Origin of the sequence: Streptomyces geranii, from assembly GCF_002954775.1 — a bacterium.
In the GTDB taxonomy this organism is placed as follows: domain Bacteria; phylum Actinomycetota; class Actinomycetes; order Streptomycetales; family Streptomycetaceae; genus Streptomyces; species Streptomyces geranii.
Map to the genome: position 1 here is coordinate 402,923 of NZ_PJME01000003.1, position 84,436 is coordinate 487,358.

The 84,436-nt window shown below is 70.7% G+C and carries 63 protein-coding genes (1 of these 63 only partly in view); 35 read left to right on the forward strand and 28 right to left on the reverse strand.

Features of this window, described 5'->3' with window-relative positions; translation table 11 throughout:
- Window positions 1–2,250, reverse strand: the 5' portion of a protein-coding gene (locus tag CW359_RS06710; protein ID WP_105968827.1) for an ATP-binding protein. 1,212 nt of this gene lie to the left of the window's left edge; the window shows 2,250 of its 3,462 coding nt (coding positions 1–2,250); the start codon lies at window positions 2,248–2,250; its stop codon lies off the left edge, out of view.
- A 129-nt stretch (window positions 2,251–2,379) separates the two neighbouring features.
- Between CW359_RS06710 and CW359_RS06715 the strand changes: the two genes are divergently transcribed.
- The gene (locus CW359_RS06715) at window positions 2,380–2,991 is read left to right on the forward strand and encodes a hypothetical protein (RefSeq protein ID WP_105968828.1); all 612 of its coding nucleotides are present in this window, start codon (window positions 2,380–2,382) and stop codon (window positions 2,989–2,991) included.
- Window positions 2,992–3,103: 112 nt separating this feature from the next.
- On the opposite strand, the gene CW359_RS06720 is transcribed toward CW359_RS06715, so the two are convergent.
- A complete protein-coding gene (locus CW359_RS06720; RefSeq protein WP_105968829.1) occupies window positions 3,104–3,523 on the reverse strand; it encodes a VOC family protein in 420 nt (139 codons plus the stop codon).
- A 163-nt stretch (window positions 3,524–3,686) separates the two neighbouring features.
- On the opposite strand from CW359_RS06720, the gene CW359_RS06725 reads away from it, so the two are divergent.
- From CW359_RS06725 to CW359_RS06735, 3 genes are read left to right on the forward strand one after another with little or no spacing between them, the layout of a single operon-like run.
- Window positions 3,687–4,286 carry an RICIN domain-containing protein gene (locus CW359_RS06725; protein ID WP_105968830.1) on the forward strand — a complete coding sequence of 200 codons (600 nt, stop codon included), beginning with the start codon at window positions 3,687–3,689 and terminating at the stop codon, window positions 4,284–4,286.
- 56 nt (window positions 4,287–4,342) lie between these two features.
- Window positions 4,343–6,460: an NAD-dependent DNA ligase LigA gene (ligA, locus tag CW359_RS06730; RefSeq protein ID WP_232838254.1), complete on the forward strand. Its 2,118-nt coding sequence runs from the start codon at window positions 4,343–4,345 to the stop codon at window positions 6,458–6,460.
- Window positions 6,461–6,493: 33 nt separating this feature from the next.
- Window positions 6,494–7,141, forward strand: coding sequence for a ThuA domain-containing protein (locus CW359_RS06735; RefSeq protein WP_105968832.1), 648 nt, complete (start codon window positions 6,494–6,496; stop codon window positions 7,139–7,141).
- Window positions 7,142–7,210: 69 nt separating this feature from the next.
- On the opposite strand, the gene CW359_RS06740 is transcribed toward CW359_RS06735, so the two are convergent.
- Complete coding sequence (locus tag CW359_RS06740) at window positions 7,211–8,260, reverse strand: LacI family DNA-binding transcriptional regulator (protein WP_105968833.1); 1,050 nt, start codon at window positions 8,258–8,260, stop codon at window positions 7,211–7,213.
- A gap of 203 nt (window positions 8,261–8,463) precedes the next feature.
- Here CW359_RS06740 and CW359_RS06745 point away from each other — a divergent pair, with 203 nt between their 5' ends.
- The 15 genes from CW359_RS06745 (at window position 8,464) to CW359_RS06815 (ending at window position 29,858) form a co-directional block, all read left to right on the forward strand.
- A complete protein-coding gene (locus tag CW359_RS06745) occupies window positions 8,464–10,098 on the forward strand; it encodes a glycoside hydrolase family 43 protein (protein WP_105968834.1) in 1,635 nt (544 codons plus the stop codon).
- Window positions 10,099–10,283: 185 nt separating this feature from the next.
- On the forward strand, window positions 10,284–11,648 hold the full coding sequence (locus CW359_RS06750) for an extracellular solute-binding protein (protein ID WP_105968835.1): 1,365 nt from the start codon (window positions 10,284–10,286) through the stop codon (window positions 11,646–11,648).
- Entirely contained in the window at window positions 11,645–12,649 is a 1,005-nt protein-coding gene (locus CW359_RS06755) for a carbohydrate ABC transporter permease (RefSeq protein ID WP_105968836.1), read from the forward strand. The genes CW359_RS06750 and CW359_RS06755 overlap by 4 nt, the downstream gene beginning before the upstream one ends.
- On the forward strand, window positions 12,646–13,524 hold the full coding sequence (locus tag CW359_RS06760) for a carbohydrate ABC transporter permease (RefSeq protein WP_232838255.1): 879 nt from the start codon (window positions 12,646–12,648) through the stop codon (window positions 13,522–13,524). The genes CW359_RS06755 and CW359_RS06760 overlap by 4 nt, the downstream gene beginning before the upstream one ends.
- A gap of 56 nt (window positions 13,525–13,580) precedes the next feature.
- Window positions 13,581–15,146 (forward strand): glycosyl hydrolase family 28 protein, encoded by a 1,566-nt coding sequence (locus CW359_RS06765; RefSeq protein ID WP_105968837.1) that lies wholly within the window; start codon window positions 13,581–13,583, stop codon window positions 15,144–15,146.
- Window positions 15,143–18,499 (forward strand): alginate lyase family protein, encoded by a 3,357-nt coding sequence (locus tag CW359_RS06770; protein WP_105968838.1) that lies wholly within the window; start codon window positions 15,143–15,145, stop codon window positions 18,497–18,499. The genes CW359_RS06765 and CW359_RS06770 overlap by 4 nt, the downstream gene beginning before the upstream one ends.
- A 37-nt stretch (window positions 18,500–18,536) precedes the next feature.
- On the forward strand, window positions 18,537–19,823 hold the full coding sequence (locus CW359_RS06775) for an alginate lyase family protein (RefSeq protein WP_105968839.1): 1,287 nt from the start codon (window positions 18,537–18,539) through the stop codon (window positions 19,821–19,823).
- A gap of 106 nt (window positions 19,824–19,929) precedes the next feature.
- Window positions 19,930–21,531, forward strand: a complete 1,602-nt coding sequence (locus tag CW359_RS06780) for a carboxylesterase/lipase family protein (protein WP_105968840.1) — start codon at window positions 19,930–19,932, stop codon at window positions 21,529–21,531.
- A 168-nt stretch (window positions 21,532–21,699) separates the two neighbouring features.
- Window positions 21,700–22,470 (forward strand): GntR family transcriptional regulator, encoded by a 771-nt coding sequence (locus CW359_RS06785; RefSeq protein ID WP_105968841.1) that lies wholly within the window; start codon window positions 21,700–21,702, stop codon window positions 22,468–22,470.
- A gap of 54 nt (window positions 22,471–22,524) precedes the next feature.
- On the forward strand, window positions 22,525–22,752 hold the full coding sequence (locus CW359_RS06790; protein WP_006376935.1) for a 4Fe-4S dicluster domain-containing protein: 228 nt from the start codon (window positions 22,525–22,527) through the stop codon (window positions 22,750–22,752).
- Between the two features lie 14 nt (window positions 22,753–22,766).
- Complete coding sequence (locus CW359_RS06795) at window positions 22,767–24,143, forward strand: ABC transporter substrate-binding protein (protein ID WP_105968842.1); 1,377 nt, start codon at window positions 22,767–22,769, stop codon at window positions 24,141–24,143.
- Window positions 24,140–24,997 carry an ABC transporter permease gene (locus tag CW359_RS06800; RefSeq protein ID WP_105968843.1) on the forward strand — a complete coding sequence of 286 codons (858 nt, stop codon included), beginning with the start codon at window positions 24,140–24,142 and terminating at the stop codon, window positions 24,995–24,997. The genes CW359_RS06795 and CW359_RS06800 overlap by 4 nt, the downstream gene beginning before the upstream one ends.
- Window positions 24,994–25,761, forward strand: coding sequence for an ABC transporter ATP-binding protein (locus CW359_RS06805; protein WP_105968844.1), 768 nt, complete (start codon window positions 24,994–24,996; stop codon window positions 25,759–25,761). Before CW359_RS06800 ends, CW359_RS06805 begins: the two co-directional genes overlap by 4 nt.
- Window positions 25,762–25,773: 12 nt before the next feature.
- Window positions 25,774–28,485 carry a fumarate reductase/succinate dehydrogenase flavoprotein subunit gene (locus tag CW359_RS06810; RefSeq protein WP_105968845.1) on the forward strand — a complete coding sequence of 904 codons (2,712 nt, stop codon included), beginning with the start codon at window positions 25,774–25,776 and terminating at the stop codon, window positions 28,483–28,485.
- 125 nt (window positions 28,486–28,610) lie between these two features.
- Window positions 28,611–29,858, forward strand: coding sequence for a GNAT family N-acetyltransferase (locus CW359_RS06815; protein ID WP_105968846.1), 1,248 nt, complete (start codon window positions 28,611–28,613; stop codon window positions 29,856–29,858).
- Here CW359_RS06815 and CW359_RS06820 read toward each other — a convergent pair.
- The 4 genes from CW359_RS06820 to mmuM form a co-directional block, all read right to left on the reverse strand.
- On the reverse strand, window positions 29,855–30,991 hold the full coding sequence (locus tag CW359_RS06820; protein WP_105968847.1) for a LacI family DNA-binding transcriptional regulator: 1,137 nt from the start codon (window positions 30,989–30,991) through the stop codon (window positions 29,855–29,857). The two genes, CW359_RS06815 and CW359_RS06820, sit on opposite strands and share 4 nt — an antisense overlap.
- 135 nt (window positions 30,992–31,126) lie before the next feature.
- Window positions 31,127–32,743 (reverse strand): amidase, encoded by a 1,617-nt coding sequence (locus CW359_RS06825; RefSeq protein ID WP_105968848.1) that lies wholly within the window; start codon window positions 32,741–32,743, stop codon window positions 31,127–31,129.
- Entirely contained in the window at window positions 32,740–33,030 is a 291-nt protein-coding gene (locus tag CW359_RS06830) for a hypothetical protein (protein WP_198655109.1), read from the reverse strand. The genes CW359_RS06825 and CW359_RS06830 overlap by 4 nt, the downstream gene beginning before the upstream one ends.
- 167 nt (window positions 33,031–33,197) lie before the next feature.
- A complete protein-coding gene (gene mmuM, locus CW359_RS06835; protein ID WP_105968849.1) occupies window positions 33,198–34,136 on the reverse strand; it encodes a homocysteine S-methyltransferase in 939 nt (312 codons plus the stop codon).
- Window positions 34,137–34,259: 123 nt separating this feature from the next.
- Here mmuM and CW359_RS06840 point away from each other — a divergent pair, with 123 nt between their 5' ends.
- Complete coding sequence (locus CW359_RS06840; protein ID WP_105968850.1) at window positions 34,260–35,738, forward strand: amino acid permease; 1,479 nt, start codon at window positions 34,260–34,262, stop codon at window positions 35,736–35,738.
- A gap of 21 nt (window positions 35,739–35,759) precedes the next feature.
- On the opposite strand, the gene CW359_RS06845 is transcribed toward CW359_RS06840, so the two are convergent.
- On the reverse strand, window positions 35,760–36,200 hold the full coding sequence (locus CW359_RS06845) for a hypothetical protein (protein WP_105968851.1): 441 nt from the start codon (window positions 36,198–36,200) through the stop codon (window positions 35,760–35,762).
- Window positions 36,201–36,291: 91 nt separating this feature from the next.
- On the opposite strand from CW359_RS06845, the gene add reads away from it, so the two are divergent.
- Window positions 36,292–37,332 (forward strand): adenosine deaminase, encoded by a 1,041-nt coding sequence (add, locus tag CW359_RS06850; RefSeq protein WP_105968852.1) that lies wholly within the window; start codon window positions 36,292–36,294, stop codon window positions 37,330–37,332.
- A gap of 48 nt (window positions 37,333–37,380) precedes the next feature.
- Here add and CW359_RS06855 read toward each other — a convergent pair whose 3' ends face one another.
- On the reverse strand, window positions 37,381–38,511 hold the full coding sequence (locus tag CW359_RS06855; RefSeq protein ID WP_105968853.1) for a hypothetical protein: 1,131 nt from the start codon (window positions 38,509–38,511) through the stop codon (window positions 37,381–37,383).
- Between the two features lie 348 nt (window positions 38,512–38,859).
- On the opposite strand from CW359_RS06855, the gene CW359_RS06860 reads away from it, so the two are divergent.
- From CW359_RS06860 to CW359_RS06875, 4 genes are all read left to right on the forward strand, one after another.
- Window positions 38,860–40,203: an ABC transporter substrate-binding protein gene (locus CW359_RS06860; RefSeq protein ID WP_105968854.1), complete on the forward strand. Its 1,344-nt coding sequence runs from the start codon at window positions 38,860–38,862 to the stop codon at window positions 40,201–40,203.
- A 47-nt stretch (window positions 40,204–40,250) separates the two neighbouring features.
- Entirely contained in the window at window positions 40,251–41,102 is an 852-nt protein-coding gene (locus tag CW359_RS06865) for a carbohydrate ABC transporter permease (RefSeq protein WP_105968909.1), read from the forward strand.
- Entirely contained in the window at window positions 41,099–41,932 is an 834-nt protein-coding gene (locus CW359_RS06870) for a carbohydrate ABC transporter permease (protein ID WP_105968855.1), read from the forward strand. Before CW359_RS06865 ends, CW359_RS06870 begins: the two co-directional genes overlap by 4 nt.
- Window positions 41,933–42,063: 131 nt before the next feature.
- Window positions 42,064–44,427, forward strand: coding sequence for a glycoside hydrolase family 3 N-terminal domain-containing protein (locus CW359_RS06875; protein ID WP_105968856.1), 2,364 nt, complete (start codon window positions 42,064–42,066; stop codon window positions 44,425–44,427).
- Window positions 44,428–44,513: 86 nt separating this feature from the next.
- On the opposite strand, the gene CW359_RS06880 is transcribed toward CW359_RS06875, so the two are convergent.
- From CW359_RS06880 to CW359_RS06895, 4 genes are all read right to left on the reverse strand, one after another.
- Window positions 44,514–46,643 carry an RICIN domain-containing protein gene (locus tag CW359_RS06880; RefSeq protein ID WP_105968857.1) on the reverse strand — a complete coding sequence of 710 codons (2,130 nt, stop codon included), beginning with the start codon at window positions 46,641–46,643 and terminating at the stop codon, window positions 44,514–44,516.
- Between the two features lie 170 nt (window positions 46,644–46,813).
- Window positions 46,814–47,869, reverse strand: a complete 1,056-nt coding sequence (locus CW359_RS06885; protein ID WP_105968858.1) for a LacI family DNA-binding transcriptional regulator — start codon at window positions 47,867–47,869, stop codon at window positions 46,814–46,816.
- 208 nt (window positions 47,870–48,077) lie between these two features.
- Window positions 48,078–48,449 (reverse strand): DUF6191 domain-containing protein, encoded by a 372-nt coding sequence (locus CW359_RS06890; protein ID WP_105968859.1) that lies wholly within the window; start codon window positions 48,447–48,449, stop codon window positions 48,078–48,080.
- Window positions 48,450–48,579: 130 nt separating this feature from the next.
- The gene (locus CW359_RS06895) at window positions 48,580–50,673 is read right to left on the reverse strand and encodes an autotransporter (protein WP_105968910.1); all 2,094 of its coding nucleotides are present in this window, start codon (window positions 50,671–50,673) and stop codon (window positions 48,580–48,582) included.
- A 286-nt stretch (window positions 50,674–50,959) separates the two neighbouring features.
- Here CW359_RS06895 and CW359_RS06900 point away from each other — a divergent pair, with 286 nt between their 5' ends.
- Window positions 50,960–52,084: a family 43 glycosylhydrolase gene (locus CW359_RS06900; RefSeq protein ID WP_105968860.1), complete on the forward strand. Its 1,125-nt coding sequence runs from the start codon at window positions 50,960–50,962 to the stop codon at window positions 52,082–52,084.
- Entirely contained in the window at window positions 52,081–53,490 is a 1,410-nt protein-coding gene (locus CW359_RS06905) for an RICIN domain-containing protein (RefSeq protein ID WP_105968861.1), read from the forward strand. The genes CW359_RS06900 and CW359_RS06905 overlap by 4 nt, the downstream gene beginning before the upstream one ends.
- Window positions 53,491–53,508: 18 nt before the next feature.
- On the opposite strand, the gene CW359_RS06910 is transcribed toward CW359_RS06905, so the two are convergent.
- Entirely contained in the window at window positions 53,509–55,176 is a 1,668-nt protein-coding gene (locus CW359_RS06910) for a rhamnogalacturonan lyase B N-terminal domain-containing protein (RefSeq protein ID WP_105968862.1), read from the reverse strand.
- 207 nt (window positions 55,177–55,383) lie between these two features.
- On the opposite strand from CW359_RS06910, the gene CW359_RS06915 reads away from it, so the two are divergent.
- Window positions 55,384–56,442 carry a rhamnogalacturonan acetylesterase gene (locus CW359_RS06915; RefSeq protein ID WP_105968911.1) on the forward strand — a complete coding sequence of 353 codons (1,059 nt, stop codon included), beginning with the start codon at window positions 55,384–55,386 and terminating at the stop codon, window positions 56,440–56,442.
- A gap of 83 nt (window positions 56,443–56,525) precedes the next feature.
- Here CW359_RS06915 and CW359_RS06920 read toward each other — a convergent pair whose 3' ends face one another.
- Window positions 56,526–57,164 carry a LysE family translocator gene (locus CW359_RS06920; RefSeq protein ID WP_105968912.1) on the reverse strand — a complete coding sequence of 213 codons (639 nt, stop codon included), beginning with the start codon at window positions 57,162–57,164 and terminating at the stop codon, window positions 56,526–56,528.
- 84 nt (window positions 57,165–57,248) lie between these two features.
- Window positions 57,249–58,649 carry a hypothetical protein gene (locus CW359_RS06925; protein ID WP_105968863.1) on the reverse strand — a complete coding sequence of 467 codons (1,401 nt, stop codon included), beginning with the start codon at window positions 58,647–58,649 and terminating at the stop codon, window positions 57,249–57,251.
- A 138-nt stretch (window positions 58,650–58,787) separates the two neighbouring features.
- On the opposite strand from CW359_RS06925, the gene CW359_RS06930 reads away from it, so the two are divergent.
- Window positions 58,788–59,645 (forward strand): isocitrate lyase/PEP mutase family protein, encoded by an 858-nt coding sequence (locus CW359_RS06930; protein WP_105968864.1) that lies wholly within the window; start codon window positions 58,788–58,790, stop codon window positions 59,643–59,645.
- Here CW359_RS06930 and CW359_RS06935 read toward each other — a convergent pair.
- Window positions 59,617–60,426: an alpha/beta fold hydrolase gene (locus tag CW359_RS06935; protein ID WP_105968865.1), complete on the reverse strand. Its 810-nt coding sequence runs from the start codon at window positions 60,424–60,426 to the stop codon at window positions 59,617–59,619. The genes CW359_RS06930 and CW359_RS06935 overlap by 29 nt on opposite strands.
- 159 nt (window positions 60,427–60,585) lie before the next feature.
- Window positions 60,586–61,911, reverse strand: a complete 1,326-nt coding sequence (locus tag CW359_RS06940; protein WP_105968866.1) for a jacalin-like lectin — start codon at window positions 61,909–61,911, stop codon at window positions 60,586–60,588.
- A 219-nt stretch (window positions 61,912–62,130) separates the two neighbouring features.
- On the opposite strand from CW359_RS06940, the gene CW359_RS06945 reads away from it, so the two are divergent.
- The 3 genes from CW359_RS06945 (at window position 62,131) to CW359_RS06955 (ending at window position 65,535) form a co-directional block, all read left to right on the forward strand.
- Window positions 62,131–63,858: a PHP domain-containing protein gene (locus CW359_RS06945; protein WP_105968867.1), complete on the forward strand. Its 1,728-nt coding sequence runs from the start codon at window positions 62,131–62,133 to the stop codon at window positions 63,856–63,858.
- The gene (locus tag CW359_RS06950; protein ID WP_105968868.1) at window positions 63,840–64,370 is read left to right on the forward strand and encodes a hypothetical protein; all 531 of its coding nucleotides are present in this window, start codon (window positions 63,840–63,842) and stop codon (window positions 64,368–64,370) included. The genes CW359_RS06945 and CW359_RS06950 overlap by 19 nt, the downstream gene beginning before the upstream one ends.
- 226 nt (window positions 64,371–64,596) lie before the next feature.
- Window positions 64,597–65,535, forward strand: a complete 939-nt coding sequence (locus CW359_RS06955; RefSeq protein WP_232838257.1) for an AraC-like ligand-binding domain-containing protein — start codon at window positions 64,597–64,599, stop codon at window positions 65,533–65,535.
- A 7-nt stretch (window positions 65,536–65,542) separates the two neighbouring features.
- Here CW359_RS06955 and CW359_RS06960 read toward each other — a convergent pair whose 3' ends face one another.
- The 9 genes from CW359_RS06960 to CW359_RS07000 all read right to left on the reverse strand — a co-directional run bounded on the left by CW359_RS06960 (window position 65,543) and on the right by CW359_RS07000 (window position 77,290).
- Window positions 65,543–66,343, reverse strand: a complete 801-nt coding sequence (locus CW359_RS06960) for an ABC transporter permease (RefSeq protein WP_105968869.1) — start codon at window positions 66,341–66,343, stop codon at window positions 65,543–65,545.
- Window positions 66,344–66,347: 4 nt separating this feature from the next.
- The gene (locus tag CW359_RS06965; RefSeq protein ID WP_105968870.1) at window positions 66,348–67,151 is read right to left on the reverse strand and encodes an ABC transporter permease; all 804 of its coding nucleotides are present in this window, start codon (window positions 67,149–67,151) and stop codon (window positions 66,348–66,350) included.
- A gap of 1 nt (window position 67,152) precedes the next feature.
- Window positions 67,153–68,169, reverse strand: coding sequence for an ABC transporter ATP-binding protein (locus CW359_RS06970; protein ID WP_105968871.1), 1,017 nt, complete (start codon window positions 68,167–68,169; stop codon window positions 67,153–67,155).
- Between the two features lie 82 nt (window positions 68,170–68,251).
- Entirely contained in the window at window positions 68,252–71,176 is a 2,925-nt protein-coding gene (locus CW359_RS06975) for a glycoside hydrolase family 2 TIM barrel-domain containing protein (RefSeq protein ID WP_105968872.1), read from the reverse strand.
- Between the two features lie 39 nt (window positions 71,177–71,215).
- Window positions 71,216–72,109: a carbohydrate ABC transporter permease gene (locus tag CW359_RS06980; protein WP_105968873.1), complete on the reverse strand. Its 894-nt coding sequence runs from the start codon at window positions 72,107–72,109 to the stop codon at window positions 71,216–71,218.
- Window positions 72,106–73,071 carry a carbohydrate ABC transporter permease gene (locus tag CW359_RS06985; RefSeq protein ID WP_105968874.1) on the reverse strand — a complete coding sequence of 322 codons (966 nt, stop codon included), beginning with the start codon at window positions 73,069–73,071 and terminating at the stop codon, window positions 72,106–72,108. The genes CW359_RS06980 and CW359_RS06985 overlap by 4 nt, the downstream gene beginning before the upstream one ends.
- Before the next feature lie 20 nt (window positions 73,072–73,091).
- On the reverse strand, window positions 73,092–74,354 hold the full coding sequence (locus tag CW359_RS06990) for an ABC transporter substrate-binding protein (protein WP_105968875.1): 1,263 nt from the start codon (window positions 74,352–74,354) through the stop codon (window positions 73,092–73,094).
- Window positions 74,355–74,597: 243 nt separating this feature from the next.
- Window positions 74,598–75,890 carry an ROK family protein gene (locus CW359_RS06995; RefSeq protein ID WP_198655110.1) on the reverse strand — a complete coding sequence of 431 codons (1,293 nt, stop codon included), beginning with the start codon at window positions 75,888–75,890 and terminating at the stop codon, window positions 74,598–74,600.
- Between the two features lie 140 nt (window positions 75,891–76,030).
- Window positions 76,031–77,290, reverse strand: coding sequence for an FAD-binding protein (locus CW359_RS07000; RefSeq protein ID WP_105968876.1), 1,260 nt, complete (start codon window positions 77,288–77,290; stop codon window positions 76,031–76,033).
- Window positions 77,291–77,439: 149 nt separating this feature from the next.
- Between CW359_RS07000 and CW359_RS07005 the strand changes: the two genes are divergently transcribed.
- Together CW359_RS07005 and CW359_RS07010 are read left to right on the forward strand one after the other, a co-directional pair.
- Entirely contained in the window at window positions 77,440–78,762 is a 1,323-nt protein-coding gene (locus CW359_RS07005; RefSeq protein WP_105968877.1) for a radical SAM protein, read from the forward strand.
- Between the two features lie 310 nt (window positions 78,763–79,072).
- Window positions 79,073–80,581 (forward strand): cellulose-binding domain-containing protein, encoded by a 1,509-nt coding sequence (locus tag CW359_RS07010; RefSeq protein WP_105968878.1) that lies wholly within the window; start codon window positions 79,073–79,075, stop codon window positions 80,579–80,581.
- 817 nt (window positions 80,582–81,398) lie between these two features.
- On the opposite strand, the gene gndA is transcribed toward CW359_RS07010, so the two are convergent.
- Window positions 81,399–82,841 carry an NADP-dependent phosphogluconate dehydrogenase gene (gndA, locus tag CW359_RS07015; RefSeq protein ID WP_105968879.1) on the reverse strand — a complete coding sequence of 481 codons (1,443 nt, stop codon included), beginning with the start codon at window positions 82,839–82,841 and terminating at the stop codon, window positions 81,399–81,401.
- A 328-nt stretch (window positions 82,842–83,169) separates the two neighbouring features.
- Between gndA and rsgA the strand changes: the two genes are divergently transcribed.
- The gene (rsgA, locus tag CW359_RS07020; RefSeq protein ID WP_105968880.1) at window positions 83,170–84,297 is read left to right on the forward strand and encodes a ribosome small subunit-dependent GTPase A; all 1,128 of its coding nucleotides are present in this window, start codon (window positions 83,170–83,172) and stop codon (window positions 84,295–84,297) included.
- The last annotated feature ends 139 nt before the right edge of the window (window positions 84,298–84,436 follow it).

Below are 84,436 nucleotides of genomic sequence, written 5' to 3' on the forward strand. Positions count from 1 at the left end.
CAGCCACTCCGCCCGGGCGAGGGAGGCGGTCGTGCGCATCCGCAGACCGTGCGCGTCGGCGGGCAGGAGGACGGCGGCGTCGCGCAGGAGGTCCCGGCCGTCCTGGAGCCGGCCCGCCAGACCCAGGGCGTCGGCCTGCTGGAGCAGGAGTTCCGGCCGTGCCGGGTGGTCACCGCCGAGCAGGCGCAGCGCCTCCCCGGTCCAGGAAGCAGAGGTGACCGGCGCGAGGGTCAGGATCTGGAGTGCAGCCTGCGCGAGAAGGCAGACGGCCTCCGTGTCGCCCTCCCGGGCCGAGCGCTGGACATGGGATGCCCGCGCGATCACGGAGGCCCCGCGCGCGGCCAGGCTGTCGGCGGCCCGGCCATGGGCCTCGATCCGCCAGCCGGCGCCGAGCCCCTGGTACACCGCCGCACGCACCAGCGGGTGGCGGAACCGGAACCGTCGGGTGACCTCCAGCCGCCGCACCAGATCCCGGTCCGTGAGTTCGTCCAGGGCCGCCAGCGCCCGGCTGTCCGGCAGCCGCGCCACGGCCGCTGCCATGTCCACGTCGAAGGTGTCGCCGAGTACCGCGGCGGCTCCGGCGGTGGCGCGCGCGGTGGCCGACAGACCGTCCAGCTCCTGCTGGAGCACGGCCCGTACCGACTCCGGCAGTCCGTCGGGGGCGGGCGCGGGCTCGGCCGGGGCAAGCGGCGCAGCGGTGCCGGTGCCGCGGGCCAGCGCCTCCAGGTAGAACGGATTGCCCGCACTCTCCTCGTACAGCCGATCGAAGTCCAGCCGCTCGAACCGCTCGTCCCCTGTTGCCGCGCCGCACAGTTCGGCGCACTCGGCCCGCGACAGTGGCTGGATCTCGATCCTGGCCGACCGTCCCTCGTCCCCCGACCGGGACAGCGCCGCGAGCAAGCGTGGCGGGGCCTGCCGAGGCCGGTGGGCGAGGACGAGCAGCAGCGGGGTACGCGGCGGGTGCCGTACCAAATGGTCCACGAGTTCGACGGTCGCCGCGTCCGCCCAGTGCAGGTCGTCCAGCCCGAGCAGAAGGCCTCCGGGGCCGCCCAGCGTCTCCAGCAGCGCCCGCACCGACCTGTGGAACCAGTGCCGCTCGGCGGTCACCGGCTTCGGACCCTCGGCACACCACGCGGACAGGGCCGGGAAGACCGCGCCAAGCAGACCGAGCGGGAGCCCCGACGACTCGTCCAGCGCGCCCAGGTGATCGTCCAGCGCGTCCACGAACACGCCGTACGGCGCCTGGTCCCACTCCGCGCACCGCCCGGTCAAAACGGTCAGGCCCCGCCGGCGCGCCAGTTCGCCCACCTCACCGAGCAGCCGGGTCTTCCCGATGCCGGGCTCCCCGGCGAGCTCCAGCACTCCCGGCGTCCCTGCCGCGGCGTCGTCGACCGACCGTTCGGCGAGCGCGAGTTCCGCGGTACGTCCGACCAGTCGGCCGGCGGTTCGGCCGTGTCGCGCGGCCACGGCGACGGGGACCGCTGCCCGTACCGGTGCGGGGCCAGCGGCGGGGAGGTCGAGCGCGGAGTCGGCGGTGAGAAGCCGCTGGTGCAGCCGCCGCAGTGGGGGACTCGGGTCGCAGCCGAGTTCGGCGGCCAGCCGCTGCCGGAGCCGCTCGTAGCCGTGGAGGGCGTCGGCCGGACGGCCGCATCGGTACAGGGCGAGGAGCAACTGCCCGGCCAGCCGCTCGTCCAGCGGATGCGCCTCGGCGCGGCGGGCGAGTCCGGCCAGCAGCTCGGTGTGTTGTCCGCGCCGCAACTGGATGTCGGTGCGGTCCAGTTCGGCCGCCAGGCGCTCCTGGTCCAGGGTGGTGCGCAGGGCGTTGATCCATGGGGTGTCGAGACCGGCGAGGGCCTCTCCGCGCCACAGGCCCAGGGCCTGGTCGAACAGGGCCGCGGCCCGGTCGTCCTCTCCGGCCGCCCGGGCACCGGCCACCAGGTCGTGGAAGCGGTGCAGGTCCACCGTCGCCCGCTCGACGCCCAGGACGTAGCCGCCGGACCGCCGGACGATGTCCGCCCCGTCCACGTCCGCCAGCGCCCGCCGGAGACGGGAGACATAGCCGTACAGCGTGTCCCTGGCCTGCCGGGGAGAGGTGTCCGCCCATACCCGGTCGACGAGTTCACCGACCGGCACGGAACGGCCCGCTTCCACCAGCAGCACCGCCAGGACGCTCCGCTGCCGGGCGTGGCCCAGGTCGAGGAGCCGGCCCCGCACCCGCGCCTCGACGCCGCCCAGCAGTCCGAACGCCATCAGCCGGTTCAAGGATTCCCCCAGATTCACCGCAGGCCCGCCCTGCATCGTCAGTCAGGAGAGTGGCATGGGCATGGAGAGGAAGCCACGGTTGCCCAGCCTCGAACTGACCGAAGGAGATCTTGCGACATGTGGAAAACACTCACCAAGGCCGGCATCGCGCTCGGCGGCGTCACCCTTATCGCGGGAACCGGGCTCGTCATGGCACCGGCCGCCCAGGCCGGGGGCGTCTCGGCGGCGCAGGCGCGGACGCAGACGGGAGTACAGGCGCCGAAGGGGATGAAGGCGCAGTTCGAAGGCAGGACGATCGACCTGTCGAAGAGCTGGGGTGCCGCGAAGGCCTGCACGGTCTGGCGGGCCGGGGGCGTCGTGCAGTGCTTCCGCACCGCCGAGGAGCAGGAGCGGACAGCCTCCGAGCTGACCCGGCTCCGCACGGGCAGGGTGGCCGCCGCCACCTGCTCCACCCCGCTGCGCGTGTACGAACACGGCGAGTTCAACTACAACGGCACCGTCAACGGTCGCACGCTTTCCTTCTACGACCGTGGCTACTGGCAGAACCTGACCGACTACAACTTCAACGACCAGACGTCGTCGTACCGAATCGGCAGCTGCAACGCCCACCTGGCCGAGCACATCGGTGGCGGCGCGTACTGGTACCCGGGCAACACCAACGCCTGGTACTCGGAGGGCGTCCTGTACTCGGGCTGGAACGACCGAATCAGCTCCGTCAAGAACGACTGACCCGGGGCACGAACGTGGCGGAGGACGGGGGGTAGGGGACCGGGGGTATCGGGGATAAGGGGGTAGGGGCGAGGGCGAGGGTCACCTCGCCCTCGCCCTGGAGCCTCGGCGGTCAGGGCGCCAAGGGCGCGAACAGGTCGACCCCGTTGCCGTCCGGGTCGAGCACACAGGCGTACCGCTGCCCCCACACCGCGTCCCACGGCTTCAGCTCGCTCCGATACCCCGCGCCCACCAACTCCTCGTACAGGGAGTCGACTTCGGCGGCCGAGCCGCACAGCACGGCCAGCCCGATGCGTCCGCCACCGCTCGGTCGCTGCCAGCCGGGGTGGAAGGACCGGACGGTCTCCTCCGTGTCGAGCAACAGCCGCATCCCGCCCGGGAGTTCGGCCTCGACATGCGGCTGATTCTCGGCTCCCTCGGGGAAGTCGAGCCCGAGCCGACGGTAGAAGGCGACGGAGGCGGCGAGGTCGGACGCGACGATGCCGACGGCGTCGAAGCGGAGGGTGGGGCGCGAGGTCGGTTGTGCAGTCATACGGCCAGGTTAGGCGGGCGCCGATGCCCGGTCTTGAAGGAATCGGACGTGCCGGGACGCCCGCCGACCCCCGGTTGCGAGCCCCGTGGAGGGCGCGAATAGTGGGAAGAGCAGCTGCACCTTGGCCGGCGGCCGAAATCCCCGCACACGGAGGAGCACTGCCATGCGCAAGCACACCCGGGCACGTCGTCTGCTGACGGCGTCGACGGTCCTGTTCGCCGGCGGCGTCCTGCTGCTGCCGACTCCCTCGGTCGCCCAGCCGGAGAAGGAGCAGAGATCCGGCTCCAGAAACGCCCCGGCCGCTCCGGCCGCCCCGGCCGTGATCTCGGGGGCAGCCTTCCAGATCAGGAACCCGGAGACCGGCAAGTGCATGACGGTCGCGGGCGGGCGCTCGAAGGAGAACAACGTCCGGCTCGTCCAGTTCACCTGTGACACGGACCCCTCGCGCCGCTGGCGGCTCACCAACGGCGACGACAACTCGTACCAGCTCGTCAACGCGCAGACACGCAAGTGCGCGACGGTCGCGGGCGGGCGGTCGACCGGGAACAACATCGAACTGGTTCAGTTCGACTGCGACTCGGACGCCTCGCGCCGCTGGAGCCTCGTCAACTGGGACGGCAGCTCGTACGAACTCGTCAACGACCAGACCGGCAAGTGCGCGACGGTCGCCGGTGGCCGGTCCACCGAGAACAACGTCTCCCTGGTGCAGTTCGACTGCGACCGGGACCGGTCCCGCACCTGGAACCTGAACCTCGCGGGCTGAGCGGGGAGAGTCGCTCGCAGGGGGCGTTGTCAGTGGTGGCGTGCAGGATGGCGGACATGACCACACCTTTCGCAGTGATCGTGGATGCCGCCGCCTACGCCCAGGCCGTCGAGGACGCGGTGAAGGCCTCGGCCGCCTACTACACGGGCGGTACCTCGGCGCTGGACGACGACGCCTACGACCGGCTGGTGCGCGGTATCGCGGCCTGGGAGTCCGAGCACCCCGAGCAGACGCTGCCGGAGTCGCCGACCGGGAAGGTCGCCGGGGGCGCCGTGGAGGGCGATGTCCCGCACACGGTGGAGATGCTGAGCCTGGACAACGTGTTCTCCCCGGAGGAGTTCACCGCGTGGACGGCGTCCCTGGCCCGCCGCATCGGCCACGACACCGAGCGCTTCAGCGTCGAACCGAAGCTCGACGGCCTCGCGATCGCCGCCCGCTACACCCGGGGCCGCCTCACCCGGCTGATCACACGCGGCGACGGGAGAGCCGGGGAGGACGTCTCGCACGCCATCGGCACCGTGGAGGGCCTGCCCGCCGAGCTGGCCGAACCGGTGACGGTCGAGGTGCGTGGCGAGGTCCTGATGACGAGCGCGCAGTTCGAGTACGCCAACGAGGTGCGCACGAGCCACGGCGGGGCACCGTTCGCCAATCCGCGCGGCGCCTCGGCGGGCACCCTGCGCGCCAAGGAGCGTGCGTACACGGTGCCGATGACGTTCTTCGGCTACGGCCTGCTGCCCCTCGCCGACACCGAGACGGCCCTCGCGGACCGGCTGGGCGGACTCGCGCACAGCGAGCTGATGACGCTCGCCGGTGAGCTGGGCGTCAACACCACCGCGACCACCGCCGTACCCGGGGTCACTGCCGACACGGTCGAGCAGGTGCTGGCCCGGGTCACGGAGATCGCCGCGCTGCGGGCGGAGCTGCCGTTCGGGATCGACGGGATCGTCATCAAGGCCGACCTGGCCGCCGACCAGCGGACGGCGGGATCGGGATCACGCGCTCCACGCTGGGCGATCGCCTACAAGCTGCCCGCCGTCGAGAAGATCACCCGCCTCCTGGAGGTGGAGTGGAACGTGGGCCGCACCGGGATCATCGCCCCGCGCGCGGTCCTGGAGCCGGTCGAGATCGACGGCGCCACCATCACCTACGCGACCCTCCACAACCCGGGCGACATCACCCGCCGTGACCTGCGCCTCGGCGACCATGTCATGGTCCACCGCGCCGGTGACGTCATCCCCCGCATCGAGGCCCCCGTCGCCCACCTCCGCACGGGCGACGAGCAGCTGATCGTCTTCCCCGAGGTGTGCCCGCGCTGCGGTTCGGCCATCGACACCAGCGAACAGCGCTGGCGCTGCGAGAACGGCCGCAACTGCCACCTCGTCGCCGCCCTCTCCTACGCCGCCGGCCGCGACCAGCTCGACATTGAGGGCCTGGGCCACACCAGGGTCGTCCAACTCGTCGAAGCTGGCCTGGTCGCAGACCTCGCCGACCTGTTCGCCCTCACCCGGGATCAGTTGCTGGCTCTGGAGCGGATGGGCGAGACGAGCACCGACAACCTCCTCGCCGCCCTCGACGCGGCGAAGGCCCAGCCCCTGTCCCGGGTGCTGTGCGCCCTCGGGGTCCGTGGCACCGGACGCTCCATGTCCCGCCGTATCGCCCGGCACTTCGCGACCATGGACAACATCCGCGCGGCGGACACGGAGGCGATGCGGCAGGTGGAGGGCATCGGCACGGAGAAAGCCCCGTCGATCGTCGCGGAACTCGTCGAACTCGCCCCGCTCGTCGACAAGCTCGTCGCGGCCGGAGTGAACATGACGGAACCGGGCGCCACCCCGCCCGCCCCGGTCACCGACGACGGCAGCGCCAGCGGTAGCGGCAGCGGCAGCGGTAGTACGGACGAGGGGGCGTCGGAGGGCGGACCGCTGGCCGGGATGACGGTGGTCGTGACGGGCGCGATGACCGGAGCGCTGGAGAAGCTCAGCCGCAACCAGATGAACGAACTCATCGAGCGGGCGGGAGGCCGCTCCTCGTCCAGCGTCTCCAAGAAGACCACCCTGGTCGTCGCCGGAGAGGGCGCCGGATCCAAGCGCGCCAAGGCTGAGACCCTCGGCGTCCGCCTGGCCACCCCGGACGAGTTCGCCGCCCTGGTCGCCGACCACCTGGACCCCCTGTGACGCGCGGCCTTTCGCCGCCTAAGCTCGACGCCCATGGCACCGAGACTCCTCGTCCACACCCGCACGACCGGTTTCCGGCACGACTCCATCCCGGCCGCCGTGGCCGCCGTACGCACCCTCGGCGACTTCGAGGTGGACCACACCGAGGAACCCGAGGCCTTCGAGCGCCCCCTGAACGGCTACGCGGCCGTCGTGTTCCTCTCCACCAGCGGCGAGGTCCTGACCCCCACGGGCCGCGAGCGACTCGCCGAGTACATCGAGACGGGCGGCGGTTTCGTCGGCGTACACGCGGCGGCCTGCACGGAGTACGACTGGCCGTACTACGGCGACCTGTTGGGCGCCCGGTTCGCCCAACACCCGGCGTACCAGCCCGGCAAGGCCGTCGTGGAAGACCGTGACCACCCGGCGACCGCCCACCTGCCGGAGATCTGGCCCTTCACGGACGAGTGGTACGACTTCCGCACCAACCCCCGTGACAGGGTGCGGGTGTTGATATCGGCGGACGAGTCCTCGTATGAGGGCGGGGGAATGGGCGACGACCACCCCCTGGCATGGTGCAGGGAGCAGGGCACGGGCCGAGTCTTCTACACGGCCCTGGGCCACGCGGCAGAGGCCTACGACGACCCGGCCTTCCGAGCCCACTTGCGAGGCGGCATCACCTGGGCAACGGGCGTCGGCTGAGCGCGCCCCTTGAGGGGCGCGGGGAACTGCGCGACCAGCCCCCACCGCCCCGCACCCGACAACTGAACCTCAAGCCCCCAACCCCGGCGCCCCCGTACTCCCTCGCACAACCAACCGCGTAGACAACTCCATCCGCGTCCCCTCAGGCCGCTCCCCACCCATCAACCGCACCAACAACCCCACCGCGGCCCCCGCCATCTCCGACAACGGCTGCCGAACAGTCGTCAACGCGGGCGAGACCCACCGAGACTCCGGCAGGTCGTCGAACCCCACCACACTCACATCCTCCGGCACCCTCAACTCCCGCTCGGCCAGCGCCCGATACACCCCCAGCGCCATCTTGTCCGAGCACACGAACACCGCCGTCGGCGGCTCGGGCAGCTCCAGCAGCTCCAGCATCCGCCGGTAGGCCACCGTCTCGTCGAAACTCCCGTACCGCACATACTCGGGCCGCAACCGCACCCCCGCCGAGACCAGCACCGACCGATAGCCCGCCACCCGCGCGCTGCTGCACATCTTGCGCCGGTAGCCGGCGATGACCGCGATGCGTTCATGGCCCAGGCCCAGCAGATGCTCCGCCGCCGTCACTCCGCCCTGCCAGTTGGCCGCGCCCACCGACACCACCCCCGGCGGGGGTTCGAGGACCGGGTCGATCATCACGAAGGGGATGTGGTGCTGGTCGAGCCAGGCGTACTGCGACGGGGTGAGTTCGGCGAGGTTGAACAGGACGCCGGCGGAGCCGCGGGTGGTCAGTTTGTCCAGCCAGCCGCGTTCCGGGCGCCCGCCCCGGGTCCGGGTCAGGCCCGCCGACACGACCACCTCAAGGCCCGCGTCGTGCGCCGCCTCCTCCACGCCGTGCAGGACCGCGCCCGACCATGAGTTGTCCAGCGAGTGGACGATCAGGTCCACCAGGCCGGGTGCCTTCGACGCGTCGAAGCGGGGTCTGCGGACGTAGCCGAGCCGGTCCAGCGCCTCGGTGACCCGCCGCCGGGTCTCCGGTGCCACGTCCTCCCGGCCGTTCACGACCTTCGAGGCGGTCGGGACGGAGACCCCGGCCTCCCGGGCCACGACCGCCAGTGTGGGGCCCGTCGGCGTGCTGCCGCCTCCGGTGCGGACCATGGGGAAACCGCCTCTCCGGCCCGCCCGAGGACCATCGAAAGTTTCGAATAGCGCTGCTCACGCGACGGAAACATTGACCGCGTAGCAACCGGTTCCTACATTAAGCCCGCCTCAACACCGCGTGAAGACGTAGGAATTCAAAGGATCACGCCGCCCGAAATTTTCGAAATACCGAACGCGAAAACGACGAGGAGCTGTGCGGGATGACAACCGCAGACGCCATCCGCAACCCCGTACTCCCCGGCTTCCACCCCGACCCGAGCATTCTCAGGGTCGGCCCCGACTACTACCTCGCCACCTCCACCTTCGAGTGGTTCCCGGGCGTACCCGTGCACCACTCGACCGACCTCGTCCACTGGACGCCGGCCGGGCACATCCTGGACCGCGCCGACCGCCTCGACCTGCGCGGAGTCCCCGACTCGGGCGGCGTGTGGGCGCCCTCGCTGTCGTACCACGAGGGCCGGTTCTGGATGGTCTACAGCGTCGTCCGGACCGTCGGTTCCCCCTACAAGGACATCGACAACCTCCTGGTGACCGCCGAGTCGATCGACGGTCCGTGGTCGGAACCGGTGTTCCTGAACTCCTCCGGATTCGACCCGTCGTTCTTCCACGACGAGGACGGCCGCAGCTGGCTGCTGAACATGCGGTGGGACCACCGTGAGGGGCATCCGTCGTTCGCCGGAATTCTGCTCCAGGAATACGACGCCCGAAAGCAGGCCCTGATCGGCCTGCCCCGCACGATCCTCACCCACGACGAGCTGATCGAGGGTCCCAACCTGTACCGGCGGGACGGCTGGTACTACCTGATGCTCGCCGAGGGCGGCACCGGCTGGAACCACGGCATCCTGATGGCCCGCTCACGCGAACTGGCCGGCCCCTACGAACTCGACCCCCGGGGCTCGCTCCTGACGACCCGTGATGTTCCGGACTGGCCTCTGCAGAAGGCGGGACACGGGGAGTTGGTGCGCACGGAGGCGGGGGAGTGGTACCTCGCCCATCTCGCCTCCCGCCCCGTCGCCACCCCCGAAGGACCCCGCTGCGTACTCGGCCGGGAGACCTGCCTGCAGCGCGTGACCTGGACGGACGACGGCTGGCTGCGGCTGGCGGACGGGGGCCGCCGCCCGAGCCTGGAGGTGGCCGCGCCGAAGTCAGCGGAACCCTCGACCGCCCCTCCGGCAGCCTCCCTTCCTGTCGCTACTCCTCCGGCAAAGGCACTTGAGCGCGACGAATTCGACACCCTCACCCTCCCCACCCCCTGGAGCACCCTCCGCACCCCCGCCACCCCCGACTGGCTCACCCTCACCGAACGTCCGGGCCACCTCCGCCTGCGCGGCAGACAGAGCCCGCACTCCCGCTACGACCAGAGCCTGGTCGCCCGCCGACTCACCTCGGTGCGCTGCGAGGTGACGACGGTGACCGACTTCCGCCCCGCCCACTTCACCCAACTCGCGGGCCTGATCTGCTGGTACGACACCACCCAGCACTACTACCTCCGCCTCACCCACACCGAGGGCAGCGGCAGAGTCCTGGGCGTCGTCCTCACCGACGACGGGACCTACGCCGAACTCCCCGACTCCCAACTCGACGTCGACGACTGGCCGTTGGTCCACCTGCGGGCCCGCTTCGACGGCGCCGACCTTCGCTTCTCCGCCTCCCCGGACGGCACGGACTGGCGGCCCGTCGGACCCGTCCTCGACGCGAGCAGACTCTCCGACGACTACGGCGGACGGCTCCGCTTCACCGGCGCGTTCGTCGGCGTCTGCGCCCAGGATCTCGGCGGTGCCCGTACCCCGGCGGACTTCGACTGGTTCGACGTACGGGAACTCGCCGACAGGTGAGAAACCGGTTGTCGAAATGACGCTTGGCAACCACATCATCCAGTCTCTGTCTTCCAGTCTTTTCGAAAGTCGTCGAGACCCTTGACGTGGCCTGTTGGCCGGAAGAAGCTCTGCCACGACGTACAACAACCGGTTGCCATACCCGATCGGTTCCCGCACAACACGCAGCAGGAGGTGGGACGTTCATGCACGCACAGGCCGCCGGTACCCGCCCGGGCCGCCCGAGTCGCCGCCGGTTTCTTGCCCTCTCGGCGGCCGGTGGTGCGGCGGTCGGGGCGACGGCGCTGAGCGGCTGCGCCCTGCGGGTCGCCGGTGCGGCCACCGGCGGCGGTGAGTCCATCACCATGATGGTCAAACTCGACGACGTCTCCACGGAGTTGATCCAGCAGGCGCAGCGCGAGCTGGGCATCGCCATCACCGTCGTGCAGGACGACATCACCCGGCTGATCGCGATGCTCACCAGCGGCAACCCACCGGACCTGGTGCGCGGTGTCGGCGCCCTGGACGCGCCGTTCTACGCGGCCCGGGGTGTCGCCGAGAACCTCGACCCCTACTTCGCCGCATCCAGCGTCCTCAGGGTCGAGGACCTCGATCCGGCCAACGACCTGTGGCGGTTCGACGGGACGACGCAGGGCAAGGGTCCCCGCTACGGCATGGCGAAGGACTTCTCCCAGGACGCGATGTTCTGGTTCAACACCGCCCAGTTCGACCGGGCGGGCGTGGAGTATCCCTCCGAGACCGAGCCGATCACGTACGAGGAGTGGGCGGAGAAGGCCGAGCGGCTGGTCGTACGGAAGAACGGCCAGACCACCGTCTACGGCGGCAGCTACAACGGCGTCAACATCGTCATCCTGCTGACGAATCTGGTCGCCGCCGCCGGAGGCCGGCTCTTCTCCCCGGACTTCACCCGCGTCGACTTCACCACCCCCGAGGCCCGCAGGGCGCTGACCTGGTACGTCGAGTACGCCAAGGCCAAGGTCGGGCCGAGCCTCATCCAGCCCAACCCCGACGCCTGGGACGGTCCCACCTATGTCGCCAACCGCATGGCGATGTCCGGCAGCGGCTACTGGCTGGGCGGCATGATCAACGCCGAGCCGAAGATCGCCGAGGTGTCCCGGCTCGCGCCCGCCCCCGTCTTCGAGGGCGGACCCCGGATCAGCTCCTGCCAGGCGGGCACCGGCATGTGGATGCCGAAGAAGGCGCGGAACAAGGACGCGGCCTGGCGGGTCTTCGAGTGGTTCTTCGGCGAGGGACCCGCCAAGGCGCGGGCGGCGGGCGGCTGGGGGATTCCCACACTGAAGTCGCTGCGTCCGCTGATGCCGAAGAAGGAGGAGTACCAGAAGCGGGTCCTCCGGGTGCAGGAGGCCGAGTTGAGGCACTTCTCGGTCACCCCCTTCACGCCCTACGCCAAGTGGGACGCGCTGGAAGCCCTGATCAACCAGGTCATGCCGGCCGCGATGAACGGCGCGATCTCCGTCGACACCCTCGCGGGTCGCCTCAACTCGTCGATCAACGAGCAGCTCAAGCGCGGTAAGGAGCAGGTGGGATGACGGTCGGTCAGATTCCGCAGGCCGTGGAGCGGCCCCGCTCCGCTGCCCGTACTGGCACCGGCGCCGTCCGCTCCGGCGGCCTGCCCCGGACCTCCATGACCGCCCGCAGACACCGGGCGTTCTACATGTTCACCTCGCCCTGGATCGTCGGCTTCCTGCTGCTGACCGTCGGGCCGATGGCGTACGCGCTGTGGCTGAGTTTCACCACGTTCGACGGGATCTCCCCGAACTGGAGCTTCGTCGGCCTCGCCAACTACCGTGAACTGCTTGCCGATCAGGTCACCTGGGACTCGCTGAGCCGGGCCGGGGTGTTCGCCCTCACCTCCGTACCGCTGTCGATCGCCGCCGGGCTCGCGCTGGCGGTGCTGGTCAACCGGCCTTTGCGGGCAAGGGGGTTGTGGCGCACGCTGCTCTATCTCCCGGCCGTGGTACCGCCGGTGGGCGCGGGCCTGGTCTTCAAGGCGCTGTTCAACCGGGACTCGGGGGCCGCCAACGGCGTACTCAACATCTTCGGCATCGACGCCATCGCCTGGCTGGACGATCCGTACGCCCGGTACGTGATCCTGATGGCGGTCCTCTGGGGCGCCGGGAACGTCATGATCATCTCGCTGGCCGGGCTCCAGGACGTACCCCGCGAACTCCACGAGGCCGCCCGCATCGACGGCGCGAGCGCCTGGCGGACCTTCCGCAGTGTCACCGTGCCGCTGCTCTCGCCGGTGCTGCTGTTCCAGGCGGTGACCGGGATGATCGCCTCGGTCCAGACGATCATGCCGCTGCTGATCGCCGCCAACCCGACCCCTGCCGGCGTCACGGCCATCCCGCAGACCAACTACATGTACATGATGCACGTGTTCGCGGAGTACTTCGCGCTCGGCCGCTACGGCTACGCCTCCGCGCTCCTGTGGGTCCTCTTCGTCCTGATCCTCATCGCGACCGGGCTGATCTTCAAACTGACCTCCGGTGTGGTGTTCTACAACGTCGACCCGGAGGCGAAGAAGTGACCGCCACCATCGTCACACCCACGGGCAAGAAGGCCGACGCGGACGTCCGCGTACGGGTGCGCACGTCCCGACTCGTCCTCTACACCGTGCTCGTCGCGGCCACCGGCCTGATGATCGGCCCCTTCGGCTGGCTGATCATCACCGGCCTGAAGACCACCCCCGAACTCGCCGCGTCCCCGGTCCACTGGCTGCCTGACCGGTTCCAGTGGCACAACTTCGCCGACGCCTTCACCCAGATCGACTTCCTCGGCTACGCCCGCAACTCCCTGATCATCGCCCTGATCTACGCCACCCTCGTCACCCTCAGCTCCGCCTGGGTCGGCTTCGGCTTCGCCCGACTCGACGCGCCCGGCAAGAAGGTGCTGTTCGGCATCCTGCTCGGCTCGATGATGCTGCCGCAGATGATCACCCTCTTCCCGACCTACCTGATCTTCGCCAAGGTCGGCATGGTCGACACGTACTGGCCGTGGGTGCTGTGGGGACTGTCGGCGGCGCCGTATCTGGTCTTCCTCTTCCGGCAGTTCTTCGCCGGGATGCCTCGCGAGCTGGAGGAGGCCGCGATCATCGACGGCTGCGGCTACGCGACGGTCTTCTGGCGGATCTTCCTGCCGCAGTCCCGGCCCGTGCTCGCCGCGAGCTTCGTGATCGCCTTCACCTGGAGCTGGGGCGACTTCCTCGCCCCGATGCTGCTGCTGTCCAGCGACCGCACCACCCTCTCCGTCGCGATCATGACGCAGTACGTCACCCCGGGCGGACTCCCCGTCAACAACCTGCTGGCCGCCGGATCCGTGCTGTACGTCGTGCCGATCCTGCTGATCTTCCTGGTCGCCCAGCGCGGCTTCGTCGCCGGGATGTCGACCACCGGCCTCAAGTGACCGTCCCGTACTGCTAGTTCGCCCCTTGTCACTCTCCACCCCGCAAGGAGTTCCGGATGAACCCGTCCCTGTCCCGCCGCACCGCCCTCCAGGCGGCCGGTGCCACCGCGCTCGCGGCCGGTCTCACCAGTCTTTCCGCTACGACGGCCCAGGCGGACGAGGCCGTGGCGGCGGCGCCGACGCTCGTCACCTATCCCCGCCCGGCCGCCATGCCGACCAACACCACCTTCAAGGTGCGGGTGCGCACCGCCCCCGACGGCGAGTGGCAGACCCTCGACATCTGGCGGCCCCAGCTGGGCGAGATCAACCCCACCACCGGGTCGAGCAAGATCTACAACTCCTCGCTGGCGTACTTCGACTTCCGGGGCTCCGTCGAGATCGAGGTCACCTACCTCAAGGGCGGCACCACCAAGGCCCGGGTGAGACCGGACTCGTACGGCATCACGCCCGAACTCCTCGGTGACACCCTGCGGTTCACGCTCGACCGGCCGCGCAATGTGGTCGTCCAGATCAACGACGACATCTTCGACTGCCTCCACCTGTTCGCCCGCGCGGTCGAGAAGAAGCGGGAGCGCCCCTCGGCGGACGACCCGAACGTCATCTACTACGGCCCCGGCGTCCACACCACCGCCGACGGCACCCTGCTCGTGCCCTCCGGCAAGACCGTGTACCTCGACGGCGGTGCCGTCCTCAAGGCGACCGTCATCTTCCGCGACGTCGAGCACGCCGGGATCGCCGGCCGGGGCGTGCTCGCCGGTACGGCGGGCGGCGGGGCCCTCGTGGAGAGCGCGCGGAACATCTCCATCGGTGCCGTCACCGTCCTCAACCCCAATGGCTACGCCGTCCAGTTGGGCGAGGCCACCGGTGTCACCATCAAGGGGCTCGGCTCCTTCAGCTCCAAGGGCTGGGGCGACGGCATCGACATCTTCTGCAGCAGCAACGTTGTCATCGACGGCGTCTTCATGCGCAACTCCGATGACTGCATAGCCATTTACACCCACCGCTGGGAGTACTACGGCGACACCACGAACATCACCGTCCGCAACTCCACACTCTGGGCGGACGTCGCCCACCCCATCAACGTCGGTACGCACGGCAACACCGACAACCCCGAGGTGCTGAAGAACCTCCGCTTCAAGAACATCGACATCCTCGACCACCGTGAACCGCAGATGAACTACCAGGGCTGCATCGCCCTGAACCCCGGCGACTCCAACCTGATCAAGAACGTCCGCATCGAGGACGTCCGGATCGAGGACTTCCGCTGGGGCCAGGTCATCTACATGAAGGTCATGTACAACACGAAGTACAACACCTCGGTCGGCCGGGGCATCCAGAACGTCTACGTCAAGAACCTCACCTACACGGGCACGCACGCCGAGCCGACGCTCCTGCTCGGTTACGACGCCGACCACGCCGTCAAGGACGTCACCTTCGAGAACCTGGTGATCAACGGGCTCGTCGTCGCCGACTCGATGAAGAAGCCGAGCTGGTACTACACCACGGACACGATCCAGTGGTTCGCCAACGAGCACGTGACCAACCTGAGGTTCCTCACCACCGCCGAGGCCGAGGCACAGGCGGCGGCAGACGCAGCGGCAGACGCGGCGGCGACCTCATGACGACCACCTCCCCACTCAGCCGCAGAGGCTTCCTCGGCGGCAGCGGCGCCACGGCCCTGCTGCTGGCGGCGGGCACGACCGGCCTCGCCGCCCTTCCCGGCCCGGCCTGGGCGGCGGCTCCCCAACGCGCCTTCGCCCACCCCGGGTTGCTGCACAGCGCCACCGACCTCACCCGCATGAAGGACGCCGTCGCGGCCAAGCAGTCCCCGGTGTACGACGGCTACTTGGCGCTCGCCGCGCACGCCCGCTCGAAGTCCACGTACGCCGTGCAGAACACCGGCCAGATCACCACCTGGGGCCGGGGCCCGGCCAACTTCATGAACCAGGCCGTCGCCGACTCGGCCGCCGCCTACCAGAACGCCCTCATGTGGTGCGTCACCGGCAACCGGGCCAACGCCGACAAGGCCCGCGACATCCTCAACGCCTGGTCGGCCTCGCTCACCGGCGTCACGGGCGCCGACGGCCCGCTCGGCGCGGGCCTCCAGGCCTTCAAGTTCGTCAACGCGGCCGAACTCCTGCGGCACGGCGGCGAGTACGACGGCTGGGCGGAAGCGGACATCGCCCGCTGCGAGCGGTCGTTCCTCGATGTCTGGTATCCGGCCGTCTCCGGCTACATGCTCTACGCCAACGGAAATTGGGACCTGACGGCCCTTCAAACCGTGCTGGCCATAGGCGTGTTCTGCGAGGAGCCGACCCTCTTCGAGGACGCCCTGCGCTTCATGGCGGCCGGCGCGGGCAACGGCAGCGTCCGCCACCGCATCGTCACCGACGCCGGCCAGGGCCAGGAGAGCGGCCGGGACCAGGCCCACGAACAACTCGCCGTGGGCCTGCACGCCGACACCGCCCAGGTCGCCTGGAACCAGGGCGTCGACCTCTACGGCTACGACGACAACCGGTTGCTGGTCAACGTCGAGTACGCGGCCCGCTACAACCTCGGCGGCGACGTCCCCTTCACCCCCGACCTCGACCGCACCGGCAAGTACATCAAGACGACGGTGTCGGACAAGGTCCGGGGCACCCTGCCCCCGATCTACGAGATGGCGTACGCCCACTACACGGGCGTACGCGGCCTCGATGCCCCCTACACCCAGGCCGCAGTCTTCCGGGGCACCGGCGGCACCCGGGTCGTGGAGGGAAGCAACGACGACCTCCCCAGCTGGGGCACCCTGACCTTCGCGGGCACGACGGCCCCCGCGTCGACGGCGCCCACCGCCCCATCGGGCGTCACGGCACTCGGCACGGCCGACGCGGTCAACGTCTCCTGGCTCCCGTCCACTTGGGCGACGGGCTACACGGTCCGCCGGGCCACCCGCCCCGAGGGCCCGTACAAGACGATCGCTGACGCCATCACCACCGCCACGTACAAGGACCGGGCGGCACACCGGGGCCGGACCTACTGCTACACGGTCACCGCCACCAACTCCCACGGTACGAGCGGCACGTCGGGCTGGGCAGCGGCGAACTCCGGTCTGCCCGCGCCCTGGTCGAGCCAGGACGTGGGGGAGACGGGCGTCCCCGGTTCGGCGGTCTTCGACGGTGAGCGCTTCGTCCTGGAAGCGGGCGGCACGGCGGACACCTACCGTCTGGCCCACCTCCCCCTGCGCGGCGACGGCACGGTCACCGCACGGATCGTATGGCCGCTCAGCTCCCAGTACTCCAAGATCGGCGTCACCCTGCGCGCCTCCCTCGACCCCGCCGCCCCACACGCGTCGATGCTGATCCAGGGCCTGCCGCTGCACACCTGGAGCGGCGTATGGACGGTACGCCCGACGCCCGGAGCGCCGATCTCCGCGACCGGCAGCACCCCGGTACCGCCCGCGCAGCAGCAGGCGATCACCACGGCCGCGTCCTTCCCGATCTCCGACCTCGGCGCACTCCCGGAGTCGGCGACGCCCCTGGAATCGCCCTACGTCGAAGGCGCGGGCGACGGCTACCGCCTGCGCGCCCCCTACTGGGTCCGCGTCGAGCGCAAGGGCCGCCGCTGTACGGGGTCCATCTCCCCGGACGGCGAGCACTGGACCCAAGTCGGCGTAACCGAAGTGGAGTTGGGGCGCACGGTGTACGCCGGGCTCGCCCTCACCTCCTGCCTGGGCGTCGACGCCGAGTACGCCGAGACCGGCACCGGCGCCTTCGACAACGTTCAGGTCACCTCGGCCCACGGGCCTGTCTGGTGCGTGCCCCGCCCCCGACGCACCGCCACCGACCTACGGGCGGCCACCGGAGCCGACGCCGTCGAGCTGACGTGGACCGACCCCGACCTGTCGGCGCGGTACACGGTGCTGCGGGGCACACGTCCCGAGGGCCCGTACGAGACTGTCGCCACCGATGTCGGGCCGGTCGGCTTCGGCACCCGGGTGCGGTACACGGACGGGACCGGGGTGCCTGGCCGGACGTACCACTACACCGTGGCCAAGACGAACTCCGGTGGCCGTGGACCGCGTTCGGCGCCGCGCAGTGCGGTGATGCCCGTGCCGTCCGTGCCCGAGGCGCTGTCGGCGGGCGTCGCGTTCGCCAACGTGGGCGTGCCCTTCCGGCAGCTGATCCGGGCCTCGCACGAGCCCGTGCGGTTCGGTGCCGTCGGGCTGCCGAAGGGGCTGCGGGTGGACCGGCGTACCGGGCTCGTCTCCGGAACGCCCGCCGAGGGCGGGGAGTTCGTCGTCACCACGACCGCGAGCAACGCCTCCGGCACGGCGACGGCCGCTCTCACGCTCACCGTCTCCGCCCCGCCGCCCGACCCGTGGACGTACGGAGACCTCGGCGATGTGGTCCTGGACGAGCGGGAGTTGGGGACCTACGGTGTGGTCGCCGTCCGTACGCCCGGCTCGACCTCGTACACGGAGGACGGCGACGGGAACGGGACCTTCGTCGTACGTGGCGCCGGGACCGATCTGAACGTCAACGGGCAGGGAATGACCGGGCAGTTCGTCCGGCGCCCCGTCGCCGGGGACCAGACCCTCACCGCCCGGCTGGTCTCCCGTACCGGAGCCACGACCGCCGACCGGGTCGGGCTGCTGATGGCCAAGTCCCTGTCGCCGTTCGACCAGGCGGCCGGGGTGATCGTCACCGGCGGCAGCACCGCACAGCTGATGCTCCGGAAGACCGTGGCCGGAGCCTCCGCCTTCACCGGCACCGCCACCCTTCAACTCCCTTCCCTGCTACGGCTGAAGCGCACCGGGACCACCTTCTCCGCCGCCTTCTCCACCGATAACGGCGTCAGCTGGACCCCCCTCGCCGAGGGAGAGATCCCCGGCTTCGGCGACGCCGCCTACTACGTGGGCCTCGTGGTCTGCTCCCGCGACCCCCTGGCCCGCTGCACCTCGTACTTCGACGAGGTGAGCATCAGCCCCACCTGATCCTCCTGGATCCACCAGGATTGGAGACGCATTCGCAATGAGCCGCGAACCCCACCCCCACAGCAACCCCCACAACCAACCCCACAACCACCCTTCCGATCAGCCTGAGTTGAGCCGCCGCGGACTGCTGAAGTCCGCCGGCGGGCTCACCGCCGCCCTCGCCGTGGGCGCGTCGGCCGCCGCACTCACGGCCCCCTACGCCCAGGCCGCACCCGCGACCTTCACCCACCCCGGCATGCTGCACGCCTACGGCGAACTCAACCGCGCCAAGGTCAGGGTCGCCGCAGGGACCGACCCCTGGCTGTCCGGCTGGAACCGACTCACCGCCAACTCCCACTCCGCGTCGACCTGGACAGCCAATCCCCAGGCCACGGTCATCCGGGGCGGCACCGGCGAGAACTACGGCATCCTCTACAACGACATCCACGCCGCCTATCAGAACGCCCTGCGCTGGAAGATCGCGGGGACCAGCGCCAACGGTGACACGGCGGTCGCCATCCTCAACGCCTGGGCGTCCACCCTCACCACCGTCACCGGCAACGCCGACCGCTTCCTGGCCGCCGGGATCTACGGCTACCAGTTCGCCAACGCGGCCGAACTCATGCGCGGCTACAGCGGGTTCGACCTTGCCGCCTTCCAGGAGATGATGCTCGGCGTCTTCTACCCGCTCAACAACCAGTTCCTCACCGAGCACAACGGCGCCTGCATCACCAACTACTGGGCCAACTGGGACCTCTGCAACATGAACTCGATCCTCGCGATCGGGATCCTGTGCGACGACGCGGCCAAGTACGACCAGGCGGTGGACTACTTCAAGACGGGTGCGGGCAACGGCTCCATCGCGCACGCCGTCCCGTACCTCTACACCGACTCCGACGGCTATGCGTTGGGCCAGTGGCAGGAGTCCGGGCGCGACCAGGGGCACACCATGATGGGCATGGGCCAGCTGGGCGCCTTCTGCGAGATGGCCTGGTCGCAGGGCGACGACCTGTACGGCTACGACAGCAACCGGTTCATGAAGGCCGCCCAGTACGTCGCCAAGTACAACCTGGGCAACGACGTCCCCTTCACCACCTACACCTGGGGCTCAGGCACGACCTGCTCCCAGCAGACGCAGACCGTGATCTCCAGCGCGAGCCGGGGCCAGGCCCGCCCGGTGTGGGACATCCTCTACTACCACTACGCCAAGCGGCGCGGCCTGTCCGTCCCCTACATCCAGGCGATGGCCGAGAGCGTCCGGCCCGAGGGCGGGGGAGGTGACTACGGCACGACGAGCGGCGGCTTCGACCAGACCGGTTTCGGCACGCTGATGTACGCCAAATAGCCGCCAGGTCACCCACCGAAAGGCTCCTTCCGCGGGAATACCGGCAGGTCATGTGTTGCTCTGATCTGAACGGTTCACGAGCGGCGGCGAGGGAGCTGGTGGGCAGATGACGGCAGAACCGACGGAGTCCGTGGAGCAGCCCGTCGTACGGACGCCCTACGGCGACGTCCGCGGCAGGTACGAGGGCGACGGGGTCGCGGTCTTCCGCGGCATCCCGTACGCCGCACCGCCCTTCGGCCCCCGCCGGTTCCGGCCGCCCGTGCCGCCCACCCCCTGGGACGGGGTGCGCGACGCGGGCGGCTTCGGTCCCACCGCGCCGAAACCGCCGTACTCCGAGGCCTTCGCCCGGCTGCTGTCCGACCCGGTGGTCCCCGGCGACGACTGCCTCAACCTCAATGTGTGGACCCCGGCGCTGGGCAGGGACGCCCGGCTCCCGGTCATGGTGTGGATCCACGGCGGCGCCCTGACCCGCGGCTCCTCGGCCGTCCCCGTCTACGACGGCCACGCCTTCGCCCGCGACGGCGTGGTCCTCGTCTCCGTCAACTACCGCCTGGGCGTGGAGGGTTACGGCCTCTTCCCGGACGCGCCCCCGAACCCAGGACTGCGTGACCAGCTGGCCGCGCTGGAGTGGGTGCGGGCGTCGATCGCGGCCTTCGGCGGCGACCCCGACCGGGTCACCGTCTTCGGTCAGTCGGCCGGCGCGATCAGCATCGGCGCGCTGCTCGCCTCGCCCCGCGCCCGGGGCCTGTTCCGGCGGGCGGTGCTGCAGAGCGGGCCGCCCGAGGCGAGCGACCGGGACAAGGTACGGCGGATGGTGCGCAGGATGGCGACCCGGCTGAAGATCCCGGCGACCGCGGAGGCCTTCGCCGCCGTCGACCGGGAGCTGCTGCTGCGCGTCCAGGGCGAGGTGGGCAGGCTGAGCAGCCCGGTCCTCGGCGGCCCCGCCTTCGGCATCGTCGTCGACGGCGACCTCGTGCCCCGCGACCCCCTGGAGGCCCTGATCGAGGGCGCCGCCACCGACGTGGACCTGCTCCTGGGCTGGACCCGGGACGAGTACCGGCTGTGGCTGGTCCCGGGCGGCCTGGTGGAGCGCGTCGACCGCCTCGGCCCGGTGGCCCTGGCCGGCGCCATGGCCCGCTGCCACTGCGGCCCCGAGGTTCCGCGCGGCTACCGCACCCTGCACCCCGACGCCGGCACCGCCGACCTCGTGGGCCAAATGGTCACCGACCATCTGCTCCGGGTGCCGCTGCACCGCCTCGCGGACGCCCGGAGCGGCGGTGGGGCCCATGTGTACGAGTTCGCCTGGCCGTCCGCCCAGCCCGGCCTCGGCGCCTGCCACGCCCTCGAACTGGGATTCGTGTTCGACACCCGCGAGGCCCCCGAGTCGGCCAGAATCGCGGGCGAGGGCGCCCCGCAGGACCTCGCCGAGGCCATGCACAAGGCGTGGGTACGCTTCGCCGTCGACGGTGACCCGGGCTGGCGGCCCTGGGACGCCACGCACCCGGTGCGGATCTTCGGTGACGGCGACCCGCACACCGTAGAAGGCCCGAGAGACCGCGAACTGGCCCTGTGGGCGGCCGACCGAACCCCCGAGGCGCCGGGACCCGCACCCGCATCGGCTCTGCCGCCCGGTTGGCGGATGCGGGCCACGGAACCCCGGTCGGTCGTACGGCGACTCCGCCTCCCCGGGAGCGTCCCGAGGCGCTGACCTCCGGCGGCCCCCAGGTGGCAGGTCTGCGGCTCGTGACGGCGAACCGCCAGCTCACAGCCGTACCCGACCGATGGCGGAGTGGCGCAACACTGCCGCAACACCATGGCGGGCGGCCCGCGGATATGGTCCGGGGGAAACGTACCCCCGCCCCTCCTGGGAGCCCCGATGCCCGCCGACCGCACTCGCGAACACAGCGCGCCCGTCGCGGCAGCGCGGCGCCGTCGGCTGCGCGCGGACCGGGCCCGCCAGCTCGCCGACCTGCTGCGCCACCAGCTCCTCACGGAGGGCTTCCCCGACGGCGTGCTCCCGCACGAGGACGCCATCGGCGCCGACTACGGCGCGTCCCGCAACACCGTGCGCCAGGCCCTGGACCTGCTCCGCACCGAACAGCTGGTCGAACGGCTGCCCGGGGTCGGCACGGTCGTCACCTGTCACAAGTACCCGCACGGCCTCGACCGGCTGATGGGGCTCGCGGAGACCCTGCACGAGCACGGCCAGGTCACCAACGAGGTCCGCACCATGAGCCCGGTCCCCGCCCCCGGCCCGGTCGCCGCCCGCCTCGGCCTGCAGCCGCGCACCGACGTGCTGTACGTGGAGCGGCTGCGCCGCCTCGGCGGGGTGCCGCTGTCCCTGGACCTCACCTACATCCCCATGGACCTCGGCGTCGAACTCCTGGGCGCCGACCTGGAGAACACCGACGTGTTCCGGCTCCTTGAGCAGATCACCGGCAAGCGCCTGGGCACCGCCGAGATCACCCTGGAGGCCGTCACCGCCGACGCGCACTCCGCCGCCGTACTGGAGGCCCCGCGCGGAGCCGCCGTACTGATGCTGGAACGGCTCACCTGCCTGTCCGACGGACGCCCCGTCGACCTGGAGTTCATCCGCTTCCGGGGCGACCGGATCACCATGCGCGGCCTGCTCCACCGTTCCACCTGATCCACCCCAACTCCCTTTCCGTACCCCCTTTCACCCCACTTCCCGGAGACAGCCATGCCTCTCGTCCCCCAGCGTGCCGACGTGCCCGTCACGATCGACGAGTCCAAGTGCATCGACGGCTGCACCCTCTGTGTCGACATGTGTCCGCTGGACTCGCTCGCCATCGACCCGGACACCAGCAAGGCGTACATGCACGTCGACGAGTGCTGGTACTGCGGCCCGTGCGCCGCCCGCTGCCCCACGGGCGCGGTCACCGTCAACATGCCCTACCTCCTCCGGTGAAAGGTTCCTCCCGCATGGCTTCCGTGGCCCGCGTCCCGTCGCGCAGAATCGTTCCGGCCGCCCTCGCCGCCGCGCTGCTCCTCCCGCTCACCGCCTGCGGCGGCTCCGCCGACGCGAGCGACGGCAAGTCGGTCACCGTGACCGTCGGCTACCAGTCCAAGACCATCAACACCGTCACCGCCGGCACCCTCCTGCGCTCCCTCGGCTACTTCGAGAGCGCGCTGAAGGCCCAGGGCGCCCGTGACGGCATCACCTACAAGGTGGAGTGGCAGGACTACGCGACCGGCGCCCCGATCACCGCCGCGATGGTCGCAGGGAAGGTCGACATCGGCTCGATGGGCGACTTCCCGCTGCTCATCAACGCCTCCCGGGGCAAGCAGCTGAACGCCCCGACCCGCATGGTCTCCGTGACCGGCTACAACTCGCGCGGCGCCCTCAACACCGTGGTCACCACCCCGGATTCGAAGCTGAGGTCGCTGTCCGACCTGCGCGGCAAGAAGGTGTCGACGAGCGTCGGCTCGGCCGCTGACGGCACCCTCGTACGGGCCCTGGAACAGGCCGGGTTGGACCCCGACAAGGACATCAGCAAGCTCAACCAGCAGCCCGCGGTGGGTGCTTCGGCGCTGGAGGCGGGCAGCGCCGACGCGCTCTCCCAATTCGTCGCGTGGCCTGGCCTGTTGGCTTTCCAGGGCAAGGCGAAGGCCCTGTACGACGGCGGTTCGCTCGGTCTGCCCACTCTGCACGGCGTCACCGTGCGCGACGCCTTCGCCGACCGGCGCCCGGCCGTCGTCGAGGCCTTCCTCGCCGCCCAGATCAAGGCCACCACCTACCTCGACACGCACCCGGTCGAAGCCGCCGAGAAGGTCGCGAAGGTCACCGGCCTGCCCGCCGAGGTCGTCTACCTCTACAACGGCAAGGGCGGCATCGCCACCTTCGACCCCACCCTCAAGCCGGAGTTGGTCGCCGCCCTCAAGAAGGACGTGCCCCTGCTCGTCTCCGCCAAGCTCGCGGGCACGGTCGACGTCTCCGACTTCGTCGACGACAGCTACCTCAAGAAGGCCTACGGCACCGGATACGCCAAGGCCACCGCCACCACGGCCCCCGCCTCCGAGCCCGAGGTCTGGCTCAAGGGCGCCTCCACGACCAGCACTTACGCCGACCCGACCGCCCTGCTCCGCTACGTCGCCGAGCACAGCGACAACGTACGGGCCGCGTACGTCCCCGACGCCACCACCGGCACCCGCTGGTTCGCCGACCGGTCGGTCTGGGTCCAGGACGGCACCGAACTGGAGCCGTTCGTCACCGAGTCGGCCGCCGAGGCCTGGGCGGCCGAGCACCCCGGTTCGCACGTCGTCAGCTACGCGGAGGCACTCCGGCAGGCCGCGGAATGACCGCCCCCTCGTCCCCGTACGCCCGATACGCGTTGCGCGCGGCCTCGCTCCTCGCCGCGCTCGGCATCTGGCAGCTGCTGACCAGCCAACACGTCAACCTCTGGCTGCGGTTCGCCCAGTTCCCGACGGCCACCCAGGTCGCCGACGAGTTCGCGCACCGCCTGGGCACGGCCGTCTACTGGCAGGACCTGACCGACAGCCTGACCCGCATCCTCACCGGCTTCGCGCTCGCCGCCGTGGCCGGGATCGCGGTCGGCACCGCCATCGCCCGCTCCCGCCTCGCCGCCGACCTGCTCGGCCCACTGCTCGAAGTCCTGCGCCCCATACCGGCGATCGCCCTGGTCCCGGTCGCGATCCTGCTCTTCCCCACCAACGAACAGGGCATCGTCTTCATCACCTTCACCGCCGCCTTCTTCCCCGTCCTGGTCTCCACCCGGCATGCGGTCCGCGCCCTGACCCCGGTCTGGGAGGAGGCCGTCCTGACGATGGGCGGCGGCCGACTTCGCATCCTCGCCTCGGTCGTCCTGCCGGGCGCGCTGCCGGGCATCCTCGGCGGGCTCTCGGTGGGCATCGGCGTGTCCTGGATCTGCGTCATCTCCGCCGAGATGATCTCCGGCCAGTACGGCGTCGGCTACCGCACCTGGCAGGACTACACGATCGTCAACTACCCGGGCGTCCTGGTCGGCATGGCCACCATCGGCCTCCTCGGCTGGCTCACCTCGACGGCAGTGGAGGTCGCCGGGCGCCGGGTCACGCGCTGGCTGCCCCGGCCCGCCACCGAACGGGCGGTGCCTGTACGGGTGGCGCGGCGCCCGGCGGCCCGCGCGCACACGTCTGGGAGGGCGGCCTCATGACGACCCAGGTCAGCACGTCCACGGTGGAGACCGAGGCCCCGAAGGGGGTACGGCTACGGCTGTCGGGCGCGACCATCGGCCGCCCGGGACTGCCGGTCCTCGACGGCCTCGACCTCGACATCGCCCCCGGCGAACTCCTGACCGTCGTAGGCCCGTCGGGCTGCGGCAAGTCGACCCTGCTGCGGACCCTGGCGGGACTGCTGCCCGCGCTCGACGGCCAGGTGGACCAGGACGACCGCCCGATCACCCGGCCCGAGGCCGACCGTGCCCTGGTCTTCCAGGAGGACGGCCTGCTGCCCTGGCGCAACGCCCGCCGCAATGTCGAACTCCCTTTGGCCATACGGGGCTTGCCGCGCGCGGAACGCCGGGCACAGGCAACTCGGTGGCTGGCCCAGGTCGGCCTCGCGGGCCGCGAGGACCAGTTGCCGCACCGCATGTCCGGGGGCCAGCGGCAGCGCGTACAGCTGGCCCGGGCTCTCGCCGGACGGCCGCGCGCGGTGCTGATGGACGAACCGTTCGGGGCGCTGGACGCACAGACCCGGGCCGGGATGCAGAACCTGCTCGTCGAGGTGCTGGCCGGGACCCGGGCCACGGTCGTCTTCGTCACCCACGACGTCGACGAGGCGCTGTTCCTCGGCGACCGCGTCGCCCTCCTCGGCACCGGCCAGGTCCTGGACGTCCCCCGCCCCCGCGAGCGCACGGCCCACGGCGAGCCCGCGACGGTCGCCCTGCGCCGCGAGATCCTCGCTTCCCTCGGTACCTGAGAGGCACCACCCATGGACCGCACTCCCATCCCCGCTCTTGCGGACGCCGACGAGCTGACCTGCGACGTCCTGGTCATCGGCGGCGGCACCGCCGGCACCATGGCCGCGCTGACCGCCGCCGAGCACGGCGCGAACGTCCTCCTCCTGGAGAAGGCCCACGTCCGGCACTCCGGCGCCCTCGCCATGGGCATGGACGGCGTCAACAACGCCGTCGTCCCCGGCCGCGCCGAACCCGACGACTACGTCGCCGAGATCACCCGCGCCAACGACGGCATCGTCAACCAGGCCACCGTCCGCCAGACCGCCACGCGCGGCTTCGCGATGGTGCAGCGCCTGGAGTCGTACGGCGTGAAGTTCGAGAAGGACGAGCACAACGAGTACGCGGTCCGCCAGGTCCACCGCTCCGGCTCCTACGTGCTGCCGATGCCGGAGGGCAAGGACGTCAAGAAGGTCCTCTACCGGCAGCTCCGCCGCCGTGAGATGCGCGAACGCATCCGCATCGAGAACCGCGTGATGCCGGTACGGGTGCTGACCGCCGACGGCAGGGTGGTGGGCGCGGCCGGGTTCGACACCCGCACCGGACGGTTCGTCACCGTACGGGCGGGCGCGGTGATCCTGGCGACCGGAGCCTGCGGACGCCTCGGCCTGCCCGCCTCCGGCTACCTCTACGGCACGTACGAGAACCCGACCAACGCGGGCGACGGCTACGCGATGGCGTACCACGCGGGCGCCGAACTCAGCGGTATCGAGTGCTTCCAGATCAACCCCCTGATCAAGGACTACAACGGCCCGGCCTGCGCCTACGTCGCCAACCCCTTCGGCGGCTACCAGGTCAACCGGCACGGCGAACGCTTCGTCGACTCCGACTACTGGTCGGGCCAGATGATGGCCGAGTTCGCGGCGGAGGTGGCGAGCGAGCGGGGCCCGGTCTACCTGAAGCTCAGCCACCTCCCGGAGGAGTCGGTGGCCGCCCTCGAAGACATCCTGCACACCACGGAACGCCCGACCCGAGGCACCTTCCACTCGGGCCGGGGCCACGACTACCGCACCCACGACATCGAGATGCACATCTCCGAGATCGGCCTGTGCGGCGGCCACTCGGCGTCCGGGGTCTGGGTCGACGAGAACGCCCGCACCACCGTCCCCGGCCTGTACGCGGCCGGTGACCTGGCCTGCGTACCGCACAACTACATGATCGGCGCCTTCGTCTTCGGCGACCTGGCCGGAGCCGACGCGGCGACCGAACACCGCGCGTACGAGGGTGAGTTGCCCCCCGATCAACTGCGCGAGGCGCACGAGCTGATCTACCGGCCGCTGCGCAACCCGGACGGCCCCCCGCAACCCCAGGTCGAGTACAAGCTGCGCCGCTTCGTCAACGACTACGTTGCCCCGCCCAAGAGCGGCGCCCGACTCTCCCTGGCCGTCGAGGCGTTCGAGCGGATGCGCGGCGAGATCGCGGGCATGGGCGGCCAGACCCCGCACGAGCTGATGCGCTGCGCCGAGGTCGACTTCATCCGCGACTGCGCCGAGTTGGCGGCCCGCTCCTCCCTGGCCCGTACGGAGAGCCGCTGGGGCCTTTACCACGAGCGCACCGACCTCCCGCAGCGTGACGACACGGACTGGCTGGTGCACCTCAACGTCCGCAAGGCGGCGGACGGTTCGATGGAGTTCCTGACCCGGCCGGTGGCGCCCTACCTGGTCCCGGTCGAGGGCTTCGAACCAACCGGCGGCGCGACGAAGGTACTTGGCGAGGTGCACCCCGAGCAGGTGGCCACGGCGGGCCCGCGCGAGGTGGCCCCGGTCGGCTCCGGGGCGGTGAAGACGCGTACGGTCCTGCCGGTGGCGACCGCGCCCTCCCCGCGCATCCTCGAACTCCTCGCCCTGGCCGACGAACAGCCGGGCCTCGCCGAACTCCGCCCCTACCTCACCGACCCCGACCCGGCCGTACGCCGCACGGCCGTCGCCACGCTCACCGAGACCGCCCCCGACGGCACCGGACCCGCCCTGGCCACCGCACTCGGCGATCCGGACGCGGGCGTACGGGAGTTGGCGGCCGGTTCCCTGCGCGAACTGGTCGAAGTGCTGCCGCCCGAGGGCGCGTTGCGGGACACGCTGGTCGTCGCGCTGGAGTCGGACGCCCCGGGACGGGAGGGCGTACGGGCCGCCGCGCTCGACGTCCTGCGCGCACTGAGCCTGGGCTCCGCCGCCCTGTACGCCCGCACCCTCACCGACCCCGACCTCGGGGTGCGCATCCAGACGGTCCGGGCGCTGGTGTCGGTGGACGCGGTACCGGAGCTGGCCCGTGCCGCCGCCGACACCTCCCGCGAGGTACGGGTCGCCGCCGCCCATGGCCTCGGCACCGTCGGCAACCCGGAGGACCTCAAGCCCCTGCTGGCCGACACGGACGCCCTGGTCAGGGCCGCCGCGCTCACCTCGCTCGCGACCACGGGCTGCCCGCCGCCGCTCGACACGGCCGCCGTCGCCGCGCTGGCCGACCCCGCCTGGCAGGTCCGTACGGGCGCCGCGACGGCACTGGGCGCGGCGGCACCGGAGCCGGCGGTGCCCGCCCTGACGGCGGCGCTGTCCGACGCGTTCGCCGACGTCCGCAAGGCCGCCGTACGGGCGCTGCGCCGCCACGACGGACGGCCGGGGGTGGCGGAGGCGCTCGCCTCGGTGGCGGGGGACGCGGACGCGGATGTACGGGCGTACGCCCGGCTCGCCTGACGGAGACGCGCGGGTGAGGGTAATTCGCTTGCCTCGGACGCGGGTCGGCGCTGCACTGTGACCGGACATCACGAGTCGTGGTGCCTGGCCCGGGTGCCGAGGAGGCAATGGCGGTAATGGCGGCAATGGAGATTCGTTCCACGACCGATGACGACTTCGGTGTCTTCGTCGACACGGCCCATGCCGCGTTCGGGCTCTTCCCGGGAACGCCGGTGGAGGGCGGCGGGCTGTGGTGGTCGGCGCTCGAACCGGACCGCTGTCTGCTCGCCCGCACGACGGACGGGCGGCCCGTCGGCACCGCCGCCGCGTACCCCTTCGAACTCACCCTGCCCGGTGGGAACTTGGTCCCGGTACCCGGGGTCACCGCCGTCGGCGTCCTGCCCTCGCACCGGCGCCAGGGCGTACTCACCGCGATGATGCGCCGGCAGCTCACCGAACTCCGGTCCGCCGGGCACCACTTCTCCGTACTGCTGGCCTCCGAGGCCACGATCTACGGCCGGTTCGGCTACGGACCGGCCACCTACACAAGGAAGTTGACGGTCGAGCGCCACCGGGGCGCCTTCGTACCGCCCCGCGCACGAGGAGCGGCCGACACCGCAGAGGCGGCCGAGGCGGGCGGCTCGCTCGAAGTGGGCGGCTCGATCGAGGTGCTGCGGAGTTCCGGGTGCGGCGAGATCCTGGAGGAGGTCTACGACCGGTACCGCCGCGCCCAGCCCGGCGCCCTCTCCCGGCCGCACCGCTGGTGGACCCTGCGCGCCGGGCAGCCCCCGATCTCACCGGCGCCGCGCTACATCGCCCTCCACCGGGACACCGACGGCGTCCCGGACGGATACGTCAGCTACTCCCTGGAGTCCGGCACCCTCTCGGTCGACGAGACCATCGCCGCCGACGACGCGGTCTTCACGGCCCTCGCCAGGTTCGTACTCGGGCACGACCTGGTCACCCGGGTCGTCTTCAAGCACGTCCCGCCCGATCACCCGCTGCGCCACCAGCTCGTGGACTACCGCGCGAGCGAGGTGAGCGGCGACATGGACTGGCTCTGGGTACGGCTCCTGGACGTCCCCGGCGCACTGACCGCACGTGGCTGGTTCGAGGACGGCGAACTGGTCCTCGACGTCGAGGATCCGTTCCTCGGCGAGCACGGCCGCCACCTTCTGACCGTCCGGGACGGCAAGGCCGACTGCGTCCCGACGGACCGGGAGCCGGATCTGTCCCTGGACGTGCGCGACCTGGGCGCGGTCTACCTCGGCGGCACCGCCCCGAGCACGCTCGTACGCGCCGGACACATCCGGGCCCACCACCCGGACGCGGCCACCCGCGCGGACGCCCTCTTCCGCACCGACCGCACCCCGCACTGCCTGCACTGGTTCTAGGGCTTGCGGGGCCTGCCGGAGGTGCCTGGGCCACCGGAGGAGCCGGGGGCGCTGGGAGAGCCGGGGGTGCTGGCGGTCACCGCCGCGACCGAGTTCCGTACGACGACATGCGTGCCCAGCAGCAGATGCTCGTCCGGGTCGTCCGGCGTACGGCCGAGGACGGTGCGTACGGCGAGGCGGCCCAGTTCCTCGTACGGGACGTGGACCGTGGTGAGCGCCGGGTGCAGGTCGCGGGCGAACGGGATGTCGTCGTACCCGGCCAACGACACATCGCCCGGCGCGGAGAGGCCCGCCTCGTGCAGGGCGGTCAGCGCACCGGCGGCGACCATGTCCGTGGCGGCCATCACCGCAGTGAACTCCAGCCCCTGGGACAGGGCTTGACGCATCAGCCGGTGGCCGGAGTCGCGCGTGAAGTCACCGTGCAGCCGCAGCGCCGGGTCGGGCTCCAGGCCACGGGCACGGTGGGCGGCGGTGTAGCCGCGTTCACGGCCCTGGGCGGTGGTGTGGTCGTGGCGACCGCCGAGGAAGAGGACGCGTTGGTGGCCCTGGGCGAGGACGTGGGCGCACAGGGCGTAGGCGCCGCCCTCGTTGTCGTACTCGATGACCGTGACCGGCGTACCGGGGGCGAGCGGTGGCCGGCCGCACAGCACCAGGCGGGAGCCGACGGAGGCGAGGGAGTCGGCGATCCGGGCCGTGCGGGTGCGGTACTCGGGGGTGTCGGCGGTGCCGCCGACCAGGATCACGGCGGCGGCCCGCTGGGCGCGCATCATCTCGACGAACTCCAGTTCGTGCGCCGTGTCGCCGTCCGTGCTGCACACGAGGCTGAGATGTCCGAGCCGGGTCGCCTCGCGCTCCACGCCGTGCGCCATCAGCGCGAAGGAGGGGCCGGTGATGTCGTCCAGCACGAAGGCGAGCGTGGGCGTCCCGACCCCGGCGATCGCTTTGGCACGGGCGTCGGCGACATAGTCGAGTTCGCGGACGGCCCGCATCACGCTGGTACGGGTCGTGGCGCTCACCGGATAGTCACCGCCGAGCACCCGGGAGACGGTCGACGCGGACACCCCGGCCCGGGCGGCGACATCCCGGATGGTGCTGCGCGTGACGCTGTCCCCGGTGCTGCTCTTCCTGGTCATGACGCGTGCCCCCCTGTCCGTGGGACGTGCGGCAACACTTCGGCAACCGGTTCCCGTGCGGAGGCTAGCAGCGGATGTGGGTGGGCGGGAGCGGGTGGGGGAGAGTGAGCGAGGTGGGGAGAGCGGGGTAGGGCGTCAGGCCGAAGTCGCCGCCGCCTCCTCCGCCGAGAGGCGTGGGCGGGCGGTCGTGGTTCCGAAGGTGCGGGCGGTTGTCGGAGTCGTCGGGTCGGCCGGTCTGCGGGTGTGCCAGTCCGTGACCGTCTGGTAGGCCGCCGTGACCTCCAACAGGCGGTCCTCCTCGTACGGTTGGCCGCCCAGGATCGTGCCCACGGGTACGCCGGTCCGGTCGAAGCCGATGGGGAAGGCGATCTCGGGCAGGCCGAGGATGTCGAAGGGGACGGGGCCGGTCTGGAGTACGACGTCGGATGCGGTCAGCATGCCGTCGAGGACCTTCCTCAGCAGATGGTTCTTGGCCCGCTGGGCCGTGATCCACTCGTCGCCCGAGAGCATCAGCCCCTGCAGCCAACTCAGCAGCGACACCCCGAACTTGGTGGGATCGGTGCGCAGCCAGTGCCGGAAGGGCTCGGTGCGCTCGGCGAGTCGGGCCGCGTTGAACGTGCCGGTGAGCAGCGCCCAGTCGTCCGGGTAGGCGATGTCGACCAGCGTGACACCCGGGATCGCGTCCAGGCGGGCGAGGAACGCGGTCCTCAACTCCCGCTGCGCGGACAGGAAATCGGCCGGAACGCCGATGCGCGTGGCCCGGCGCAGCCGTACCTTGCCGCCGCGCGACACTACCGGGGTCGCGGCGCGTACGAGGTCGGGTACGGCGGGCAGGCCGAGGGTGCGCGGGTCCTGCGGGTCCGGGCCGGCCAGCGCCTGGAGCATGATCGCCGCGTCCAGGGCGTCGCGCGCGAGCGGACCGGCGTGGTCGCGGGTGAAGGACAGCGGGATGACGCCGTGGACCGACACCCGGCCCATCGTGGGCTTCAGACCGGTGAGGTTCTGCTGGTTGGACGGCAGCACGATCGAACCGCCCGTCTGCGTCCCGATCGACGAGGCCGCGAGCCGCCCGGCCACCGCACAGGCGGGGCCCGTCGAGGAACCGCCCGGATCGACGGACGGGTCGTCCGGCGTCCACGCGTTGACCGTCGTCACCGTGCCGTTCGGCTTCGTGGCACGGGTGGTGGCCAGCGGCCCCATCTGCCCCTTGCCGAGCACGATCGCACCGGCCGCCTTGAGGCGCGCGACGGCAGTGGCGTCCATGTCCGGCACGAAGTCCTCGAAGACGAGGGAGTTGCAGCGGGTGGGCACGCCCGCGGTGAAGTAGTTGTCCTTGACGCAGAGGGGGATGCCCCGCAGGAGACCGCCACGCGCCGGCGTCCGGTCCGCCCGCCGGGCGGCGGCCCGCGCGTCGTCGGCGGTGACTTCGGCGTACGCCTGATACGTGCCGTCGTACCGCTCGATCCGCTCCAGATACGCCTCGGTCAGCTCCGTCGCCGTCAGCTTCCGGCGCCGTATGAGGACAGCGGCCTCGGCGAGCGTCGCCTCGGAGGGGTCGTCACGGGCGGCTTGCCGTACGTCGATGTCGAGGCTGAGGTCGAGGTCGAGGTTGGTGACGGGGGTGGTTACGGGGTTCGAGGCGCGGTCTGCGACTGGGGCCGCGTGCGCGGCAGTTGCCGTCTGCACGGTCACCCCGGTGGCCAGTGCCGCCGAACTCGCCAGGAATATCCGCCGGTTGAGGGATCTGCTCATGCCTGGCCACCCGCCTTCCCGGTCCACGCCTCGGTGATCGACGGGTAGAGGAGCGGCGGCGAGGCCTGCTGCGCGTACGCCGGGTCGGTGGCGGGCGGGGTCCAGCCGGAGATCGCGCCGGGGGTCGAGGCGACGAACGCCCGCAGGGAGGCGAGGACTTGGGAGCGCGTCGGGACTCCGGTGGCGGGGTCGGCCCGCTCCGGCAGGAGGGACAGATCGAACCCGGCCAACGCCAGCCGGGTCCGTACATAGGCGTCCAACTGGTCCTGCGTGGGCGGCTCGGTCACCACGGCCTCCATGATCGGCGTACCTGCTCGACCAGGACTCCATCACCGGCCCGTGAAGCCCTCGTTGAGCCCATGCTTCACGGGAGTTACGCCGGACGTGGCGGCACAGGTGCCAGACCACGGACCAGATGCCAGACCAGCTGCCGGACCAGGTACGGGACTGGGAGTCAGGCGGGGTTGAGGGTCCGGGCGATCGAGGTGATCGCCGCCGGTCCCACCCGGCAGCAGCCGCCGATCAGCCGGGCCCCGGCGTCCCGCCAGCCCGTCACCTGGCCGGCGGTGAAGCTCGAACTGCCGCCCCAGGCGCGGATGTCGGGGTCCCAGACCTCGCCACTGTTCGGGTAGACGACGACCGGCTTCCCGGTCACCCGGGTCGCCAGCTCCACGGCGGCGTCCACGTCCTCCGGCAGACAGCAGTTGACGCCGACGGCGACGACCTCGTCCGCCGCACCGGCCAGCGCGAACGCCTCCTCCAACGGCTGACCGGCCCGAGTCCGCTCCCCGGCCGCGCTGTACGAGAGCCACACCGGCACCCCGAGCCCGCGCACCGCGCGCAGCAGGGCCTCGGCCTCGTCCAGGTCGGGGATGGTCTCCAGGGCCAGGACATCCGGCCCGGCCGCGGCCAGCGCCTCCACCCTCGGCCGGTGAAAACGCTCCAGCTCGTCGACGCTCAGCCCGTACCGCCCCCGGTACTCGGACCCGTCCGCGAGCATCGCCCCGTACGGCCCCACGGAAGCCGCCACCCACAACGGCCGCTCCGCCTTGGCGCGGCGCGCGGCCTCGCGGGCCGACTCCACGCTCAGCGCCAGCAGTTCGGCGGCGCGCTCACGCCCGATGCCGCGCTTGGCGAAGCCCTCGAAGGTGGCCTGGTAGCTGGAGGTGATCGCGACGTCGGCACCCGCCTCGTAGTAGGCGAGGTGCGCGTCGACGATCGCCTCGGGCTGCTCGACGAGCAACCGCGCCGACCACAGCTCGTCACTCAGATCGTGCCCGGCGGACCCCAGCTGGTTGGACATGCCGCCGTCGAGGACGAGGGGGGTACCGGAGGCCAGGGCGGCGGCGAAGGAGAGGGCGGAGGCGTGGGTGGGGCTGGTCTCGCTGGTCATGGGTTCGACGCTAGTCGACGGCGGACCGGACGGCCGTAAGTGTCCAGCAAATGAACAGATTGACCACATTATGGGACGGCGCGTTACGATCGCGCCCTCCCCGCCGAACGATCCGGAAGTGCCATGACCGCTCCCAGCACCACCGAGGCCGACGAGCCGGAGCCGAACCCGACCGGGACGACCGGGACGGCCGAGACCGCCGAGACGGCCGGGAAACCGCCGCCAGGCCGCCGGACCTTCGGCCTGGCCGCCGCCACCGCGCTCGTGATGGGCAACATCATCGGCGGCGGCATCTTCGTCCTGCCGGCCACGGTCGCCCCGTACGGCTCGGTGAGCCTGCTCGCCTTCCTGGTCCTGTCGGTGGGCGCGGTGCTCCTGGCCCTCCTCTTCGGCAGACTGGCCCGCCGCAGCCCGGTCACCGGCGGCCTGTACGTCTACCCGCGCGACGCGTTCGGCCCCTTCGCGGGCTTCCTGTCGGCGTGGTCGTACTGGACGATGACCTGGGTCAGCATCGCGGCCCTGGCGGTGGCGGCGGTGGGATACGTCGACGTACTGATCCCGCTCGACGACAGCCACGCCCTGGGCGCACTGGTCGCGATCCTGGCCCTCTGGCTGCCGGCCGCCGCGAACTTCGCGGGCACCCGGTGGGTGGGCGGCGTACAGATCGTGTCGACGATCCTGAAGTTCGTACCGCTGCTGGTCGTGGCCACGGTCGGCCTGTTCTTCGTCGACACGGACAACTTCGGCGCGTTCAACGCGTCCGGCGACAGCGTGCCTGGCGCCCTGGCGGCCTCGGCCGCGCTGCTCCTCTACAGCTTCCTGGGCGTCGAGTCGGCGGCGATCAGCGCGGGCGAGGTGGCGGACCCCGAGCGCAACGTGGGCCGCGCGAGCGTCCTGGGCACGCTGGGCTCGGCCCTCGTCTACATCCTCGGGACGGTCGCCGTCTTCGGCCTGGTCCCGCACGACAAGCTGGTCGACTCGGGCGCCCCCTTCGCCGACGCGGTGAACGCGATCACCGGCGGCGGCTGGGGCGGCACGGCGATCGCGCTGGTCGCGGTGGCGTCGATCGTCGGCTGCCTCAACGGCTGGATTCTCATGGCCGCCCAGATGCCGTACGCGGCAGCGCGCGACGGCCTCTTCCCGGCCCCGTTCGCGAGGGTGGGCAAGGGCGGGGTCCCGGGCTTCGGAGTCCTGGCCTGCGCGCTCCTGGGCACGGCCCTGATCGCCTTCAACTACACGGCGGGCCCGGACACCACATTCCGGGTCCTGGTCCTGATCACGACGTTCACCGGCTGCGTCCCGTACCTCTTCTCGGCAGCGGCCCAGCTGTACTGGCTGGCCAAGGGCACGAGGGCCCGCGTCCGCCCGGCGGGCCTGGTCCGCGACCTGACCGTCGCCTCCCTGTCCTTCGCGTTCTCGTTCTGGCTGATCGCGGGGGCGGGGTACGCGGCGGTGTACCAGGGGGTGCTGTTCCTGTTCGCGGGGATTCCGGTGTACGTGTGGATGCGGGGACGGCAGCGGACGGAGGAGACCGAGGAGCGGGTAGCCGCCCAGCCGCAGGGAGGGGATGCGGAACGCCCTTGTCGGGGGAGCGGGCGTTGAGCATGAAATGCCGCTACGAGATTACGAGATGAGGTCCCGGACGTTGGCAAGTGCTCCTCGGAGGGCGCCGGAGAGTCTGCGGTCGCCCTCGGCGGAGGGAAGTTCGCTCTGCCACGCGTCGACGCCCTGCCAACCGTGCTCGGCCAGGGCAGGGACGGGCGGGTCGGCCTTCAGCTTCGGGGGCGCCGCGGGAAGTCGCAGCAGCAGAGTCGACATGCCCAGCGCGACGGCGGCAGCGATGCCCTCGTAGGCCAGGACCGGGACGCCGTAGGCGGCATGGAGAGCCGCGCGCGGAGCCAACTCGGTCATCCTGTCCTGGAGATCGGGGTGCGTGTGCAACTGCCATTCGCCCAGCGCGTAGTCGTTCGGTCCGCTCGGCGGGGAGCCTTGGGCCCGTAGGAAGTCGAGAATCGCGGAGTTCTGGGGATGCTCTGTGTTCAACGACGGCAGGTCCAAGCGCATGGACTTGACCCTAGTTTCCCCTGACGGAGACGGGGAGGGCACTTCCGGACGGCTCTCGACGTTCGTGGCGGTGGTCGTAGGGTGATGCCTCATGCGCAGCCTGGTTCGTTTGCCGAAGGCCCACCTTCATCTGCACCTCGAAGGCGCGATGCGCCCCGCGACGCTCGCGGAGCTGGCTGAACGGGCGGAACTCCCGGAACCCGTGGGAGGGAGCGGCGAACAGCTGTCGGCCACGGCCGGGTTCACGTCGTTCGAGGACTTCACGACCGTGTATGGCGCCGCCGCGCGGCTGGTGCGCGAGGGCCCCAGGGAGAACCTTCTGCGGCTGGTGCGCGAAGTGGTCGAGGACGCCGCCGAGGACGGAGCGGTCTGGGTCGAGCCGCATGTGAACCCGCTGACCTACGAGGAGGAACCGGGCGCCGCGCTCGACGTACTGGACCTGGTGATCGAGGAGGGGCGTCGCACCGCTGCCCGGCTGGGCATCGGCTTCGGCGTCCTGGTGTACGCCCGACGCAACGCTGACCCCTCGGAGGCCGTCGAGGTCGCCCGGCTCGCGGCCCGGCGGGCCGGGGACGGGGTGGTCTCCTTCGGTCTTGCCGGGGACGAGGCCCGGTTCGGCCCGGAGCCGTTCGCCGAGGCGTTCGCCATCGCCCGTGACGCCGGGCTGATTCCCGCCCCGCACGCGGGAGAACTCGCGGGTCCGGCCAGTGTGCGTGCCGCACTCGACGTGCTCGGCGCGCGCCGGATCGCCCACGGCGTACGGGCTGTCGAGGACCCTGCTCTCGTCGCCCGCCTGGCGGCGGAAGGCGTGGTCCTGGACGTCTGCCCCACCTCCAACGTCGCTCTCGGCGTCGTGAACTCCCTGTCCGCCCACCCGCTCCCGCGGCTGCTGGAAGCCGGCGTCCGCTGCACCCTCAACGCCGACGACCCCCTGCTGTTCGGCCCCGGACTGCTGGCGGAGTACGAGACGGCCCGTACGGAGTTGGCCCTCACGGACCTCCAACTCGCCGCGGTGGCCCGCACGTCGGTCGAGTCCTCCGGTGCTCCGGACGCCGTGGCGAGGGAAGCGGTCGCAGCCATCGGCGACTGGCTCGACACCCCCGCCCGAGCAACGACACTCCCGGTCCACTGATCACCGGGCCACGGGCCCATCGACCCACTGGCCCATCGACCCACAGGCTCAGTCCTGGTCGCGCAGGGCCCAGACATGGAGAGCGTTCCCGGCGGCGGCGTGGGTGTACCAAGTGCCGTCGCCGAGGCCCCTCGGCGGACCGGACACCGGATGGGGGTAGACCAACTCGTCGGCGACGCGCGCCGGACCGGCGGTGTCGACGAGCCAGTGTCTGCCCTTGCCGAACTCCTCGTCGCTCTCCACCGTGCCGACGACCGCGAGGTTCTCGTCGATGAATCCGCCCTCGTAGTCGAAGTAGACCCCGGCCTCGTCGTCCTCGGGATCCGCCTCCGGATGCCGGGGAACCGTGTCGGCGTCCAGCTCGGTCTCGACCGTACCGCCGTCGACCCGATGGACGGCGAGGGTGTCCTGGTCGTGGGTCACGGTGAGCAGCCGGTCGCCGGACGGGCTCACCGACAGCAGGACGCGGTCCTCGTCGCCGAGGCGGTCGACCACCAGACGGGAACCGTCCCAGCGGCCCCACCGCAGCGGGGACCCGTCCTGGCCCTCACCGACGCTCAGGCCCATCTGGTCCGGGTACGGCGACGTGAAGTGGAACGAACCCGCCGCCGCGGTGTCCGTCTCGGTACGGGCGAGCACCGACCCGTCCGCCGCGTCGATCACCAGCCACTCCTCCGCCGACCCGCCGTCGCCGACCCGCCGGTCCGTCACCAGCGGGCCGAGGATGTGCGCCCACACGAGCTTCCCGTCCGCGGAGAATCCGGCCGAGCCGCTGTTCGCGTACCGATGCGCACGGTCCGCCGGGTACTCCTCGAACGCCGAGTGCTCCGCGCAGCCCGCCCAGCACCGGTGTCTCAGCTCCCAGCGCACGTTCCCCGCCGCGTCCACGGCCCGCAGCACGTGCCCTCCGGTGAAGACGGCCAGGTCCCCGGCGGGGGACACCGCGCTCTGGCCGAACCGGCGCGGCCAGGGCGCAGGAAAGCGGACCTCCCGAATCGATGCCCGAACCGATGCCCGGTCCGACCCCGACGGCTCGATCTCCTGGACGACCAGCTCCGCGTCGCCCCACTGCACAAGGAGCCGTGACGTGGCCGAGTACGTCAGGTACGGGGCGTCGTCGGCCCGGGAGAAGGCATGCGGGGCGGCGAGCGTGGCCACGGGCTGAGCGCGCTGGGGCATGGGGTCTCCTGAAGAGCGAGAGGCGGTGCCTCCTCGTCGGCGACGACAGCGCCGGCCGCGGATTCCTCCCGCGAGCCGGTGACCCGGACTCCGCCGTGTTCTCCGCCGGCCCGGGTCATCCGGATCCTACGGACTTCGACGTCGTGTCCGCGAACTTCGCGCCCTGGACGGAAACTGCGAAAGACTTTCGTAACCGCACCATTTCCCCTGCTTGTCCCAGCCGTGAATTCCATGTCAGTGTCCCGGCCAGCAGGTAGGCCGTCGGCAGCGTGGCATCCGAAATTCTTTCGCGCCGGTCTCCGATCCGCCTGGCTCATCGACGGCACAGAAAAGCAGAGAGGTACCACCATGCGGAGAATCCCGGTCGACGGAAACCCCGGAAAGCTCGCAGGCCCGCGAATTCGACGTGTCCTCGCGTCGGGCGTCGTGCTCACCGCGGCCATCACCCTTGCCGCGTGCGGGACTTCGGGCCCCTCCGGATCGGCGGGGAACTCGTCCTCGAAAAGCCTCACCATGTGGGCGCTCAACGACCAGACGATCCTCAAGGACTCCGTCGACGCCTACAACAAGGACCACCCGGACGCGAAGATCACCCTCCGGCTCTTCGCCAACGACGACTACAAGCAGAAGCTGCGCGTCGCCTTCGGCGCAAATCAGGCACCGGACATCTTCTTCAGCTGGGGCGGCGGCGCCCTGAACGACTACGTCAAGGCGGGCAAGGTCGACGCCCTGACGGAGTCCGGCGCCGGCACCGGCCGGTTCACGCCCAGCGTCATGCAGAGCGCCACCTTCGACGGCAAGGTCTACGGCGTACCCGCCAACGGCCTCGCCCCGGTCGTCCTCTACTACAACAAGAAGGTGCTCGCCGACGCGGGCGTCGAGCCGCCGAAGACGTACGACGATCTGCTCGCCGCCGTGAAGAAGCTGAAGGCGAAGGACGTCGTCCCGATCTCCCTCGCCGCCAACTCCAAGTGGCCGACGCTGATGTACCTGGAGTACCTGCTCGACCGCGAGGGCGGTGCCCAGGTGTTCACGGACATCGCGGCCGGGGACGCCGAGAAGTGGAAGGACCCGGCCGTCACCGAGGCCAACCAGCGTCTCCAGGAGCTGGCGAAGGCCGGTGCCTTCGGTGACAACGCCTCCTCCGTCAGCTACGACCAGGGGGCCTCCACCGCCCTGCTCTACACGGGCAAGGCGGGCATGGAGCTGATGGGCACCTGGGAGTACGCCAACATCGCCAAGGCCGCGCCCGACTTCCTCAAGGACGGCGACCTCGGCTACACCGCATTCCCCTCGATCCCGGGCGGCGCCGGGGACGCCAACAGCATCGTCGGCAACCCCTCGAACTTCCTTTCGCTCAACTCGGCGACGAAGAACAAGTCCGCCGCGCTCAGCTACTTCAAGGACTACGTCCTCGACGACTCCCAGGTCGACTCCTACCTCGCGGCCGGCAGCGTGCCGCCCGTCAAGGGGCTGGAGTCGAAGCTGGCGGCCGTCGAGTCGTTCACCGACAAGGACTGGCTCACCTTCGTCTACGACCTGGTGCAGAACGCGCCCGGCTTCCAGCTCTCCTGGGACCAGGCCCTGCCCTCCGACCAGGCCGACCCGCTGCTCACCAACACCGACAAGTCCTTCCTGGGCCAGCTCGCGCCCGCCGACTTCGGTACGAACATGAGCAAGGCGGGGTCGTGACGCTCACCGCCTCCACCCGCCGCCGGTCAGGAGGCTCCGGCCTCCTGATGGCGGCGCCCGCCCTGCTGCTCTTCGGCCTGTTCGGACTGGTCCCGCTGGTCGGGGTCGTCGCGCTGAGCCTCGCCCGCTGGGACGGCCTCGGCTCCATCGGCTGGGCCGGTCTCGCCAACTGGGGCGACACGCTCACCGACGGCGCCACCTGGCAGGCCCTCGGCCTCACCGTCAAGGTGATGGCCGTCAGCTGGCTGGTCCAGACACCGATCGCGCTCGCCCTCGGCGTCTTCCAGGCGCCGAGGGGGCGGGTACGGGCCCTGTTCGCCGTGCTGTTCTTCCTGCCGCTGCTGCTGTCGGCGGTGGCCATCGGCCTGACCTGGCAGGCGCTCCTCGACCCGTCCTTCGGCATCGGCGCCACCCCGGGCCTGCACTGGCTGGCCCAGCCGCTGCTCGGCTCGCCCGACCTCGCCCTCTACACCGTGATCTTCGTGATCGCCTGGCAGTTCGTGCCGTTCCACGCCCTGCTCTACCAAGCCGGGATACGGCAGATCCCCACCGCCCTCTACGAAGCCGCCGCCCTCGACGGCGCCGGACCCGTGGCCCGCTTCCTGCACATCACCCTGCCGCAGCTCAAGTACACGATGGTCACCTCAAGCACCCTCATGCTGGTCGGCTCGCTCACCTACTTCGACCTGATCTTCGTCCTGTCCGGCGGCACCGGAGGCCCCGGCACCGCCACCCGCGTCCTGCCCCTCGCCATGTACATCACCGGCTTCCAGGCCCACGACATGGGCCGCGCCAGCGCCGTGGCGACCCTCCTGGTGGTGTTCGGGCTCGGCCTGTCGATGCTGATGACCCGCCTGTCCGGCTTCACCCGGATGGACAGCCAGCAGGAGGGCATGTGAGCACCGCCGTCACCCGGGCCCGCCGAGCACTCACCGGCGCCACCACACTCCTGTGGGCCGCGATCGTCGTCGTACCCGTGTACTGGCTGGTGGTGACCAGCCTCCGCACCCGCGCCGACTTCACCGCCGACAGCCCGCTAGCCCCGCCCGGCCACCCCACCCTCGACAACTACCGGACCGTTCTCGACGGCGACTTCACGACCTACCTGCTCAACAGCGTGCTCGTAACCGTCGCCACCGTCGCCCTGACCGTGCTCTTCGCGCTCATGGCCGCGTTCGCGATCGTCCGGGGCGCGGGCAGCCGACTGTCCCGGGTCTCCTTCCGGCTGTATCTGCTGGGCCTGGCGATCCCGCTCCAGGCGGTCATCATTCCCGTCTATCTGCTGATCATCAGAATGCGGCTGTACGACAGTCTGCTCGCGATCGTCCTGCCCTCGGCGGCGTTCGCGTTGCCGATCACCGTGATGATCCTGGTGAGCTTCCTGCGTGACGTGCCCCGCTCGCTCTTCGAGGCGATGATCGTCGACGGCGCCGGCGACTGGCGCATGCTCCTCTCGCTCGCCGCGCCCCTCGCCCGCCCGGCCCTGATGACCGTCGCCGTGTACGACGGGCTGCAGGTCTGGAACGGCTTCCTCTTCCCGCTGATCCTCACCCAGAGCGGCGACAAGGCCGTACTCCCGCTGGCACTGACCCTCTACCGGGGCCAGTTCGGCATCGACGTACCGGCCACGATGGCCGCGGTGGTGCTCTCCACCCTGCCGATGTTCGCGCTGTTCGTCCTCGCCCGCCGCCAGCTCGTCGCCGGTCTCACCGCCGGCTTCTCCAAATAACCCGCCGCACGTAATCCCCCCCCAAGTACCGCCGTTCATCGGGCACTTCGCTTCGACCGGAGGCCGGGCCGAGTACTGGTCCCGGCCCCGTCGGCGTGCCCGCCGCCCGCGGATCACCCGAGGAGAAGTGAATGACCACCACCCTGCCGGACAACACGGACCACAACAGCGCCCTCCCGCCCGAGGGCGACCGGCCCTGGACCGACCCCGCCCTGCCCGTCCCGGACCGCGTCGAGGCCCTGCTCGCCCGGCTCACCCTCGCCGAGAAGGTCGCCCAGCTCAGCAGCGCCTGGGAGGACGTCGAACCGGCCGGCCCCGAAGTGGCCCCCGGCACCAGCGTCTTCGACCGCGTCGGCGACCTCACCGAGACCGCCCGGCACGGACTGGGCCAGCTCACCCGGCCGTACGGCACCCTGCCCCGGCCCGCGCTGGAGCACGCCGGGGCCCTGGCAGAGCGCCAGCGGCAGATCACGGCGCTGAGCAGGTTCGGCATCCCGGCCATGGCCCACGACGAGTGCCTCACCGGGTTCACCGCCTACGGGGCGACGATCTACCCCACCTCCCTGGCGATGGCGGCCACCTTCGACCCCGACCTGATCCGCCGGGTCGGCGCGGCCATCGGCGCCGACATGGCCGAGGCGGGCGTCCACCAGGGCCTCGCCCCCGTCGTCGACGTCATCCGCGACTACCGCTGGGGGCGCTGCGAGGAGACCTACGGCGAAGACCCCTACCTGGTCGGCGAGATGGGGGAGGCCTATGTCGGCGGTCTGCAGGGCGCCGGGGTGTACGCCACCCTCAAGCACTTCGCCGGGTACTCCGCCTCCATGGGCGGACGCAACCACGCCCCGGTCGGCATCGGCCGCCGGGAGCTGAACGACGTACTCCTGCCGCCCTTCGAACGGCTCGTCGCCGCGGGTGTCGGCTCGGTGATGAACTCGTACGCCGAGATCGACGGCGAGGCCCCCGCCGCGAGCCAGTGGCTGCTGACCGAAGTCCTGCGCGAGCGCTGGGGTTTCGAGGGCACCGTCGTCTCCGACTACTGGTCCCTGCCCTTCCTGGTGACCGCCCACCGGGTGGCCGCCGACCTCCCCGGCGCGGGCGCGCTCGCCCTGGCCGCCGGGATGGACGTCGAACTGCCCGACCAGCGCGGCTTCGGCGACGCCCTCGTGCACGCCGTCCAACAGGGGCTGGTGGACGAGGAGTTCGTCGACCGGGCGGTACGCCGGGTGCTGCGGCAGAAGGTCGCCCTCGGGCTGCTGGACCCCGACTGGGACCCGCGGCCTCCTGCCCTGCGCGCGGGCGAACTCGACCTGGACAAGCCGGCCGGCCGCCAACTGGCCCACGCCGTCGCGCAGTCGAGTGCCGTGCTGCTCGCGAACGACGGGACCCTGCCCCTGCCCTCCGGCGGACGGATCGCGCTCATCGGGCCGTGCGCCGACGACGTACGCACCATGTTCGGCTGCTACAGCTTCCCCAACCACGTCCTGGCCACGCGCGACGACCTCGGCAACGGCGTCGAGGCGGTCTCTCTGCGTACCGCGCTGGCCGCCGAACTCCCCTCCGTGAGCTGGGAGTTCGCGCAGGGCTGCCCGATCCGGGACGAGGACCGCTCCGGCATCCCGGACGCGGTGGCCGCCGCCGCCTCCGCCGACCTCACCGTCCTGGTCGTCGGCGACAAGGCGGGCATGTTCGGCATCGGGACCTCGGGAGAGGGGTGCGATGTGGAGGATCTGCGACTGCCCGGGGTTCAGGAAGAGCTGGTGGAGGCGGTGCTGGCGGCCGGGAAGCCCGTCGTGCTGATCGTCAACAGCGGTCGGCCGTATGCCGTGGGGCGGTTCGCGTCGGCCGCCTCGGCTCTGGTGCAGGTGTTCCTGCCGGGGGAGGAGGGCGGCCGTGCCGTCGCCGAACTCCTCTCCGGGCGGGTCAACTTCAGCGGCAAGCTGCCCGTGCAGATCCCCGACTCGCCCGGCGGACAGCCCTACACCTACCTCCACCCGCCGCTCGGCGACCGGCAGAGCTTCCTTTCCAACCTCGACCCGACCCCCGCGTTCCCGTTCGGGCACGGGCTGTCGTACACCGGCTTCGACATCGACCTGCTCGCCGTGGACCGCCAACAGGTGCCCACGGACGGCGAGTTCACCGTCTCCGCGCGGGTGCGCAACACGGGGGCGGTCGCGGGCGCCGAGACGGTCCAGCTGTACGCCGTCGATCCGGTCGCCCAGGTGACCCGGCCGGTGCGCTCGCTGCTCGGGTTCGCCAAGGTCGTGCTGGCCCCCGGTGAACAGGCGACGGTCCGCTTCCAAGTCCACACCGACCGGCTGGCGTTCACCGGTCTCGACGGCCGGCGCATCGTCGAGGCGGGGGAGATCCTGCTGTACGCCGGTTCCTCCAGCCTGGACACACCGGTGCGGGAGGCCGTACTGCTGGTCGGGCCGGAACGGGACGCGCGGGTCCTGCGGCACCACGCCGTGCCCGTGACGGTCGAGCGCGACTGAGCGAGCACCTCGCCGGTCCAGCACAAGCAGGCGGCGCCCCCGGTCAGGCAAGACCGGGGGCGCCGCCTCTTCGTGGTGCGTGGACCCTAACAGCGGGGACAGGTCGGGGTGGTGCTGCCCCGGCCCGGGCACAACTGCACCTTCGAGCCGTTGGCCGTGGCCGCGCCGGACACGTCGAGGACCAGGCCGTTGGAGCGGCTGACGACACTGCCGTCGACCCGGAACGCCCACTGCTGGCTGGTCTTGCCGTTGCAGGCCCACAGGATGACCTTGGTGCCCGCGGTGGTGCCGTCGGCGTTCGCGGCCAGGCACTTGCCGGAGACCCGGAGTTCGCCCGCAGCGGTCTGCGTGATGGTCTGGTTGGCGTTGCCGGAGCAGTCGTAGAGCTGGACCTGGACGCCCGTCTGACCGTTCGGGACGTCGAGGCAGCGGCCGGAGCCGGTGCCCTTCAGGGTGAACGTCGAGGCCGTGGGCAGCGGGTCCGCGACCGGCAGCCACTCCTGGGAGCCGTCCGAGGCCGATGCCGCGAGCGTGACGGAGCCGCCCGCCGTCGCCCCGGTCATGAACAGGCCGGTGTTGCGGACCGAGCGGAGCCGGTAGTAGCCGTCGGTCGTGGCGACGGGGGTCCACTGCTTGTCGGTGGCGCCGTCGTCGACCCACTGGGCCAGCTTCTGCCCGGCCGTGGCGCTGCCGGTCCAGATCGCCACCGCCCGGCCCCCGGCCTTGTTGAGCAGCGTGTAGTCGGTGCCCTTCTCCGTCAGGTGCCAGCGCTGGGTGTTCGTGGCGGAGTCGGCGGCGAGGACGAGGTCGGGGGTGTCCCCGGTCAGGTTCGCGTCCTGGGTCTTGCCGGAGGTGGTGGACAGGACCTGGCCGGTCAGCCGGTTGACGAGGCTGTAGTAGGTGCCGTCGGAGCGGCCGAGGTCGACCTCCGCGTACTTCACCGGGCCGACGCTGCCGCCGCTCCAGGACGCCTGGAGGATCAGGACACGGCCCGTGCCGTCGACGTACTGCAGGTTGCGGCTGTATCCGGCGGCGATCGGCGTCTGGTACTGCTTCCAGGTGCCGGTGCTCAGCCCGGACTCGTTCACCCAGACGCTGCCGCTGGCGGACGAGTTGTAGACGATCCGGCCGTCGGGCAGGGGCAGCAGTACCGGGCTGCCGCCGGTGGCCAGTGTGTTGCCGCCCGAGGGCACGGGCAGCGCGGTGATCGCCGCGTCCGTGGCCGAGAAGAACTTCAGCGGGTCGTCGGAGATCCGGTAGCGGACGGTGGTGCCGCCGCCCCAGTACTCGTACGTCAGTAGCCACTTGCCGTCGGTCGTCGGCGCGATGGTCGTCATACCGGGCCGGCCGCCGCCGATCTCGGTCTTGCCGCTGCCCATGCTCACGGTGGAGCCGGGGACGTCGACGACCGGGCTGCTCCAGGCCGAGGCGCTGGTGCCGTCCCAGGTGCGGTGCAGGAGGACCTGGCCGCCGGAGTCGGTCGCGGTGTCGTTGTCCGGGTCGAGGGTCGGGGCGCCGGTGGTGGTGTCGTAGCCGGTGTAGTCCTTCTCGTCGGAGTAGTAGGCGATGAGCTTGCCGTTGTGGGCGAGCAGGTGGGGCTCCCAGATGGGGTCGACCTGGGCCTCGGTGTTGGCGGCCGAGACCCGGCCGACGGCTCCGGCGCTGCCGCCCTGCCAGCCGCCGGCCTCGATGATGTTCTTGAAGCTCCAGCTCGCCCCGTCGTCCGTGCTCGCGTACAGGGCGAGCGCCACGTCCTTGCGGTCGCCGTCACCGGAGGGGGTCCAGCTGGAGTTGGCGGCCTTCTGCTCCTGGTAGTAGTAGTCGTCGCCCGAGACGATGTTCGCCAGCAGCAGTGTGCCCGCGCTGAGGGAGCCGACGGCCTGCGGAAGCACGTAGAGATACGGGTTGGTCCAGCTGCTCGTGTACTTCGCGTACGCGGAGTCACTGGAAAGGTAGGCGGGGGCCTGGATGTCGGCCAGTTTCGCCCACGTCGTTCCGTCGTCGTCGCTCTTGTAGAGGGGCATCGTCTGCCCCACCGGAGCACTCTGGCTGTTCTCGAACGCCGCCACGATCCGCCCGCTCGGCAACTGGGCCGACTTCGGATAGAGCACACACGGGTTCTTGTTGCACGCGGCGGTGTTGTCCGCCGTATACAGATTCGCGGGACTGGGCTGATAGGCCGAGGCATTCGTCGCCGAGGTGACGGCGAATGCCATTCCTATACCGAAGGCCGTCGCAGCGGCGAAAGCCTTTCGTGCCCACGCGGATTTCCAGGATCTTTTCAACGGCGTTCCTTCGAAAGGGAGGTGCGGGGAGGACGCCAGTATTCGCAAACGGCACCGCGATGTCACCGGAACATTGCGAAAGGATTTCGTACGACGGCGGGTTACGCGGTATTGACTCTGCGGTGAACGGAGGTCGAGGTCCGCAGCACCAGTTCCGTGGCCAGTTCGATACGGGCGGAGGCGGGCGGGCGGCCCTCGGCGAGGTCCATGAGGACCCGGGTTGCCTCCCGCCCCAGCTCCTCGAACGGCTGACGCACCGCGCTCAGCGGCGGGCAGGCCATGGCCGCGACCAGCGTGTCGTCGAAGGACATGACCGACAGGTCCTCGGGCACGGCCAGCCCGCGCTGCCGGGCGGCCTCCAGCACGCCGAGCGCCTGGGCGTCGCTGGCCGCGAAGAGGGCGGTCGGCGGATCGTCGCCGCGCAGGATCTGCAGGCTCGCCGTGAGGGCCTCGGCGTAGTCGAAGTCGGTGGAGCGCACGATCGCCGGGTCGTAGCCGATCCCGGCCTCGTCCAGCGCGGCCCGGTAGCCGTGCAGGCGGGCCGCGCCGGCCAGGGAGTGCGAGCGGCCCGCGACCATGCCGATCCGGCGGTGCCCCAGCTCCAGCAGGTGCTGTACGGCCTCGCGGGCGCCGCTCCAGTTGGTCACGCCGATGCTGGGGATGTCCTCCGAGGGGGCGCTGAGCGGGTCGATCAGCACGACGGGCAGGCGCTGCTCGACGATCCGCCGCTGGTCGTCCTCGGCCAGCATCGAGATCACGATCACGATGCCCGCGGCGCCGAGCGCGACGCACTCCTCCAGCCAGGCGGAGATCGACCGCCGGCCGGTCGTCCCCGTGACCACGTCGATGCCCAGCTCACCGGCGGCGTCCACGATGCCCCGGACGACCTCCAGGGTGTACGGCCCGGACAGATCGCGGAAGACGACGATGATCTGCCGGGGCGTCGCGGGATCCCGCTCCCAGAGCCGGACGTAGCCGTACCGGTCCAGCAGCTCCTCGACCCGGACCCGGGTCGCGGCCCCGACGTCCCGGCGCCGGTGCACGACCTTGGACACGGTACTGAGCGAGACGCCGGCCTCGGCGGCGACACTGGTCAGCAGCCCGTGCTGAGCGTCCTGCCGCTCCTTGCCCCGACCGTCGGCCCGATGACCTGTCACCCGATGTCCTGTTCCGCCTGCCGAACACCGATGCGCCGCGCCGCACCGTCTACCTGGCCAGAGATCTTGCCGCAAGGTAACGGGGGTTTCCTTGCGGAGGCAAGGGGGGCGTGGGTTCCGGCTCCGCGAGCGTCAGCTCCCAGGTGCCGGACCCCTGACATCGGGTCCCGGCGTCCTGCCGTGTCCCCGGTGCCGTCGGGAAGCCGTATCAGCAGGCCGAGCCGTGCGGTGGCGGCAGTCGGCGGCCGGTTGCCGGAAGGGTCTCTGGAGGTCGGCTCATCCGGACGACCGCCACCCCGCCCTCCAGATCCACCGTCGTCCGATTCGGTGGCGCCCCGTCCTCCTCGTCGTCGCGCATGATCAGGGCCGACTGCCGTTCCTTGAGTTCGTTCTGCTTGCCGGGGGAGAAGGTGGCGTGCAGTTGCTCGAAGCCGGTTGCCGATATCTGGCCCTGTCTGGCGCTGTTGCGCCAGGGCAGTACTCCGGCCCGCCCGGCCCGCAGCAGCAGCTGGTCCGTGAAGGCCAGGGCGGTCAGCAGGATGACCAGCCCGGGCAGGGTCATGAAGACGGCGAATTCCATGCGCCCAGTATCCGGAGCGAGGCCCGGCACCGACAGGTCCCGCAAGCGGGAACCGGAACCGAGTCGGCACCGTCAGCCCCACTCGCCAGCCCCGCTCGCCCGGAATCAGCCCGGCGCGAGCAGGTCCGCATCAGCCCTGGGACGCATGCCGCCCGCCCCGACGCCGCCCGCTCCCCTGCCACCGCACCCTCCGCGTAGCCGGAATCATCAGTCCCGCCAGCAGTCCGACCGCCATCGCGTACGGCCACCAGCCGAGTCCCGAAGTTGCCGCCGCCGGGGCCGAGTTGGTGTTCGCGCCGGTCGTCGTCGCCGAGTCCGATCCCGTCGACGAACCTGCCTGTGCTCCCGAACTCGCCTTCGGTGACGCGCTCTTGGCCGCAGCCGTGAGGACCACGTCGTTGCCGTCGCCGCCCCGGTAGCTGATCCGGTACGTCTTCGTGCCGAGCTTCAGCGCCGTGCCCTCCTTCAGACCGCTGAACACGCCCGTCGTCTTCGCCCGTCCGGTGTGGTTCAGTACCGTCATGGTTCGGCCGACGCCTGCTGTCGCTCCCGCCGCCGACAGGTCCAGCCCGCCCGCCAGGCGCACCGGCCCGGTCACCTTCAACGGGCCGCCCCGCCAGACGAGTTCGCCCTTGGCTGTCTGCGTGTAGCCTCCGGTCACCGTCAGACCGCCCGCCACGACACCCTCGTTGGTCACCGAGCCCTTCACCGTCCCCGAACCCGTGAGCGTCGTCCCCACGCGCAGGCCCGTCGAGCCCACGTCCAGCCTCGCTCCCGCCGAAGTCAGGCGAATCGCCCTGCTGCGGGCCAGAGTTGCCCCGCCCCTCAGCGCCAGCGTCCCCTTCGTGACCGTCGTCGTCCCGCCGTACGTCACCCCGCCGCCCGTCAGCGTCGTCGTCGCGGCGCCCGACTGGGTGAACGACCCGCTGCCGCTCACCCGCGACAACGTCACCGCCCTGCTCGTGTTCCGCACCACCAACGAGCCGTTGTTCACGACCTTGTAGAGCGAACCCTTCGTGTACAGCCCGCCGTCGCCGCCCGCCTTCCCGCTGCCCAGCCTCAGCACCGCGCCCTTCTCGACCGTCGTCGAACCGTCGTAGTACTGCACCGCCGCGAACGTGACGTCGTTGCCCCGCGTCCCCTTGATCACGACGTCCCCGGCGCCGGGCGCGGACAGGGTGTCGTGGAACCGGCCCCCGCCGATCGGGGCGCCCAGCGTCACCGGGCCGTCGTAGTCGAACGTCAGCAGTGAACGCGACCTAGCCGCAAGGAGGTTGATGTACACCGTCTCGGCCGTACCCGGCATGAAGATCTTGTTCGTCGTGCCGTCGCCCCACTGGACGTTCGCGCCCTTGATGTTGGTGCCCCGCTTGTTGACGTTCTTGCGGGCCGGCGTCCAGTTGAGGGCGGGGTCGCTGAGCGAAGGATTCGTGTCGCCGCCCCGGTCCGACCAGCTGTACTGGCCCGTCAGGACCACCTTCGAGCCCGGCCGGGACTGGACGTTGATGTCGCTGCCGTACTCGCGCTGGTAGAAGTCCATCCCCATCGTGACCGTCTGGCCGAGCGGCGTGTCCACCGTCCAGGTGCCCTGGTTCAGCACCTTGCGCACCCGGGGGAGCGACGTCGCGAACTCCGGCCGCCCCGCGTTCACCTGCGTGCCGTTGTCGATCACTCCGGAGAAGGCGTGCGTGCCCGACAGGTCCCAGGTGCCCCAGAGGAACCTGGGCTGGGTCACCAGTCCGCCGCCGCTGATCGTGCCCAGGTTGTACGCGCTCGTCAGCGACAGCCGCAGGGTCCCGTCGACCTTGATGTTGTCCTGGTTCAGCCTGAACGCCGGTGTGTTGTAAGGGAAGTGGCCGATCAGGCCCGTCGCGCCGCCGTCGCCGTACTGCAGCGTGGCTCCCCGTTCCACCGTCACCGCCGGCGGGTCGGGGTTCGTCACCGTGACGTACGGATGGTTGCCGCCGGGGATGCTCACCCGCTGGCCCTGCCGGGACCGGGGCAGCGTGAAGTCGCTGTCCTTCGTGAGGATCAGGGTCCCCGCGCCGCGCACGGTGAGCGTGCCCTCGCCGCGCAGGACACCGCCGTACGTCGTCGTCCCGGCGGGCACGGTCACCACCGAGTCGCCGGTGAGGGTGACGTCCCGGTCGGCGAGCACGTCGGCGGTGATGTCCCGGGCACCGGCCGCCGAAGCGGGCGGGGCACCGAGCAACAGGGCGGTCATCGCGAGGGCCGCGGCGGCGGTCGTCGACCTGCGGGCGGGGCTGGTGGTGGGGGAGTGGCTGTGCACGGGACGGAGACGCTCGGGACTCCCAGGCGATAACAGAAAGTTGCCCGGCCGATTTGGTCTCTCCCGACCCGTTGACCTTCCCGTAACACACGCTTACCTTTTCGGCGATCGGAATGACAGATCTTGTTCGCTATTACGAACGTTTCTCGTGTCACCCCCCACACACGGACACAAATCCACACGCCGACGTCTCGCGCCCCACCACCGAGAGGCAGCCCGCATGAGCCGCGCCCACCATCCCTCCGAACACGAAGTCCCGTCCCCCTCCACCCGCAGAACCCTCCTCAAGGGCGCCCTCGCCGCAGGCGCCCTGACCACCGTCCCGGGCATCGCGCACGCCGCCACCCCTGGCACCACCCCTGCCGCCGCCCCCTGCGCTCCCACCGCCCCCTACATCAACCCCCTCGTCCGCAACCGCGCCGACCCCCACATCCACCGCCACACCGACGGCCGTTACTACTTCACGGCCACCGCCCCCGAGTACGACCGCATCATCCTGCGCCGCTCCCGCACCATCCGGGGCATCGCCACCGCCGACGAGTCCGTCATCTGGCGCAAGCACGCCACGGGGGCCATGGGCGCGCACATCTGGGCGCCGGAGATCCACCACATCGACGGCAAGTGGTACGTCTACTTCGCCTCCGCGCCCGCCGAGGCCGTCTGGGACATCCGCATCTGGGTCCTGGAGAACGCGGGCCGCGACCCGTTCACCGGGACCTGGGTCGAGCGCGGGCAACTGAGAACCGCCTGGGAGACCTTCTCCCTCGACGCCACCACCTTCACCCACCGCGGCTCCCGCTACCTCGCCTGGGCCCAGCACGAGCCCGGCATGGACAACAACACCGCCGTCTGGCTCTCGAAGATGGCCGACCCGCTGACCCTGACGGGTCCTCAGGTCAGGCTCACGACGCCCGAGTTCGACTGGGAGCGCATCGGCTACCGGGTCAACGAGGGGCCGTCGTTCATCAAGCGCAACGGCCGGATCTTCATGTCGTACTCGGCCAGCGCCACCGACTTCAACTACTGCATGGGCCTGCTGACCATCGACGCCCGCGCCGACCTCATGGACCCGGCCAACTGGACCAAGTCCCCGACCCCCGTCTTCACCAGCAACGACACCACCGAGCAGTACGGCCCCGGCCACAACTGCTTCACCGTCGCCGAGGACGGCCGCACCGACGTCCTCGTCTACCACGCACGGCAGTACAAGGAGATCGTCGGCGATCCGCTGAACGATCCCAACCGGCACACCCGGGTGCAGCGACTCGGCTGGCACAGCGACGGCACACCGGACTTCGGCATACCGGTGGCGGACACCGCCACGGACACGGAGGTTGCGTCATGAGACGTGTGTATGCGGTACTGCTCGCCCTCTGCCTGGCTCTCGCCGGCGCCCTGGTCACCGCGGGTCCGGCCCAGGCCGCCACCCTGACCATCCCCAACGGCGTCCAGTTCACGGACACTTCGGGAGCCGCCCTGCACGCCCACGGCGGCGGTGTCATCAAGGTCGGGTCCTACTACTACTGGTTCGGCGAGGACCGGAACTCCGACAACACCTTCCGGTCCGTGAACGCCTACCGCTCGACCGACCTGAAGAACTGGGAGTTCAGGAACCGCGTCCTGACCCAGTCCAGTGCCTCGGAGCTGGGCACCGCCTACATCGAGCGGCCGAAGGTCGTCTACAACGCGTCCACCGGCAAGTTCGTGATGTGGATGCACAAGGAGAACGGCACCGACTACAGCGAGGCCCGCGCGGCCGTCGCCGTCGCCGACACGGTCGACGGCACCTACACCTACCAGGGCAGCTTCCGCCCGTTCGGCACCTACATGTCCCGTGACATCACGACGTTCGTCGACACGGACGGCACCGGCTACATGGTCTCGGCCGCCAACGAGAACTACGACCTGCACATCTACCGGCTCAACTCCGCCTACACGGCCATCGACAGCCTGGTCGCCAACCCCTGGGCGGGCGGCCACCGCGAGGCACCGGCCCTCTTCAAGCGGGGCAGCGTCTACTTCATGCTGACCTCGGGCGCCACCGGCTGGAGCGCCAACCAGCAGCAGTACGCCACCGCCACCTCTCTCGCCGGTCCATGGACCTCGATGGCGAACGTCGGCGACTCCACGACGTACAACTCGCAGACCGCCTACGTTCTCCCCGTCCAGGGGACTTCGGGCACCTCGTACCTCTACATGGGCGACCGCTGGGGCAACTCCTTCGGCGGCGTCGTCACCGACTCGCGTTATGTGTGGCTGCCGTTGACCTTCCCGACCTCCACCACGATGTCCATGTCCTGGTACCCGCAGATCGGTGTCGACGCGACGGCGGGGACGGTCACCGGCACCAGCGCCACGTACAACACGCTGATCGCGCGCAACAGTTCCAAGTGCGCGGACGTCCCCAACCAGTCCCTGTGGCAGGGGGTCACGATCACCCAGTACACCTGCAACAGCGGCACCAACCAGAAGTGGTGGTTCAAGGATCTCGGCACCGGCTACTACCAGTTGGTCGGCCGCGGCAGCTCCCTGTGCCTCCAGGAGAACGCCTCCACGGTCAGTCAGGAGAACTGCGGCAGCGCGACCACCCAGCAGTGGTCGGTGGTCACCTCGGGCTCGTACGTGAACATCGTGGCCCGCGCCACCGGTGAGTGCCTGGACGTGAACGGCGCGTCCACCGCCAACTCCGCCGCGATCATCACCTACACGTGCAGCGGAGCGACCAACCAGCAGTGGACGCGCGGAACATGATGAACCGTCAGGTCGATGCTAGGTCAGCAGGTCCAGCGCGTCGATCGCCGTACCCGCACTGAGATAGGAGGTCGTCCCCGACCCGCTCACCACGTTGATCTTCAGCACGTTGTACTGACCGGTGTCCGTGAGCCAGGCGCTCGCCGGCACGCTGTACGTGAACGTGTTGTTGTTGCCCCGGTAGGACCCGTTGGTCAGCGACCGGGTGTTCGGCTGGGTGGGCGGGGACGGGATCGCCGACGTCCAGGTGTCGTTGACGACCACCTGCGGACGGCCGTTCGCGTACGCCGTCGTCACGCCGATGCGCAGGGTGTGCGCGGCGGCGGCCTGCGCGGCCGTCAGCTTGAAGTACACCAGCAGACCGCTGTTGACGTCCTTCCAGATGTAGCAGGGGAAGCCGGACGTCTCCGTGCCGCTGCCGATCACCACGTTGCCGGTCCAGGCGGCGGCCCGGACGTCCGACGGATGCGCGTACGTCATCAGGTCGGCGTTCTTGAAGCCGCTCGGCGTGCCGTTCCAGTCGTTGATCCGCCAGATCGCGCTCGCGTTGCTCGGGTCGTTCGTGGACGGGATCGCGATCGAGTTGAGCGTGGTCGTGCCACCGGCCGTGACCGTCACCGACGTGGTGTACACCGCCAGTTCGCCCTTGAAGACCGTCAGCGTGTACGTCCCCGGCAGGGCGCCCGTGATGGAGAAGTAGCCGTCCGACGCACGGGCCGAAGCCCAGTACTGCGCCGCCGAGTTGGCGATCCCGACCGTGTACGCGTACGCCGTGTTCCGCCCGGTGATCCCGACGCCCGCGACCCGGCCCCGGCCGCCCGAGGCGACGTAACCGGAGATGCCGAGCGAGTCCGCCCACGAGGTGGTGAGCGTCCCCGGGAACAGCGACGAGGAGGGTGTGCCGCCGTCCGTGAGGGCGATGACGTACGGGCCCTGGAGCCCGAAGCGCTGCTCCTCGGTCTGGTTCTGGCCGTAGTACAGGATCTCGTACAACCCGCCGCCGTCCGCGCTCTGGTGACGCAGGAGGGAGCGGTAGAAGGGGCCGCCGGAGGCCTTCTCGTGGTTGGAGCGGACCACGTACAGGCCGACGCTGCCGGTCGTCCAGCCGACGTAGTTGTAGTCCATGACCCGCAGCTTCGAGTAGTGCTTCGAGCGGGTCTGGCCGTCGGACTTCGCGAAGACGTCCGAGGCCTCGATGGTGGTCGGCGCGTAAGTGTAGGAATCCGGCTCGTCGTTGAGGAACAGGCCCGCCTTCACGCGCAGGATGAACCGGGTCGCCGAGACCGAGGTGTCGGCCTTGTTGGTCCAGATGTAGACGTTGTTCTCGCCGCTGCGGGCCGCGTAGTAGTGCTTCAGCGTGCCGTACGTGACGCTGACCAGGATCGTCGAACCGGACTGCGCGATGGTCACGGTGGAGGTGCCGAGGCCGGACTCGATGTGCGAGTTGTTGCCGCCGTAGCCCTGGTACTCGGTGCCCCGGTAGACCAGCGAGGACAGGTCGCCGTTGGACTTGCGGACCTTGAAGACCAGGTTGGCGCCGGTGTCGATGACGTAGTTCGTGCCGTCGTCGGTGTAGCCGAAGGTCGCCGCCTGCGCGGTGCCGGGGAGGGCGAGTCCGGCGGCGGTGGCCGTGGCGCCGAGGACGAGCGCACGGCGGCCGAGATGTCTGTCGCGGGGTGCGGACATGTGGGGGTGCCTCCTTCGGAGGTCTGCGGGTATGTGTGGGGGTGTTCGGAAGCGTGACAGTTGAATCGTTTTCGCGAAAGGGCTTTCGTTGTAAGGAAGTTGGCAGTTGTGTGAAATCGTGCACGCATCTAGAAAGCGCTTGTCGGACGATGTACGGTCCTGCCGCTGGGCCTTGTCGAGTGCCGGAGGACTGCCGTGGGAGTCGCGATGAGACGTTTCAACCGTGCCGTGCTGGCAGCGGTGGCCCTGAGCACCGCCGCGACCCTGTCGGCCGTGCCCGCGGCGGCCCATGAGCGCCCCGGGCACGGCCCACGCGCCCTGGGCATCGCCAACTGCACAGCCACCGCCTGCCACTTCGACGTCGCGCCCGGCACCTACGACGTACGGGTGCTGCTCGGCGGCGAGTCCGCCGCCAGTACGTCCGTCACCGGCGAGACCCGGCGCGCGCTGCTCCCGGAGACGGTGACGGCGGCCGGTGAGCGGGTGTCCCGCAGCTTCACGGTCGACGTCCGTACGCCGGAGGGCGAACCGACCGGCCCCGCGGGCACCCCCGGCCTCGACCTGGTGCTCGGCGGCTCGGCGCCGGCCCTGGCGGACATCCGGGTGACCCCGGCGGGCCGCCACACCCGGCAGATCTTCCTCGTCGGCGACTCGACGGTCTGCGACCAGCCCGGCGACCCGTACACCGGCTGGGGCCAACGCCTCCCGCAGTACCTCCGCAAGGGCCTGTCCGTCGCCAACTACGCGGATTCCGGGGAGAGTACGGTCACCTACCTCGCCAACTCCGCGCTCTTCCCGACGGTTCAGCCGCTGATCCGCCCCGGCGACCTGGTGCTCGTCCAACTCGCCCACAACGACAAGCAGACGGACGAGCCGACGTACCGCGCGAACCTGGAGACGCTCGTCGCGGGTATTCGCGAGCGAGGGGGGAAACCGGTACTGGTGACTCCGATCGTGCGCCGCTGGTTCAACGCCGACGGCACCCTGAACAACGGAACCGCCCTGCTGGTCAACGGACTCGGCGTCGACCACCCGGCGGTGATCCGCGCGGTCGCGGCGGCACAGGGCGTACCGCTGATCGACCTGACCGCGAAGACGAAGGCGCTGGTGGAGTCCCTCGGCGTGGAGGGTTCCAAGGCGCTGTACCTCTACAACGAGAAGCGCGACAACACGCACACGTCCGTCCAAGGGGCCACGGCGTACGCGGAGTTGGTGCGCGACGAGCTGGTGGCGCAGCGGCTGATTCCACGAGGCGCGGTGCGCTAGGCCCACCACCCGCCCGCCCGAAAACCCCTGGAGCGTCCCGACCGGAACCGGGGCGCTCCAGGTTCTATCCCGCCGCCGTCCGCCTACTCGGGTGCCGCGACCAGCCGTACGGCGAGGCCCGTGAAGACCGTGCCGCTGAAGATGTTGAGGCCGCGGGCGATACGGCGGCTGCCGCGCAGCGCCGACGAGAGACGGCCGGAGAGCAGCCCGACCGAGGAGTCGACGGCGAGGCCCATCAGGACCAGCGTCAGGCCGAGCAGCAGCAGCTGCCAACTCACGTGCCCCAGAGCCGGGTTCACGAACTGCGGCAGGAACGCCACGTTGAACAGGATCACCTTGGGGTTGAGGAGATTGGTGACCGCGCCCTGCCAGAAGGCTCGCCGCCGGCCCGGCTCCGAGGGGTCGGCCGGGGTGTTCTCCCCGGTCACCAGGGGTGAACGGTCGCGGAACGCCTTGACCGCGAGGTAGAGGAGATAGGCGGCGCCCAGCCAGCGCAGCACGTGGTACAGCACCGGCAGGGTCGTGAAGAGCGCCGACAGGCCGAGCGCGGCCGACAACGCGTGCACCAGCGCACCGGCCGCGACTCCCAGCGCGGCCAGCACTCCGGTGACCGGGCCGCCACGTCCGCCCATGGCCACGATGAACATCATGTCGGGGCCGGGGGCGACGCAGAGGGCGAGGGCGGCGGCGAGGAAGGCCGCGTACAGAGAGGTGTCCACCATGGCGGTCATGCTCTGCGGTACGCGGCCGTCCGGCGATCGAGTTTCGCGGGTCGAGACGCCTCATGCGCTGTCGGGGCGGCCGGTTCAGGGGGTCAGCCGGGCGATCCGTAGCGTGGCGGTGGTCGGGGACGTTCCGTTGAGCGCGGTCGCGTACGACGGGGTCACCGGGGTGTATGCCCAGGTCAGGGAGCCGTCCTTGAGGACCGCTATGTCGCCCGTGATGCGTGCCTGCACGACTTTGTCGGCCGTCTTGTAGACGCCGTTCCAGTCGATCAGCCGCAGATGCGTGCCCGTGAACGTGCCGGTGCAGGTGCCGCTCGCGCACTTGGCGTTCTTCAGCGACTCCCAGGAGACCAGCAGCCGGTCCTTGCCGTACGGGGCCACGCGGACGTTGACGTGTTCGGTGCCCGGCGAGTTCGTCAGGTAGATGGCCTTGCCCGCAGGGGAGTTGCGGTTCTTGAGGAAGGAGATCGCGGCCTGGTGGGTGCTCCACCTCGGCTTGACCGTCCAGCCCCGGCCGCTGGAGTCGTCGGGGTTCTTCGCGGCGGAGGCCGAGCCGCGCGAGCCGTACGCGGTGGCGTAGCGGCCGGTGGACGACTTCACCAGGTCGCCGGTGCGGCCCGCGTACGTACCGCCGCAGTAGCCCGCCCAGCACTGCTCGCGCTGCACGACCGGGGCGTTGTCGGGGGCGCCGATGCCCGTCGACACGAACAGGCCCGAACGCCAGTCGTCGAAGCAGAGGGAGGTGAAGTCGCCGGTGGTCTCGGCATGCAGGGCGATGCCCTCGTTGTGGGAACAGCCCCAGCCCCAACCGCCGCTGAGCTTCGCGCCCTTGGCACTCAGATACGACAACTTGTCGCCGAAGTGGCCGTCGGCGAAGCCGCCCGCGCCGTGGACGACGAAGTAGGCGCCGTACTTGGTGCCGTTCCACGTGAGCTGGCCGTCCAGGGTCGGCGAGGTGTCGTTGGACGCGGTGCCGGTGAGCTTGGTGCGCCAGGCCTCCTTGCCCTGCGAGAAGCGGACGAGCGCCGCCGCAGTCTCCTTCCACTTGTTGGTGTCGGCGACCCGGGTGAGCAGCGCGAACCCGTCGTCGTGCGCGACGAGCCCGCCGACCTCCTTGGCACCCTTGACGATCGCGTCACCGCCCGCACGCTTGCCGGCCGAGGTCAGCGGGGTCACATGCACACCGTCCGAGGCCGGCCAGGCGACCCGCATCGTGCCGTTGGGCGCGACCGCGGTCGCCGTACGCGTCCACTCACGGGTGTTGTTGTAACCGGCGGACAGATACGGGAACTTGGCCGGCAGCGTCACGGAGGTGGTCGTGACGGCGAGCGTGGGCGCCGCGGGCGTCGTCGCCGCCCCGGCGGTCGCGTACCAGGCGCCGGCGAGCAGCCCGACCGCCGCGAGCCCACCGATCAGGGGCTTGCGGGCCGCGTGGGTGCGGCGGTGGGCGGAGGGGGTGCGGGGGAGTGGTGCTGAAGTCATACCTGTCTGTTGCCGGGGGTCGGAGAAAGGTTGCCGCCGGTACGGACGGGTATTCCGAGGACGGACCGGACAGGTTCTTCGCAGCGGTGCGGGTACGGTTCGGCGGGCGCCGAACGGTCGTGCCCCTACCGTGGCGGCATGCCCTCCTCAGGCCCGGTCTCCGCCTTCGCCGCCCTCCACCACCGCGACGAGCCCCTCCTGCTCCCCAACGCCTGGGACCACGCCTCTGCCGTCGCCCTCGCCGGGCAGGGCTTTCCCGCGATCGGCACCACGAGTCTCGGTGTCGCCGCGGCCGTCGGACTGCCCGACGGTACGGCGGCCACCCGCGACCAGACCCTCCAACTCGCCCTGAACCTGGGCACGGAGGACTTCCTGCTGTCGGTCGACGCCGAGGGCGGCTTCAGCGAAGACCCTTACCGGGTGGGGGAGTTCGCACGGGAACTCTCCGTCGTCGGCGCCGTCGGCATCAACCTGGAGGACGGCGACTCCGAGGGCGGCCTCGGGCCGACGCGTCTGCACGCCGCGAAGATCGCCGCCGTGAAAGCAGCCGCCCCGGGCCTCTTCGTCAACGCCCGCACCGACACCCACTGGCTCGGCGACCGCAGGTCCCCCGCCCCGCTCCGGGACACCCTGGCCCGTCTCGACGCCTACCAACAGGCGGGCGCCGACGGGGTGTTCGTCCCGGGGCTGACCGACCCGGAGCGGATCGCCACGCTGGTGAGGCACCTCGACGTCCCGCTCAACATCCTCTACTCGCCCACCGGTCCGACCGTCGCCCGACTCGGCGACCTGGGCGTACGCCGGGTCAGCCTCGGTTCGCTCCTCTACCGGCGGGCCCTCGGCGCTGCCGTCGCGGCGCTCACCGACATCCGGGCCGGGCGGGTACCGGAGGGCGAGGCACCCTCGTACGAAGAGGTCGTGGCCCTCGGGCACCAGCGCCACGGCGTCGTCACGACACCGGACCGGATCAGCCGACCGGAACCAGCGTCTCCGTGAGCCGTGCCGCGAACTCCGCCGGATGCGTGAGCGCCCCGAGGTGCCCGCCGGGAAACTGCCGGGCGGCGCTCCCCGTCCGCCGGGCGAGGAACGTGGCCGTGCGGTGCGGGAGTTGGCCGGCCGAGTCGATGCCCACGGCGACCGTGAGCCGGGGCGAGGGGCCGGACAGGGCGGCGAGGTCGGGGGCGTACGAGGTGAACGGGAGCAGGACGCCGGTGAGGAAGACGGCCATCGGGGTCGCCAAGTCGTCGGCGGGGGAGGGGGATTGGGCCGCCGGGTCCGTCAGCTTTCGTTGCTCCTCCGCCGTGGGCGGGCGTTCCTCAAGTCCCGCCACCATGCGCGCCGACGCGGCGTCGAGGCCCCGGGCGCGGTAGGCCTCGTACACCTCGGTGAACATCGCCCGCTGCCGCTCGGCGTCCGGCAGCACCGCCACCACCGGCGCCTCGTGCGCGACCACGTGCCGCAGCCGCCCCGGGTGCCGGGACGCCAGGTCGAGGGCGACGATCGAGCCGGAGCTGGTGCCGAACACGTACGCGGACTCGCCCTCGGGCAGCACCGCGTCCAGCACCCGGGCCGCGCCGTCGCTCCACCACTCGACGCGCTGTTCCTCGACGGGCTTGCCGAGTTGACCATGGGCGAGGCCGAGATGGTCGTACGTCACCACGGTGAAGCGTTCCGCGAGGCGGCCGGTGAAGTCGTCGAGGCCCATGGGATGTCCGGCGCCGCCAGGGAGGATGAGGAGGACGGGGCCGGAGCCGCGCACGTCGTAGTGATCACTCATCCCGCCGAAGTTACCGGCTGGGAAGCTTCAGGGTGCAACGATTTTCCGTACGGAGGTCCGGACGGAGATACATACGGAGTCTGGACAGTAGTGCGGGCGGGCACCGGAAAGGTGTCCGCCCGCACAACAGAGCTAGTAATGCAGGGAGTTGACCGGGCGTCAGGCGATCGGCGCGTACACCACGCCCAGCTTGTCGATCTCGCTCCCCGAGCGGCCCGTGAAGCCCACGATCTGCCAGCCCGACGGCGCCGTGAACGTCGCCGTGTCCGACGTGGCCGTGCCGGAGGTCAGGGTGCGGGACCTGTCGGTGGTGAACGCCGCCGAGAAGATCCTTGTCCTGCCGTCCTTCTGACCCTGCGTCAGCTTCACCGAGGTGAGGTGCTCGCCGGACGCCAGGGTGAGCGAGGTGGCCGTACCGCCCGTGCCGCCGTGGGTGAGGGCCGTGCCGCCGTCGAGCGTCAGGGACACCGCGTCCAGGCGGGAGCCGCCGCGCAGGGTGAGGGTGCGGGGCGAGGGCGTCGCCGGGAGGTTGTCGGAGTCGTTGAAGGCCGTGCCGTGCGGGCCGCCGATGAAGTCGCTGGCACGCAGGTTGGAGGGCAGCGCCCAGGAGAAGTCGACCGTGTGCGGGAAGTGGTCCGAGAGGTTGCCGCCCGCCGAGTCCAGGAACGACGCCCACTCGTTGTTGTAGCGCGTCGCCGAGAGGTTCACGAGCTTGCTGCCACGGTAGAAGATCTTGTCGACGACCTCGCAGTTGTTCGTCGGCGCGGTCGTCGGGCAGAGCAGCGCGTCAGCGCCCTGCGTCGGCTGCACCCCGCCCTTCACCAGCTGGACCCACGCGTCCGTCAGGCCGTTGTCCGCCACGAGCGTGCGGATGTTGTCGCCCGCCCGCGTGTACCGCGTGTTCGTGTCACCCGCGACGATCACCGCGTTGCCCGCCGAGTTGGCCTGGATGAACGCGGACAGCTGCGAGATGTTGGCCCGCCGGGCGGCGTGCGCCTCGGCGGTGTCGTCCGCGTTGGGGTGGGCGTTGTACACGTCCACGTAGACACCCTCGGCGAGCCGTATCCGGGCCAGCGAGAAGCCCTTCGGCGTAAGGCAGTTGGTGCCGGTGCAGTTGTTCCACTTCACCCGCTCGAAGTCCTGGAACGTGTAGTCCGAGAGGGTGTTGAGCCCGTCGCCGAACGGCACTCCGCCACTGGTCGCCGTGCGGTTCGCGTGGTTGTCGTTCGCGTACAGCGCCGCGTGGTAGTTGAAGTCCTCCTGCACGTTGACGATGTCGTAGGCGCCCAACCGCGGTGAGATCAGCGGGGTGTTCACCTCCGGGTTGCCCGAGCTGATCAGCCCGGGCAGGCCCGCGACGTTGTACGTGAGGACGTTGAAGGAGCCCGAAGCGGGAGCGGCGGCCTGCGCGACGGGCGCGGTCGTCGCGGCGAGACCGGCGACCGCCAGCGCGCCGGCGACCAGGGTGCCGATGAGTCTTCTCATGAGGGGGGTGTCTCCATGGGGACGGTAGATGAGCAGTGCTCAGGTTCAACGGCCAACAGTGTGGTGGACAAGGTCTCTTGGGGGAACAGTGAGCGCTGAGGCGATCTGCCGCGTCCGGGTCGTCCGGCGATCACCCGCCGGTCGGGCAAGGTTCATGTTTCACACGGATTCTCCTCAGGCGGCGCACTACGGGTGCCGCGTGACTGAGGAGGCGCAGCCATGGGGCATGGGCACTCGCACGGAAACAGCGGCCATCACCACCACCATCACCCGCACGTTCACACCCACGCCCACACCGACGAGGGCGGTACGGCACTGCCCGCGGCCCTCGACACCTCCGTGCCCGACGAGGCACTGAACCCCGAACAGCGGTCGCGCCGCACGCTGTTGCGCGGCGCGGGCCTGCTGGGCGCGGGCCTCGCGGCAGCGAGCGTCGTCACCCCGGCCGCCGCGGCTCCCGCGCAGGCAGCCACCAACGGCCGCCGCAGAGACGGCTTCCGGTGGCTGACCGGCGACCACCACATCCACACGCAGTACAGCAGCGACGGCAAGTACCGCGTCGTCGACCAGGTCCGCCAGGGCGCCAAGCACGGCATGGACTGGCTGGTCATCACCGACCACGGCTCCACCACGCACGCCAAGATCGGTGTGGACAAGGTCAATCCGGACATCAGGGCGGCCCGCGCCGCGTACGAGGACACCCTCGTCTTCCAGGGCCTGGAGTGGAACATCCCGGGCGCCGAGCACGCCACGGTGTTCGTGCACCCCGGCAACAACGAGGTGTCCGTCCTCAAGCAGTTCGAGACCGACTACGACGGCAGCGTGAAGGGAGCCTCCGACTCCACACCGGCCAACGAGGCGCTCGCCATCGCGGGCCTCGCCTTCCTCTCCGACCAGGTGAAGCGGCGCAAGGTCAAGGACGCGCTGATGCTCGCCAACCACCCCGCGCGGCGCGGAGTCGACTCCCCGCACGAGATCCGCGCCTGGCGCGACGCGAGCCCGGCGAGCCACCAGATCGCCGTCGGCTTCGAGGGCGCCCCCGGCCACCAGGCCGCAGGACTGCCCGCGCCCCTCGGCATGGGCCGCGCCCGGGGCATCTACGACAACAACCCGAGCGCCAACTCGTTCGCCGGTTACCCGTTGGAGAGTTACCGCACCTGGGGCGGCTTCGACTGGATGACGGCCACCGTCGGCGGCCTGTGGGACAGCCTGCTCGCCGAGGGCAAGCCCTGGTGGATCACCGCCAACTCCGACTCCCACCAGGTCTACGCGGACACCGCCGTACGCGGCCCGGGCGGCAGCTTCGAGACCAACGGCCGCTACGAGGACCCGATCTACGGCGGCAAGATCGACATCACCCAGGGCGACTACTGGCCCGGCCAGTACAGCCGCACCCACGTCGGCGCGGACGGCTTCTCCTACGCGGCCGTCATGGACGGCATCCGCGCCGGCCGCATCTGGGTGGACCACGGCCAGTTGATCGACGGCCTCGACGTCCGGCTCTCGGGCGGTGGCCGCTGGAGCACGCTGGGCGGCGCCCTGCACGTGAAGCGAGGCACGAAGGTCACGCTCACGGTGGACGTGACCCCGGCGGGCGGCCCCAACTGGGCCGGATTCCAGCCGAAGTTGGCAAAGGTGGACGTCATCCAGGGCGATGTCACCGGCCCGGTCGCGGACCGCGACACCTTCACGGCCCCGACGGCCAGGGTCGTCAAGACGTACGAGGTGAACCAGACCACCGGCACGCTCCGCCTCACCTACGACCTCGGACGCGTCGACCGCCCGCTGTACGTCCGCCTGCGCGGCAGCGACGGCAACCGCTCGGCCGTGGGTTCGCTGGGCGCGACGGTCGACCCGGCAGGCCCGGCCATCGACATCGTCGGCGACGCGGACCCGTGGCGCGACCTGTGGTTCTACACGAACCCGGTATGGGTGCTCCCTTCGTGACGCCGTACGCCCTCTGGGCCGACACCGAGGTGTCGGCCCTCAGCACGGCCGACCACCTCCTCCTGACCATTGCGACCGAACTGGCCCTCCCCGAGGGCACGTTCGGCTGCACCCACCTGATCCGCGGTGACCGCCCCCGGGTCGCGCTGTCGTTCACCGTGCCGTCGGAGTCGCTCCTGCGCACCGCCGAGGAGCAGCTCCGACGGCAGGGGTACGAGGTGACGCCCGGGGTCCCCGACCTGGTGGGCCGCGCGGTCGTGTACCCGGGCGCCGACTCGCTCAACGGGACTTTGACGGTGGGGGAGTTGGTGGCCAGGAGCGCGATCGACCGGGTGACGGTGCTGGGCGCCCCGGGACAACCACCCGCAGAACAAACCCTGGTGACACGTAGTCACGTACGCCCCCAATGGCATGGCGGCGACGAACTCGTCCTCGCCGCCATGCCCGCCGTCGGGGGCACCCTGGTGCCGTTCGAGGTGCCCGACCCGACACCCTGCTGCGCCGATCACTGAGAGGGCCTCCGGGCCGAGGGAGTCGGCTGGAACTGTGGTGAGGGTTCCAGCCGACATCCGCTCCCCCGTGTCACACGCTACGCACGCACGGCCCGGCTGAGTCGCCGATTCCCGCCCGCGAAGTCGCCGTTCCGCGCCACGGAACCGGCCGAACGTCGTTTACGTCACGGAGACGACGAGGAGAGGGCGGCCCGTGTGTGACGGCGCGGCAGGTGAGTTAGGCGAGTTGGGCGCGTTGCACGTACGCGGTGCCACCGTGGGGCAGTTGGAGACCGCCGCGTCCTCGATCCTCGCACCGCTCGCGGTGACCGCGCCGGGCGCGGCCGGGTTCCGCGCCGACATCGACGCGGCTGCCGTGGGACGCGCGGCGGTGGCGCGGATCAGGGGCTCCGGCCATCTGGTGGCCCGTACGGCCAGGGCCATCACGTCCACCGACCCCGAGCTGCTGAAGGTGACCCTGCACCGCTCGCCCGTGCCCGCGGCCGTGGACCAGGGAGGGCGGCAGTCCCGTGCGTACGGCGGGGACTTCGTGGTCCTCGACATGACGCGGCCCTACCGGCTCGCGGTCGCCGACGGCTGCGACGTCATGGCCGTCGGCATCCCGCGCGCCGAACTCGGCCGCCATGCCGACGCGGTGACCCGGCAGTCGGCCCGGCGGCTGCCGACCGGCACGGGAGCGCAGGCGGTGCTCGCCGCGTTCCTGCAAGGCCTCGGCGGCCATCTCGACGAACTGGCCGGACCGGCGCGCGCCCAGGTCGGCGACGCCCTGACGGCCCTGCTCGTCGCGGCGTTCACCGAGACGGCACCCGGCCGGACGGACACGGAGACGGCCCTGGTGGACCGCATCCGTGTCTACGCCCTGGCGAACATCTCCGACCCGTCGCTGTGCGCCGACTCGGTCGCCGCCGCGCACGGCGTCTCCGTACGCCAGCTGCACCGCCTCTTCCAGCGCTCCGGCGAGCCCTTCGCGGCCTGGCTCCGCCACGAACGCCTGGGCCGGATCCGCCGCGACCTGCTGGACCCCGCCCACGACAGGCGTACGGCCGCCGCCGTGGCCGCCCGCTGGGGCATCCACGACCCTCGGCACCTGGCCCGCGCGCTGAAAGCGGCCTACGGACAGTCGGCGCGCGAACTGCGAGGCGGGCGACCGGCACGTGCACAGTGAACGAAGGTCATCCGTTGACCCCCGTGTAATGCCCCAGACTCCACCGCCAGAGCCACCGCGCCCCCACAAACGCCACCAGCCCCAGCAGCGGCGACGCCGCCGCCAGCCAGTACGGCACTCCCGTGTCGTCGCCGTGGCCGGTCAGTACCGCCGCCGGGAAGTACGCGACGAACGCCAGCGGCAGGCCGAAGGTGAGCAGGCCGCTCACCGCCCTCGGGAGGACGTTCAGGGGGTAGCTGCCGAACGTGCCGAGCAGTTCCTCCAGCCAGCGGCCCCAGTAGTCGGCCGCCGGGAAGCGCAGCGAGGCGCAGGCCACCGCCGTGAACAGGGCCGCCTCCAGGAGCATGCCGCCGAGGACGCAGAGCACGAGGTACGTGATCCGGCCCGCCGTCCAGTCCAGGTCGCTGCGGGACAGCGCGCCGATCATCAGGCCCACGGCCACCGTCAGGTCGCCGATGGCGTTGGTGGGGAAGACGGACAGCTGGACCTGGCGGTACACCGGCATCGGGCGGACCAGATAGGTGTCGATCATCCCCTCCTGGATGATCTTTCCGATGCCGTGCATCCGCCCGAGGAACAACACGAAGATGCCGTGCGCCAGCATCCGGGTCGCCGGGATCAGCAGTACCTCCGAGCTGTCCCAGCCGCCCATCCCGGTGAACCGGGTCAGCAGCACCGTGGCGAAGACGATCACCGAGACCTGCCAGACGGCGCCGATCGCGATCATCATCAGGAACTCGGAGCGGTACTCCAGCTGGGCACGGAAGTTGAGGCGCGTGATGCGCCACGCGATACGTACGGCGTTCACGGTCTCAGCCTCCCTGGGAGATCACGCGGCGGGCGGCCCGGCTCCACAGGAACCGGGTGAACAGGGCCAGCAGGAGGATCCAGCCGGCCTGGACGGCGAGTTGGAAGGGGGCGTCCGAGAGCGGGACGCGCCCCACGTACAGCGACAGCGGCACGCTCAGCGTGGCCTGGAAGGGCAGGAAGGAGCTGAGCGTGATGAACCAGTCCGGGAAGAACCACAGGGGCGCGTACACCCCGGAGAGGAGGTTCTGCGCGAAGACCAGGATGAGCATCGCGGCGCCGTTGCGCAGCGTCCAGAAGCACAACTGGTCGATGATCAGCATGACGTAGTAGAGGACCAGCTGGCCCAGCAGCAGGCTCAGCGCGAACACCCCTGCCACGGCGGCAGATTCGGGCGGCTGGACCACGCCGACGGCCAGGCAGACGACGTACCCCGTCAACGCCCAGGCGAAGCCGTACAGTTGCTCGCCGAGCGCGCGCAGCGCGTAGTAGCGCTGGGGCGGCAGCGGGCGCAGGTACCAGTACACGATCGTGCCGAAGTGCATGTGCTGGAGCACGGTGTCGCGGCCCGCGTACTGGTCCAACTCCCGCAGCCGGGAGGCGAGTACGGCCATCACGGCGTACGTCACCGCCTGCTCGCGGTTGATCCCGGCCGTCGTGCCGGTCTGCTGGTAGAGGCCGTTCCACAGGGACGCGACCAGGACCACCTGGACGGTCAGCCGGACCAGGGCGGCGGTCATCCGGGGCGGGGCGTACAGCTCACCGAGGGGGGTGACCCTGGTGGCCCGCCAGGCGTGCAGGACGGCCATGTCAGCCGCCCTCGTGCGCCGTCGGCGCCTCGGCCTGGATGTACGCGGCCCGCATCACGTCCTCCAGGTCGGCCTCGTCGAGGGCGATGTCCGTCACCTCGTACCGCTCGATGACCCGCTTGAGCGCCTGGTGGACCGTCGGGGCGTCCGGTCCGTCGTCGGGGCCGAAGACCACCTGGGGGCCCTCACGGCGGAGCAGTTCGATGCCCGGGAGCGCCTCGACCTCCGCGTGCGGGTCCGCCAGAGTCGCCCTGACCTGCCAGGTCGAGCCGAACCGCTTCTTGATCTCGTCCAGCGTGCCGTCGAGGACCAGCCGGCCGTGGTTGACGAGGACGACCCGCTCGGCGAGCCGCTCGACCTCCGTCATGTCGTGCGTGGTCAGCAGCACCGTCCGGCCGCGTTCCTCGACCTGGTGGCGCAGGAACTCCCGTACCTGTTCCTTCACCACCACGTCCATGCCGATCGTGGGCTCGTCGAGGAACACCACCGGCGGGTCGTGCAGCAGCGCCGCCGCCAGGTCGCAGCGCACCCGCTGGCCCAGTGAGAGGTGCCGTACGCGGGTGTCCCAGAAGGTGGACAGCTGCAGGATGTCGTCGAACTCCCGCAGCCGTACGTCGTGTTCGGGCTTCGGTATCTCGTAGATGTCCCGGAGGATCGAGAACGACTCGCGCACCGGCAGGTCCCACCAGAGCTGGGTGCGCTGGCCGAACACCGCGCCGATGTTGCGGGCGTTGCGCTCCCGCTCCAGGTAGGGCACCACACCGGCGACGCGTGCCTCGCCGGAGGTGGGGGTGAGGATGCCGGTGAGCATCTTGATGGTCGTCGACTTGCCGGCGCCGTTCGGGCCGAGCAGGGCCAGGAGTTCACCCGGCGCCACGTCGAAGGTGATGTCGGAGACGGCGTCCTTCGCGACCCGCTCCGGTTGGACGAGGGAGCGCAGCGCACCGGTGAAACCGGGACGGCGCACGGTGGTGTGGAAGGTGCGGGACAGCCCCCGGACCTCTATGGAACCGCTCACTCAGGGAACCTCCGGGAGCTTGCCACGCACGAACACGGCCGTCCGGCTGGGGAGCCGGACGGCCGTGTGACCGGTAACATCCTTAGTCATTCACCGCCGAGAAGACAACGGAGAATTCAGCGGGCTGAACCCGCAGCAGGTACTGCGGAAGCGTGCCCGGACCGCAGGACTGCGAGCCGATGCCCTGCTGGCCGTGGTCGAGGTTGACCCACACCCCCGCGGCGGAGCCGCTGTCGGATGCAGTGCCGGGCGTCAGGTCGGTGAGGTGCTGGGCGGCGTCGAGCTGTTCGGTCGTCCAGCGGCGGGCCGTGAACCAGAACTCCGGGTCGCCGTCGAACCGCAGCCCGCCGATCTCCGCCCAACGGACGTCGGCACGGGCGCCGTTCTCCTGCGGACGGACGTAGGGGGTCTGGAGTTCGTCGACGGTGGACTCCCAACGGCCCAGCATGGATGCCGACTTGGTGTCCGGGTAGCCCTCGCCGGGTCCACCGCCGAACCAGGTCACCCGGTCCGCCTCCGACAGCCTCAGCCGGATGCCGAGCCTCGGCAGCGGCAGCGTCCAGTCGCCCTCGGGGTCGACGGACACGGTCAGCTTCAGCCGCTCGCCGTCGGACGTCCAGCGGTACACCGTGTTCAGGCCCACCTCGGCCGCGGCGGGCGCCACCCGGGTCCGTACCGTCAGCGCGTTGTCGCCCGACTCCACCGAATCCAGGCGGTGTCGCATGCGGTGCAGGCCCAGCTTGCGCCAGAGCATGCCGTAGCGCTCGTCCGGCTGCCAGGCCGCGCCGTCGTCGTTGTCGGTGGGGGCCCGCCACACGTCGAGGCGCAGATCCCTGACGTCACGGCTGCCGATCGTCCGCAGCGCGCCGGTGCGGGCGTCGAAGGAGGCGGGGCCGAGGTAGATGAGCTTCTCGCTCGCCGTCGGGCGGTCGGTGGCGGCGACGGACGCCGGTACCCGCCCGCTGACCGGGAGTTGCCCCCAGGCCACCTCATGGTCCTTCTTCCCCCACGCGGTCGCGTCCGCCAGCAGCGCCCGGACCGTCCACTGGGTCTCGCCGCCCGAGCCGCCCGCGCCGTCCACGGGCGGCTGCGGCAGCTTCACCTCCGCCGACTCGCCGGGGGCGAGCGCGGGCACGGGGAGCGGACCCGACCTGACCGTCCTGCCGTCCACCTGGAACGACCACTCGAAGGTCAGCGCGGACAGGTCGGCGAAGTCGTACGCGTTGGTGATCCGCACGGTCCCGGCCGTGCCGTCGCCCTCGATCCGGACCGGCTCGATGACCTTCTTGAACTCGACGAGCCCGGGGGACGGCGTCCGGTCCGGGAAGATCAGCCCGTCGCAGACGAAGTTGCCGTCGTGCAGCTCCTCGCCGAAGTCGCCGCCGTAGGCGTAGCCGAACCGCTCGTCCTTGATGCCGTGGTCGATCCACTCCCAGATGAAGCCGCCCTGGGTGCGGTCGTGGGCCTCGAAGATCCGCTGGTAGTCGGCGATGCCACCGGGGCCGTTGCCCATGGCGTGCCCGTACTCGCAGAGGATGAAGGGGAGCCCGCGCCGCTTCTGCGTACCGCCGTCCAGGCCGAGCCCGATGCGCTCGGTCTCCGCGTGGTCGGCGTACATCCGGGAGTACATGTCGGTGTCGCGGCAGTCCCAGTCGCCCTCGTAGTGCACGAGACGCGAGCTGTCGCGGCCGTGGATCCACTCGGACATGGCGGTCAGGCCGCGCCCGGTGCCGGCCTCGTTGCCCAGCGACCAGATGACGACGGAGGGGTGGTTCTTGTCGCGCTCGACCATCCGGGACGCGCGGTCCAGGAGGGCCGGGGTCCAGCGGTCGTCGTCGACGGGGTTGTCGCGCCAGTTCTGCTCGGTGAAGCCGTGGGTCTCCAGGTCGCACTCGTCGATGACCCACAGGCCGTACTCGTCGCACAGGTCGAGGAAGGCCGGGTGCGGCGGGTAGTGCGAGGTGCGGACCGCGTTCAGGTTGTGCCGCTTCATCAGCAGGACGTCGGCCCGCATGGTCTCCAGGTCCAGCGCGCGCCCCTTCTCGGGGTGCCACTCGTGCCGGTTGGCGCCCTTGAAGAGGATCGCCTTCCCGTTGACCTTGATCAGCCCGTCGGCCAGCTCGACGGTCCGGAAGCCGATGCGCAACGGCACCCGCTCACCGGCCGTGACCAGCACACCGTCGTAGAGGCGGGGTGTCTCGGCGGTCCACGGCTCGACCGTGACCGTCACCGGTTCGCCGGTCCTGACATCGATGTCCAGCTCGGGGACGGTGACCCGGCCCTCGACCTCGGAGTCCACGCGGAGCGTGCCCGTACCGGCCGTGTGGTCGTACGAGGCGTGCACGAAGAAGTCGCCGACGCTGCCCGCCGGGCGGTGCAGCAGCGTGACGTCACGGAAGATGCCCGGCAGCCACCACTGGTCCTGGTCCTCCAGGTACGAGCCCGCCGACCACTGGTGGACCCGGACGGCGAGGACGTTGCCGCTGGGCTTGAGCAGCTGCCCGACCGCGAACTCGTGGGCCAGCCGGGAGCCCTTGAACTCGCCGATCTCGGTGCCGTTCAGCCACACGCGGGCGCAGGACTCCACCCCGTCGAAGCGCAGCACCGCCCCGCCGTCCGACAGGTCGGGCCAGTCGGACGGCAGGTCGAAGACGTGCAGGTGGTCGCCGGTCGGGTTCTCGGTCGGCACCCGGGGCGGGTCCACCGGGAACGGATAGAGGACGTTGGTGTAGATCGGCGAACCGAAGGCCCCGTCACCCTGGAGGACCCAGTGCCCGGGGACCGTCACCTCGGCCCAGCCCCCGGCGTCGAATCCGGGCTCGGCGAACGAGTCGTCCGCACCGTCGGCGGTCGGCGACAGCCGGAACCGCCAACTGCCGTTCAGGGACAGCGAACCGGCGTCCGAGGCCGCGTACCAGGCCCGGGGCGGAAGGGCCCCGGAGCCGGGTGAGACGTCCTCGACGTAGCCGGTCGCCGCGATGGACGCTGCCGTGGTGCGGAAAGACATCGGTCTCCTGGTAGTGAGGTGTGGGTGTCAGCCCTTGGTTCAGCCCTTGATTCCGGTCTGCGCGATCCCCTGCACCAGCCAGCGCTGGAGGAAGAGGAACACGAACACCAAGGGAAGGATAGAGATGGCCGTCGCCATGAAGATCAGGTGGTAGTTCACCGTCTGGTTCGTCATGTACGACGACAGCGCCACCTGGACCGTCCAGGCACTGGGGTCCTGGCCGATGACCAGAGGCCACAGGAAGGCGTTCCAGCCGTTGATGAACGTGATTGTGGCAATGGCCGCGAAGAAGTTCAGCGAGTTCGGTACGACGACACGCCAGTACGCGCCCCAGTAGCCGAGCCCGTCCACGCGTGCCGCCTCCTCCAGCTCCTTCGGGAACCCCAGGAAGTACTGCCGAAAGAGGAAGCAGGTGAAACCGCTGAAGAGGCCCGGGATGATGAGACCTCGGTAACTGTCGACCCAGCCCAGGGAGGAGACCAGGACGAAGCTGGGCACGAAGGTCACGGCGGTCGGCACCATCAGGGTGACCAGGACCAGGTAGAACACCTTGTTCGCGTGCTTGTAGGGGATGCGCGCGAGCCCGTACCCGGCGAGCGAGCACACCAGGAGGATGCCCGAGGTGTGCAGGACGGCGACGACCACGGAGTTCCACATCGACCGGGCGAAGTCGACGGTGACGTCGTCGAACGGCTCGGTGATGTTGCCCCACTGGATGTCGGCGGGGAACCACTTCCAGTTCTCGCCGGTGATCTCCGGGTCCGCCATCAGCGAGTTGCGGATGATCAGGTAGAAGGGGATCAGGAAGAGCAGGCCGGCGACGCCGGTCGCGAGGTAGAGGCCGGTGTTGCCGATCACGCCGCCGCGCTTGACCTTGGTGGCCTTGGCCGGCTGTGCGGTCGTCCTGTCGATCTCGGGTGCTGTGGTGGTCACTTGGACTCCTCCCCCCTTCCGAAGCCCATGATCTTGCCCTGCAGCAGCGTGACGACGCAGATGAGCATCGTCAGCACGACGGCGCCCGCGCTGCCCGCGCCGTAGTTCTGGTTCTCACCGAGGGCCATCTTGTACAGCTCGACCAGCGGGGGCTGTCCCCAGGTGGCCTTGCCGAGCAGGTTGAAGAACTCGTCGAAGGCCTGGTAGGCGGCGACCAGCAGGAGCAGGATCACCGCGGTCGACGTCGCCCGCAGCTGGGGCAGGGTGATGAAGCGGAAGGTCTGCCAGCCCGGCTTGGCACCGTCGATGGCGGCGGCCTCGTACAGCTCACGCGGGATGTTCTGCAGCGCCGCGATGAACAGGATCATGTAGAAGCCGGACTGGAGCCACAGCCGCAGGGTCACGATGACCAGCCAGTACCAGGGCGGGTCGGGGACGGCGAGCCAGGCGATGTTGTCGATGCCGAACCAGCTGAGGACGGTGTTGGCGAGGCCGAAGCGGACGCCGTTGAAGATCGACATCTTCCAGATCAGCGAGGCGGCGACATAGCTGACCGCCGTCGGGAGGAAGAAGACCGAGCGGAAGAAGGCCCGCATGAACCGCAGCCGGTTCACCAGCAGGGCCAGGCCCAGCGAGAAGGCCCAGGTGGTGGGCACGATGAACGCCGCGAACACGGTGAAGGTGACCAGGGAGTTCAGGAAGTCGACGTCGGTGAGGACCTGTGTGTAGTTCTCGAAGCCGACGAAGTCGCTCGGGGTGACCGTGAAGCGGGCCTCGAAGAAGCTGAGGTAGATGCTCCAGCCGATCGGCACGAAGACGAAGACGATCAGACCGATGAGGAAGGGCCCGGTGAAGAGCCAGAAGTTGAAGGTGGAGCCGGCCCGCAGGCCCCGCCTCGGCCGGTCCTTGGAGACCTTGGCCGGGGCGGGCTGGGCGACCCCGCGCGTGGTGGTGGTCGACATGTCGCTATCCGTCCGGTGGTCTATCCGAAGAGCTTCTTGAGTTCGGTGTCGACCTTCTTCTCGCACGCGTCGAGCTGGGCCTTCGGGTCGTCGTCCTTACGGACGGAGTTGGCCATCACGTCGTTGACCGAGGAGATCATGGCCTGGGTCCAGCCGATGTTGTCGAAGTGGCCGAACTCGTTGAACAGCTTGACGCCCTCGGCCGGCAGCCCGGTCTGGAGCTTGGTGGCGCTCTGCGCGAGGGAGGTGCGCGGCGGGATGTGGAAGCCGTAGGAGGTCGCCCAGTCCTCCTGGTACTCCTTCTGGTCGATCCACAGCCACTTCACGTACTCCTTGGCCGCGTCGACGTTGTCGCCCTTGGCGTTGACGAACATCGACCAGCCGCCGTTGGTGACCGACTGCTTGCCGGCGGATCCGACCTTCGGGAAGGGGAAGATGCCGATGTCGTCGCCGAGCGCCTCGATCATGGCCGGCATGGCCCACATGCCGCACCACTGGATCGCCGTCAGGCCCTGGATGAAGGCCGAGGGGTCCCACCAGTCGGTCGGGGCGCCGAGCAGCAGGTCGCCGCTGGTGAACAGGGTGCGCAGCTGCTTCAGGCCCGCGGCGACCTCGTCGGTGTTGAAGGCGGGCTTGTTGTCCGCGGTGAGGGTGTCGGCGCCCGCGGACCAGATCAGGTTGTTCTGGACCGGCGTGAGGTCGTTGCCGAGGTAGGCGCCCTTGATCTTGGCGGTCTTGAGCTTGGCGGCGGCCTCGATCAGCTCCTCCAGCGTGGTCGGCACCTCGACCTTGGCCTTCGCGAAGAGCGAGGGCCGGTAGAAGAAGAACTGCGGGTCGTCGATCATCCGGACGCCGTATATCTTCCCGTCGACCGTGTGCGACGTGATGTCGGCCTGGTTGAAGTCGTCCTTGACCGGGGCGATGATGTCCGTCAGGTCCGCCACCTGGCCGCTCTTGATGAGCTGGATCTGCGGGTGGAACTCGAAGACGTCGGGCGCGTTCTTGGTGAGCAGCGCGGCGAACAGCTTCTGCTCGAAGTTGGAGCCGGTGATCCACTGCGTGGTCACGTTGGCGCCCTTGTAGGCCTTGGCGTACTTCTTGATGGCCTGCTCGGTGCCCGCCTCGCCGTACGCGTGGAAGTACTGGACGAGCGCGTCGCCCGAACCGCCGCTGCTACGACCGGTGTTGCCGCCGCACGCGGCGAGTCCGCCGACCGCGGCCAGGCCCATGGCGGCCCGCAGAACGTTCCGGCGGTCCCAGTTGCTGTTGCTCAATGCCGACATGTGACGTCCTTGTCTCGAGTACGGCCGCTGCCCTGTCGCTTCAGCGCCAGATGGCTCAAATGAGGTTGCGGAGCGGGACGTTAACCTTCGGCTAAGGCTTCGGCAAGGGGTTGGACGAAGCCCGTTCGAAACGTTGTGAGGCGTTCGGGATGCCGGACGAGGCCGGATCGACCGCGGACACGCCGGAGTCGCGGACCGCCTCGACGGCGGTTCGCGCGGACGTCGACGGCCGTTGGCCCAGACCTACTTCAGGGGCATCGGGCCGGTGCGCCGGGCGGCCGACGACCGCTGGGTGGCCGAGGACAGCGCGCCCTCCAGGGCGAAGGTCGCCGCCCCCAGACACGCCGGATCGGTGGGGATGGGGGACAGGACGATCTCGGTCGCGGCGAACGGCCGTTTCAGCGCGTGCCGGCCGACGGCCTCGGTCACCTCGCGCAGCAGCGGCTCGCCGAGCCTGCGCGCGACCCAGCTGCTGAGCACGACCACCTCGGGGTTGAGGACGTTGACCAGGTTCGCGATGGCCGCGCCGATGTAACGGGCGGTCTCCCGTACGACTTTCAGCGCCACCGGGTCGTTCGCGGCCACGGCGAGGGCGAGGGCGTCGATGGTGGCGGTCTGGTCGTCGGGATGCAGCAGCGGACTGCGCGGATCGATCTCCCGCAGGTTCAGCATGATGCCGGGCGCACCGACATAGGCCTCCACGCACCCGTGATTGCCGCAACGGCACAGCCTGCCGTCCAGCACGAGCGTGGTGTGCCCCCACTCCCCGGCACTGTTGCTGACGCCCCGGTACAGCCCGCCCTGCAGCGCGAGCCCGGAACCGACACCCGTCCCCAGATTGACGACCACCGTGTCCCCGCGCCCACGCGCGGCCCCGAACCACATCTCGGCGACCGCGCAGGCGCGCAGCGGATTGTCCAGGTAGAGGGGGTAGGCGATGACCTCGGACAGCAGATCGAGCAGCGGTACGTCGTGCCAGTCCCAGTTGGGCGCGTACTCCGAGACGCCGGTGTCCCGGTCCACCTGCCCCGGCACGCTCACCCCGACGCCCAGCACCCGCGCGCCCTCGATCCCGGCCTGCGCGACCACCGACCCGACGGCGGCGGCCACATGGCTGACCACCTGCTCGGGCAGGCTCTCGCCGGGCCGCATGTCCTCGTCGGCGCGGGCCAGCACGTTCAGCGCGAGGTCGAACAGCTCGACATGGACGTACGTCTCCGCGATGTCGACGCCGATCAGCGCGCCCCCCGACGCGTTCACGGCAACCAGCCCCCGGGGCCGGCCGCCCGCCGAGTCCTCGAACCCGACCTCGGTGATCATCCGCAGCTCGATCAGCTCACCGACGAGCGTCGCGACCGTGGCGAGGCTCAGCCCGGTGGCGGCGGCCAGCTCCTGCCGGGACGTCGGCGACGCGGCGATGATCTGGCGCAGCGCCTCGTAGCGGTTCGCGGTGCGGATGTCACGTGATGTGCGCTTCACCACCGGGCTTGCCCCCTCGCCGTGCAGACCTCGCCGTGCCGACCTCAGTGCGGACATCGGGCCAGGGCGCGACGGCCCCGGCGCGCGGCAAGGCTATGGGCAGCGGGGGAGGTTCGACAAGGGGTTAGGAAAGGGGCTGAAGAAAGTCTCCCCGCACTTCGCGGCGGTGGCCGGGACGGTCGGCTGGGAACACCCGATCACCCGGTCCGCCGGACAGGCTCCAGTATGTCCCGTACGAACCCGTTCGTGAACTTCGCCGACGGGTCCAGGGACGCGGCCAGCGCCGCGAAGTCCGCCAGTCGCGGATACCGTCCACTCACCACCTCCGCCGGTACGGCGAACACCTTGCCCCAGTGCGGACGCGCCCCGAACGGGTTCAGCGCCGCCTCGACCCGCCGTACGACGGGCAGCACCGCCGCCGTGTCCGCCACCCAGGTGAAGTGGAACGCCACGCTGTCCCGGCCGTGCGCCGGGCTCAGCCACTGGTCGTCGGCGGCGATCGTCCGCACCTCGCACACCTGCAGCACGGGCGCGACGACGTCCCGGATCGCGTCGAGGGAGCGCAGGGCGTCCACGGCGTACGGGCGTGGCAGCAGGTACTCGGACTGCAGTTCCTCGCCGCTGCTCGGGGTGAACTCCGCCCGGAAGTGGGGGAGTCGCTCGTGCCAGGGGCCCGGCACCCCGAACTGCTCGGTGCAGTTGACGGCCGGCATCCCCGGCACCGGGTGCATCGCCCCGGTGGCCGGCGCGGCCCACGGGAAGTCCACCGGCGCCTGGTCGGTACGCCGCTTCAGCCACACCTGTCGGAAGCCCGGCCCACGCCAGTCCGTGAACAGGCTCACGCTGTACGCGGCCCCCGCCACCGTCTCGAAGTCCAGCCCTTCCAGGGGCAGTTCGGTGAACACGTACTGCTCGACCTCGTAGTCCGCCTCCAGGTCCAGCGTGAGCGCCGTGACGACGCCCAGGGCGCCGAGCGCGGTGACGGCGCCGTCGAAGCCGTCCTCGCCCCGCGCGATCGTCAGCGTCGAACCGTCCGAGGTGACCAGCTCGACCTCGCGCACCGCGGCGGCCAGCGAGCCGTTGCCGACGCCCGAACCGTGCGTACCTGTCGCCACCGAACCCGCCACCGAGATGTGCGGGAGGGACGCCATGTTGTGCAGCGCGAGCCCGCGCGCGTGGACGACCCGGGCCAGCTCCGCGTACCGGACCCCGCCGCCGACCCGGACCGTACGGGCCACGGTGTCCACGTCGATCTCCTGCGGCAGCGCCGACAGGGAGAGCAGGACACCGCCGTCGCCCGGCTCGGCGATCTCGTTGAACGAGTGCCCGCTGCCCAGCACCCGCACCCGCCGGCTCTCCCCGACGAGCACCCGCAGGGCGCTCAGGGAGTGCGGTCGGTGCAGCTCCTTGGGCGTGTAGATGATGTTGCCCGCCCAGTTGGTCAGCGTCTCGGCCATCGGGTCCGTCCCTCCGCTCAGATGTGTCGACCCTCTCACGCGGCGGTGCGGGTGACATGCCCGAGGGGCCCCGGGGCCACGGACACACAGGCGGGGGCATACCGTGAGGAGTCGAACCGGATTACCGCCGGAGCTGGAGGAGACACGGGATGGGCAGCCGCACCGCGCTGGTCGAGGATCTGATGGAGCGCTTTCCGCACGTACCGCGCGAGGCCGTCTTCAAAGAGGACCTGCTCAGGGGCGGTGTGGCCTTCGACCCGTCCGCGCTCAGCGACAACGAGGGCGGCGACGTCAAGCCGAAGTCGTACTTCATCTTCTCCTTCGACCACGGCACCCTCCCCGAGCTGGGCGAGGCCGCCCTGCGCCGCCCGCCCGAGGAGATCATCCTCACCGGCGGCCCGTACGACCTGCGCCGGACCGTCGTCTCGGTACGCGTGAACCCGGCGTCCCCCTACCGGGTCGCCTCCGACGAGCACGGCGTCCTCGGCCTCTACCTCGACGGCAAGCGGATCTCGGACGTCGGCGTGCCCCCGATGCCCGAGTACTACAAGCACAAGCTCTCCAACGGGAAGTCCGTCATGGAGGTCGCCCCCACCATCCAGTGGGGCTACCTGATCTACCTGACCGTCTTCCGGGTCTGCCAGTACTTCGGCGCCAAGGAGGAGTGCCAGTACTGCGACATCAACCACAACTGGCGCCAGCACAAGGCGGCCGGCCGGCCCTACACGGGCGTCAAGGACGTCGAGGAGGTCCTCGAAGCCCTGGAGATCATCGACCGGTACGACACCGCGAAGACCTCCACCGCCTACACCCTCACCGGCGGCGCGATCACCAAGACGGTCGCGGGCCGCGACGAGGCCGACTTCTACGGCCACTACGCCAAGGCCATCGAGGAGCGCTTCCCCGGCCGCTGGATCGGCAAGGTCGTCGCCCAGGCGCTGCCGAAGGACGACGTCCAGCGCTTCAAGGACTACGGCGTGCAGATCTACCACCCCAACTACGAGGTGTGGGACGAGTATCTGTTCAAGCTGCACTGCCCCGGCAAGGAGCGCTACGTCGGCCGCGACGAGTGGCACAGGCGCATCCTCGACTCGGCGGAGATCTTCGGTGCCCGCAATGTGATCCCCAACTTCGTGGCGGGCGTGGAGATGGCCGAGCCGTTCGGCTTCAAGACGGTCGACGAGGCCATCGACTCCACCACCGAGGGCCTGCGCTTCTTCATGTCGAAGGGCATCACGCCCCGGTTCACCACCTGGTGCCCCGAGCCGACGACCCCGCTCGGCAAGGCCAACCCCCAGGGCGCACCGCTGGAGTACCACATCCGGCTGCTGCAGGCGTATCGCCGGACGATGGACGACTTCGGCCTCGACTCGCCCCCCGGCTACGGCGAACCCGGCCCCGGCCGCGCGGTCTTCTCGGTCAGCTCCTTCATGGACAGCCTCCCGGCCAGGGATACTGCGTCGAAGGTCTGAGCGGAGGGTCTGACTCGAAGGTCTGAGCCGAAGATCTGACTCGAAGGTCTGAGCCGAAGGTTTGAACGGAACACGCCCTCGATCCGTATGGGGGGCGGGGACCCGCACATGGGTTTCCGCAACTCTCTACCCCCGTACGGCGAGCCCGTGTTGACATGTGCGGACATCTGAACACGTCGCTTGTCAGTTGTGCGGGAAACGTGAAAAGCTCGGGCTCCGTTTTGCGGAACGGTCCCCAACTCCCCTGTTCTTGGGGTCAGTTGACCTTGACGTTGGCGTGTGCAAGCCGTTGATGCTGGAGTCCCCCCATATGCCAGATCTGCCGACCCCTCAGGACGCGGCCGAAGCAGCGCTGTTCTCCGAGTGCTGGGACGCGGTCCTCTCCTACGCCGACCTGTGCACGTCCGGCTCGTCCGCCGGCACCGAACTGGCCGCCGAGGCGTTTACCCATGGTATCCACGCCGCCCGGGCCGCCGACTTCGGCGCCCGCAACACCGGGCGCCGCATACCCCGCCTGCCCTGGATACCCCTTCTCCTGGCGGCGGTTCGCAGTACCGCCGCGTCCTGGGAGGAGACCGGGCACGGCAACCATCTCGACCCCGACCTGAGACTGTGGCTCAACTCCGACAAGGCCGCCCGGTACGTGGGCCCGCCGCTGCGCCGCCCGCTCGCGCTGCGCGCCCTGCGTGACATGCAGGAACCGGACGCGGGCCTGCTCTGGCTGGCCGACGTGGAGTCGCTGCCGCTGCCCGTCGTGGCCCGCAGGCTCGGCCTCGACCCGGAGAGCGTCGCCGAGGAACTCGCCCAGGTGCGCGGCCTGTTCAGAGACCGCTGCCAGCGCAACCTCCTCGACTCCCCGCTGAACTCCGACTGCCGCCACTTCGGCCGCCTCCTCGACGCGGTCATCCGCTCGCAGGGCGCCGAGATCCCCGAGGACCTCTCCCGGCACCTCGCGACCTGCGTGGAGTGCGCGGAGGCCGCCGCCTGTCTGCGGCTGTACGGCGGGATCAGCGGCCTGCCCGCCGCGCTCGCCGGCGGTGTCATCGGCTGGGGCGGCCTCGCCTATCTGGAGCGCCGGCGCCGCGCCGCCGAGGCCGGTCTGCTCGGCGGTCGTGGCGAGGCGGGCATCAACACCGGCCTCACCATCGGGGAGTCCCGGCCGCGCATCGGCCGTACGGCGATCCTGGTCGCGGCCGTCATCGTCTCCGCGCTCGCCCTCACGGTCTCGCTGATGCCCTTCGACGGCTCCGGCAACGACGTCTCCGCGAAGGGCGGCACGACCGACGGCCGGCCGGTGGTGGACCCCGCGGGCGGCCTGCCGTCCGGCGTGACCGTCCCCGCGGGCTCGATCCCGTCGGTGTCCCCCGACCCCTCGGCCCCGGACGCGTCCCCCACCACGTCCACGCCGTCGACCCCGTCCGAGAAGCCCGACCCGGAGCCCCAGGGCACCTCCTCGCCCACCGATGGCGCCGAGACCCCGAAGCCGAGCCCCGACACGAGCGAACCCGCCTCCTGCGAGGTCGAGTACGACCTGGTCAACGAGTGGCCCGACGGCTTCCAGGCCACCATCAGCGTCACCTCCACGAAGGCCGTCGACGGCTGGCGCATCGCCTGGTCCTTCCGCAACGGCCAGCAGGTCGGCCAGATGTGGGACGCGGGCTTCTCCCAGGACGGCGCCCGAGTCACGGCCACGGCGGCGGACTACAACCGCACGATCGCAGCCGACGGCACGGTCTCCTTCGGCTTCCTGGCCAGCTGGCAGGGAAGCAACACGGCCCCGTTCGACTTCACCCTGAACGGCAGCACCTGCACGACCTGACCCCGACGACGACTTCCCGGTCCGGCCAGGCCCCAGGGCCGGCCGGACCGTTGGGGTTCGGCGCGTGCCTGTTGGCGTTCCGCGCGTGACCGGGCTGGGGCGAGCCTGACCGGCCAGGGCCGGGTCGTTCGAGGTCCGGTCCCCGGCGTGCAATCCCTTGCCGTGCAGTGCCCGTCCGGCCCCGGTCAGTGTCGAACCGGGCCGCGTTGCGCTGCCCCGGTCCGAGGCGGAAGGGGAACAGCCCGGCTCCGCTCGGATCGGCCCAGCCCGCTCCGCCCCGCTCCGGAGCGCGAACAGCCCCCCCCCGCGCAGGTCAGCCCAGCGGAGTCCGGTCGGCCTCGTGTCGCCTCACCTTGTGGCGTCCGGTCCGTGTAGCCCTGTGCCGCGCCGGTTCGTCCCGCGCCGAGCCGGAACGCGAACAGTCCGACCCCGCGCAGGTCAGCCCGGCCCGGTCCGGGCGGCCCTGTGGCGCTTCACTTTGTGGCGCCCGCCCTGTGCAGCCCCGCTCCGTGCCGCGCCGGAACACGAACAGTCCGACCCGGCCCAGGTCAGCCCAGCCCAGTCCGGCCGGCTCCGGTCAGCCCCGTAACGCCTCGCCCCGTGACCCCCGCCCTACGCAGCCCCGTGCCGTGCCGGTCCGCCGCGCCCAGCCGGAACACGAACAGTCCGACCCCGCCTGGTCCGGCCCAGTCAGGCCCAGGTCGGCCCGCCCCGCGCAGGTCAGCCAGCCCGGGCGGGCCGGCCCAGTCCAGGTCGGCACCGCCAACTCAGCCCCGCCCAACTCAGCCCCGCCCCGCCCAAATCAGCCCCGCCCCGATCAGATCACTTCGCTCTCGCTCCGGTCCGCCCGCTCCCACAGAGTGTGGAAGCGGCCCTCGCGGTCGGTGCGGCGGTAGGTGTGGGCGCCGAAATAGTCGCGCTGGCCCTGGGTGAGGGCGGCCGGGAGGCGTTCGGCGCGCAGGGTGTCGTAGTACGACAGGGCGGCGGAGAAGGCGGGCACCGGGACGCCGTGCCGGGCCGCTGTGGCGACGACCTCGCGCCACGGGACCTGGGCGTCGGCGATCTCGGCCGCGAAGCCCTCCTCCGTCAGCAGGGTGACCCGGCAGGGGTCGGCCGCGAAGGCGCCGCGGACCCGGTCGAGGAAGGCGGCCCGGACGATGCAGCCGCCGCGCCAGATCCGCGCGATCGCCCCGAGGTCGATGTCCCAGCCGTACTCGGCCGACGCGTCCATGATCATCTTCCAGCCCTGGTCGTACGCGATGAGCTTCGACGCGTACAGCGCGTGCTCCACGATGCAGGCGAAGCGCTCGGCCTCGTACGCCGTGAGGTCCCAGCTGGTGCCACCCGGCAGTTCGCGGTACGCCGCCCGCAGCGCGCGCTGGCCCGAGGCGGCGCGGGCGAAGGTCGCCTGGGCGATGGCGGTGACCGGTGAGCCCAGCTCCAGGGCGCTGCGCACGGTCCAGCGGCCGGTGCCCTTCTGCCCGGCGGAGTCGGCCACCACGTCCACGAACGGCCGCCCGGTCGCGGCGTCGGTGTGCGCGAGCACCTCCGCGGTGATCTCCATCAGATACGAGTCGAGCCGCCCCTTGTTCCACTGCCGGAACACCTCGGCGATCCGCGCCGGCTCGTAGCCCCCCACCTGCCGGAGCAGATGATAGGCCTCGCCGATGAGCTGCATATCGGCGTACTCGATCCCGTTGTGCACCATCTTCACGAAGTGCCCGGCACCGTCCGTCCCGACGTGGGTGACACAGGGCTCGCCGTCCACCTTGGCACTGATCGTCTCGAACATCGGCCCGAGTGCGGCATACGAGGCCACGGAGCCGCCGGGCATGATGCTGGGCCCGTTGAGCGCCCCCTCCTCGCCCCCGGAGACGCCCACCCCCACGAAGTGGATGCCGAGCCCGCGCAGGGCCTGTTCTCGGCGCCGGGTGTCGGAGAAGTGGGCGTTGCCGCCGTCGATGATCATGTCGCCGGGTTCCAGGAGAGCGGCGAACTCGTCGATCACGGCGTCGGTCGCCGTCCCGGCCTGCACCATGATCATCAGGCGCCGGGGCCGCTCCAGGGCGGCCACGAACTGCTCGGCCGTCTCGGCGGCCACGAAGTCGCCCTCGTGCCCGAACTCCTCGACCAGCGCCTTGGTCCTGGCGGGGGTCCGATTGTGGAGGGCCACGGTGTAACCGTGCCGGGCGAAGTTCCGGGCGAGATTCCTACCCATCACCGCCAGGCCGGTGACGCCGATCTGCGCGGTCGCCTTCATGGTGTGCTCCTTCGCTCGGTGCGGTCGCTCGGCGCGGTCCAACCGCCGCACTGATCAGTTACGGCTGGTGGGGCCCCAGTTGTTCAGCCGGATATTGGGTGGCGTGCCGAGCGGGGGCACGCCTAGAGTGGAAGCGCCCCGATCGACGAGGGGCGATGGTGACAACCGCGACGAGGATGACAAGGAGGTGTGACCCGATGGCTGTCTTTGCGATGGGCGCTGCCCGCATCCAGAAGTTCGTCAAGTCCACCTCCGTGGCCACCGGCTGACATCCACTTCCTTCGCGCCCGAGAGCGCGCGCCGGGGTCACCCATGTGAAGGGTCTCCCTTGACTTCCCTCTCGTCCTCGTCCTCGTCCTCGTCCACTTCTACTTCTGCTTCCTTCCGCGCGCTCGCCCCCTACGGCTGGGACGACGCCTGGGCCGCCGAATTCGCCCCCTACGCGGCAGAAGGCCTGCTCGTCGGGCGCGTCATCCGCGTCGACCGAGGCCAGTGCGACGTCGCCACCGCCGACGGTGTGCTGCGCGCCGACACCGCGTTCGTGACGCCCAACGATCCGATGCGGGTCGTGTGTACCGGTGACTGGGCCGTCGTCGAACCGGTCGGCGATCCGCGCTATGTCCGTACGTATCTGCCGCGCCGGAACGCGTTCGTACGGTCCACCTCGTCCAAGCGTTCCGAGGGCCAGATCCTCGCGGCCAATGTCGACCACGCCATCGTCGCCGTGTCGCTGGCCGTGGAACTCGACCTCGGCCGGGTCGAACGGTTCCTGGCGCTGGCCTGGGAATCGGGTGCGCAGCCGGTCGTGGTGCTCACCAAGGCCGACCTCGTGCCGGACGCGACGACCCTCTCCTACCTCGTCGAGGACGTGGAGGCCACCGCCCCCGGCGTCCCGGTGCTCACCGTCAGCTCCACCAACGGGGACGGCGTCGACGTCCTCGCGGCGGTCGTCTCCGACGGTACGGCCGTGCTGCTCGGGCAGTCCGGTGCGGGCAAGTCGACGCTCGCGAACGCGCTGCTCGGCATGGACGTCATGGAGGTCCAGGCCACCCGTGACGCCGACGGCAAGGGCCGCCACACCACCACCACCCGCAACCTCCTCGCCCTGCCCGGCGGGGGCGTCCTCATCGACACACCCGGGCTGCGGGGTGTCGGCCTGTGGGACGCCGGGACGGGCGTCGGCCAGGTGTTCGCCGAGATCGAGGAACTGGCCCAGGGGTGCCGTTTCCAGGACTGCGCGCATACGGCTGAGCCGGGGTGCGCGGTGCTGGAGGCGGTGGACTCGGGGGTGCTGGGGCAGCGGCGGCTCGACAGTTACCGGAAGCTGCTGCGGGAGAACCAGTACATCGTGGCGAAGACGGATGCGAGGTTGAGGGCGGAGATTCGGAAGGACTGGAAGAAGAAGGGGGCTGAGGGGCGGGCGGCCATGGAGGCCAAGCGGGGGCGGGTGAGGTAGTGACGCCGGGGGGTGGCGAGGGCCTTTTCCTCGCCCCCGCCGCCCCTACCCGTTCCTATCGGCCTGGGGGGGGGGGGGGGGGGGGGGGCGGCGGCGCCGGGGGGGGGGGGGGGGGCGGGGCGGGGGGGGGGGGGGGGGG

Excerpts from the sequence above, each read along its gene's own strand:
- CW359_RS06785 (WP_105968841.1), top strand. The coding sequence starts at position 21,700 with ATGCCCGCCGACCGCACTCGCGAACACAGCGCGCCCGTCGCGGCAGCG.
- CW359_RS06815 (WP_105968846.1), top strand. The coding sequence starts at position 28,611 with ATGGAGATTCGTTCCACGACCGATGACGACTTCGGTGTCTTCGTCGAC.
- CW359_RS06995 (WP_198655110.1), bottom strand. The coding sequence starts at position 75,890 with ATGTCCGCACTGAGGTCGGCACGGCGAGGTCTGCACGGCGAGGGGGCA.
- CW359_RS06745 (WP_105968834.1), top strand. The coding sequence starts at position 8,464 with ATGACAACCGCAGACGCCATCCGCAACCCCGTACTCCCCGGCTTCCAC.
- CW359_RS06985 (WP_105968874.1), bottom strand. The coding sequence starts at position 73,071 with ATGTCGACCACCACCACGCGCGGGGTCGCCCAGCCCGCCCCGGCCAAG.
- CW359_RS06880 (WP_105968857.1), bottom strand. The coding sequence starts at position 46,643 with ATGGCATTCGCCGTCACCTCGGCGACGAATGCCTCGGCCTATCAGCCC.
- CW359_RS06975 (WP_105968872.1), bottom strand. The coding sequence starts at position 71,176 with ATGTCTTTCCGCACCACGGCAGCGTCCATCGCGGCGACCGGCTACGTC.
- CW359_RS06905 (WP_105968861.1), top strand. The coding sequence starts at position 52,081 with ATGAGACGTGTGTATGCGGTACTGCTCGCCCTCTGCCTGGCTCTCGCC.
- CW359_RS06925 (WP_105968863.1), bottom strand. The coding sequence starts at position 58,649 with ATGACTTCAGCACCACTCCCCCGCACCCCCTCCGCCCACCGCCGCACC.
- CW359_RS06845 (WP_105968851.1), bottom strand. The coding sequence starts at position 36,200 with ATGCGCTTGGACCTGCCGTCGTTGAACACAGAGCATCCCCAGAACTCC.
- CW359_RS06990 (WP_105968875.1), bottom strand. The coding sequence starts at position 74,354 with ATGTCGGCATTGAGCAACAGCAACTGGGACCGCCGGAACGTTCTGCGG.
- CW359_RS06915 (WP_105968911.1), top strand. The coding sequence starts at position 55,384 with ATGAGACGTTTCAACCGTGCCGTGCTGGCAGCGGTGGCCCTGAGCACC.
- CW359_RS06740 (WP_105968833.1), bottom strand. The coding sequence starts at position 8,260 with ATGGTCCGCACCGGAGGCGGCAGCACGCCGACGGGCCCCACACTGGCG.
- CW359_RS06895 (WP_105968910.1), bottom strand. The coding sequence starts at position 50,673 with ATGACCGCCCTGTTGCTCGGTGCCCCGCCCGCTTCGGCGGCCGGTGCC.
- CW359_RS07005 (WP_105968877.1), top strand. The coding sequence starts at position 77,440 with ATGGGCAGCCGCACCGCGCTGGTCGAGGATCTGATGGAGCGCTTTCCG.
- CW359_RS06865 (WP_105968909.1), top strand. The coding sequence starts at position 40,251 with ATGGCGGCGCCCGCCCTGCTGCTCTTCGGCCTGTTCGGACTGGTCCCG.
- CW359_RS06940 (WP_105968866.1), bottom strand. The coding sequence starts at position 61,911 with ATGAGAAGACTCATCGGCACCCTGGTCGCCGGCGCGCTGGCGGTCGCC.
- CW359_RS06795 (WP_105968842.1), top strand. The coding sequence starts at position 22,767 with ATGGCTTCCGTGGCCCGCGTCCCGTCGCGCAGAATCGTTCCGGCCGCC.
- gndA (WP_105968879.1), bottom strand. The coding sequence starts at position 82,841 with ATGAAGGCGACCGCGCAGATCGGCGTCACCGGCCTGGCGGTGATGGGT.
- CW359_RS06900 (WP_105968860.1), top strand. The coding sequence starts at position 50,960 with ATGAGCCGCGCCCACCATCCCTCCGAACACGAAGTCCCGTCCCCCTCC.
- CW359_RS06945 (WP_105968867.1), top strand. The coding sequence starts at position 62,131 with ATGGGGCATGGGCACTCGCACGGAAACAGCGGCCATCACCACCACCAT.
- CW359_RS06890 (WP_105968859.1), bottom strand. The coding sequence starts at position 48,449 with ATGGAATTCGCCGTCTTCATGACCCTGCCCGGGCTGGTCATCCTGCTG.
- CW359_RS06765 (WP_105968837.1), top strand. The coding sequence starts at position 13,581 with ATGAACCCGTCCCTGTCCCGCCGCACCGCCCTCCAGGCGGCCGGTGCC.
- CW359_RS06770 (WP_105968838.1), top strand. The coding sequence starts at position 15,143 with ATGACGACCACCTCCCCACTCAGCCGCAGAGGCTTCCTCGGCGGCAGC.
- CW359_RS06790 (WP_006376935.1), top strand. The coding sequence starts at position 22,525 with ATGCCTCTCGTCCCCCAGCGTGCCGACGTGCCCGTCACGATCGACGAG.
- CW359_RS07010 (WP_105968878.1), top strand. The coding sequence starts at position 79,073 with ATGCCAGATCTGCCGACCCCTCAGGACGCGGCCGAAGCAGCGCTGTTC.
- add (WP_105968852.1), top strand. The coding sequence starts at position 36,292 with ATGCGCAGCCTGGTTCGTTTGCCGAAGGCCCACCTTCATCTGCACCTC.
- CW359_RS06780 (WP_105968840.1), top strand. The coding sequence starts at position 19,930 with ATGACGGCAGAACCGACGGAGTCCGTGGAGCAGCCCGTCGTACGGACG.
- CW359_RS06920 (WP_105968912.1), bottom strand. The coding sequence starts at position 57,164 with ATGGTGGACACCTCTCTGTACGCGGCCTTCCTCGCCGCCGCCCTCGCC.
- CW359_RS06810 (WP_105968845.1), top strand. The coding sequence starts at position 25,774 with ATGGACCGCACTCCCATCCCCGCTCTTGCGGACGCCGACGAGCTGACC.
- CW359_RS06950 (WP_105968868.1), top strand. The coding sequence starts at position 63,840 with ATGGGTGCTCCCTTCGTGACGCCGTACGCCCTCTGGGCCGACACCGAG.
- CW359_RS06840 (WP_105968850.1), top strand. The coding sequence starts at position 34,260 with ATGACCGCTCCCAGCACCACCGAGGCCGACGAGCCGGAGCCGAACCCG.
- CW359_RS06875 (WP_105968856.1), top strand. The coding sequence starts at position 42,064 with ATGACCACCACCCTGCCGGACAACACGGACCACAACAGCGCCCTCCCG.
- CW359_RS06910 (WP_105968862.1), bottom strand. The coding sequence starts at position 55,176 with ATGTCCGCACCCCGCGACAGACATCTCGGCCGCCGTGCGCTCGTCCTC.
- CW359_RS06725 (WP_105968830.1), top strand. The coding sequence starts at position 3,687 with ATGCGCAAGCACACCCGGGCACGTCGTCTGCTGACGGCGTCGACGGTC.
- CW359_RS07000 (WP_105968876.1), bottom strand. The coding sequence starts at position 77,290 with ATGGCCGAGACGCTGACCAACTGGGCGGGCAACATCATCTACACGCCC.
- CW359_RS06755 (WP_105968836.1), top strand. The coding sequence starts at position 11,645 with ATGACGGTCGGTCAGATTCCGCAGGCCGTGGAGCGGCCCCGCTCCGCT.
- CW359_RS06820 (WP_105968847.1), bottom strand. The coding sequence starts at position 30,991 with ATGACCAGGAAGAGCAGCACCGGGGACAGCGTCACGCGCAGCACCATC.
- CW359_RS06715 (WP_105968828.1), top strand. The coding sequence starts at position 2,380 with ATGTGGAAAACACTCACCAAGGCCGGCATCGCGCTCGGCGGCGTCACC.
- CW359_RS06735 (WP_105968832.1), top strand. The coding sequence starts at position 6,494 with ATGGCACCGAGACTCCTCGTCCACACCCGCACGACCGGTTTCCGGCAC.
- CW359_RS06805 (WP_105968844.1), top strand. The coding sequence starts at position 24,994 with ATGACGACCCAGGTCAGCACGTCCACGGTGGAGACCGAGGCCCCGAAG.
- CW359_RS06750 (WP_105968835.1), top strand. The coding sequence starts at position 10,284 with ATGCACGCACAGGCCGCCGGTACCCGCCCGGGCCGCCCGAGTCGCCGC.
- CW359_RS06775 (WP_105968839.1), top strand. The coding sequence starts at position 18,537 with ATGAGCCGCGAACCCCACCCCCACAGCAACCCCCACAACCAACCCCAC.
- CW359_RS06860 (WP_105968854.1), top strand. The coding sequence starts at position 38,860 with ATGCGGAGAATCCCGGTCGACGGAAACCCCGGAAAGCTCGCAGGCCCG.
- CW359_RS06855 (WP_105968853.1), bottom strand. The coding sequence starts at position 38,511 with ATGCCCCAGCGCGCTCAGCCCGTGGCCACGCTCGCCGCCCCGCATGCC.
- mmuM (WP_105968849.1), bottom strand. The coding sequence starts at position 34,136 with ATGACCAGCGAGACCAGCCCCACCCACGCCTCCGCCCTCTCCTTCGCC.
- CW359_RS06720 (WP_105968829.1), bottom strand. The coding sequence starts at position 3,523 with ATGACTGCACAACCGACCTCGCGCCCCACCCTCCGCTTCGACGCCGTC.
- CW359_RS06930 (WP_105968864.1), top strand. The coding sequence starts at position 58,788 with ATGCCCTCCTCAGGCCCGGTCTCCGCCTTCGCCGCCCTCCACCACCGC.
- ligA (WP_232838254.1), top strand. The coding sequence starts at position 4,343 with ATGACCACACCTTTCGCAGTGATCGTGGATGCCGCCGCCTACGCCCAG.
- CW359_RS06800 (WP_105968843.1), top strand. The coding sequence starts at position 24,140 with ATGACCGCCCCCTCGTCCCCGTACGCCCGATACGCGTTGCGCGCGGCC.
- CW359_RS06935 (WP_105968865.1), bottom strand. The coding sequence starts at position 60,426 with ATGAGTGATCACTACGACGTGCGCGGCTCCGGCCCCGTCCTCCTCATC.
- CW359_RS06965 (WP_105968870.1), bottom strand. The coding sequence starts at position 67,151 with ATGGCCGTCCTGCACGCCTGGCGGGCCACCAGGGTCACCCCCCTCGGT.
- CW359_RS06825 (WP_105968848.1), bottom strand. The coding sequence starts at position 32,743 with ATGAGCAGATCCCTCAACCGGCGGATATTCCTGGCGAGTTCGGCGGCA.